Here is a 112393-nt window from a genome sequence, read left to right as displayed (position 1 = left end):
GCGGATACTTATAGCGATCCAGCTGCTGCTTGAATGGCCCGTCGCATTCATCGATCAACGCCAGCATGTCATCCAAGCTGCCCTGCCGCGGCGCCAGCCAGGCCTCGGGATCATGCCGGCGCAGCGCCCACAACATGATGTCCAGGCTTTGATCGATGACGGTGCCGTCGGTATCCACCAGCACCGGCACCGTCGCCTTGGGAGACGCCGCCAGCAAGGCCTGGGGTTTGTCGCGCAAGACGACTTCCCGCAGCGCGCACGGCACACCGCTTGCGGCGACGGCCAGGCGGGCCCGCATCGCATAGGGACAGCGCCGGAAGGAATACAGAATCGGGCGAATAGCCGCCGCGCGATCCGTCATGACGCCGGCGGCCAAAGGACGGGATCGACAGCCATGCCTATTGCTCCGCAGGCGTCTTTTCCATGCGGACGCCAATATGGCGCTGGTGCCGCGCCCTGGCCAGCTCGACCTGTTTCTGGCGCTCCGTGAAGCGCTGCAGTTGTTCTTCCGTGTGCGTGCCGTGACAGTATGGGCAACTGATCCCTTCCTGATAATGGGGCGACGCCTTGTCCTTCGCGCTGAGCGGCAGGCGGCAGGCGCGGCATAGCTCGTACTCCCCGGGCTCCAGCCCATGTCCAACGGACACGCGCTCGTCAAAGACAAAACACTGGCCGTCCCATCGGCTTTCCTCGGGCGGGACGGTTTCAAGATACTTCAGGATGCCGCCCTGCAAATGGTAGACCTTGTCAAAGCCTTGCGAACGCAGATAGGCGGTGGATTTCTCGCACCGTATGCCGCCGGTACAGAACATGGCGACTTTGGTCCCCCTGCCCAGCACGCCGCCTTCGGCGGACTGCGCTTGCACCCATTGCGGGAACTCGGAAAAACTGGCGGTTCGCGGGTTGACCGCCCGCTTGAACGTGCCGATGGCCACTTCGTAGTCATTGCGCGTATCGATCACCACCACATCGGGGTCGTCTATCAAGGCATTCCATTCTTCCGGCTTGACATAGGTACCCGCCATGGAGCCGGCCTGGATATTGGGCACGCCCATGGTCACGATCTCGCGCTTGAGCTTGACCTTCATGCGATAGAACGGCATGTTTTCAGCCCAGGACTCCTTGTGCTCCAGCGCGGCCAGGCGCGCATCGCGGCGCAGGTAATCCAGCACCGCGGCAATGCCTTCGCGGGTGCCGGCGATGGTGCCGTTGATGCCCTCTTCAGCCAGCAGCAAGGTACCCTTGACCTGCTGCGACTCGCAGTAATCAAACAGCGGTTTCTGCATCGCCCGATAGTCGGGCAGCGTCACGAATTTATACAGTGCCGCAACAATAAAATTAGCCATGATCTTGCAAAATAATGTCTTGCGGCCTTGTCCGGACGGGCAAGGCGCAGCAAGCCATTTTACCGTTTTCCGGCCAAAGACCGCGCAGGACGCGTATCCATTACTATATATAGCCCTTTCCGAACAACTTATAGGAGCGCTTATGGTACGCAAGTTGATACCCAGTGCCGTCCTGGCCGCGGCAGCCCTGGCCGGCTGCGCCGCCGGCACACAGCCTGAACCCGCCGCGACACCCGATACGCCGGCACAGCCGGGGGTCTGCAATGCCGACCTGGCCGAGTCGGCGGTCGGCCAAAAAGTAAGCCCGGAACTGGTTGAAACCTATCGGGCCCAGGCGGGTGCAAAGCTCGCCAGGGCCCTTCGGCCCAACGATGTCATCACCATGGAATACAACCCGCAAAGGTTGAATTTGCGTGTGGACGAACAGGACGTGGTCATCAGCGTCAATTGCAGCTAACAAGAAGCGGGTATGGATTCACTGACACAGGCCGTGCTTGGCGCCGGCATTCAAGGCGCCATGCTCGGCCGTTTTCATGGCCGCAAGGCCCTGGTCGCCGGCGCCTTGCTGGCCACCTTGCCCGACCTGGATGTATTGATCGACTATGGCGACCCGGTATCGGGCATGATCAATCATCGCGGCTTCTCGCACTCTATCTTCGTCCTGACCGCCTTGTCGGCTGCCATGACCTGGCTGGCGCGGCGATGGCGGCCATCGCCTGATTACGGCGCCGGCCGGCTGTTCCTGACAATCTGGCTGGTATTGATCACCCACCCCCTGCTGGATGCCTTCACCAGCTACGGCACACAGCTATTGTGGCCCCTGACGCCAACGCCGACGAGCTGGTCCAGCCTGTTCATTATCGACCCTTTCTTTACCCTGCCCCTGTTTGTTGCGTTTGTGGCAGGACTGATCATGGGCAAGCGCCCCGCACTGACGCGCACGCTAGTCTGGGCATTAGGCCTGAGCACCCTTTACCTGGGGCTTTCGCTGGCGGCCAAGTCCGTGATCGAGGCACGGGTACAGCATAGGCTGGCCGAGCAGGGCGTATCGGTCCAGGCTATATTTTCGACCCCCGAACCGTTCAACATCGTGTTGTGGCGTGTCGTGGCGCGGACCGCGGATGATCATTATGTCGAAACCATCAGCAGCCTGCTCGACACCGCAGAGCCCGAACACATCAAGATCCCCCTGAACACCTCATTGGCCGACGCCGTGCCCGGCTCGCCGCAATTGGACGGCCTGCGCTGGTTCACCGGAGACTGGCTGCGCTATGACGATATCGGCGGCGAGCTGATCGCCTCGGACCTGCGCATGGGCTTGGGCACCGGGTATTACTCTTTTCGCTTCCGCATGGCCGAGCGGACCGGGCCAGACGGAGCATGGCAGGCGATCACCCCTGCTTACTGGCCGCGCGAACGCGGCACGCCCGAGCTGAGAGCGGTTATCCGGCGCATCTGGCAGCAGCATCCGCCCTTGCCGCTGGCACAGTGGGAACGCCACATGACCCGCCACCCCGCGCTGACGGACGGCAGCGCCCGCTAGCCCTTTCCGCCCGCGTCCCCGCGGATGGCCGGCGCGAGCATAGCGGCCACCTGTTTATTGCCCGGCCAGAATCCAGCGCGCGGCCTTTTCGGCAATCATCAAGGTTGGGCTGTTGGTATTGCCGCTGGTGATGGTCGGCATGATGCTGGCGTCCACCACCCGCAGTCCGGCGACGCCGTGCACTTTCAGATGCGCATCCACCACCGCGGCGGGGTCGTCCGCCCTGCCCATTCTGGCCGTCCCCACCGGATGAAAAATCGTCGTGGCAATATCGCCCGCCAGCTTGGCCAGCTCTTCGTCGGTCTGGAACTGAACGCCCGGCTTGTACTCTTCGGGCTGATAGCCCGCCAGGGCCTCTTGAGCCACGATGCGGCGCGTGACGCGTAAAGAGTCGGCCGCGACTTTGCGGTCTTCATCCGTGCTCAGATAATTGGGCGCAATGGCCGGCGCATCGTCGGGCCGGTTGCTTTTGATCTGAACGCTGCCCCGGCTTTCGGGGTTCAGATTGCATACGCTGGCGGTAAAGGCGCTGAAGCGATGCAGCGGCTCGCCAAACGCCTCGAGGCTGAGCGGCTGGACGTGATACTGGATATTGGGGTAGGGGCGTGAAGGGTCGCTGCGCGTGAACGCCCCCAACTGCGAAGGCGCCATGCTCATGGGCCCGGTGCGCCTGGCGGCATATTCCAGCCCTATCATGGCCTTGCCCCACAAGCTGGACGCCAGGGCATTCAGCGTCTTGACCCCCTGCACCTTGAATACGGTCCGGATCTGAAGGTGGTCCTGCAAATTGCCGCCCACGCCCGGCCTGTCGGCCAGGACCTGGATGCCATGTTGCTGCAGCAAGGCGGCCGGCCCGATGCCGGATAGCTGCAGCAGTTGCGGCGTGCCGATGCTGCCCGCGCTCAGGACGACTTCTTTGTGCGCCTTAACGATGACCTCTTGCCCGCCGCGGCGCAGCTTGACGCCCGTGCAGCCAAGCCCGCCATCGGCCTGCGGCGCAATCTGCAGGCCCACTACCTGGGCCTGCGGCCACAAGGTAAAGTTGGGGCGCGACATGCACACCGGCCGCAGGAAAGCCTTGGCCGCATTCCAGCGCCAGCCATCCTTCTGGTTGACTTCGAAATAGCCAACCCCTTCGTTCATGCCCTGGTTGAAATCATCGCTTGCGGGAATGCCCGCCTGTTGCGCCGCCTTGGCGAAGGCATCCAGCACATCCCAGCGCAGACGCTGTTTTTCTACCCGCCACTCGCCATCGGCGCCATGAAAGGCGGAAAAATCCGCCCTTCCCGCGTCTTGCCCCGGTCTGGCTCCGCCATCCAGGCGGTAGTGGCTTTCATGCCGCTTGAAATCAGGCAGGCTGTTGTCCCATGACCAGGCCTGGTCGCCGACCAGCTCGGCCCAGTGATCGTAGTCGCGCGACTGGCCGCGCATATAGATCATGCCATTGATGCTGGAACATCCGCCCAGCGTCTTGCCGCGCGGATAACGCAGCACCCGCCCGTTCAGCCCCTGATCGGGCTCGGTGTTGTACAACCAGTCGGTCCGTGCATTGCCGATGCAATACAGATAGCCCACGGGAATGTGTATCCAGTGATAGTTGTCTTTACCGCCTGCCTCGATCAGCAGGACCCGGTTCGAGGGATTAGCGCTCAGCCGGTTGGCAAGAAGGCAGCCTGCCGTTCCCGCCCCCACGATCACATAGTCGAACTCCGCCTGGGACATCTTGTCTCCTTTATGCTTTGCGCCTAATGTAGCAACCGCCACAGGAAAAATCCACAGAGTATTTCTTGCATAAAATATAAGAAATACTAATAATGCAGCATGAACTTGCTCACCCTGGCTGCTTTTATCGCCGTGGCCCGCGAAGGAAGCCTGACGCGCGCCGCACAGAAACTGCACATCACGCAACCCGCCGTGGGGCTGCACATCAAGAACCTGCAGTCGCAGACCGGCTTGCGCCTGCTAAGCCGCACGGCACAAGGCATGCGCCTGACCGCCGAAGGCTCGGCGCTCTTGCCGCTGGCCGAAAAGGTACTGCAGGCCCAGTCGGCGCTCAAGGCCGCCGCGGCCCAACTGAGCAAGGAAATACACGGCAGCCTGCGCATCGGCACCATCCTGGACCCTGAGTTCACCCGGCTGGGCGCTTTATTAAAAGAACTATTGGGGTATGCGCGCCATCTGGAAATCGCGCTGGCACATGGCATGAGCGGCGAAGTGCTGCAGCGGGTCCAGCGTGAAGAGCTGGACGCCGGTTTTTACCTGAGCGTGCCGGGCGATGAACAAGCCGCCTCGCCCGCCCTGACCTGCAAGATCCTGACGGGGTTCACCTATAGCGTCCTGGCGCCGGCGGGCTGGGAAACACGTGTGCGCGACAAGGATTGGCATCAGTTGGCGGGCTTGCCCTGGCTCGCCACGCCGCCCGCATCGGCGCACCACAGAATGCTCGCCCAGGTCTTCGGCGCAGGCTCGCTGACCGGACTCGATGCGAATTATGTCGCCCTGGTCGACCAGGAAGCGTCCATGCTCGACCTGGTCAAATCGGGTGTCGGGCTGAGCCTGGTGCGCGACCACATTGCACTGCGTGAAGCGCAGGCCCACGGACTGGTGATCGCGAACGCGGTCAGCCTAGCCTGCGCACTGAGCTTTGTATGCCAGAGCAAGCGTGTGGACGACCCGCCCGTGGCGGCGGCGCTGCTGGCGCTGGAGCGGGTATGGCCGCACGCGCGGCAGGTCGGATAGGCAAGCTCTGCCTTTGTAACTATAATGCGACTAATTCGCATTATCAAAAACCGGCGCTGCCTACAGTTTTATGCCCACGACGGCCTCCTCTTCCCCGCAGGAAATCGAATCCTTCTACAGCAACCATCATGGTTGGCTGCGAGGCTGGCTGCATAGAAAACTGGGCAATGCCTTTGACGCGGCCGATCTTGCCCACGATACGTATGTGCGCATTCTGGCGGCCGGCAACCCGCCCGACGCCGGGCAGTCGCGCCGCCACCTGACCCAAGTCGCCAATGGCCTGCTGATCGATCTGTATCGCCGCCGCCGCATTGAAGCAGCTTATCTGCATACGCTCAGCCTGTTGCCGGAACCCGAAGCGCCGTCCGAAGAGGACCGGGCGCTGGTGCTTGAAGCGCTGATCGAGATCGACACGATGCTTCATCGCCTGCCGGACAAAGCGCGGCGCGCACTGCTGCTGTGCAAAATCGATGGCCTGAGCTATCGCGACATCGCAAAGCAATTGAACGTTTCCGTGTCCTCGGTGGAAAAATACATTGCCCGCAGCCTGCAAGCTTGCTACGAGACCCTGTACAGCAATGGATAAGCCGCTGTCGCCGGCCGCCCCGGGCGCAAGCCCGGCGCAGCAGCCGCCCATCGATACAGCCATCGTCCACAAGGCGGCCCACTGGATGGCGCGCCTGTGGGCCGATGACGCCGGCGAGGCCGACCATGCGGCGTGCCGCGCATGGCGTGCGGCGCATCCCGACCACGAGCGGGCCTGGCTGCGCCTGCAGGGGTTCGACAACAAGCTGCAAGAGGTCCCGCAACATGCCGCCACCGTCTTGCTGGAGCCCGCCGCCAAAGCGGCCTTGTCGCGGCGCCGCGCCCTGCAGGCGCTTGGACTGGCCGCGGTGACGGCTGCCACCCTGCCCGTCGTGTACAACAGCGAGGCCTGGCAGCGGGTATCGGCGGATTACAGCACCCGCACCGGCGAAATACGCGAGATCGTCCTGCCCGACGGCACGCGCATTCTGCTGAATACGGCCAGCGCCATCAATGTGCGCTTTGACGACGCCGCGCGCGAAGTCGCGCTTCGCGCGGGCGAAATACTGATCACCACGGGCCATGATCCGGCCGAGTCCGGGCGGCCGTTTATGGTCCGCAGCCGCCAGGGCCTGGTGCGTGCGCTGGGCACGCGCTTTACCGTGCGCCAGGATGAGGACGTCTCGCACGTCGCCGTGTACGATGGCGCGGTCGACATCCTGCCTGCGCATGCCCTGGCGCCGCCGCTACGGCTGGACGCCGGGCAGCGCAGCAGCTTTTCCGATGACCTTGCGCAGCCTGCGCTGGCCACCCTGGAAAGCGAATCGGCCTGGTCGCAAGGACTGCTGGTGGCCGAGAACATGCGTGTCCAGGACTTCCTGCACGAGCTGGGGCGCTATCGCACGGGGCTGCTGCGCTGCAGCCCCGACGTGGCCGACCTGACCGTTACGGGCGTGTTCCCGGTGACCGACACCGACCGCGCCCTGGCCAACCTGAAGCTGGCCCTGCCGGTGGCGCTGACCTATCGGACGCGTTATTGGGTCACCGTACACGCTCGCTGAATCCGGCCCCTCCACAAGCCTGCTGTTACAAAATAATCGGCCCTGGCGTTGAGGAATTCGATTTCTCTTTCGGAATACACCATAAGCAGAACAAAAATTTCCGAATTGACAAGGATACGTCCATGGCTTTGCCTTCAGCTCACCCCTTCACGCGCCTACGCCGGCAAGAGGCCCCCCTTTATCCCCTTTCGATTCTGGCGCAGGCCACGCTGTGCATGGGGCTGGCCCTGGGTGCTTTGGCCTGCGCGACGCCCGCCTGGGCGCAGGAAGCAGAACAGATCCAAGCCCAGCGCAACTATGACATTCCCCCCGGCGCCCTGGGCACGGTGCTCAATGCGTTCGCGCGCACAGCGGGCGTGGAACTGTCCGCCGCCTCGGCGTTGACGCAAGGCAAGCACAGTTCCGGCCTGCACGGCCGTTTTTCAGTGCGGGATGGATTCATGCAGATCGTGCAAGGCCATGGACTGCAGGTGATCCGCGGGCACAATGGCGCTTACTCCTTGCGGGCCGCACCGGTTTCGATCGGCGGCAATGCCTCGGTGCCGGCCCTGGCGCCCGTCACGATTCGTGGACAGATCGAGGACGCCTACGGGCCCGTGCCCGGCTTGACCGCAAGACGTACCGCCACGGCCACCAAGACCGACACGCCCATTCTGGAAGCCCCTCAGACAATCAGCGTGGTAACGCGCGACCAGGTCGAGATGCAGGGCGCGCAAACCGTGAACCAGGCGGTGGCCTACACGACCGGCGTCATTGCCGCCTTTGGCGGAACCGACAGCCGCTACGATGTCGTCAAGGCGCGTGGCGGCCTGTTCGTGCGCCAATACCTGGACGGCATCGTACTGCCTTTCAGCAGCTACAGCGTCTCGGTGCCCCAATTCGACCCCTACATGCTGGAACGCATTGAAATATTGCAAGGGCCTTCTTCGGGGCTGTTTGGCCAGACGACGCCGGGCGGCATCCTGAACATGGTCAGCCGCCGCCCCCAGGCCGAATCACAGCACGAGCTGTGGCTGCAGGGCGGGAACCTGAATGCGCGCAAGCTTGCCTTTGACTCGACCGGCCCGCTGGACGAGGATGAAAAGCTGCTTTACCGCATCACCGGCTTGGTCAATGACAGCGACGGCATGACCGACTATTCCGAAGAAAAACGCGCAATGATCGCGCCCAGCTTCACCTGGCGTCCTTCCGCCGATACTTCTTTGACCTTGCTGACCCATTACCAGCATGACAAGGTCATCCCGCAATACCAGGGCCTGCCGGCAAACGGAACCTTGCGCTATAACCCCAACGGCCCGTTGCCGCGCAAACGCTTCTCGGGCGAGCCATCGCATGAGCGCATGGACCGTGAACAATACGCCGTCGGGTATGCCTTCGAGCACCGCTTCAACGACATCTGGACGGTACGCCAGAACATGCGCTACACCAATGTGGACATCAATGCGCGCGGTACGCCGGGCTATATGCTGGGGGCCGACCAGCGCACCATGAGCCGTGTCGCCACCGAAGGCCAGGGCGAAGGCAGTATCCTGGGGATAGACACCCAGGCGCAGGCCAGTTTTGCAACAGGCGCGCTCAAGCACACGCTGCTGATGGGTCTGGATTACGTCAAGCAAAAGGACGACTACCGCTTCGGGTCCGCCCCTGTGGATGCCATCGATTTGTACAACCCCGTATACGGTATCCCCATCCCCGAGCTGACACCGCGCCTGAGCACGCTTCAAACCATGCATCAGACCGGACTTTACGTGCAAGACCAGATACGCACAGGCGGCTGGGTGCTGACCGCGGGGGGACGCTATGACCGCGTCAGTGCGGATACCGCCAACAGAATGGCGCGCACCAGCGCGCCCATGCGCGACGAGGCCTTCACGGGCCGCCTGGGCGTCAATTATGTATTCGACAATGGTTTTGCCCCCTATGCCAGCTATTCCACCTCGTTCGAACCGGTGGGCGGCACCGATTTCGCGGGCAAGCCGTTCGAGCCCATGACCGGCGAACAGTTCGAACTGGGTGTGAAATACCAGCCCGCCGGGTCCGACAACCTGGTCACGCTGTCTGTGTTCCAGCTTACGCAACAGAACATGCTGACGACCGATCCCGTGCCTGGGCGTGAATTTTTCAGCATCCAGACGGGCGAGGCCCGTTCGTATGGGGTCAACTTGGAAGCCAGGACAAGGCTATGGAACAACACCGACATCATTGGCGCCTACGCCTACACGCGCTCGGAAATTACCAAGGCGAACCCCGACACCACCGGCGCTTCGCTGAAGGGCCGGCCTTTGCCGCGCGTACCGCGCCACATGGCGTCGCTCTGGGTCAATCATGAGTTCGGCCAACAGATGCTGAACGGCCTGTCGGCCGGTGTCGGCGTGCGCTACATCGGAGAAAACCATGTGGACACGGCAGCCACCCTGCGCGTGCCCAGCGTCACGCTGTGGGATGCGGGCATCCATTACGATCTGGGCAAAGCCAATGCGGATCTGCGCGGATTCAAGTTATCGCTGACCGCAGCCAACCTGGCGGACCGCAAATACGTCAACTACTGCCTGAACGACCTGCAATGCTTCTATGGCCAGGGCAGGACGGTGCTGCTGAACCTGCGCAAGCAATGGTAAAGGCCGGCCACCCGGGCGCCCGCCTTTGACATACGGCTACCCAGGCCCCGGCAGATGGCGGTATCATGCAAAAAACGCATTCATCCTACGTCTGTTTACGCCTCGCCATGAAACGCCTCTGGGACATTTCACCGCCGATCTCCACCGCGTCGCCCGTGTTCCCGGGCGATACGGCCTATCGCCAGCAATGGACCTGGACACTGACAGACACATGCCCGGTCAATGTCAGCGAGATCGCCATGTCGCCCCACATCGGCGCCCATGCCGATGCGCCGCTGCATTACCAGAATGGGGCGCCCGCCATCGGCACGCTGGACCTGGACCCGTATCTGGGGCCCTGTCGCGTCATTCATGCACTGGATTGCGGCCCCCTGATCCTGCCGGAGCATCTGGCCCACGCCGCCAGCAAACTGCCGCCGCGCGTATTGGTTCGTACAGCCAGCCACGCCGCGCTGGACTGGTGGACCGATGACTTCTCGGCCTACGCGCCGCAGTCCATCGAATGGCTGGCCGAGCGCGGCGTCACGCTGATCGGCCTTGATACGCCGAGCATCGACCCCGCTTCCAGCAAGACCCTGGACAGCCACCAGGCCATACTGCGGCACGACATGCGAGTACTCGAGAACCTGCTGCTCGACGACGTCCCGCCGGGCGATTATGAACTGATCGCCCTGCCCCTGGCGCTGATCCAGGCTGATGCCAGCCCCGTTCGCGCCATACTGCGCGAACTCAGCTGAACCCGGCGCTGCGGCGCGGGGCTCAGTTGTTCCGGCCATGCCGGGCCGGGGCTGGATTGCAGCGTTTTTCAGGGATACAACAATGCAAGACAAGCAAACCTGCCTGGCACTGGATGCCCAGGACCCACTACGCGCACTGCGTGAACAATTCGTTCTGGATGAGGACGATATCTACCTGGACGGCAATTCGCTGGGCGCGCTGCCGCGCGCCACGACAGCGCGCGTGCGCCAGACCATCGAACAGGAATGGGGCGCCGGGCTGATCCGAAGCTGGAACACCGCCGGCTGGATAGATCTGCCGCAACGCGTAGGGGACAAGATCGCACGCCTGGTCGGCGCCGCAGCGGGAGGGTTGGTGGCTGCCGACTCCACCTCCATCAACCTGTACAAGGCGCTGTCGGCCGCCGCCGCCATCACCCAGGCCCAGGCGCCACAGCGCCGGCGCATCGTCAGCGAGCGCAGCAACTTCCCCACCGACCTGTATATTGCCGAAAGCGTGGTCCGCCAGTACGGCATGGAATTGATCCTGATCGAGCCCGACGACATCGCCGCGCACCTGGACGACCGGCTCGCCATATTGATGCTGACCCACGTCAACTACCGCACGGGCCGCATGCACGACATGGCCGCCATCACGCGCGCGGCCCACGATGCGGGAGCGCTGATGCTGTGGGATCTGGCGCACTCGGCCGGCGCTGTGCCGGTCGACCTGACCGCAGCCGACGCCGACTTCGCGGTCGGCTGCGGCTACAAATACCTGAATGGCGGCCCCGGCGCGCCGGCCTTTATTTGGGTCCACCCACGGCATGCCGACGGCTTCCGGCAACCCTTGTCGGGCTGGATGGGCCACGCGGCGCCCTTCGACTTTACCCCCGACTACCGGCCCGCGCCTGGCATCTCGCGCTATCTGTGCGGCACACCGTCTGTTGCGGGCTTGGCGGCGCTCGAGTGCGGCGTCGACACCGTGCTGGCCGCCGAACCCCTGGGCGGCATGCCCGCGCTGCGCAAGAAATCCTTGGCGCTCAGCAGTTTGTTCATCGAACTGGTGGAAAGCCGCTGCGCCGGACATGGCCTGGAGCTGGTCACGCCACGCGACCCGGCCCTGCGCGGCAGCCAGGTCTGCCTGGCGCGTAGCGAAGGCGCCTATGCCATCACCCAGGCCCTGATCGAACGCGGGGTCATTGGCGATTTCCGCGCGCCGGACATCCTACGGCTGGGCTTCACGCCCCTGTACACGCGCTATGTGGATGTCTGGAATGCGGTCGAACAACTGCGCCAGGTGCTGGACCGCGAAGCATGGCGCGAAGCGCGCTTCAACCGCCGTGCGGCCGTGACCTAAGGAGCAACGCCATGGAAAATCCACAGCTCGACTTCAGCCAGGACATGACTTACGGCGATTACCTGCATCTGGACCAGATCCTGAACGCCCAGCATCCCCTGTCGCCGGAACATAACGAAATGCTGTTCATCATCCAGCACCAGACCAGCGAACTCTGGATCAAGCTGATGCTGCACGAACTGCGCGCCGCCGTCGACAATATTGCCTGCGACCGTATCCAGCCCGCCCTGAAAATGCTGGCACGCGTCAGCAAGATCATGGAGCAATTGGTGCACGCCTGGGATGTGCTGGCCACGATGACGCCGCCCGAGTATTCAGCCCTGCGCCCCTACCTGGCCCATTCCAGCGGCTTCCAGAGCTACCAGTACCGCCTGGTGGAGTTCATGCTGGGCAACAAGAATGGGGCCATGCTCAAGCCCCATGCACACCGTTCCGACCTGTTGGCGCAGGTCGAGGCGGCCTACCAGGCGCCTTCCCTGTACGACGAATCGCTGCGCTTGCTGGCGCGTCGGGGATTGCAGTTGCCGGACAGCCACCTGCAGCGTGACTGGACCCAGCCCTACAAGGCCGACACGCAGGTCGAGCAAGCCTGGCTGGAGGTCTATCGCGCATCGGAGCGCCACTGGGAACTGTATCAGTTGGGCGAAAAGCTGACCGATCTGGAAGACGCCTTTCGCCTGTGGCGCTTTCGCCATGTGACCACGGTGGAGCGCATCATCGGCTTCAAACGCGGCACCGGCGGCACATCGGGCGTGGCCTACCTGCGCAAGATGCTGGATGTGGTGCTGTTTCCGGAACTGTGGGCCTTGCGGACCGACTTGTAGGCCGCTGCGGCGGACAAGGGCCCAGGCCGGGCGGCGGCGTCCGGCCCGCTATCCAAACAGCCCGCCCTCGTCCAGCAGCTCGAAGACAATGTTCACGTTCGCCGCCAGGCCGCGCCGTATGGCCGCGGGAATCGATGCCCGTACTTTGCGGCACAGGCCCGGCCTGGCTTGCACATCGATCTGCAAGCCCATGACTGTGCGCACTTCATTCTGGCCGGCGCTGACGTCCACGACCACGCCCAGTTGCTTGTAGATCAAGGCCTGCATGTGACGCAGATCGGCAAGGCTGGTCAAATGCTCCAGCCGCTGGATCAGCCGCTTTTCTTCTTCGCGCGTCAACCACAGCACCCGTATATCGCTATCGGGACTGGACAGCAACTGTTCCCGGTCGCAGATACAGGTGCCCGGCGGGCACGCCGTGCGCAGGTTGGGCATGGCTCGATAACATCGTCAAGTTCGAATAAGCCTATTCTACGATGCTGGTGGCGCTGAGCCACTATTTGATAAATACACCCCCACACAACAACTTGGAATAAACACCAATCAGGCGATCCATCGTGAACTTGCCTGTATCAATATAGTTGCTCTGTATCATGGTAGATAAGTAACTGCGCATCCCCATCAGCATGAAAACAAGCACATCCAGCTCATCGGGCGAATAGCCTTGGATTTCTCCGTTCTTCAGGCCCTTGAGCAATGCCCTTCGGTATCCTTCGTAAAAATGCCGAAAGTGCTGATGATAGGCCCTAGGCGCGAAGACCTCTGCCTCGTTAAGAATCCGCAGGAATCCAGGTGTCTTGCGGCAAAAATCAAAATAGGCAGAAATACGCTCCTGCTCGCGCTTGACTCCAACCGATGTATCGCTGATCTGTGCACGAATGTGGGCGAGCAGACGCTCGCCCAGCACCGGCAGTAATTGATCGAATAGATCTTGCTGAGTAGGAAAGTAGTTGTAGAACGTTCCACTTGCTATCTTGGCGCGCGCGGCGATCTTGGCGACGGACGCCCCCGCATAGCCCTGTTCACCCACGACCTCGATCGCAGCGGTAAATATCGCGCGGCGAGTGTCCTCTTGCTTATCATGCCTGTTACGCTTGATTTTGACGAGGGATGTGTCGGCACGAGCGGAAGGTGTCGCAGTCATTGGAGTTCAAGCCAGAACACAAAGGCCTTATTTAACCAAAGGACAACCACCGTCGGCAAGCGGGCGAAATACTTCATCGGCCGGAATGGTCGCAAGAAGCTTATAGTAATCCCACGGGCCGGTGGACTCCGCCGGCGTCTTGACCTGGAACAGGTACATCGGGTGAATCTTCCTGCCATCAGCGCGAATCTCGCCCTGACCGAATAGCGGGTCATCGGTAGGTGTTTTCTTCATTTCCTCGACGACACCAGCACCGTTCTGCTTATCCTTAAGGGCGGCAACCGCCTTCAAGTAATGCATGGCGCCTGCGTAAACGCCTGCATGCACCATTGTCGGCATGGTCCCCCCGCTTTGCTCTGCGAACCGTTGGGACCATTTCCTTGTGCCATCATTCAGGTCCCAATAGAACGGCCCCGAAAGGGTAAGCCCCTGAACCGAATCCAGTCCCAATGCGTGGACATCCGAGATAAACATCAACAATGCCGCAAGCCTCTGGCCTCCCGCGGCAACGCCGAACTCCGAACTTTGCTTGACCAGAGACACCAAGTCGCCTGACGAAGTGGCCATCCCGATAATCTGTGCCCCTGACGACTGCGCCTGAAGGATATACGAGGAATAATCGGACGTGCCGAACGGATGCAGCACCCGCCCCAAGACTTTTCCGCCGCCTTCTGTCACGACCTTGGCGGTATCTTTTTCCAATGAGTGGCCAAAGCTATAGTCCGACGTGATGAAATACCAGGATTTGCCGCCCTCTTTCACCAACGCGGAGCCGGTGGCATTAGCCAGCGCCCAGGTATCGTACGTCCAATGCACAGTATTCGGCGTGCATGCCTTGCCGGTCAAGTCAGTCGTGCCGGGACCCGAACCAATAAACACCTTGTTCTTTTCCCGCGTCACGGCATTCACGGCCAGCGCGACCGACGAGGTTTGCACATCGAGGATGGCATCGACGCCATCCTGGTCGTACCAACGGCGCGCCGTGGCCGCGCCAATGTCGGCCTTGTTCTGGTGGTCGGCGAAAATCACCTCGACTTTCACGTCCGGGTGCGCCTTCTGGAAGTCTTCGGCGGCCAGGCGCGCGGCAACGATCGAACCTTTTCCGCCCAGTTCCGCACCGATACCCGATAGATCGTTCAGCACGCCCAGCTTGACCGACAGCGGCTCCTGCGCATGGACCGATCCGTGAGCCGCTGCCATCATGATGATGGCCGATGCAATGAGTTTTCTTTTCTTCATACTTGTCTCCGTTTACCTATCAATGACTTATGTGAACCACCTGAATTCGGCTACGAAAATATCAACCCGCCGTTGATGTCCATCACCGCGCCGCACATATAACTGGAAGCGGGCGTGCACAGAAAGCAAATGGGCCAGGCAATCTCTTCCGCTGTCCCCATCCGTTGCACCGGCACCTTGCTCGCTGAAAAGGGTTGCCCTGCCAGCATGTCGGTATCCACGCTGCCGGGGGCCACACCGTTGACGACCACACCATGCGCGGCGCCCCTTTGCGCGAACCACCTGACCAGCGCATGGATGGCTCCTTTCGAGGCGACATAATGGGGACCTGCCTGCATGCCGCCCATTCGTCCCGACGCAGACCCGACGAAAACGATTGTGCCGCTGCCGCGTTGGCACATATCTTCAAAGTAGGCACGCAAAATATTCAGCGCCCCTTTGACATTCACGGACATGACATGCTCGAAAGCACTGTCCCATTCTTCGGACATCCAATCGTCAAAGGGCAGTATGCCCGCCGCAAGGACTAGCCCGTCGATGACGGGAAACGCCTCTTTTAGCAGGGCTACCGACTGCCTGTCCGACACATCGCAGCGGAAGAAGCTGGCGGAGCCGCCCACTTCCCGGAGCGCATGGCCTGGAATGGGCGTTTTGTCGCATAGCACGACAGAAGCGCCCTGCTGCGCAAGCGCTTTGCTCGTCGCCCAACCAATGCCTCGCCCCGCCCCCGTGACAAGAATTGTTCTCCCGCTCAGGTCAAATCTGTTTTCCATTGTTCTTCCCTTGTTTCGTCAGCGGACAACGCGCTTCTTCCGATCGCGCAGATCGAAGGCCCGAGGGTGATGGCGCGGGTCAATGCCCGCTGGAAAGATCCTCGTTTTCTGAACTTTTTGCGTACTGGTACTGGGCAGGTCCTCAAGGAAAACCATCCAGCCTGGCGCCTTGTAATAAGCAAGACGCTCTATACACCATTGGAATAACTCATCAGCCAATGCGCCCTCTGGCGAGGACTCGACGGCATGCACGACGCAGGCCAGCACTTCCTCACCGCGTACCTCGTCATGCACCGCCATCACGGCGACCCGAAGCACCTTGGGATGCGCTTGGAGCGTAGCTTCTATTTCCATCGCCGCAATGTTTTCGCCTGAGCGGCGTATGATGTTTTTCTTTCGCTCTGCGAAGTGGAGCATGCCGGTGTCATCCTGCCAGAACGCGTCACCCGTATGGAACCAGCCGCCCTTCCATGCCTCATCCGTTGCCGACGGGTCTTTCAGGTAGCCGGAAAACAAGCCCCTGCCAGGGTCGGGACCGGAGCGGCGGACAAGCAGCTCGCCAATGGCACCTTGCTGTACATCATTCCCCGATTCATCCACCAACCTAATCTCAAGGTCGCGCCCCGACACACCACGCGGCCGCCCCACGGCGCGCGTCCCCACTTGACGGGGCTCGGTGTCGATCATGAACCCGCCCCCGGTCTCCGTCATCCCCCATAGCTCAAGAAGAGGAAAACCAAAGCGATCTTCAAACAACCCGTGCTGGGTCGGTTCCACTCCCGCACCCACGCCAAATCGGACATGATGGCGCGCTTCCAGTTCCGCGAACGGCAGCTTGAGCAGTATCGCGGGCATGACGCCCAGATAATGGATAATGGTCGCCCGCGTTTCAACGACCTCTTGCCACCAGGTCGACGCGTGGAACCTGTCTGTCATGATGATGCAGCTGCCCGATAGCATCGCACCCATGAACGAGAAGATACCCGCATTTTGGTGAAACAACGGCAAGGGGTTCAGGATTCGCTCGGATCCCGGCCGGACATCGACCAATCCCCCACAGCCGGCATAGAACACCCCAAGGTAAAGATAATACTCATTGCTGATGATGCAACCTTTGGGCTTGCCCGTCGTGCCCGACGTATAAAGCAGACTCGCCTCGGTGGACAGCATTACGGACCCAGGCGATGAGCGCTGCAGCGCAGGAGGCAAGGCGGCGCAATGCAGTTCGGCGATAGGTACCGGAACATCCATTGCCGCCGCGGCGGCAAGCGCCTGTTCACGGTATTCGTCCGAACAGATCACCAGCCCGGCTTCGGAATGAGACAGCACATACGCCAGTTCCGGCGTCGTCAGGTCAGGGTTGAGGGGAACAATCGACATCCCCAGCGCATTGCAGGCAAGCAGATAGACAAAGTGCTCGGGCCGGTTCCCCAGCAGCAGGGCAACGCGGTTTGCCGCCCCATACCCCGCCTGCCGGAGGACCCCGATCCTTTCATCCACAAGCTTGGCCACGTCACCGAATGTCAGGTCCTGCGCCATATGGGTCAAGCGGGACGTCCCCCCGATAAAAGGCGCGTCCCCCCACTTGCTGCACGCCCCCAAAAAGGCGTCATAGACCGATATGTATGCAGACACGTCACTGCACGCCCTCGTCTCCATCACCGAATCCTTATTGCACATCGTTTTACACGCACGCTGGCCATCAGCCATTCTCCGTGCCTCAAGCTCTGAGGAAAAGTCTACTTCACAACTGATTTATTTTCAATAAAAATGAATATAAATTCATTATTAAGTAATTTCACCTAGAAAACCTTTTATTAGAGCGCTTCACATCGCTATAGAAATTTTATACATATATAATTTATGAACTATTGTTCATTTATTCACTGCTATGCAGAAAATCGATTCCGTACTGTTGGACCGCACTGAAGAAGGGGTGGCCATCGTCACCCTCAACCGCCCTTCCGTCTGCAACGCCGTCAACGCTGAGCTCACTCGGCAACTTGAAGAGGTGGCGACCCAGGTCGAAATGGATAAGACGATCAGAGCCGCGATTTTATGTGGCGCGGGCAGTAAAGGATTTTCTGCCGGCGCAGATTTACGCGAAGTTGCCGCGGGCAATGTTGCCCAACTGTCGACGTCCACCGGCGGTTTCGCCGGGTTTGCGCGCCTGCCAAAAAATAAGGTGTGGATCGCAGCCGTGCACGGGGCAGTCATGGCGGGCGGACTGGAGATCATGTTGGCCTGCGACTTTGCCATTGCATCCGAAGACGCCTTATTTGCCTTGCCTGAGGTCAAGTGGGGACTGATCGCCAGCGAGGGCGGGCTTTACCGCTTGCCACGCGCTATCCCCCAGGCGTTGGCCATGGAAATGATTGTGACGGGCGCATCCATCCAGGCCAACCGGGCCATGCAGTGCGGCTTGGTCAACAGGGTCGTGCCAGCGGAGCAGCTCAAAGACGAAGCGCTGGCGATCGCCAGAAAAGTGTCGGGCAATGCGCCCCTTGCAGTCTTGCACAGCAAGGCGCTCGCCCAGCAAGCGGCCTCCAGCCTGCCGGAAGATACGCTTCATCAACTCGGCCGCGACGTGCTTGCCCGTCTACAGAACACGGAAGATTTCCGGGAGGGCCCGCGCGCCTTCATCGAACGCCGCGCTCCCGCGTGGAAAGGTCAGTGATATGGAACGGCAAGTGGTCTTGATCACCGGCGGCGCGTCCGGCATAGGTTATGCCGCCGCGTCAGCCTGGGTCCGAAACGGACTGCGGGTCGTCATCTCGGACATCAACGTCAAGGCAGGCGAAGCGGCCGAACATGCGCTTAGGGCCGAAAGCGCTGACGTACGCTTCATACCTGCCGACGTCAGCAGCAGTTCCGCGTGCGCCGGGCTGATCGCGGAAGTCATGTCCCGCCATGGGCGACTGGATATTGCTTTCAACAACGCCGGCATCGCCGGGCCTGCCGCAAAGGTAGCCGACTGCCCAATGGATGAATGGCGCAGGACCATAGATATCAATCTGTTTGGCATCTACTACTGCCTGGCCGCTGAGTTGAAGGCATTCACCGCCCAGGGCCACGGCGTTGCCATCAACATGGCCTCGGTTTACGGGAAACGGGGTGTAGCCGGAGGCAGCGCTTATTGCGCATCAAAGCACGCCGTCATCGGACTGACCAAGTCGGCAGCGCTGGAATACGGGAAAAAGGGAATCCGCATCAACGCCCTCTGCCCCGGCTTCATTGAAACGCCCCTGACACGAGGCATCGACTCGACTGTCCCCACGTCCACCATGGATGCGCTTGTTGCCCGAAGCGCAAACCGGCGTTATGGCTCGGCGGATGAAATAGCGCAGGCGGCCGTGTGGCTGGCGTCGGATGGCGCAGCGTATTTGAACGGAACAGCCATCGACGTCGACGGCGGATTTCTTGCGGCATGACCGTCAACAAACAAAGGAAGCAGGTATGTGGAAAGAAAAATATCAACTCATTGACTTCGAACATCAAGATGGCGTCTTGCTTGTCCGGTTTTCCCGTGCGGACGAACTGAATGCCATCAATGCGCGACTGCATACGGAAATGTCCTGGCTATTCCGGGACATCAGCAACGACTCGTCATGCAAAGCGGTCGTGCTGACGGGAAAAGGGAAGGCGTTCTGCGCCGGCGGCGACATTGACTGGTTCGCGCACATCACCCAAGACGAACTCGATCTTCTATTTGTTGAAGCGCGCCGCATCATTATCGATCTGCTGGAAACGCCACAGCCGATCATCAGCGCCATCAACGGCCCTGCCATTGGACTGGGCGCAACGTTGGCCCTATTCAGCGACCTCATCTATATGGGCCGCAGCGCCGTCATCGCAGACACCCACGTATTGGCCGGAATAGCCGCCGGAGACGGCGGGGCTGCAATCTGGCCCTGGATCATTGGCATGCCCAAAGCGAAGGAGTTTCTGTTTACGGGCCAAAAGATCGATGCCGGCCAGGCCGAAAAGATCGGCCTGGTTAATCACGTCGAGGATGACGACCAGTTGCTTGACGCCAGCCTCGCGATGGCGCACCGCCTGGCAAAAGGACCTCAAATGGCATTACGCGCGACCAAGGCAGCCTTGAACAAAATACTCCGCGACACGGTAAACCTCAATCTGGACACGTCCCTTTCCATGGAAAAGGAATGTTTCAAGTCGGAAGAGCATGCGGCATGCATTGAAGCATTCCTGAAAAAACGCCAGGCAAAGAGCCGTTCCACCGCTGCCGCTGCCCCAACCCGCGCTTGATTCGTCCGCGCTGATGCCCAGCGCCTGATCGTCGTCCGTGCCAGGGGATTGAATAGCAGATTCCCGGCCAGCAAGACGCGCAGGTTGTTCTAGGACGAGACAAGCCGCGGCTACCGGACAAGCCCTTCCACGACGTATGACTGCACTCTATTTTTGATAATGATTCTCATTTATAATTGTGGGATTCGCCGACCTTCGAACTGATCGGCGCCCCACCCTAATGAATGCAGACATATTGAATGAAGAGGCACGCATGGACACCATCATCCACACGACCGAGGCTCTGGACGCACAGGTAGGTGCACGGCCTCCCGTCGCGGATCTGAAGGTTATCGATCACCTCGACGCGCATGCGCTGCGATGGCTTGCGGCATCGCCGTTGGCCTTTATCGGGTTCAGCGACCTGCAGGGAATCGACGCGACATTGGCGGGCGGCGCGCCCGGCTTCGCCGCGTCGCTCGATGCCGAACGGCTGTATCTGCCGCGCGGGCTGCTGGACCACCCTGGGCAGGCACTGCCGGGCCGGGGCGCGGGCATGCTGTTCCTGGTGCCAGGCCTGAGTGAAACTTTACGTGTCAATGGGGTCGTCGCCTTGGTGGATGAGCGGAACATCGTGATCGAAGTCCAGGAATGCTACGCCCATTGCGCCAAGGCCTTGCTGCGGTCCAGCTTCTGGCAGCCCCAGGCCGATCCCGTTTTCGGGAGCATGGCCGACTTCATCGCTGCTTGCCGATTTATGGCGCTGGCCACGGCCGACGCTGAACTGCGCACGGACATCAGCCCCAAGGGAGACCCCGCGGGTATGCTGGTCCAGGGCGATGAACACGGCATCCGTTTCGCCGACCGGCCGGGCAACCGGCGCACCGACAGCTTCCGCAATATGCTGTCCCGCCCCAGCGCCGCCTCCATCCTTATGGTGCCCGGCAGCACGCAGGTGGCCATCGTCCAGGGCAAGGTTCAGCTCGATAGCGACCCGCAATTGCGCCAGGCCTTCACCGTCCAGGACAAAACGCCGAAGCTCGTCGTCAACCTGGCGACATCAAGCATGACGCTACATGAAAGCGCCGCCCTGGCTCGGGCAACGCCCTGGTCCGCGCCCGTGCCGCCGGCCGACATTGATCCTGCGGAAATTTTCGCGGCGCACATCAGGCTGAACAAAACGCGCGGCCTGTGGGCGGCGCTTGCCAAGGGGTCCGTGGCGATTCCCGGCCTGATGCGCAAAGGCCTGCAGCAGGACTACAAGCGCAATATGTACTGAGCCGGCTGCGAACAATTGTCGAGGCGCATGCACTTCACTCCGTTTTCTTGGGCGGAATGATCGGAGGAGGCGCGGGTTCGTCACGTTGCTCCGCCTCGTCGGGCTCAATATCGATATCGTCCGCCGTGGAAATGTTGACCCGCGGGTCCTCGCCGGGAGGTTTTTCATCCTCCCCACGCTGTCCTTGCGAGCGCGGCGCCGACTTTGCAGGCGCCGCGTCCTTGGATGAATCGGATTGCCGACGGTTCTTCAAATCGTCGATGGTTTCAGGAAACCTGCTGTTCTGCTCTGCTGCCATAATAATGCGTCCCCCATGAGTACCAAAGGTTTACAGCGAAGTACTCCCAAAGACAGAGCAAGTAGCATGCCGCAGGAGCGCTCGTGCATCAAATGTCTGCAAGAAACGCTAAATAACCGGGGGCTCGGCACAGACGGGGAGAGCATTGTAATTAAGCCAATGCATCAATGACTGCTTTAGGGTTACGCTCGATAACATTGAGCAGTACCAGCGCAGGGCCCCGTGGAGTGCGATCACCCCGTTCCCAATGGCGCAAAGTCGCTGTAGAAAAACCAAAACGGGCAGCAAACTGCTCTTGAGTCATCCCTACTTTGGCTCGTACGGCCTTTACATCGACGACACGCGGGCGATGCACACGCACGCCACGCTCATCGCCCTGAGCATGAGAGATGGCCTCTTGCAGGCCTTGTTTAATGCTTCCAAACGCGCTACTCATGAGTTTCGTCCTTTCCAAATGCCCACCAATATTTCGACCAGACCGGCCAGCTCATTGCGCTCTGCCTTCGCGCAGATGCATGCATGGGACTTACAGCATCTGGATCTGCAGGTCATGCGATTTGAGGAACTATCAACCTTTTCCCCCATATCGCTGGCGATGCGCCGCGGCGTAGCGCTCCAGATCGTCCTACGACCGCGCGGGTATGTACCGTCAGCGAGAACCTGCCTAGCTGGTCGACGTAGCGGTGAGAATGTTCGCGTGATATTGCTTCTCGAACAGGCTATCGATGTTCAGCCCCGCCGGGCCAAACTAACTTATGATATCGGGTCATCGCACCGTCTCACCGCTCACGCGGGTGTCAGAACCGTCCACGCAGAGTCAACAGTACGCTACGCGGTGCGCCGTAGTTGTTGCGGTTCTCGACATAACCCGGGTACTCGTAATACACCTTGTCGAACAGATTGTTCACGTTCAACGCCGCCGTCCAATTCGACGTCACGTCATACGCGACCCGCGCGTTCCACACGCTGTACGACGGTCGGCGCACCTTCGAGATGCTGTTGGTCAGCGCGCTCTGCCAATTCACGCCCGCGCCCACGCTCAGGCGGTGCAATTGACCGGGCAAGCGGTATTCGCTCCATAGACGCAACAGGTGCCGCGGCGTTTCCTCGCTGAAAGTCTGGCCTTCGCGGTCCGGATCGCTCAGGTACTTATTGCTGTTGAAGGTATAGCCCGCCGCCACCTGTAGACCCGGCAAGATCTCGCCGCTCATCTCGGCCTCGAAGCCCTGGCTGCGCACCTTGCCCGCCGCGCGCGAACAATACCCGCCGTTGCACACCGGCCCGGCCTCGTAGTCCTGCACCGCGCGGTTCTTCTGGTCGATGCGATACAGGGCGAACGACGTATTCAGCTTGCCGTCCATCAGCTCGCCCTTCACGCCCACTTCGTAGTTCGCGCCGACGATGGGCTTCAAGATGCTGCCGTCCAGCGTGGTGGCCGTTTGTGGCTCGAAGATATCCGCATAGCTGGCGTAGGCCGACCACTGCGGCGTCAGCGCGTAGACCAGCCCCACCATGGGCGTAAACTCCGCGCTGGCCTTGGCGGTACTGACATCGTCCCACGTGGCGGCCTGCGTGGTATAGCGGCTTTCAAACCAGCTGAAACGCCCGCCCGACACCAGCGTCAGGTCTTCCGTCAGACTGCTGCGCAGCTGCGCATAGATGCCTTTCTGCACATGCGGCTCATAGTGCGACGTGCGCTGAGAATCCGGAAAGCTGTCTGGCTTGGGCACATGCGGATTGGGATGGAACACGTCCAGCGGCAGATAGTTGGAGGCGTATGCGATGCGGTCCGTCGACGTCAGCCGCGACATGCTCACGCCCACCGTCAGGTCCTGCTCCATGCCCAGCACCGTGAAGCGCCCGTTCACATTCGCATCAAAACCGATGTGCTCCGCCGACTTGTCGTAATTCCACGCATTGCGCATCGGCCCCATCAAGGTCACCGGGTCCACCGCGCCCGTCGCGTCTAGCGCCGAGGTCAGGCTCGTCTCCTTCACGTAGGTAGCCGCCACGTTCACGCGCCAATCGCTGTTGAAGCGATGCGTCAGGTCCGCAAACACCTGCGTCTCGTCCCGGTCCCACTGGTTCCAGTCCGCGCCCAGAAAGGTCGACCGCTTCAGCCCCAGCGAACTGCCGTCGCTATACCGCGGCAGGCCACCGAAGAACGGCGTGGACCGCAGGCGCGACACCAGCACGCCCGCGCCCACCGTCGTGCTGGGCGACAGGTCGTAATCCAGCGCGAAGTACAGATTGGTGTTGCGCTCCTTCACTACGTCGATGAACGAACCCTTGGAATCCAGATCCAGCACCGCCCGCGCCCGCAGGCTGCCATCCGCGTTCAAGGCCCCGCCCGCATCCAGCATGCCACCCACATGGTCCCACGAGCCCGCGCGCGCCTCCATCAACACCTGCGTCTCGGCGGTAGGGCGCTTGCGCACCAGGTTCACCGAACCGCCCGGCTGCCCCGCGCCTTCGAACAGGCCCTGTGCGCCGCGGAACACCTCCACCCGATCCAGATACGCCGTGCTGCCGGTAAAGCTATTGCCCACCGCATAGAAACTGCGCGACAGCGGCACGCCGTCGTACTGGATATTCGTAATCTTGAACCCGCGCGAATAGAAATTGCGCCCGCCGTCGGCCACCTCGCTGATCGTCACGCCCGTGGTGTTCTCCAACACCTCGCTGATGGTCGACAGATTCTGGTCGTCGATACGCTGGCGCGTTACCACCGTAACCGATTGTGGAATGTCCTTGAGCGCCTGTTCGGTCTTGCCAATGGTCGCCTCGCTGGCGGCGTAGGACTGTGAACCCTCAGTCTGCGCACGGTAGGTGCCTGTCACCACCACTGGCGCCAACTGCGTCGCACCACCGCTTTTCCAAAGATTGATCGTATTCCCCGTGCGCGAATACTCGATCCCCGTACCGGCCAGCAATCGCCGTAGCGCTTCCTCCGGCGTCATTCTGCCGCTGACCGGCGGTGCCGAGATGCCTCGCACCAGTTCGGTTGTATAGACAAACTGCAATGGCGTCTGCTGTCCAAGCTGCAGCAGCGCGTCGCTCAGCGACTGTTGCTGGATATGGATCTGGGCGGCGGTTTCCTGAGCATGAGCCGGCTGCGGCGCGACCATCAACGCCAGGGAAATGGCAATCGCCAAGCTGGACAAGGTCGCCGAAATGACTGCGGGAGCGTGACGCTTCTTGCTGTTCACCCTAAGGGCAACGGGGGATATCCTATCAATCACGAAAAGTTTTCCTGGTAAATACGGTCAAGCGCGCGCGTCGCTGCATCCCTTTGGCCAAAGGTTCCTGACGGGGAACACCTGCGTTGCGAAAACATCCCCCTTCATTAGGTATGACGGACGAACCCTGAAAAACCCTGAATGAAATCCCGAACTAATTTGTAACAGGAACGATTATCATTACCGAGCGTTCAGGCGAGCGAGCACATGCCGGCCGGAGTCCGGCGGCACATCTGCGATCGTGGGACGCGCGGTAGGCAGGGCGCTGGGGACGCGCCCGAACGGTCAGCGCAGCAGGGAGAGATCGGCACCGCCATCGGGGCGCCGCACCACGGCAATGGGCAGGTTGCTCTGCAGGGCCTGCAGGAACCCGTCCGCATCCTGAATAGTGAACACGCCCGCCATGCGCAGGCGCTTGAGCCGGCTGTCCGTCAAATGTATGGGCCGCGCCAGATAGCGGTTCATCTCCCGCACCATGTCTTCAAGCGGCTGGTCCCTGAAGACCACCTTGCCTTGGCGCCAGGCGGTCAGCGCCGCGACATCGGCCTGCTCCACGGACAGCGGCAGGCCTAACTGCGCCTGGGTCGTCATGCCCGCCGTCAACCTGGCCTTCTCGCGATTCCACCAGCGGCCGGAGGTCACTTCAACAGAGCCAGCCTGCACGGCCACCGACACGTGATCCTGTTCACGGCGAACGCTGAACACCGTACCCGTGACCCTGACATCCACCGCTCCCGCGTCAACGACGAACGGCTGATCGGGACTGGTAGTGACTTCGAAGTTCGCCTCGCCGTTCAGCAGTTCGACGCTACGGCGCTTAGTGTAGTAGCGCACGACAAGCTCGGTGGAAACATTCATCTCGATGACCGAGCCGTCCGGCAGCAGTTCGGTGCGTTGCTCGCCGTGGGCGGTGGCGTAGCGCGTCACATGGGTTGGGGCTTCCAGCATCTGCCCATAGATGAGCACGCCGCCCGCAACGGTTGCGGTGCAGACCGAACCCGCACCCATCAACCAACGCCGGCGCGCCATTCTGCGTAGTTCCGCCGGCGGCTCCGGTGCTTCCAGCAATTCACGCAGCGCATCCTCCGGCAGCAGGTTCGTAGCTTGCCAGATCTCATCGAGCGCCCGGTATTCCTGCTCGTTGCCGGGGCTGGCCCGGCGCCATTGCTTGAAGCGCTCCCGTTCAGCCACGGTGAAGTTGCCGGAATGCACTCGGGCAAACCAGTAAGCCGCTGCTTCGCGAGGGTCGTTCGGGAGATTCGGGTTTTCAGTGGTCATAGCGAGCAGGATGCCGATGGGTTGCCATCGGGATGATTTTTCTACCCCTTCAATAGGTAAGACGTTCGAGGAGGCAAAAACCCTGACTCAATGCGGCGCATGATTGTGTAACCGTTCCCGAAGATGCCTGACTGCCCGGATCATGTATTTTTCAACCATGCTGACTGAAATCCCCAGCTTTTGTGCAATTTCTTCCTGGGTATAGCCCTCAAGTCGATGCCACAAGAATACCTGACGGCATTTGACAGGCAGCTCGGCCAACGCCGTTTTGAGCGCCGCCAGCAATTGCGCGGTACGCGCCTGAGCGTCTGGGTCGATCAGCAGCGGATGCTCGTCTTCGTCCAGCTCATGCAAGGGAACCACGTCGATCAGCTTGGCTTGCCGATGTCCATCAATCAGGCGGTTGTGGACGCTGCGATGCAGATACGCACGTGGATTCGCCAAAGCGCCTGTGTCGTTCTCCAGCACCCGGAGAATCGCGTCATGCGTGGCATCCTCGGCATCCTGACGATTATCCGCCCGTCGCGTCCACGCGCCTACCAGCTCGCTGTAATGGGCGAGCCAACCTTTTTTGGGCGCAGGTGGGCGGGACATGGCAGATGGGGGAATAGATCAGCGCATTAAAACCCGCATGTTAACAATAATTCTCATTTAGATGTAGCTTGTCGGCCGTTTCACAACGCCACGCCACGCTGTTTGCCGAACTCCCACGTCGCCCGGCCGGCCTCGATGGACACTGACATGGACTCGCCCCGGCGCTGCGCCACGATCGGCCGCCATGGCACGAGCGTGAAACCGGACCCGTCATCGAGCATGGCGTAGCGCCTGCTGGGTTTTCCTATCCAGCACCGTGACGCAAGCTGATAGCGACGCCGACTTGAAAGACACGGCGCAACCTCTCCTGACACTCTCTGACTAGGAGTCTGCAATGGTCGAGGCCACACCGCGAAAGCCCCTGGGCAGCGCCAGACGGATGTCGGGGAATGTCCCAAGCGCCAGCGTCTTCTGCTTGCCGACGAACCGGTAGGCATAGCGCCAGTACTTCCCGCCTTGAGGCATGACCATCAGGTACAGGCCGCCACCGTCAGACAGCTTGACGGGCTTGCCGTCCGCCTTGGCGCTGCGGATGAGGGAATCAGTGAGCCGTTGTTGGTACCAACAACGATACCAACACTTGGACGAGACAGCAAGAACGCTCCCAAAACCGCCCGACAAACAAAAAAGCCCTGAAATCCATAGCTTAGAGAATTTTCAGGGCTTTCTGAGACGGCCTGGAACGGCCTGATAAATGTAACTGGCGGACAGAGGGGGATTCGAACCCCCGATACGCTATTCACGTATACACGCTTTCCAGGCGTGCGCCTTCAACCACTCGGCCACCTGTCCTGATTCTGGCTTTACTTACATAAAGCGAAGTCCGCCATTCTATCAGAAACCGGCTTCCCTTGTATTTTCTCTGCTATTAGTTCAGTAACGCGAAAGCCCTGTCTCGTACCAGTTGGAACAGCTCTTGCGCAATTGGGGCGAGCTCGCCATCTTTAAGGTGAACGATGGCTACGCCCGGCAACGGTATGGCTTGTTTGACTGTCACGATGGTGAGCCCAAGGCGCTGGGCCAGATAATGCGCAGCATCGGACCGTACCGCACCCAATAATTGGGGCTGTTCTGCGACCATCGCCCCTATCAACGGTATGAAACTGGTCTCGATGGTTGGGCGAGGCATGGAAAGGCCGGCTGCCAGCATGGCACTGCGCAACGCATTATGTATCAGGGAGTCTTTTTGCGGAAACACCCAGGCATAGCCTTGCAAATCGCTGAGCTCGAACGTTTGTTGTGATCTTATGCTGGACGGGTGGGCCATTATCTTGACTTCATCGTGATACAGGGGTTCCACATGCAGCAAGGCGGCTTCATCGTCTGTAAGCAGCCGGGCCGGCAAACTTCCCACAATAAAGTCTACGTCCCCTTTCAAAAGCAGCTCAAATAACGCATTCGCTGTGCCGTCGATGACTTCCAGGCGCACCTTAGGGTGGTTCGAGGTCAACGCCGCCAACGGCTTGGCAAGTAGCGTAACGGTCGTATGCGATGGCGCGCCCAGGCGCAAAATCGTCTGGCCAGCATCACCATATGCATCCAGCTTGCTTTCAATCCGGGCCACTTGCTTAAGCACCAACCTTGAATGATGCACGAGTGACCACCCGAGCGGCGTCAGCACCACACCATCGCGTTTGCGCTCAAAGACGGCGGCGCCCAACGCCACTTCAGCCTCACGGGCGATCTTGCTGATCGCCGGCCCTGACAGGGCCATTTGGTCAGCAAGCATGCGAAACGACATGCCGTCGGCAACGCCGCATATTATCTCGAACTGCTTCAGCCGCAGGCGATTGATCAAGGTAGAACGAGTGGTGCTTTTCATGGTTAACCAAAAGTTATCACTAAGTGATTATAAGAAACTTTAAATTAAGTTGGTGCAGGACTATTCTTTTATCAACTGCCAAACATGGGCAGAGCCACCAAGGAGACAAGATGAAGATCTGGAAATCAGCCGGACTGGCATTGCTGGTCAGCGTAGCCCCTCTCGGTGCTCAAGCGCAGCAAGCATCCTGGCCGGCCAAGCCTATTACTATCGTCGTTCCCTTTCCCCCAGGAGGCGCCACAGATGTCATGGCCCGCATTCTGGCGCCCAAAATCGAAAAGGCGGTGGGGCAGCCTGTCGTCATCGAAAACAAGGCCGGCGCCGGCGGTACGATCGGCACTCGCGCAGTGGCGAACGCAAAGAATGATGGCTACACATTCCTGTGGGGCACTGTAGCAACACACGGCATTGGGCCCAATATCCGCAAGAATTCATCCTACGACGCAGTCAAAGACTTCACGCCCGTGGTGCATGTGGTTGATCAACCTTACGTGCTGGTTGTTCATCCCAGCCTGGGTGTCAGCAGCGTCGCTGAGCTGACAAGCAAAGCCAAGGCGAATCCTGGTGGAATTTCCGCGGCGTCGGCAGGCCAAGGTACTGGCGCCCACATGATCCTCGAAAAATATCAGACTGAAGCCCAGTCAACGTTCTTGCAGGTGCCCTATAAGGGGGCAGGCCCGGCCATGACGGATTTGCTGGGCGGCCAAGTCAAACTGACATTCGATGTGATCTTGACCACCGTGCCCTATATCGAGGCCAAGCGTGTTATCCCTCTGGCAGTGACCAGCGCCAGCCGTAGCTTGGCCTTGCCTGACGTACCCACGATGAACGAAGCAGGCATAACCGGATTCAATGCCGTAGGGTGGAACGGGATCTTTGCGCCGGCCGGGACATCAGACGACATCGTGCAGAAAGTCAACGTCGCAGTCAATGAAGCACTCAAGCTGCCTGAAATCAAGGACAGGATCATCAAGGACGGTTCTATACCGGTGGGTGGCTCGCCAGAGCAGTTCCAGCAGTTTGTGGAATCCGAGCTGGCAAGCTGGGGGGATGTTGCCCGCAAAGCCAATGTGATGCTGGATTGAAGGAAGATCGATGACCGACACATGCAGCAGCAAGAAGGCCAGTCATGAACAGCCATCGTACGCAGGAACAGGCCCGCTGGCAGGGGTTAAGGTACTGGATATCTCCACCGTTATCGCCGGGCCTTTGTCTGCAACGCTCTTGGCTGATTTCGGCGCCGAAGTCTTGAAAGTGGAAATCCCGGGCGATGGCGATCATATCCGGCAATTACCCCCCCACAAAGACGGCGTCTCCCTTTGGTCGAAGGCGGCCAACCGAAATAAGCGCGGCATAACGCTTGATTTGCGCGAGCCAGAGGGCTTGCGCCTATTCGAGCAATTACTGCCCGGGTATGACGTCTTGGTAGAGAACTTTCGTCCTGGCACGCTTGACCGCTGGGGCTTGACCATGGAACGGCTCACGCAACTGAGGCCGGACTTGATCGTGCTGCGGGTATCAGGCTTCGGTCAGACCGGCCCCTATAAACAGCGGCCGGGCTTTGCTCGAATCTTCGAAGCCATGTCCGGCTTTGTGAATCTTTGCGGCGAAAAAGAAGGACCGCCCCTCTATCCCGGTTTCCCGGTTTCGGATGCGTTAACGGGCGTTTTTGGCGCCTATGCCATCAGTGCCGCGCTTCTGCATCGCGAAAAGCACAGAGACGGTCAAGAAATTGATTTGTCCGCTACCGAGGCCATGTTTCGCGTGCTGGACTTCCTTCCCGTCGAGTACGACCAGCTTGGCGTTGTGCGTGGCCGGCAGGGCAATCTGAATGCCTATTCCGCGCCCAGCGACGTCTACAAAACCCAGGACAACAAGTGGCTGGCATTGGCCGTCAGCGCCCCCACAGTATTCAAACGATTAACCGTCGCCATCGGCCGCCCTGACCTCATGGAGAACCCTGCATTCAATACCAATGCAGCACGAATCAAGAACCGCATCGAAATCGAAACCATCATGCAAGACTGGTTCGCCAAACACACCGCCAACGAAGCCAGCAGCGTGCTCCACGCCCACGATGTCAGCTTCAGTCCTATTTACGATATCAGCGACATTTTTGAAGATCCTCACTTCAAAGATCGAGAAGCGCTTGTTGCGGTCAAAGATGAAGATTTTGGCTCGATCAGAATGCAGAATGTGGTACCGCGCTTCTCGAAAACACCCGGCACGGTGTGGCGCACCGGGCCGGGAATCGGACAGCACAACGCCGATGTCTATGGCGACGAGCTTGGCTTGTCCTCCCAAGAGCAGGATGCCTTGCGCAATAGGAAGATCATATAAACGAGGTGACGAGCAGATGTTGAACAGCACACTTGAATTGCCTGCCGAATTCACCAGTAAGTTCTGCTTGAATCAAGCGCATCTGGATGCCTACTTGAGTTCGGTGCATGGCGGGCACCCTGTGCACTCTTCCGACAGCCTGGCGCGTATGGCCGGCTTCAACGGTGTTCCTCTGGCGGGCGCACATGTCGTAGGGGCTGCCCTGGCAGCCTTTACAACATGCTTCGCAACCCGTCCCATCCAACTATTGGCGCTTGGATCGCGCTTTTTCTCACCCATCTACCCCGGCAGCACGATTGCGGTGACTGTCTTGCTGGATCAGGAGTCCGTAAAGACACGCCCGCATTATCAGATGGGTAGGTATGTGGGCAACTGCCTGCTGGAAAGTGGCATCAAGGCAGCCGAGCTGGATGTGCAATTACGCCTGATGCTGACTACGCGGTAACAATGTCTCGTCCGCCACCCTGCCAGAAACCAGCAGCTTTGTATTTATTGGCCGCAGGCAGGCTACAGCCCGTAGTGCCGCTCGACCCGTCCGATGTGATCCGACATGACGGCTTTCGCCCGTTCGGCATCCTGGTCCGCCAGCGCGGAGAATATCTGCCTATGCTGCGCATTGGATGCCCGGCTGCGTTCCTTGTCCTTGAAGAAAAGCAGGCGCCTGTTCTCGGACATAATATAAAAAGGACTGACCAACTGCATCAACACCAGGTTATGGGTGGCCCGGAATATCGCCATGTGAAACTCATAATCCAGGTTCGCCACGGACTCAATCGAGTTATCGACGGCTTCGTCAAAACGCGCCACGATGCCGCCGATATTGGCAATATCTTCATCGGTACGCCGTTGCGCGGCCAGGATGACGGCCTGAACCTCGATAATGCGCCGCACCTCCATGGTTTGGGCCAACTGCTCTGTCGAGAGCGCCAGATCGAGCCCGGAAAACAACGTGAGCGTTTCCAGGCTTATACGCTCCGGCGCCACATTCAAGTAAATGCCTGAATTGGGCCGGCGCTCCAGGTACCGCAGCCCCTCGAGCACCGAAAGCACCTCGCGCACAACGCCCCGCCCCACCCCGAAGCGTTCTGCCAGTTCCCGTTCGGATGGCAGGCGTTCGCCCGGGGCGTAATTCCTCTGGTCGATCAGCCTGACCAGCGCTGTCATCGTGCGAGTCGTTAGCTCATCTTTTTCTCTAGTCATATCAGAGGTCGTGCGTCCCCGGCGAAAAGCGAACTCGGCCGCGGCGTCTGTGAAGGTCGCTCTGGCCGTCGATTGATGGATATTCTTGAAGACGGCATGCCGCGTCGACACGTTTTCGTACTCACCGGAAGCGCGCATGCGCTCACGCGCCTCCAGCCCTTTCCATTATATCGATAAACACGGGGCATCAAGCCTTCTTGTCAAACCCCAGCCCGTCCAGCAAGGGGAAAGAAGAAAAGACAGATTCGTCCACATCCAGGCCTATCCCCGGCTTATCGATCGGGGCGACACAGCCATCCTGGCCGATATCGAATGCCGGCCCGAACATGTCCCGCAGCGGATTGACCTGGGAAACACACGCTTCGAAGTATCCGCCATTATCGATGGAAGCCAGAAAATGGATCGTGGCCGCCAGATTCAGCCCGCCCGCCGAACTATGAGGATTGACCGGGATGCGCCAGGCGGACGCCAGCGCTGCGATGCGCATGGCCTCGCTCACACCGCCCGTCTTGGAGAGGTCCGGCTGGAAGATCGTGACGGCCCTATCTTCGATAAGCCGTGCGAATTCGTAGCGGGTGTAATGGTTCTCGCCCGCTGCAATCGGCACCCATGGATTGATCTGCGCCGCGAGCCTGTAGGACGCAAAATCATTGCAGGGAAATGGCTCTTCGAGCCAATCCACATTTAGTTCGGCCAGCGCCGGCATGATTCGGCGCACATCGGCCAGCGTGTATGCCGTGTTTGCATCAGCCAGGATAACAATATCGTTCCCAAGTGCTTTGCGCACGGCCGCGATACGTGCAATGTCGTTGGCGGTGGTGTCGCCGATGCGCAATTTGACTGCCCGGTACCCCTGCTCCACATAGCCTTGCGCCTCGTCGGCCAGGCTGTCAGGGGCCTGATAGCCCAACGCGACGCCGCCGGCATAGGCCGGAATGCGTTTGGACGTTCCCCCCAGCATGCGATATAACGGCATGTTGGCGGCCTTGGCGCGGATGTCCCACAACGCCATGTCGATACCGCTGAGCGCCAGCGCGGCGCCTGCGCCCAAGCCATGGCTTGCGAGCTGCATCCGGTGCGCAAGCTCCCATACGCCGGCGACATCGCATGCATCCATGCCCTGCAAAAGCGGTCCCAGCGTATGGTTGATAACGCTTGCCACGGCGCCTGGACTACGCCCTGGGTGCGCCTCGCCGTAGCCTACCAGGCCGTCGGAAGTCTGGATCTTGACGATAATGACGTCACGTTTTCGAGCCGTGCCGATGCCCATCGCCACCGCTTTGCCCTCGGGAAAGCGAAAGGAAAGAGGCGTCGCAAGGATGCTGTCGATTTTCATGCTGCTTATCCTGTCAGTCTGATGTTTATTGAAGCGTTGCGCCGGATTCTTTCGCTACTTTGCCCCACCGCGCCGTCTCCGCTTCCAGGTATTGCTGGAACTCCTCGGGCGTGCTGGGCATCGTGTCCACGCCCATGCTGGTCATTCGCGCAACGAATTCTGGATTATTAAGCACCTTGACCATGTGGCCATTGATCTTGTCGATAATGGGCTTGGGCGTGCCCTTGGGCGCCAGGAAACCGAACCAGACATTCACCTCGTAATCGGACAAGCCCTGTTCGGCGATGGTCGGGATGTCGGGCGCGCCTGATGAACGCTCCTTGGTCGTGACGCCGAGCGCACGGACTTTTCCGGCCTGCACGTGGGGAAGTACGGCCGGCACCTGGTCAAACAGCATGGATATCTGGCCCGCCAATAAATCCTGCATCGCCTGGGCGCCGCCTTTATAAGGAACGTGCACGAAATCTATACCCGTCTGGGAACGCAACATTTCTCCCGCCAGGTGACTGGAACTGCCATTGCCGCTGGAGCCTTGGGTCAGCTTTCCGGGGTTCTGTTTTGCATAAGCAATCAACTCATCCAGCGTTTTAACCGGCAGCGAAGGGCTGACGGCCAGGATGTTGGCCACACCGCCATACAGGCTGATGGGTTCAAAATCTTTCAGAGGATCAAAATTGAGCGAGGCATAGATCGCCGGGTTGATGGCCAGGCCGATCGGCCCCATGAGCAGGGTATAGCCATCGGGCCGCGCACGGGCGACATGGTCGAACGCGATGTTGCCTCCGGCTCCGGGACGATTTTCCACGACAAAGGGTTGTCCCATCGCTTGCGACAATTGGTCAGCCATCAAACGCGCCAACGTCGTCGTCGTGCCCCCGGCGCCGAAAGGCACTACGAGCGTAATAGCCTTGGCGGGATAGGAATCCGCATTGGCCGAGGCGGCGCCTGCGGTGAATATGAGCGCAGCGATCGCCGCGACCGAGCGCAGAAAGCGCGCCTTGAAAAAATGCCTCATTCTGTCCATCTCCTCAAATAATTTAAAAGGATATTTTTGGTAATACCAAATTGGTAGTGCCAATTATAGAGATAGATGAACGACAAGTCCAGGGAATAGAAAAATGGAAGCCCGCGAAGAGCGGGCAACAAAAAAGGACTTACAGAGTTCGGTCTGTAAGTCCTTTTACCCTATGCTGCGCTCAGCCTGGCGGCCTGCTACCTTATTGCTCCGGCCTGGCCTGCAGGCTGACCATGCGTTCCACATAACGCGCAATGGTATCGATTTCCAGATTGACCAGCGCGCCTTCGGTCAGATGCTTGAGCGTGGTGACCTGCACGGTGTGGGGGATCAGGTTGATGCGGATCTCGCAGCCACTGACCGCATCGTCCACATGATTGACGGTCAGGCTGACGCCATTGACGGTGACCGACCCTTTATAAGCCATGTATTTGGCCAGGCTGTGCGGCACTTTGATGCGCAAGTCCCATGACTCGCCCACCGGCTCGAAGAGGCTGACCTCGCCCAGGCCGTCGACGTGACCCGACACCAGATGGCCGTCAAGCGAATCGCCCATGCGCAAGGCATGCTCCAGATTGACTTCGCCCACGGCGTCCAGGCCCGCCGTGCGGTTCAGGCTCTCACGCGAGACATCGACACTGAAGGTGTCCGGCCCCAGCGCCACCACCGTCATACAAGCCCCTTGTATGGCAATGGAATCACCCAGCTTGGTGCTGTCGCGTAAAAAATCCTGGACCTGCAGCGTCAGGTGGACGCCCGCGTCTTTCTGGCAATCGTTGAATGGCGAGACCTCGATAATCCTGCCAACTGCCGCAACAATTCCTGTGAACATGTTCTACCCTCTAGTTCCCGTGCCGCAATCCCTGCAGCAAAGCCTTCCAGTGGCCGATGTGCCGTGCACGCAGCCTGACGTCCGGCGCCACACTGGCGGTGTCGATAAACTCGAACGGCTGCGCGTCCGCCAAGCGTTGCAGGGGCTCAAGATGCGCCATGCCTATGCCGTCGCCCAGCAGCATCGGCGCCATATAGACCAGCAATTCGTCGGCGCATTGCGCCTGGACCAGCGCGCCGCTGAGCCGGGCGCCGGCTTCGACATGCACCTCGTTGATGTCCTGCTCGCCCATCCACCGCATCATGGCATTCAGGTCGACCCGGCCGTTCGCGGCGGGCAACTCGATGACCTGCGCGTTGCGGTCGGCAAGCCGCTGGGCTTTTTCCGGATCGGCGGCGCAGGTGAATACCCAGGCCGGGGCGCCATCGAAAATCCGGGCCTGCGGATCGATCTGAAGCCGGGAATCGACAATCGCCTTGATGGGGGGCCGGGCCGTTTCCACATGACGCACATTCATCTGCGGATCGTCGGCCCGCACCGTGCCCACGCCCGTCAGCACGACACAGCTGCGCGCGCGCCAATGATGGCCATCGGCACGGGCGGCCGGGCCGGTAATCCACTGCGACTGCCCGTTGGCCAGCGCAATACGGCCGTCCAGCGAGGCGGCTAGCTTCAGCCAGGCCCACGGCGTCTTGCGTGTCATGCGGGCCACAAAACCCGGATTGACCGCCAAGGCCTCTTCGGTACAGACGTCCGTGGCAACGGCAATGCCCGCCGCCTGAAGCTTGGCGATGCCCTGGCCGCCCACCAAGGGGTTGGGGTCGCTCATGGCGATGACGATACGGGCGGGCCTGGCGGCAATCAGGGCGTCGACACAGGGCGGCGTACGGCCATAATGGCTGCAAGGCTCCAGGGTGACGTAGACGGTGGCGCCCGCCACGTCAATGCCGCGTTCGGCGGCCTGGCGCAAAGCCATGACCTCGGCATGGGGGCCTCCGGCCCGTTGCGTCGCCCCGGACGCCAGCAATTGGTCGCCGCGCACAATCAGGCAGGCCACGCGCGGGTTGGGCGCAGTCACATACAGGACGCTTTCGGCCAGCTGCAGCGCCTGGCGCATCCAACGTTCGTCACAGACAGGCTGATTTGTGGTCACGACTTGGACGGAACTTGAATTTCATCGATGGCTTTGACGAACTCGCCTAAGTCCTCAAAGCTTTTGTATACCGATGCGAAACGCACATAAGCGACCTGGTCCAGTTTCTTGAGCTCGCCCATGACCAGTTCGCCCACATAGCCCGAAGCGACCTCGCGCAGGCCGCTGACCAGCAGGCTTTCCTCGATGCGCGCCACCGCGGCATCGACGTCTTCAGTGCTGACGGGCCGCTTGCGCAATGCCAGGTTCAGGCTGCCCCGCAGCTTGTTCACGTCGAACTCGACGCGCGTGCCATTGCGCTTGACCAGCGCCGGCATCACCAGTTCAACGCGCTCGTAGGTGGTGAAGCGGCGATCGCACGCCGTGCAGCGCCGGCGGCGGCGTATGGTGTCGCCCTCTTCCGAAACCCGGGAGTCGATCACCTGCGTATCGAAACTGCTGCAAAATGGGCATTTCATGTTTGGCGGGCCCCAGGCACCCCTGGAGCCAGTTCCGTATTAACGGTAAACCGGCAAACGCGCGGTCAGCTCGTTCACGCGCTTGCGGACATCGGCGATGGCCGACTCGTCGCGTGGATTGTCGAGCACATCGGCGATCAGGTGCCCGGTCAGCTCGGCCTCGGCTTCCTTGAAGCCGCGGGTGGTCATGGCCGGCGTACCCAGCCGCACGCCGCTGGTGACAAACGGCTTTTCGGGATCGTTGGGGATGGCATTTTTATTGACGGTGATGTGGGCCTGCCCAAGCACGGCTTCAGCTTCTTTACCGGTAATGCCCTTGGCGCGCAGGTCGACCAGCATGACATGGCTTTCGGTGCGGCCAGACACGATGCGCAAGCCGCGCTCGACCAGCGTACGCGCCAGCACATCGGCGTTTTTCACGACCTGGGCGGCATACGCCTTGAACTCGGGCGACAGAGCTTCTTTGAAAGCGACGGCCTTGGCGGCAATCACGTGCATCAGCGGGCCGCCCTGTATACCTGGGAAAATAGCCGAGTTGATGATTTTTTCGTGCTCGGCTTTCATCATGATGACGCCGCCGCGCGGCCCGCGCAGGGATTTATGGGTGGTGGACGTGACAAAGTCGGCATGGGGCACGGGGTTGGGATACGCGCCACCCGCCACCAGCCCGGCGTAGTGTGCGATATCGACCATGAACAAGGCGCCGTTGTCGTGCGCAATGCGCGCCATGCGTTCGAAGTCGATACGCAAGGCATAGGCCGATGCGCCGCCCACGATCAGTTTGGGCTTGTGTTCTTTGGCGAGCTTTTCCAACTGGTCGTAATCGAGCTCTTCGTTGGCATCAAGGCCATAGGACAAAAAGTTGTACAGCTTGCCCGAGGCGTTGACGGGCGAACCGTGCGTCAGGTGGCCGCCTTCGGCCAGGCTCATGCCCAGCACCGTGTCGCCCGGCTTCAGGACCGCCATATAGACGCCCTGATTGGCTTGCGAGCCCGAGTTGGGCTGGACGTTGGCGGCTTCGGCCCCAAAGATTTCCTTCAGGCGGTCGATGGCCAATTGCTCTACGACGTCGACGTACTCGCAGCCGCCGTAATAGCGCTTGCCCGGATAACCTTCTGCGTACTTGTTCGTCAGTTGCGTACCCTGGGCCTGCATGACGGCGGGGCTGGTGTAGTTTTCAGACGCGATCAGTTCGATGTGCTGTTCCTGGCGAACATTTTCTTTTTGTATGGCGGCCCAGACGTCGGCATCGACAAGATCAAGAGTGCGAGAACGGTCAAACATGGAGATATCCCAAGGTAATTACGCAGGTGGCGAGAAATAAAGGTCTTTATTCTAGCTCGAATAGCTGTCTTTCCGACGCCTTCAGGCGGTAAAGACTGCCTGGACAGCGGTTTTCAGCCACCGTGGCCATTCGGCATGAGCGCGGCTCAAGATGAGTTGAGCCGCGCTCATGGCCTGGCCAAAGCCGGTGGCGTTGCTAAGCCTTGGAGGCAAGCCGCGGATTCAGGGTATAGATGCCGGTCAGAGAGGCCTGTGCCAGCACGTGGCCTTGAATCGCCTTGATCACGTCCCCGCCGGTAAAACGGCCCTCGAAGGGAAGCTCGGGCACATCAAGCGCATAGACGGTGAAAACATACCGATGCACGATGGAGTCGTTCCAGGGCGGACATGGGCCGTCATAGCCGAAATAGTCACCGTTCATGTCGCGGTCCGCGGCAAACCAGGTGGTGAAATCGTTGACGCCCTGACGGGTGCCATCCAGCGCAAGCGGGCCTGCCTTGCCGCGCGGCGTAATGCCATCGGAATACGCGCCTTCGGCGATTTGCGTGACACTTGCCGGAATGTCGATCAGCGTCCAGTGATAGAAATCGACCCGGGGCAGCGTGCTGGGGATTTCGCGGTCTTCCTGATTGACGTCGTCGGGCTTGCTGGGCACGTCGGGATCATGGCAGATCACCACAAACGACTGGGTCGCAGCAGGCGCGTCAGACCAGGCCAGATGCGGATTGGCGTTGCCCGCAAGCGCCACATGGTTCTGCCCATCCATCTTGCCGAAGGCGTTGCGCTCGGGCATATGCCCCTGGTCTGAAAATGATTCACTGATTAGTTTCATCATGAACTCCTGTTACGAAGGGCTGCGGCCGGAAGGCGGCTAGCCAGTTAACGTGACACGGGCAAATTTGCGTTTGCCCACCTGAACAACATAGGTGCCGGCAGGAAGCTGCAGCGCCTTGTCTTCGATGCGATCGCCATCGACCCGTACGCCCCCCTGCTCGACGTTGCGCTGGGCCTCGGCGCCCGAGGCCACCAGGCCCGCTTCGCGCAAGACCTTCAGAATCCCCAGTGGCGCGGCGCCGAGTTGAAGCTCGGGCATCTCGTCCGGGATGGCGCCGTCGCGGAAACGGGCCTCGAACGCGGCCAGCGCGTCGTGCGCGGCCTGCGGCGAATGGAAGCGGGCCACGATTTCCTGCGCCAGGGCGACTTTGGCATCGCGCGGATTCATGCCCTGTTTTACCTTATTTTGCAGCTGGGCAATATCATCCATTGAGCGGAAAGACAGCAGTTCGAAATACTTCCACATCAGGGTGTCGGAAATCGACATGAGCTTGCCGAACATAGAGTCGGGCGATTCTGTGATGCCTATGTAATTGCCCTTGGACTTGGACATCTTGTCGACCCCGTCGGTGCCTTCCAGCAGGGGCATGGTCAGGATGCACTGCGGCTCTTGCCCATATTCTTTTTGCAGCTCGCGGCCCACCAGCAGGTTGAACTTCTGGTCGGTTCCGCCCAGTTCGAGATCGGATTTCAAGACAACGGAGTCGTAGCCCTGCATCAGCGGATACAGAAACTCGTGCACGGAAATGGGTATGCCGCCCTTGAAGCGGCGTGTGAAGTCTTCACGCTCCATCATGCGGGCGACGGTGTAGCGCGACGCCAGTTGGATCAGCCCCCGCGCGCCCAACGCGTCGCACCACTCGGAGTTGTAGCGGATTTCGGTGCGGGCCGGGTCCAGGACCAGGCTGGCCTGCGCGTAATAAGTCTTGGCGTTCTCGTGGATCTGTTCGGCCGTCAGCGGCGGACGCGTGGCATTGCGCCCGCTGGGATCGCCGATCATGGACGTAAAATCGCCGATCAGGAATATGACGGTATGCCCCAGGTCTTGCAGCTGGCGCATCTTGTTCAGCACGACGGTGTGGCCCAGATGGATGTCGGGCGCGGTGGGGTCCAGCCCCAGCTTGATGCGCAGCGGCTTCCCATTGGCATGGCTGCGGGCAAGCTTTCTGGCGAACTCGGCCTCGACCAATAGTTCGTCACAGCCTCGCTTGGCGATACGCAGGTATTCTTCGACTTCCGGGGTGACGGGCGCTTCGGTTGACGGCATATGAAAAGGCTTCAGAGGTAATAAAAGGGGAAATATGCAAAAAAACGCTCGAAAAACCGAGCTTAATACGCTAGCATAACGTGCGAGCGCAATATCCGTCTAATTCAGCAGCGCATTTCTAGGTTTTTGTTTTTATGTTCAAGAAAGGGACCCCTGGCACTCCCTCCTACCGAGACACCCTTCGAGCGCACCGCTCACATCATTTCCTCCGTAACGGACTGGTTTTCGTCGCGCTGGCCCTGTTCGCCGGCGCCGCGGCGCTGGCGGTGGTCAAGCCGCCCGAAGCCCCGGTCGTCTACGAGGCCCGAAAGACCCTCGATCTGCCTGCCCCATTCCCCCAAGTCCAGGGGGATTTTTCCGCCCCCTTCATCAGCGAAACCCAGATTCGCCGCGGCGACACACTGGCTGCGCTGCTTCAACGCCTGCGCGTACAAGAGGCCGGCCTGCAGGCTTTCCTGGTCCAGGACAAGGACGCCCGCTCTATTTACAAGCTCTACCCCGGACGCAACGTGCAGGCGGCGCTCGATCAGGACGGCAACCTGGTCTGGCTGCGCTACAACCATACACCGCGCGCCACCGAAGACGGCCAGCCTGTTTCACGCTGGCTTGAAGTGGCCCCCGACGGCAAAGGCGGGTTTACCGCCACCGAGCAAAGCCAAATCGCCAGCGCCCAGATCCGTATCGCCGAAGGGTCGATCAAAAGCTCTTTGTTCGGCGCCACCGACGAAGCCGGCATTCCCGACGCCATCACTTTGCAGATGACCGAGATTCTGGGCAGCAAAATCGATTTCATCCGCGACCTGCGCACCGGCGACCGGTTTCGCATCGTCTACGAAACCTACGCGCACGAAGGCCGCGAAGTGGGCACGGGCCGCATTCTGGCGCTTGAATTCACCAACCGGAACAAGGCATACGAAGCCGTGTGGTTTGCGCCTGACCAGAAGTCGGGCAGCTATTACGACTTCAACGGCGCCAGCCTGAAAGGCGCATTCCTGCGCACCGCCCTGAAATTCACCCGCATCAGCTCAACCTTCGGCATGCGCCGCCATCCCGTGCATGGCGTCTGGCGCGGACACAATGGCGTCGATTATGCCGCCCCGACCGGCACGCCCATTCATGCCACCGCCGATGGCGTCGTGGAATTCAAGGGGCAGCAAAGGGGCTATGGCAATACGGTCATCCTGAAGCATCACAATGGCTACAGCACCCTGTATGCGCATCAAAGCCGTTTTGCCAAGGGCCTGAAGAAAGGCGATACGATCAGCCAGGGCCAATTGATCGGCTATGTCGGCTCCACCGGCTGGGCCACCGGGCCCCACCTGCATTACGAGTTCCGGGTCAACAACAAGCCGGTCGACCCCTTGTCGGTCGATCTGCCGGTTGCCCGCACCCTGGACAAAACTCACCGCAAGGCGTTCGAGCAAACGGTGGCGCAGTACCGGGAACACATCCACTTTTTAGCCGATCTGCAAAGCGACGACACCCAGGTCGCCAGCCGCTGACCATGCCGCTGGCCCGTCGCACGGCATGGCCCGCATGAGCAAGACACTCTTCATAGGCCTGATGTCGGGCACCAGCACGGATGGCGTCGATGCCGTGCTGGCCGACTTCTCTGAACCCAGCCGCCCGGGCCTGCTGGCGTCCGTGTCGCTGCCGATGCCGCAAGCGCTGCGCAACGAATTCCTGGCCCTTAACATAGCCGGGCCGGACGAATTAAGGCGGGCCGCCCTGGCGGGCAATGCCCTGGCCGACCTGTATGCCCGAGCCTGTCTTGAATTACTGGAACAGGCAAAGGCGGGGCCGGACCAGATCGCCGCCATCGGCGCGCATGGCCAGACAGTCAGGCACGATCCGGCGGCCGGCTATACCATTCAGGTCAACGCGCCCGCCCGGCTGGCCGAACACACCGGCATCGCGGTGATTGCCGATTTCCGTTCCCGCGATGTGACTGCCGGCGGCCAGGGCGCCCCGCTGGTTCCCGCCTTCCACCACGCCCTGTTTGCTTGCGGCCGGACCCGCGCCATTCTGAACCTGGGCGGTATTGCCAATGTCACCTTGCTGGATGCCAAGGGCGGCATACGCGGCTTTGATACCGGGCCGGCCAACGTACTGCTGGATCTATGGGTACACGCCAAGACAGGACGCGCTTACGATGCGGACGGACAATGGGCCGGGACGGGGCAATGCCACGCCCCGCTGCTGAACTACCTGATGGACAGCGAGCCCTGGTTTCGCCGGGCGCCGCCCAAATCGACCGGCCGGGATCTGTTCAACTGGACCTGGCTGGCCCAGCGGCTTGAGCAGTTTGGCGCGCCGACCCCGGCGGATCACGACATCCAGGCCACGCTGCAGATGCTCACGGCGCGCACCGTGGCCCAGGCCCTTGCCGAGCATGCCCCCGATACCGCGGAGGTCATTGTGTGCGGCGGCGGCGCCCTGAACCAGGGCTTGATGCGTGATCTGCAGCACCTGATCCCCGCGCCGGTCTACCCCAGCTCGGCGCTGGATGTACCGGTGCAATTGGTGGAAGCGCTGGCCTTTGCCTGGCTGGCCTGGGCCCATGAAAACGGGCAGCCCGCCGGGCTGCCCGCTGTAACCGGCGCACGCCAGCCTACTGTGCTGGGGTGCAAATATCCCGCCTGAGCTCAGGGCGAGAAGGACGAGCCGCAGCCGCAGGTGGAGTTGGCGTTAGGGTTGCGGATCACGAACTGAGCGCCTTCCAGGTCATCTTTGTAGTCGATTTCAGCCCCGACCAGATACTGGAAGCTCATGGGGTCGACCAGCAACTGCACCCCTTCCTTGTCGATGGTGGTGTCGTCGTCATTGATGGTTTCGTCGAACGTGAAGCCATATTGAAAACCAGAGCACCCGCCGCCTTGCACAAACACGCGCAACTTGAGTTCGGGGTTGTCTTCGTCGGCCAGCAGCTCTTTAACCTTGTTTGCCGCGGCATCGGTAAAAATCAGCGGTGACGGCGGCGCTTGCAGATCAATGGATTCGGTTTGGGCAATCATGTGGGCACTCCAAGGCAACCATCAGGGGTTGCGTAATATGAAAACTACTATAACACTCGCGCAAGGGGCCTGCCTATCGGGCGGGGTCACTGCGCGTCGCCGCCCGACAGGTCGACAGTGCGCGAGACGCGCAGCTTGTTTCCTTCGAGCACGTTCAAGGTGACGGCTTGCGGCGTAAACCCGTCGGGGATGCTGAGCAAGCCGCCGCCCCGCTGGAATTCGTCGAAGCTCAGGGCAAACTCGCCGGTATCGACAGCGGCCTGGCCGCCGGCGTCCGCAACTGTTTCGGCCGCGCCTGGCGCCAGCACAGGTTTCAGGGTGACCTCGGCCTGGGCGCCGTCCTGCTGCTTACCCTTGGCGACGAACTGCATATGGCCCCTGAACGGCGCGCCATCTTGCGCGTTGCGCATCAGCAGCACCCTGTATTGCAAGGTGGGGCCGATCCGTTCGACTTCAAGAGCCCGTATGCTGATCGCCCCTTTGGGGCCGGGCGGCAGCAACTGATCGAAGAAAGCCAACTGGTCGCGTGCGCGCCCCAGTTCGGCCTGGGTGGCCTGCAAGCTTGCTTCCAGCCCTTTGCGCGTGCTTTCTTCAACGACGAGCTGGCCCAGCAGGGCATCGACCTGGGCCCGCGCGCCCGCCAGTTGGTCCTGGCTGCTGTCCAGCTCGCGCTGCATATGCTGCTTCATGGCGCCATACTGCCGGCTGGCCTCGCTTTGAAACCCATATCGGGCGCCTGCCGCGCCCAGAACCAGCCCCGCCAGCAGGCCCAGCACAAGCAGGCCTGCTTTGCCCTTCTTGCGGGGCGGAACGCTTGCTACCGAATCTTTATTGCTCATGGAGAACAGACCGGTCAGGGGAACATGAGTTCCCGGCAGGCCGCGAAACAGGTGTTACGGAAGCACCGCCACGTGGGTCAGGCCCGCCGACTCGGGGAAGCCGAACATCAGATTCATGTTCTGCACCGCCTGCCCCGATGCCCCTTTGACCAGATTGTCTTGGGTGACCAGGATGACCAACTGATCGCCGCCATCTGGACGATGGACGGCAATGCGCAGATGATTCGAGGCGCGTACCGACCGGGTTTCGGGCAGGCTGCCGGCCGGCATGACGTCAACGAACGCTTCGCCGGCGTAGCGCTGTTCGAACAGCGCCTGAAAATCGGTATCGAGCGCTTCGGGCAAAATGCGAACGTAAAGGGTCGAGAACATGCCGCGGATCATGGGCACCAGGTGCGGCACGAAAGTCAGCCCGACCGGCTTGCCTGCGATGCGCTGCAACTGCTCGGACACTTCGGGATGGTGGCGGTGGCCCGCCACGCCATAAGCCTTGAAATTATCGCTGGCCTCGGAAAACAGCGTACTGACTTCGGCCTTGCGCCCCGCGCCCGACACGCCCGATTTGCAATCCGCAATGATGTGCGTGGTATCGACCAGCTTGCGTCCGCCTTCGAGCAAGGGCGCCAGCCCCAGCAGCACGGTGGTCGGGTAACAGCCGGGATTGCCAATAACCTGGGCATTGGCAATTTGCTTGCGATTGAGCTCGACCAGTCCGTAGACCGATTCAGCCAGAACCGACGGGCAGGCATGCGGCATTTTGTACCACCGCTCGAACACCTGGGTGTCTTGCAGGCGGAAATCGGCAGCCAGGTCAATAAGCCGGACCTTGTGCTTGAGCAGGTTTTCGGCCTGGCTCATGGCCACGCCATGGGGCGTGGCGAAAAAGACGACATCGCATTGCTCGAGCGCCGCCTTTTCGGGCGTCTGGAAACAAATGTCTACGCGCCCGCGCAGATTCGGGAACATGTCTGACACCGGCATGCCGTCTTCCTTGCGCGAGGTAATGGCCGTGAGGTCGACATGCGGATGCTGGGACAGCAGGCGCAGAAGCTCTACGCCCGTGTAGCCCGTACCGCCCACAATACCCACTTTGATCCGAGATGGCGCTGCCGAAGTCATAATAAATCCCAAAAAACAATCATCAACAATAAGATTATGCAACAAGCCTGCCCTGCGCAGGACATTACCCATGACAAACTTGCCTGATAGAAAGCAAAAGCCCCCAGCCGGGGCTGGGGGCTTTTGTGTCGCAAGGCCCTGGGCCCGTACAGCAGCGGATTAACGCTTGCTGAACTGTTTGCGGCGACGTGCTTTGTGGAAACCGACTTTCTTGCGTTCGACTTCACGGGCATCGCGCGTGACAAAGCCAGCTTGCTTCAGCGGCGACTTGAGCGTTTCGTCGTAGTCGATGAGCGCGCGGGTAATGCCGTGACGCACTGCGCCGGCCTGGCCGCTTTCACCGCCGCCGTGAACGTTGACATGAAAGTCGAACGATTCCAGGTGGTTGGTGAGCTCGAGAGGTTGACGAACGACCATGCGGCCGGTTTCGCGAGCGAAATATTCATCGACAGGCTTGCCATTGATGACGATTTTGCCCGAGCCTTTCTTCAAGAACACGCGGGCTACCGACGTTTTGCGGCGGCCTGTTCCATAGTTCCAATTACCGATCATGACCTATCCTTAGAATTCCAGCGGTTTGGGCTGCTGAGCAGAATGGGGGTGCTCGGCGCCGGCATAAACCTTGAGCTTCTTGGCCATGGCGTAACCCAGCGGACCCTTGGGCAGCATGCCCTTGACGGCTTTCTGGATGGCGCGGCCAGGAAAACGCTCTTGCATTTTCTGGAAGTTGGTTTCGGTAATACCGCCCGGATACGTCGAGTGACGGTAGTATTTCTTGTCTTGCGACTTATTACCGGTTACAACGATATCGGCTGCATTGATGATGACGATGTAATCGCCGGTGTCAACGTGGGGCGTGAATTCTGGCTTGTGCTTGCCGCGCAAACGGCGTGCGACTTCGCTGGCCACACGACCGAGGACTTTGCCCTTGGCGTCAATCACGTACCAGTCACGCTTGACTTCATGCGGCTTGGCCACAAAGGTCTTCATGATGGTTCCTAGTATCAAAAAACAGGTTTGCGCGCCGGGCAAGACCGCAGCCGCATCACCTTTTTGCCGGGTTTTCAGCAAAAACAGGGGAGTTTTCCCGGCCAGGGCGTGCCCTAACCTGCCTAAGCGTTGTATCTCGCCCGTGCAATTAGCCAGAAAAGCCCATCATATTAACACATTACAAATCCGTTGGACAGCCAGCCCAAGCCCAGCCTGACGATGCCGGCCGCGGCGCGCGGCAAACAAACAACAAAAACGGCCCCTGGTCTGGATATGGATCCAGACCAGGGGCCGTAAAGCCCGGCCTTCGGCCAGGCGGACCTGATTTACTTCTTCTGGTTGGCCAGCGCCAGGCCCAGGTAGTTATCGTAGGAACCTTCGGCAACACGGAACCAAGGCACGATGCCGTCGCGGAATGCCATGTAGTTGTCGTAGATTTTTTTGAAGCCGGCGTTTTTATCGCAGAATTCTTTGTAGACTTCGTTGGAAGCCTTGAACGAAGCATCCATGACGTCGCGCGGGAAAGCCTTGAGGACGGCGCCGCTGCCGATCAGGCGGCGCAGGGCTGCCGGGTTGTGGGCGTCGTAGTTGCCGATCATCCGGCCGCCGGCAGCGCGCGAGGCGATGTCGATCAGCGACTGGTATTGTTTGGGCAGCTCGTTGTAGGCCGTATCGTTGACGTACAGCGACACTTGAGCCGAACCTTCCCACCAACCCGGATAGTAATAATATTTGGCGACTTTCTGGAAGCCGAGCTTTTCGTCGTCGACCGGACCCACGAACTCGACCGCATCCAGCGTGCCTTTTTCAAGCGAGGGGTAGATGTCGCCCGGGGGAATCTGCTGGGGCACCACACCCATGCGGGACAGCACTTCGCCCGCAAAGCCGGCCGTGCGCATCTTCAGGCCTTGAAGATCGGCGACAGATTTGATTTCCTTGCGGTACCAGCCGCCCATCTGCGTCCCGGTGTTGCCCAGGGGGAAGTTGATGATATTGCGGGGCGCGAACAGTTCGCGCATGAGCTTCATGCCATCGCCTTCGTACATCCACGAATACATCTGGCGCGCGTTCAGGCCGAAAGGAACAGCGGTATCGAAGCAGAAGGAAGGATCTTTGCCGTAGTAATAGTAAGAAGCGGTCTGGCCGCATTCGACCGTACGGTTGCCGACCGCATCCATGACGCCGAAGCCGGGGACGATTTCACCGGCCGGATACAGGCGGATCGAAAAATTGCCGTCGGAGGCCTCTTCGACCATTTTGCAGAATGTTTCCGCCGTCGAATAGAGAGGGGGAAGCGAAGGCCCGTAAGTGGAAGTCATTTTCCAGCTTATTTTGGGGTTGCTTTGCGCAAATACGGGTGCGGCCACGGCGGCAGAACCTGCCACGGCGCCCAGGCCCGCTTTTTTTAGAAATGAACGACGCTGCATGTAAAGCTCTCCTTTCGGCATTCAAATATTTTTGCAGAAGTACTGCCAACCAAGATATTACACCGTGTAGCAAGCCTTGTAACGAATTACTGCCCCGCAATGGCCATCTGCTCGATCAGGATGGAGCCCGTCGACTTGGAACCCCGGGTGATGGTGTCGGCCCCCACGGCAACAATCTGGCGCAGCATGTCGGCCAGGTTGCCCGCAATGGTGACTTCCTGCACCGCATGGCGGATTTCGCCGCCCTCGACCCAGTAGCCGAACGCCCCGCGCGAATAATCGCCGGTCACGTAGTTGACCCCCTGCCCGATCAGTTCGGTCACCAGCAGGCCGGTGCCCATTTTCTTGAGCATGGCCCGGAAATCGTCGTCCGGCCGCGTCAGCCGCGACGACAATTGCAGATTGTGCGAGCCGCCCGCATTGCCAGTGGTTTCCATGTTCAGTTTACGCGCCGTGTAGGTCGACAGGAAATACCCCTGCAAGATACCGCCCACGACGACGTCGCGCGCCGACGTGCGCACCCCTTCGCTGTCGAAGGCGGAACTGCCCATGGCGCCACGCAACAGCGGGTTTTCAGATACGTCCAGGTGATCGGCCAGCACGGGCTTGCCCAGCGAATCAAGCAGGAAGCTGGCCTTGCGATACAGGGCGCCGCCGCTGGTGGCCTGCACCAGGGCGCCCAGCAGGCCGATGGCCAGCGGCGCCTCGAACAGCACGGGGAAACGACCCGTCTTGATGCGGCGCGCCGATAGCCGGGACAGGGTTCGCTCGGCCGCATAGCGCCCGACGGCTCCGGGGTCAGCCAGATTGGCGGCTGCGCGCGCGGTGGAGTACCAGTAGTCGCGCTGCATATTGGCGCCGCGCCCGGCGATCGGGGCGACCGACAGGCTGTGGCGCGAATAGGGATAGCCGCCCATGAATCCGCGGCTGTTGCCCAGCACGAAATGGCCTTCATAGGTATCGACTGACGCGCCATCGGTATTGGTAATCAGCGCGCTCGTATCGTGGGCGGCGCTTTCGGCCTGTATGGCCAGTTGCGCGGCGGCTTCCGCCGAAATGTCCCAGGGATGATGCAGCGCCAGATCGGGGAAGTCGGTGGCAAGCAGGCCGGCATCGGGCAGTCCCGCAGCCGGATCGGCGGCGGTATAACGCGCAATATGCCAGGCGGCCTCGACGGTTTCCCGCAGCGCCTCGGGCGAAAAGTCGGACGTGGAGGCCGACCCGCGCCGCTGGCCGGCGAAAACGGTCACATCCAGGGAGCGATCGCGCGTCTGCTCGACGGTTTCAATGTCTTGATTGCGTACCGACACCGACAAGCCCCGGCTTTCCGAGACCTCGGCCGCGGCGTCAGAGGCGCCCAAAGACTTGGCATGCGCCAGCGCGTCGCCGACCAACTCGCGAAAACGCGCCTGGTTTTCGGAAATGGGAAGGAAAGAGGTAGGGTGGTCGCTCATGAGGGCTCAGGCAGGAATACTCGGCCTGAAATTGTACCTGCAGACCGGCGCGCTAACCGTAACGCCGGGAATGCGGCGGCAACAGAATAAAATAAGGGACGGGCTACCGGCGCTTTCGCAGTATGCTGGCCTGCGTTGACTGGTCCGGGCACATATTCACAGACAAGGCGCCGTATGAGCTTCAATCTACTCAGTTCACTTCTTGCGGCCATTGGCATGCTGCTGATTGGCACCGTGGTCAACCGGAAGATTGCCTTCCTGTCGCGCTACAACATTCCCGACCCGATCACAGGCGGGCTGATATTTTCGATCGCAGCGGCCTTGATGCTGTGGACGGCCGACTTCACCATCAGTTTCGACCATTCGATCAAACCTGTCTTCCTGCTGATGTTCTTCAGCGGGGTGGGCCTGTGCGCCGACCTGCGCCTGCTCAAGCACGGCGGCAAGGCGTTGGTGATCTTTCTGCTTGTCCTGCTGCCCTTCATCGTCGTGCAGAACGTGGTGGGCGTGGGCATGGCCAGGCTGCTGGACCTGCACCCCATTTTCGGGCTGGTCGCGGGGTCCATCACGCTGGTCGGCGGGCACGGCACAGGCGCCGCCTATGCCGACCGCTTCGCCGAAATCAACAACCTGCAGATGGTCATGGACCTGAGCATGACCATCGCCACAGTGGGCCTGATCATCGGCGGCATCATCGGCGGGCCGATTGCCCAGTTCCTGATCAACCGCCACAAGCTGCGCTCATCAGCCGAAGAGTCATCGGAAACGCACGAATTCCAGGAAGCGCCGCCCCCCATCAGCACGACGACTGCGCTGGGCGCGCTGGCCGGTGTGTTCACGGCAGTGATCGCCGGGCAGTGGCTGGCCGACCATTTTTCAGGCAGCAGCATCACCATTCCGGGTTTCCTGTGGTGCATGCTGATTGGCATCGCCATCCGCAATCTGTTGCCCTTCACCGGCGTCAAGGTGGACGACCGGGCCTCTGAGCTGATCGCGAACGTATGCCTTTCACTGTTCCTGGTCATGACGATGATGACGCTGAACCTGATCGACGTCGCGCTGTCGGCGGGGCCATTCCTGCTGATCATCCTCGTCCAGGTCGTGGTCATATTCCTGTACGTTGTTTTCGTCTGCTTCCGTTTCATGGGCCGGGATTACGAAGCGGCCGTGACGTCCGCCGCATTTATCGGCTTCAACATGGGCTCCACCGCCACCGCCATGGCGAATATGCAGGCCATTACCGCCAGGCATGGCCCCGCGCCCACCAGCTACCTGATCGCTCCCCTGGCCGGGGCATTCTTCGTGGACATCATGAACGCATTCATCCTGACGGGCATGCTTGCGCTGCCATTTCTGGGGGGCTGATCATGCGCCTGCTTATTTCCTGCTTTTTCCTGGCGTTGCTGACCGCCTGCAGCCAGGGCCCTGACACCGAGGCGCTGCGCAGCAATGTCAGCGAGCGCCTTGAGCAAGCCTTGCCCGACAATGTGATCGAACTGGCCGGCCTGACCCGCATGGGCTCGCAGGCCGATACGCGCGCGCCGGCAGGCGAGAAGCGGCGCATTGTGTATTTCGATGCGCAACTGAAGCTGACGCGCGACCTGGATTTCGGCGCCTGGAATGCGCCAGGCGTGGCGGGCTTAATTTCCGCGCTGGGCGCCGGGCCGCGCGGCATCGAAGGGATCAAATCGGGCGGGAATGCCGCGGGCGATACCATCCAGGCCCACGGCACGGCGCTGTATCGCCAGGAAAACGGCCAATGGGTACCCATCGTGCCCGCCGGCTATCTGCCGGCCGTCGCCCCCGGCATCGCCACCGAGAACCACGGCACCAACGCCACCCTGCTCGCCCTACGCCGCGTCGTCGAGGCATTCCCTCGCGACCAGTCCCCGGAACAGCACGCGGCCATCCAGCAGGAACTATCCGCCGCCCAGACCAACATCCGCGCGCGCCTGGCACGCCTGTCGGATGGCTTTGCCATCGCGGCCGGCGCCGAGCACGGCCAATACCTGCGCGTGGCGCGCGCACTGTTCGGCCAGGACGGATCGCGCGCCGTGCCCCTGATTACCCGAGGCGGCGACGAGAACCTGCGCCTGCTCCGCTCCGGGAAAGCCCCCTTGGCGATTGCCCAGGGCGACGCCGCATTCGACGCCTATGCAGGCACGGGGGATTTCCAGGCGCAAGGCCCCTACGCGGCGCTGCGCAGCATTGCCGCCCTGTATCCCGAGCCCATGCATGTATTGGTCCGCGGCGACAGCGCACTGCAGTCCATGGCCGACCTGAAGGGCAAGCGCGTAGCCATCGGCGTGCCGGGCTCCGCGTCGCGCATGACGGCGATACGTGTGTTGCAGGCCCACGGGATAGGCCTTGAAGACATTACCCCCTTGGCGCTGGGCATTCACGAAGAACTGCTGGCCCTGGAAGAAGGCAAAGCCGACGCCGTGCTGCAGGTCATCGGGACCCCGGCCGACAGCATACGCGAGCTGGTCACCGCCATGCCGGTGCGCATGCTGCCGCTTTCGCAGGCGGCTATCGACAAGCTCGCGCAGACCGGGGCGGGCTACTTTCCCTATGCCATTTCGCGCGGCACTTATCCTGGCCAGGAGGAAGACGTTGCCACGATTGCCACCGCCGCCCTGCTGCTGACCGACACGGCTTTTTCAGATGCGGAAATCACCAGCCTGGTGAACCGTGTTTTCGCCACAGGCCGCGACTATTCCGCCTTGGGCAGCGCCCAGGGGGCGCACATTTCGGTCCGGAACAGCCGCCATGGATTGCCCATTCCCATGCACCCGGCCGCCGCCAAGGCGCTGGATGCGCTGGCGCAGGCGCCCGCCACGCCGTAAACGGGGTTTGCCTGCGCGGCATCCGCCGGACGCAGGCAAACCCAGACCGGTTTAACATAGGGGCTTGTTTTTCCCGCTACAGCCGTCTCTTTCCGATTTCATGCAAAATACTCCCATCGACTCCGACGATTCCGCCGATCACGGCTATGACCGTCCCAGCAAGTCCCAGGTCAAGCGCGACATGCTTGCGCTGCAAGACCTGGGCAAGCAACTGGTCGACCTGTCGCCCGATCAGCTCAAACAACTGCCGCTGGCGGAAAAACTGTTTGACGCCATACGCCTGGCGCAACGCACCACCAGCCGCGAAGGCCGGCGGCGGCAGATCCATTATGTGGGCAAGCTGATGCGCGATGCGGATGCCGACGCCATCCGCACGCAACTCGATGTCTGGGAAAACGGATCGCGCGAGCAGACCCGCGCCATGCATCGCCTGGAAACTCTGCGCGACCTGCTGTTGCGCGACGACGACGCGCTGACCGGCTTGCTGAACGAATACCCGGACGCCGATGCCCAGCGTCTGCGCACCCTGATAAGGGAAGGCCGCAAGGAAGCCCTGGCCAATACCAGACTGCAGGCGGGGCAAGACCCCCAGCGCAAACACTATCGCGCCCTTTTCCAGGCGCTTAAATCGCTTAATGACCCGACGGAGCAGGAATGAGCAGCACAGCGTTACTGGAATGCATTGAAATTGAAACGGGCCCCCATCCCGGCCGCGCCGTGATCTGGCTGCATGGACTGGGCGCCGACGGCAACGACTTCGCCCCGCTGGTGCCCGAGCTGAAACTGGACGGCATGCCCGCGATTCGCTTTGTCTTTCCGCATGCGCCGGTGCGGCCGGTGACCATCAACAACGGCATGTCGATGCGCGCCTGGTACGACATCTTCGCACCCGACCTCGTGCGCCGTGAAGACGAGCCGGGCCTGCGCCTGTCGCAACAGGCGGTGCAGGCGCTGATCGCGCGCGAGAACGAGCGCGGCATCCCCACCGACAAGATCGTGCTGGCGGGGTTTTCGCAAGGCTGCGCCATGACCTTGCAGACCGGACTGCGCATGGACGAGAAACTGGCCGGGCTGGTGGGCTTGTCGGGCTATCTGCCGCTGGCCGCCCTGGCCGCCGCGGAACGGCACGCCGCCAACCACGACACCCCCATCTTCCTGGCGCACGGCGTCATGGACCCGGTCGTCAGCCTGGATCGTGCCGAGGCGACGCGCCAGGCACTGCTTGACATGGGCTACCCGCTGACCTGGAAAACCTACCACATGCCGCATTCGGTGTGCCTGGAAGAAATCGAGGATATCGCGGCATTCCTGCGCCGGGTTCTAAGCTAGCTAGGCATGGCTGCGGGTTTCGCCCAGATCGAGCCAGACGCGCCGCATGGTGGGATCTTCGCTATCGTAGTCGTTCTGGAAACCCAGGTGGGTCATCAGGCTTAGCATGGGGCGGTTGGTGGCCAGCACAATGCCGTCGATATAGGTCAAGCCCTGTTCCTGCGCGGCATTGATCAGCCCTCCCATCAGTTGCGCACCCAGGCCCCGGCGCTGCCAGGCATCGCCGATCACCAGGGCATACTCGGCGCCCCGCCCGTCGGCATTGCGCAAATAATGGGCAAAGCCGATGATCTGCTCGCGCGGGTAGCCGCGATGCTCCGGATTGGGCACCTGCACCGTCGCCACCAAAGCCAGTTCCCTGTCGTAGTCGATGCGCGTGTAGCGCGCCAGCATGCGGGGCGTGAGTTCCCGCAGCATGGACACGAAGCGCATATACCGCGACTCGTCGGACAGGCCGCGCACGAATTCCTGCAATGGCTCGGCATCCTCGGGCCGGATCGGGCGCAACAGCCAGGGCGATCCGTCGGCAAAGGTGTTGGGCTGCACCAGGCGGTAGGGATAAGGGTGTATGGCCATATGGCGATACCCGGTGGTTTCAGGCAGCACCAGCATGGATTCGCTGCTCAGGCCCATGCTGACGCCCCGCGCCGTCAGGCGCATGTCGTCGGCATACAGGGGATCGATGGTCAAGGTCTCGAGCCCGGGCAGCTCACTGATCAATTGGGAAATGCACTCCAGCGTTTCCAGCAGGGTCTCGAAGGCGGCAGGGGTCATCTGACGCGACAGCGCGCGGCGCCACAAGCTGCTGCGCAGCACCAGCTTGCGGGCCAGGTAGCTGTTGAGCGGCGGCAGCTCGACCGCCCGGTAGGTCTCTGCGATCAGGGCGTCCTGCCCGCCCGACCCGAACATGATGTAGGGGCCGAACTTGACATCGCGCCGCACCCGTATGGCCATGGGGGGCGATTCATCGCGCGCGTCGTGCCGGTGGCCGGCCTGCGCATCCGGCATGTCCGCATACTGCACTGGCACGTGAAAGCAATCCAGCAACTGCCGGCACTCGCCGGCGTTCAGGCTGCGGCGCCGTTCGCTCTGCGCCCGCCTGACCAGCGCGCGGGCCTCATCCAGCCTGGGCGGCTTGCCCAGGGGCTCAGGCGGCAGCGTCTGCTGCGACAAGGTCTGGTTGTAATGATAGGCGCCCAGTATGCCGAAGGCATTGGCGGCCGACTCGGGCGTGCGGAATGCGGGCGTGCCCACGCTGTCGAGCACATGGCGCAAGGAACGCATGCTGGCGTCGCCCAGAAAGCAGGTGATGATGGGCTTGCGCGCATCCGGCGCAATGGCGGCCAGTTGCCGGGCCACACCCTGCAGGTCGGATAGCGGGTCGGGGCATAGCAACACCAGGACGCCATCCACGCCGGGGTCGTCCACCAGCGTATCGACCACGCGTTGCGTGGCGCCAGGCGTCAGGCTTGAATAGGTCACGACCGGATTGCGTATATCGGCGCCGGACTCCAGAAGCCCCTGCAGCGCCTTGATGCTGGCTTGCGAAAGTTCGGCGGCGACCACCGACTCGGTATCGCCCATGACATCCAGCGCTAGCTGCGACGCGCCCTGGCCGTTGGAAAACAGGGCAATCCTGCGCCCCCGCGGCCGCCGTGTATACACCAGCACCTTCAGGGCCGAGAACAACTGGACGAAATAACGTATGCGCACCGCGCCCGCGCGGCGCAAAAGCGCATTGAAGACGGCATCCTGCACCGCGGCCGGCTCGGCGCCATGCCCCACCTTGAGCACGACCACCGGCTTGACGCTGGCCGCCGCGCGCAACGCGCTGCTGAAGCGGCGCGAGGAAGAGGTTTCTTCCAGGTAGAGCGCGATGCTGTCGGTGCGGGCATCCATGGCCAGGTAGTCGAGCACATCGGCCACATCAACCACCGACTCGTCGCCCAAAGAGACAATGGCCGAAAAGCCCAGGCTGATGTCTTCGGCCCAATCAAGCACCGCCGCCGTAATCGAGCGCGATTGCGCCACCAGCGCGACACGGCCCCCCAGGGCAATCCTGGGCTGATGGCTGATGTTCAGGCCCAGGTGCGGCCTTTGCACGCCGAAGGATCGCGGCCCGAGCACGGCGCAGTCGTTCAACGTACCCCAGGAACGGCAATACACCATGTCTTCGACCGGATCCGCCGATGAATGCTCGTGCTGCAGCAGGATCAGGCCTCGGGGGCGATGCGGCCGCAGCGCTTCCAGCGCTTCGGGCAGACGCTCCGACGCGATGCATACCACCGCCAGTTCCAGCCGCTGTGGCGCCGGCACGCCCGGCAGCGCGTCGGGCAGGGCAATGGGCGCGCCCGGGGCGATATCCACGAAGGACACGACATGTTGCAGCCAGCGCGGCGTTGCCTGCGCCAGCGGCAAAGACCGGTCGGCCAACACCAGGACGGTACGGGGTTCGAATAGTGCGGCAAGGCGATGTCGCGGCATGTTTTGTCCGGTTTTCAACGGAAGATGATCTGTACTCTAAAATAGGAACATTACTTGCTCAAGCCTAACGATTAACAATGACCTCGTCCACTTCTTCTGTCGTCCGCACACGTTTTGCCCCTTCCCCCACCGGATACCTGCATCTGGGCGGGGCCCGCACGGCCCTGTTTTCATGGGCTTTTGCGCGCCACCACCAGGGGGTTTTCGTCCTGCGCATCGAGGACACCGACCTGGAGCGCTCGACGCCCGAAGCGGTCCAGGCCATTCTGGACAGCATGGAATGGCTGGGGATGCAGCCCGACGAAGGCCCGTTCTACCAGATGCAGCGCATGGAGCGCTATCGCGAAGTCATCGCCCAGATGCTGAAGGACGGCACGGCCTATCACTGCTACAGCAGCCCCGCCGAAGTCGAGGCCATGCGGGAAAAAGCCCGCGCCGCCGGGCTCAAGCCCCGCTACGACGGCACTTGGCGGCCCGAAGCCGGAAAAACCCTGCCTCCGGTGCCCGCCGATCGCCAGCCCGTGGTGCGCTTCAAGAACCCCGCCGACGGCGCAACCAGCTGGAACGACCTGATCAAAGGCCCCATCAGCTTTGACAACAGCGAGCTGGATGACCTGATCATTGCCCGGCCCGACGGCACGCCCACGTATAACTTCTGTGTGGTGGTCGATGACTGGGACATGCAGATCACGCATGTGCTGCGCGGCGACGACCACGTCAACAACACCCCCCGGCAGATCAATATTCTACGCGCCCTGGGGGCGGCCTTGCCGGAGTATGGGCATGTGCCCATGATACTGGGGCCCGACGGCGAAAAACTGTCCAAGCGCCACGGCGCCGTCAACGTCATGGAATACGATAGCGACGGCTACCTGCCCGAGGCCATGATCAATTACCTGGCCCGCCTGGGCTGGAGCCATGGCAACGACGAACTGTTCACGCGTGAGCAACTGGTGGAATGGTTCGACACACGCCACCTGACCAAATCGGCGGCCCAATGGGATCCCAAGAAGCTGAACTGGGTCAACGCCCACTACATCAAGCACAGCAGCAACGAAGACCTGGCCGCGCGCGTGGCGCCGCGCATCCGCCAGCGGCAGGGCGACCCCGACGCGGTCGACCTGGCCGCCGTGATGGGTCTGCTGAAAGATCGCGCCGACACCCTGAACCAGCTGGCGGATGGCGCCATGCTGTTCTGCGGCGTGTATGCCCCGGCCGACGCCGAACTGCTGGCCGAGCACCTTGACGATGCAGCGCGCGCGCTGCTGGCCGACTTCGCCCAGAAAGCACAAGCCCTGCCGGACTGGACCAGCGAAGCCCTGGATGCCCAGATCAAAAGCCTGCTGGCCGATCACGGCGTCAAGATGCCCAAGCTGGGCATCCCCTTGCGCCTGGTGGTCACAGGCCAGAAGCAGACGCCATCGCTTGGCCCCGTACTGGCCTTATTGGGGCGCGAGCGCGTGCTGGAGCGGCTGGCGGCAACCTGATCGCGCCCGCTAGAACGGCAGGCGATACCCCGGCGACATGCGCCGGGCCGTGATGACGGTGCCGTCCGCCTCTTTCAGCGACAGCGCCTTGTCGTCCGCCGACACAACCGTGTAGTCATTGGTATAGATGGGGTCATCCAGGCTGACCGGCGCGCCATTGGACTGCAGCGTACGCATCGTCAGCGTTTGCTGCCTGCGTTCCCAGCAGCCTGTTTCCGACAGGCCTTGCGACGGATTCTTGCCGCGCTTGAGCAGTTCGGTATAAGCCATGGTCCCGTCGGGGTGCAGGGTGAACAGGGTGCGCAGCTCGCCGGCCACCCCCTTTTGCTTGCGCACGCTCAGCCAATTGCCCACCAGCGCCTCGCCGCTTGCCGCCGCCTGGCACGTGGGCGCCTCTGGTTTGGCGACCGGTGGCGGCGCGCTGGGCGCGGCGCAGCCGGCCAGCAGGGCCGCTGCAAATAAACCCGCATGAACAGCGCGCTGACGGAAGATGGAAATGTGCATGACGCCTTCCTTTCAAAACCACAAATGGCGTGTGGTATCGGCAGCCGGCACCTGGCCGGCAGCCTACAATCGAATGAAAAATTATTCTACCTGAACCGCCCCGCGCCATGCTGACGGCCAGGTTACAGCACGGGCACGCCATGAATTACTCTGTTCTGATCACACTGCATCTGTTCGCCGCCTTCATCTTTGTCGGCACGGTATTTTTCGAGGTCTTGATGCTGGAAGGGGTACGCAAGCAGGTCCCGCGCGAAGCCATGCGCCAGGTGGAAGGCGCCATCGGGCGGCGCGCGCGCCGCATCATGCCCTGGGTGCTGCTGGTGCTGTACGGCGCCGGCATCGGCATGGCCTGGCATTACCGGACCGTGCTGGCCCACCCGCTGGACAGCACCTTCGCCACCTTGCTGACCCTGAAGATCATCCTGGCGCTCAGCGTGCTGGGCCACTTCATCACGGCCATGGTGCTGGGCACCAAAGGCTTGCTGAAAACCCGTTATGTGCAACGCATACACATCAGCGTGTTTACGCACATGGTCGGCATCATTGTGCTGGCCAAGGCCATGCTGTATATGTAAATGGACGATTGATCCGGCCTACAACGGCAGCCTGACGTCGTGCTTGATCTCGCGCAGCGCCACAATGGTGCGGGTCTGGCGCACGCCGGGCAGGTTGAACAGGAAGCGGTGCAGGAAACGGTCATAGTCTTCCGGGCTGCGCACAAGTATCTTCAACAAAAAATCCGCGTCGCCCGTCACCGCATAGCATTCCAGGATTTCCGGGGCGTCGCGCACGGAACGCTCGAAGTTTTCCACAATGTCGGCCGAGTGCCGCTCAAGGCTGATCTGGGTAAACATGCAGCCTTGCAGGCCCACCTTGTTGCGGTCAACCTGGGCGTAATAGCCCTGAATGACGCCGGCGGCTTCCAGGGCCTTGACCCGGCGCCATACCGGCGCGGTCGACAAGCCCACCTGGTCTGAAAGCTGCTGGGCCGAAGCACGCCCCTCTTGCTGAAGCTGTTTCAGGATTTTTATATCAGTTTTATCCATAAAAGGCCTTTTTGCGAAATATTCATTTCGTTATATAGGGATTTTACGCGATGATTTCGCAATAAAAACAGCCCGCCCGGTCTCTATCATGAAAGGAATAATGGAGACTGCCATGGCAACGCCCCGCATCGATACCCAGTACCGGCTCGACGACAACCTGACCGCCGACACCGGCCGCATCTTCCTGACCGGCACCCAGGCCCTGTTGCGCATGCTGCTTGCGCAACGCAAGGCCGACCAGGCGCGCGGACTGAACACCGCCGGCTTCGTCACCGGCTATCGCGGCTCCCCGCTGGCCGGCGTGGACATGGCCATGTGGCGCGCCAAGCAACAGCTGGAAGCGCAGCAGATCAGTTTCCTGCCCGCCATCAACGAAGATCTGGGCGCCACCATCGTGATGGGCACGCAACAGGCGGGCGTACGCGAAGACCGCAAGGTCGATGGTGTGTTTGCCATGTGGTACGGCAAAGGCCCGGGGGTGGATCGCGCGGGCGATGCCATCCATCACGGCCATGCTGCCGGCGCGTCGCGCAACGGAGGCGTCCTGCTGATCGTCGGCGACGACCACACCGCGGCGTCGTCCTCGATTCCGCACGCCAGCGAAACCTCGCTGCTGGCCTGGGGCGTACCGGTCATCCACCCCGCGTCAGTCGAAGAATATGAACTGTTCGGCCTGTGGGGCTGGGCGCTCTCCCGCTATAGCGGCGCATGGGTGGCTTTCAAGGCGACAACGGAAACCGTGGAAAGCGGCCGGTCCTTCACCTTGCAGGCAAGGCCGGACCTGAGCGTTAGCGGCGCCGGCGAAGGCCTGGAGTACAGCGCACGCGAATTCCTGACGCCGGCGATCGAGCAGCGCATGGCCCAGCGCCTGGAAGCGGTCAAGGCCTTTTCGCGCCAGCATCCGCTGGACCGGATCGTGACCGCCGCGCCGGCCGCCAGGCTGGGTATTGTCACGACCGGCAAAGCCTTTCTGGATACGCAAGACGCCCTGCGGCAATGGCAGCGTACCTGTCCGGATGGCGCGCTGCCGGAGCTGCGCCACTACAAGATCGGCCTGAGCTGGCCGATCGACGAGCCGGGCTTTCTGCAGTTTGCGCAGGGACTGGATCACATCCTGGTGATCGAGGAAAAAGCGCCCATTATCGAAAACCAGGCCAAGGACCTGCTGTACAACCAGCCTGGGCGCCCCAGCATCTGCGGCAAGCGCGATCTGAACCACGGCGCACTGGTGCCGCAAGCGGGGCAGCTCTGTCCCGCCGCGGTGGCCACGGCGCTACGCCGCTGGCTGCAGCAGACGGCGGGCCTGGCATGGGATGAAGCCGGCGCCGCGCCCAAGCGCAAAGCGCAGGCGGCATCGGCGCCCGCGCCGTCCACGTACCCCCTGACGCGGCGCCCTTACTTCTGTTCCGGCTGTCCGCACAACACCTCGACCAAGGTGCCCGAGGGCAGCCAGGCGCTGGCCGGCGTAGGCTGCCACTACATGGCCACCTGGATGGACCGCGAAACCAGCGGGCTGACCCAGATGGGCGGCGAAGGCGCCGACTGGATAGGCCTGTCACGCTACACCCGCATGCCTCATATTTTCCAGAACATGGGCGAAGGCACCTACTTCCACTCGGGCTACCTGGCCATACGCCAGGCCATCGCCGCCAAGGCCAATATCACCTATAAGATCCTGTTCAATGACGCCGTCGCCATGACGGGCGGCCAGCCGGTGGACGGGCCGCTTTCCGTGCCGCAGATTTGCCAGCAAATGCTGGGGGAAGGCGTCAAGCGCGTGGTCATCACCACCGACGATCCAGGCAAGTATCGCGGCGTGCCGCTGGCGGCCGGCGTCACGGTGCACGAACGCCATGCGCTGGACGCACTGCAACGGGAGCTGCGCGACACGGAAGGCGTGACCGTCCTGATACACGATCAGGTCTGCGCGGCGGAAAAACGCCGGCGCCGCAAGAAGAAAGCATTCCCCGACCCGGCCCGGCGCCTGTTCATCAATACCGGCGTGTGCGAGGGTTGCGGCGATTGCAGCACCCAATCCAACTGCCTGTCGCTGACGCCTGTGGAAACGCCCTTCGGCCGCAAGCGCGCCATCGACCAGTCCAGCTGCAATAAAGACTATTCCTGTGTGGACGGTTTTTGCCCCAGCTTTGTATCGGTGATGGGAGGCAAGCCGCGCAAGGCCGCAAGCACCGGGCCCGCGGACCGCGAGCGCCTGCAGGCGCTGATCGCCGCGCTGCCGCAACCCGCCTTCACGCCCTACGACAGCCATTGCAACGTGCTGGTGGTGGGCATAGGCGGCACCGGCGTGATTACCGTGGGGGCCATTTTGTCGATGGCGGCTCACCTGGAAGGCCGGGCGGCCTCGGTGCTGGATATGACCGGCCTGGCCCAGAAAGGCGGCACGGTCATCAGCCACATCCGCCTGTCGGCCAACGCGCAGCAAACCGGGGCGGTGCGCATCGATCCCCAGCAGGCCGACGTGGCGATTCTGTGCGACGTGGTCGCCGCCGCCAAGCCCGAAGCGCTGCAAACGCTGCGCCACGGCCATACCCAGGCCGTCATCAACACTTATCTGGCGCCCACATCCGAATTTGCGCGCGACCCGCAGGCCGACCTGAATCCCCAGGGGCTGATCAACACCCTGAAGGCAACGGCAGGCGAGTCCAACTGCCGGCTGCTGCAGGCGCACGAACTGGCGGCCAAGCAGTTCGGCGACAGCATTCTTGCCAACATGCTGATGCTGGGTTTCGCATGGCAGCTGGGCGGTATTCCCCTGAGCGCAGCGGCCATCATGCGGGCGCTTGAGCTCAATGGCGTGGCCGTCAGCGCCAACCAGCAGGCCTTTGGACTGGGACGCCTGGCGGCAGGCAATCCCGATGCGCTCAAATCGCCGGCCCACGACGGCGAATTCCCTGTGGTGATCCCGCTTCCCGAAACTCTGGACCAGGTCGTGGCGCGCTGCCGCGCTTCGCTGGCTGCCTACCAGAACGAAGCGTACGCAAGACAGTATGGCGACATCATCGATCGCGTACTGTCGGCCGAGCGGACCGTACGCCCGGAAGGCCGGCCGCGCCTGACGATCAAGGTCGCCCAGTCGCTGCACAAGCTGATGGCCTATAAAGACGAATACGAAGTCGCCCGCCTGTTTACCGATGGCACGTTCCGCCAGGCCCTGAGCGAGCAGTTCGAAGGCGAGTTCACCTTGCGGTTTCACCTGGCGCCCCCCTTGCTGGCCCGGCGCGACCCGCGCACCGGCGTGCCACGCAAGATGAGTTTCGGCCCATCGACGGAGCGGGTATTCCGGCTGCTGGCCCGCGGCAAAGCCTTGCGCGGCACCTGGCTGGACATTTTTTCCTATACTGCCGAGCGTAAAATGGAGCGCAGGCTGATCCAGGAATACCAGGCAGCCATCCTGGACATGCTCGGCAAACTGGACGCCGGCAACTACGATCTTGCGCTGGAACTGGCCGACCTGCCGCAAACGGTGCGCGGCTTCGGGCACATCAAGCAGGCCAGTGTTCAGGCCTACCGCCTGCGGCTGGCGCAACTGCAGGCCAGCCTGGGCCAGCCGCCTGTCATGCACGTTAACAATATTTCACGATTCCAGGCCTGAGCGGCCCTGGGCCGCGCCAAGCCTAGCCCCCTTGCGGCCTTGCGCTGCAAGGCCCTTGAAGCCAGCGGTTCGGGCCCACAAAAAAATAAAAAATCAAGCCCTTTTTGGGCTTGCTTCGTTGGCGAGCAATCACTACAATTAGTGCTCAATAAACAAATGACCACAATATATTGTGGTTAAAACGCCAAAACGCGTAAGCTTCAACATCATGTAGCAAACCCGTAGTTTGCCGTCCACCCCCCCGATAGAACACGATTGAATGTGCGCCCGCCCGCACACAATTTTGCCCCAGGAGCCTTCATGCAAACCACACAAATCCCTGAGTCCGGCCACGCCGCGCCACCCCAGAAAACCATTCCGGCTTCTACCGAAAGCGGTGGCGACAAGCAATGGAGCCATTTCCATATCATCCGGCGCAATGGCGTGGTCGTAGGGTTCGAACCCGGCAAAATCGCCATTGCCATGACCAAGGCCTTCCTGGCCGTCAATGGCGGGCAAGGCGCCGCTTCGGCACGGGTGCGTGAACTGGTCGAATCGCTGACGGCCCAGGTGGTCAATGCGCTGGTCCGCAACCGCCCCAGCGGCGGCACCTTCCATATAGAAGAGATTCAGGACCAGGTTGAATTGTCCCTGATGCGCTCGGGCGAACACGACGTCGCCCGCGCCTATGTGCTGTATCGCGAAAAACGCTCGCAGGAACGCGCACGCAGCACGCCGGCGCAGCCCCAACCCGAGCACGCCGCCCTGAATGTGACCGACAACGGCATCCAGCGCCCCCTGGACCTGGCCCAGTTGCGCGCCACCATTGTTGAAGCCGGCCAGAACCTGCCGCACGACATCGACGCCGAAGCCATCCTCAAGGAAACCGTCAAGAACATCTACGACGGCATCCCCGTCGACGAAGTCTTCAAGTCCGCCATCCTGTCCGCACGCGCCATGGTCGAAAACGACCCATCGTACAGCCAGGTCACCGCAAGGCTGCTGCTGCACACGATCCGCAAGGAAGTGCTGGGCGAAGAAGTTTCGCAGGCCGACATGTCCACACGCTATGCGGAATATTTTCCTCAGTTCCTGAAAACCGGCATCGAAGGCGGGCTGCTCGACGAAAAACTGGCCCAGTTCGACCTGCCCAAGCTGGGCGCGGCCCTGAAGGCCGAGCGCGACCTTCAGTTCAATTACCTGGGCCTGCAAACCCTGTACGACCGCTACTTCCTGCATCTGCGCGGCCGCCGCATCGAATTGCCGCAAGTCTTCTTCATGCGCGTGGCCATGGGGCTGGCGCTGAACGAAATCGACCGCGAAGCACGGGCCATCGAGTTCTACAAAGTCCTGTCCTCGTTCGACTTCATGAGCTCCACGCCTACCCTGTTCAACTCAGGCACCCTCCATTCGCAGTTGTCGTCGTGCTACCTGACCACGGTCTCTGACGACCTGGCCGGCATCTACGATGCCATCAAGGAAAACGCGCTGCTGGCCAAGTATGCCGGCGGCCTGGGCAACGACTGGACCCCGGTGCGCGCCCTGCGCAGCCACATCAAGGGCACCAACGGCGAAAGCCAGGGGGTCGTGCCTTTCCTCAAAGTGGTCAACGACACCGCGGTGGCCGTCAACCAGGGCGGCAAGCGCAAGGGCGCTGTCTGCGCCTACCTGGAAACCTGGCACCTGGATATCGAAGAGTTCCTTGAGCTGCGCAAGAATACAGGCGACGAGCGCCGCCGCACGCACGACATGAATACGGCCAACTGGATACCCGACCTGTTCATGAAGCGCGTCATGGAAAATGGCGAGTGGACGCTGTTCTCGCCTTCCGACGCCCCCGACCTGCACGACAAGTATGGCCGTGCCTTCGAAGAAGCCTATCTGGGCTACGAAGACAAGGTGGCGCGCGGCGAACTGACCCTGTTCAAGAAGATCCCCGCCACATCGCTGTGGCGCAAGATGCTGTCCATGCTGTTTGAAACCGGCCACCCCTGGATCACTTTCAAGGACCCTTGCAACATCCGCTCGCCCCAGCAGCACGTGGGTGTCGTGCACAGTTCCAACCTGTGCACCGAAATCACGCTCAACACCAACGACTCCGAAATTGCCGTGTGCAACCTGGGTTCGGTCAACCTGGCTGCCCACCTGAAGCAGGACGCCGGCGGCCAGTATGTGCTGGACCACGAAAAGCTCGAGCGCACCATCACGATTGCCATGCGCATGCTCGACAACGTGATCGACATCAACTACTACGCCGTGCCCAAAGCCCGCAACTCGAACGTGCGCCATCGTCCGGTCGGCATGGGTGTCATGGGCTTCCAGGACTGCCTGCATCTGATGCGCGTGCCCTTTGCCTCGGATGCGGCCGTCGAGTTTTCCGACCGCTCCATGGAAGCAACGTGCTATTACGCTTACTGGGCGTCCAGCAAGCTGGCTGCCGAGCGCGGCCACTATGCCAGCTTCAAGGGTTCCTTGTGGGATCGCGGCATTCTTCCGCAAGACACCCTGGCCTTGCTGCGCGATGAACGCGGCGGCTACGTCGACGTCGACGACAGCAGCACGCTGGACTGGGATGCCCTGCGCTCGCACATCAAGCAGTACGGCATGCGCAACTCGAACTGCGTGGCCATTGCGCCCACGGCGACCATCTCCAATATTATCGGCGTCTCGCCTTGCATCGAGCCCAACTACCGCAACCTGTACGTCAAGTCCAACCTGTCGGGCGAATTCACGGTCGTCAACGACTACCTGGTGCGCGACCTGAAAGAGCGCAAGCTGTGGGACGAAGTCATGGTCGCCGACCTGAAGTATTTCGATGGCAGCCTGGCCCGCATCGACCGCATCCCGGCCGACCTGCGCGAACTCTACGCCACCGCGTTCGAAGTCGATCCAAACTGGGTCGTCGAATGCGCGGCACGCCGTTCCAAATGGATAGACCAGGCACAGTCGCTGAACATTTTCATGGCGGGCGTGTCGGGCAAGAAACTGGACGACATCTACAAGCTCGCCTGGGTGCGCGGCCTGAAGACCACCTACTACCTGCGCTCCATTGGCGCGACCAACGCCGAAAAATCCACTGGCCGCGGCGGCGAGCTCAATGCCGTTTCGGCAGGCGATAGCGGCTCGGCGGCCGCCGCAGCAGCCGCACCGGCCGTGGCCGCACTGCCTGAAGCCGAGGTCATGGGGGCCGTATGCACGATGCGCCCCGGAGACGAAGGCTTTGAAGAATGCGAAGCCTGCCAGTAATCAGATACAGGAAATCATTATGTTGAATTGGGACGATACCCCCGCTACGCAAACCGCAACGCCTTCAGGCAGCAACGGCGCCGCGCCCGCACACAACCCGCAAGGCCTGAACGACAGCGCCATGGCCCCCGCGCAAGCGGCTGCCGGCGCGCATGACGCCGAAACCGCCGGCCGCGTCCGCGCCGCCGACAAACGCGTCATCAACGGCAAGACCGACGTCAACCAACTGGTGCCCTTCAAATACAAATGGGCCTGGGAAAAGTACCTTGCCACTTGCGCCAACCACTGGATGCCGCAAGAGATCAATATGTCACGCGACATCGCGCTCTGGAAGAACCCCAACGGCCTGACCGAAGACGAGCGCCGCATCGTCAAGCGCAACCTGGGCTTCTTCGTCACCGCCGACTCGCTGGCCGCCAACAACATCGTGCTGGGCACCTACCGGCACATCACGGCGCCCGAATGCCGGCAGTTCCTGCTGCGCCAGGCATTTGAAGAGGCCATCCATACGCACGCCTATCAGTACATCGTCGAAAGCCTGGATCTGGACGAAGCAGAGATCTTCAACGCGTACAACGAAGTGCCGTCCATCCGCGCAAAAGACGAATTCCTGATTCCGTTCATCGATGCGATCGCCGATCCGAACTTTCAAACCGGCACGCCGGAAAACGATCAGACCTTGCTTAAATCGCTGATTGTTTTTGCTTGCCTGATGGAAGGTTTGTTCTTTTATGTTGGTTTTACGCAAATACTTGCGTTGGGCCGTCAAAACAAAATGACGGGCGCCGCCGAGCAGTACATGTACATTCTTCGCGACGAATCCATGCACTGCAATTTCGGCATCGATCTGATCAATACGATCAAACTCGAGAACCCGCATTTATGGACGGCAGCGTTTCGCGAAGAGATGCGCGAACTCTTCAAAAAGGCTGTAGACCTTGAATATGCTTACGCTGAGGACACCATGCCTCGCGGCGTGCTCGGTTTGAACGCGTCGATGTTCAAGTCATATTTGCGATTCATCGCCAATCGCCGCTGCCAGCAAATCGGTCTTGAACCGATCTTCGGACCAGAAGAAAATCCATTTCCATGGATGGCCGAGATGATCGATCTGAAGAAAGAACGCAACTTTTTCGAGACACGCGTGATCGAATATCAGACCGGCGGAGCATTAAGCTGGGAATAATGCTTGGAAGATCGTAAAAGCTTACGTTAGACTCTAGGCGTGCAAGGTGCTATGTACTTTGCACGCTTGCGCCATTTGAGATGGGTCGCACCCTTTTAGTGGGGGCCATATCAAATGGGTGGACGTTCTCTTAGACTCGATCTCAAGGAGCATTACTATGGCAACAGCCAAAAAGGCCGCCACCAAAACGGCTAGCAAAAAAGCTGCACCAGCCAAAAAGGCAACACCCGCAAAGAAAGCCGCTGTAAAGAAAACCGTCGCTGCCAAAAAAGCGGCGCCAGCCAAAAAAGTAGTCGCTAAAAAAGCACCTGCCAAAAAAGCTGCAAGCAAGACCGTAGCGAAAAAGGCGCCCGCCAAAAAAGCAGTCGCTAAAAAGACGGTAGCCAAAAAGGCCGTCGCCAAGAAGGCCGTTGCTAAAAAAGCAGTCGCCAAAAAAGCACCCGCTAAAAAAGCCGTTGCTAAAAAGACGGTAGCCAAAAAAGCACCCGCCAAGAAAGCCGTTGCCAAGAAAGCAGTCGCCAAAAAAGCGCCTGCCAAGAAAGCACCTGCTAAAAAAGCGGTAGCAAAGAAAGCTGTTGCTAAAAAGGCCGTAGCCAAGAAAGCGCCCGCCAAGAAAGCCGTTGCCAAGAAAGCAGTCGCCAAAAAAGCGCCTGCCAAGAAGGCGCCCGCTAAAAAGGCAGTCGCCAAGAAGGCACCCGCAGCCAAGAAAGCAGCGGTAAAGCCAGCGGCAAAGAAAGCTGCCGCACCCAAGAAGCCCAATGCCAAGGCAGCGGCAAAAGCGACCAAGGCGGCCAACCCTGCGCCAGCAGCAAAGAAAACCATTAATCCGGCGGCATCGTGGCCCTTTCCCACAGGCGGCCGCCCCTGATATCCAGACCTTGCCGGCAAGGCCGGGATATCAACGCGGCACGCGCTGTCTGACGTGCCGCCCCCGAACTGCCCGACCCCTGTCGGGCAGTTCTATTTTGAATGCCCGACTTGTCCTTTTCATGCGTGCGGCGCGCATGCGACAATGGCCCTTCTGAAAACACACGTAGCCCGACCATGCTAAGCAACGTCCTGCATTTCATCATCAATATCATCTTTTCCCTGTTCGGCATAGCGCTGCTTATCCGCGCCTGGATCTACGCGATACGCCTGCACCCGTTCAATCCCTATTCCCAGGCCGTATTGCGTGTCACCAATTGGCTGGTACAGCCTCTGCGCAAGATCATTGCGCCCGGCAATAGCATCGACTGGCCCAGCCTGCTGGCCTGCTGGCTGACGGCGCTGGTGTTTTTGTTGCTGACCTGGACGGCGCTGATCGGCCAGTTGCCGCCGCTGCAAAGCCTGCCGCCCGCATTGCTTGCGGCGGTCCTGACGGTATTCAAGTGGGCATTCAATGTGATCCTGTGGGTCACCCTGATCCAGGCGATCTTGTCGTGGGTCAATCCGCTTGCGCCGGTCATGCCGGTGCTGCATACGCTGACGGCGCCCTTGCTCGACCCGATCCGGCGCATCATGCCCAACCTGGGCGGGCTTGACCTGTCGCCATTGGTGCTGCTGGTTCTGGCTCAGGTCGCCATGATGGTGCTGCAGCATCTTTCCTTTTCACTGTTCGGCGTATAAGCGCCAACCCATGCACCGGCAAAACAAAGGCGCCCGCAGGCGCCTTTGTTCATTCACCCGTCAGGGCGCACACTACATCGGCACGACGCGCGTGGGGCCATTGCCGCTGATCAGGCGCACGCGCTGGCCGGCGCTGATGGCTACGTCGGCCGCCTGGGCCACGACCCGGGTTTCGCCGTTGTCGAGCCGGACAGTGATTTCCAGCCCCTGCGTTTTACCCATCTGATTTTCGACCTTGTTGCCCGCCATGGCGCCCAGAATACCGCCGCCGATGGTGGCCAGCACCCTGCCGCTGCCCCCGCCAATGCCGCTGGCGGCTACCCCACCCAGCGCGCCGCCAGCCAGCGCACCCGCGCCGCTGGAGCGGTCGTCCTGGATCGTGACGCTGCGCACGGACTCGACCGTGCCCTGGCGCACAATCTGTTCCTGCTGGGCTTGACCGTAGCTATACACCGAGGATGAAGCAGTATCGTTCGCGCAGCCCGCCAACACAGCAAGTGAACCGACAAGCGCAACCATGGCAGCGATACGCGCCGGACGCTTGGCCGCATGCGGGAAATAAAATGAATTCATGGAACACTCCTTGTAAAACATGAGGCATGCCAACCTGCCGGCGCCATCGCCGGCCGGACACGCCTTAATCGAGCAGCGCCACGCCATAATTCTGCTTCATGGCGGCGCTGATCTCTGCGCGGGAAGGACGGTGATTCTGCGGCCCTCTGGAAGCAATTTTAAAGCCCCCCATCACGTTCGCCAAGCGGCAAGCATCCACCAGGCTCCATTTTTCGGTAAGCCCGTATAACAAACCTGCACGATGTGCATCACCGCAACCTGTGGGGTCGACGACTTTCATGACCTGGGTCGGTTCGATATGTGTTTCAGCGCCGCCGGCATAAAGCGTGGCGCCTTCCGCGCCGCGCGTCACCACCGCGGCTTGCAGGCCGTCGGCAATCTGCGCAATGGTCCGCCCAGTCCTTTGCTCGATGATGCTGGCCTCGTAATCGTTGGCCGTCAGCACCTGCGCCAGTTGCAGCATCTCGTTCAGGTCGTCCCCCGAAAACAGCGGCATGGCCTGGCCAAGATCGAAAATGAACGGCGTGCCTTGTGCGTGCAGGCGGCGGGCGTGGGCAAACATGCCTTCTTTGGCATCGGGCGCCACAATGGCCCAGGCCGCTTCGCGGCCGCTCAGGTCATTGTCGGCCGAATGGGTCATGGCCCCGGGATGAAAGGACGCAATCTGGTTGTTGTCCAGATCGGTGGTGATGAAGCATTGCGGCGTGTACATGTCGGGCAGGACACGGATCAGGCTGGTGTCGATGCCCAACTGCTGCAGGTACACAATGTAATCGGCCGCATCGGCCCCCACCGTGCCCACCGGCACCGGACGCCCCCCCAGCAAGCGCAGATTATAGGCAATATTGCCCGCGCATCCGCCATACTCCTTGCGCATGGTGGGCACGAAAAACGACACACTGAGCGACTGGATACTGTCTGCCAGAATATGGTCTTTGAAATGCCCTTCAAATACGGTGATCGTATCGAACGCCACCGAACCGCAAACCAGAACATCGTCAGACATGACTTCCCTTACTGAAAGAATTTATCCAGCTGATAGCCGTTTATCTTCAGGCCATTCAGCACAATAGGTACGCTGACGGTGACTTCGCTGCCCGCCTGGAAGGGCTGCTGCAAGACATCCAGCGGAAGATAGCTTTGAGGCGGCAGGTTTTTCCTGACCACCAGCGCGCCTGAAAAATCGGTCAGGTCAAGCACCAGGGTCGGCCATTCCTGCGGTTTGTCGTAAGTGTTGCGCAGCGTCAGCTGCAGCAGCATGGCATCGGCCGCGGGCTCGGCCTGGGCGCCGGCCGCGGGCTCGGGCCGAGCGCTGGCTGCGGCCCCCTCGCCCAAAACCGCCCCCGAACCGGAGCGTAGCGATGAACTCATGATGGAGATCTGGCCGATCTCCCGCGAATAAGGGATGTTGCAATCGAGCGGCGCGCAGGCACGCTCAAGGACAGGCCGCAGCATCGGCACATTATTGGCGATCTGCACCCGATATACATAGGCCAGTTGCCCCAGCAAAAGCACCATGCCCAGCAAGACCAGCACGCGCCACAGCAGCCGCATGACGCCGGAGGGGCCCGCCCGTTCGCTCAGAAACTCGGGGGGCCGGGCTCGCGCCTCATCGTGGCGGGGTTCGACATAGATCTGCGGACGCGCCCTGCCTTCGGCGGACGCTGTCGCCGGCGCGATCGATACCGGCTCGGCGCGGGAATCGCCCGCCACGGGGTCGGACCTGACGCGGATGCCGTCGCCACCCACATGGAACACCGGCTTGCGTCCGCCTTCCGGCGCGGGCTCCGGACTGCCCGAGATGGTGAACCGGGTTTCCTGGCCTGAGCGCAAAGGCGTGATGGTGTGGACAGGCTCGGCCGCATCGGCGGGCCGCTGCCGAAGCACACTGGGCATGGACACCGAAGGCTCGGACGGCTCGGGCGGGCGCGGCGGCGGCGTCCGGACATCGGCGGGGGGCGGAGCGCCGCCCGGCGACACGACGGCATCGTAGCCATCAAAAATATGGGCGCAATTGATGCAGCGAATATAGCCTTTGCGCAACTGCAATTGCTCAAGGCTTGCGGAAAACGTTGTGCCGCATTGAGGGCAGCGCGTAGTCAGATCCATAGACGTAAAAATTGAGTCCAGCGTTCAGGCTGCGCGTTTCCCATGCAGGCATACCCAGCCTTCACGAGCCTGCCATACGCGCATGGCCATCCATGGCGCGTAGGCCTGCGCAACTTCTTCGGCCTGCCGCTCAAGCACCCCCGACAGCACAAGATGGCCGCCGGGCAAGACGCGATTGGACAGCATCGGCGCAAGCATCTTCAGGGGGTTGGACAGGATATTGGCCACGACGACCTGATGCTGTCCGTCAGGAAGCGCATCGGGCAACATCGCCTCGAGGTCGACCCGGTTGACTTCTGCATTGTAGCGGGTAGATTGCACCGCTTGCTCGTCGATATCGACCGCCTGGGTGCAGGCCGTGCCCAGCATTCGGGCGGCAATGGCCAGTATGCCCGAGCCGCAGCCATAATCGAGCAGCGTTTCGCCGCCATGGATATGGGCCGCCAGCCATTCCAGGCACAAATGGGTGGTGGGATGGCTGCCCGTGCCGAATGCCAGGCCGGGGTCCAGTTCAATATGGATGGCGCCGGACGCGCTTTCCGCCGCCCGCGGCACATCGGGGCTATCGCGATGCCAACTGGGCACGATCCAGATACGCTCGCCCACCTGTATAGGCTGGAACTGGGCCTGCGTCAGGCGCACCCAATCTGCGTCCGGCACATCGCGCAACAGCCATTCGCCCTCTTGGTAATCGCCCTGGCCGGCATCGCGCACCTGTTCCAGGACCAAGGCGGGGTCCAAACCGTCGGGCAGCAGCGCCACCACGCGGTTGCGGTGCCAAGCCTGGACCTCGGGTTCAAGCCCGGGTTCGCCGAAAAGCGGGCGCTCGGCCTCGGTATCGCCATCGGCATCTTCCACCGACACCGACAGCACACCCGCTTCCAGCAGGATATCGGACAGCGCCTCGGCTTGTGCCTCGGGACAAATGAGCACGAGTTCGCGCATGGTGTCTTTCCTTACGGCCGCTGCGACAGCTTGTGCTCCAGATAATGAATACTGGTGCCGCCTTCGACGAAACGGGCGTCCTGCATCAGCTCGCGATGCAGCGGAATATTGGTTTGAACCCCTTCCACGGCCATCTCGGACAAGGCGATTTCCATGCGTGCAATGGCCTGCGCGCGCGTATCGCCATAGGTGATCAGCTTGGCGATCATCGAGTCGTAGTTGGGCGGCACCATATAGCCCGCAAACACATGCGAATCCATGCGCACACCGGGGCCGCCCGGCGTATGCCAATGGGTGATGCGTCCGGGACTGGGGGTGAACTTGAAAGGATCTTCGGCGTTGATGCGGCATTCGATCGAGTGGCCCTTGAAGGTCACATCGCGCTGGCGCAGCGTGAATTTCTCGCCGGCCGCAATCAGGATCTGCTGTTGCACCAGATCGATCCCGGTGATCATTTCCGTAATCGTGTGCTCGACCTGGATGCGGGTGTTCATTTCGATGAAGAAGAACTCGCCGTTTTCGTACAGGAACTCAAACGTGCCCGCACCGCGGTAATTCATTTTCCGGCAGGCTTCGGCACAGCGCTCGCCGATGCGCTCGATCAGCCGGCGGGCAATGCCGGGCGCGGGGGCTTCTTCGATGACTTTCTGGTGGCGCCGCTGCATGGAGCAGTCGCGCTCGCCCAGCCAGACGGCATTGCGCCCGCCGTCGGCCAGCACCTGGATTTCAATATGGCGGGGGTTCTCGAGGAACTTCTCCATATAGACTTCGGGATTGTTGAAGGCGGCGCCGGCTTCGTTGCGCGTCATGGCAACCGCATTGAGCAATGCCGCTTCGGTATAGACCACCCGCATGCCGCGTCCGCCGCCGCCGCCCGCCGCCTTGATGATCACGGGGTAGCCGACATCGCGGGCCGTCTGCAGGATTTCTTGCGGATCGTCCGGCAGCGCGCCTTCGGAACCCGGCACAACGGGCACGCCGGCTTCGATCATGGCCTTCTTGGCACACACCTTGTCGCCCATGGTGCGAATGGACTCCGGACGAGGCCCGATGAACACAAAACCGCTTTTTTCAACGCGTTCGGCAAAATCGGCATTCTCGGCCAGGAAACCGTAGCCGGGATGGATGGCTTCGGCGTCGGTCACTTCGGCAGCCGAAATGATCGCCGGCATATTCAGGTAGCTGTCGCGCGCCGGCGCCGGGCCGATGCACACCGACTCATCAGCCAGACGCACATACTTGGCATCGCGGTCCGCTTCAGAGTGGACCACCACCGTTTTAATGCCCAGCTCGCGGCAGGCGCGCTGAATGCGCAGGGCGATCTCGCCGCGATTGGCTATAAGGATTTTTTCAAACATGAATTAGCCAATTACAAACAGGGGTTGACCATATTCGACGGGCTCGCCGTTTTCAACCAGGATTTCCTTGATCACGCCCGACTTGTCGGCTTCGATCTCGTTGAGCAATTTCATGGCTTCGATAATACACAGCGGCTCGCCTTCTTTGACCGTTTGACCCACTTCCACAAACGGCGACGCGCCAGGATTCGGCGCGCGGTAGAAGGTACCCACCATAGGCGCCTTGACCGCATGGCCCGACGGCGCGGCCGGCGCCGCAGGTGCCGCCGCCGCGGCGGCCACGGGAGCCGGCGCTGGTGCAGCGGCCTCGGGAGCGTAGGCGACAGGCTGCACGGATTGCGAGAATTTGACGATTCTGACCTTGCCTTCGCCCTCGGTGATTTCGAGTTCGGCAATGCCGGAATCCGCAACGAGGTCAATCAAGGTTTTCAGTTTTCTTAGGTCCATACGAACTTCCCGTGACGTTGCTCTGTCGCCATTGCACAGAGTGAACGTTGATAGTTAAAAGTTAAAAATGCGTGATCCCGCGTTCAACTGCTTAAAGCATAGCGCAAGGCTGCTTCGTATCCGAAAGCACCCAGTCCCGCAATCACGCCCTGGGCGGTATCGGCCAAGTAGGAATGATGGCGAAAGGATTCCCGTTTATGCACGTTAGACAAATGTACTTCGACAAAAGGAATGCCGACGGCGGCCAGCGCGTCTCGCAGGGCGATACTGGTATGGGTGTAGGCCGCGGCATTGATGATGATGAAATCGGTCTGGTCCTGGCGGGCAGCTTGAATCCGATCAACGAGTTCACCTTCGTGATTACTTTGAAATGCGGTCAACGCAGCACCGTGTTCAGTGGCCAGTTGCGCCAGATGCTGATTGATATCGGCCAACGTTTGCCGTCCGTACACCTGTGGCTCGCGCGAACCGAGCAGATTCAGATTGGGGCCGTGCAAAACGAGGATGTGCTGCGCCATTGCGAATGTTTTGTGAAGACAGACCGTCTTTTTACGCTAAATAGCCGTATTTGTCCATTAAAGCCAAGGATATCCAAGCCGCCTGTGGCGGCCGGCGCAACGGCCCGCGCTTCCGTTTTCAACCCATATTGGCCAGGTAGCGGTCGAGCTCATCGGGCTTGATCTGCCCCAGCATTTGGGTCGAAACACGGCCTTTTTCGTCGAACACGACGGTAAAAGGCAGGCCGCCGTTCTTGTTGCCCAGCCCCCGCATCAGCTTGATGCCGCCGTGACCGGCAATCAGCAAAGGGTAGCTGACCTGCACTTTTTCACCGAATTTCTGCACATTGGCCGCCGTATCGACCGCCAAACCCACGAACTGAACATGGCCGTGTTTTTTGTGCAAGGCATCGAGGTCGGGCATTTCTTTGACGCAAGGCGGACACCAGGTGGCCCAGAAGTTCAGCACCAGGGGCCTGCCCAGGTATGCGGCGAACTCGACCTGGCCGCCCTGGGTATCGGAAAAAGTATGGGCGTAAAAGGGATCGGGCGGCAACGCGCCGGCCCAGGCCGGCCATGCCAGGCCCAGCCACCCTGCGGCACCTGCTGCGCCGAGCGTCGCCTGGCGCAAAAAATCTCGCCGTTTCATGTTGATGTGGTCCGGAAAGTGATCGATAAGCGTCTTCATGATAGCACTGCCTTAACGCGTCCCTCAGAATCACTACAATAAACGCTGGAGGATAGAAATGCATCTACATATACTGGGTATCTGCGGCACGTTCATGGGCGGACTGGCATTGATCGCGCGCTCGGCGGGGCATACCGTCACGGGCTGCGACACCGGCGTCTACCCTCCCATGAGCACACAGCTTCAAGAGCAGGGCATCAAGCTGATAGAAGGCTTCGGCGCCGATCAACTTGCCCTGAAACCCGACCTGTTCGTCGTGGGCAATGTGGTAACACGCGGCAATCCCTTGATGGAGGCCATTCTGGATCGGGGCCTGCCTTACACGTCGGGGCCGCAATGGCTGGGCGAGCACGTCCTGCAAGGCCAGCATGTGCTCGCCGTTGCCGGCACGCACGGCAAGACCACCACCAGCTCCATGCTGGCCTGGATACTGGACCACGCGGGCAAGCAGCCCAACTTCCTGATCGGCGGCATCGCCGGCAACCTGAAGGTCTCGGCACGCTACCAGCCTGAGCGGCGCCTGTTCGTCATCGAGGCGGATGAATACGATACGGCTTTCTTCGACAAACGCTCCAAATTCGTTCACTACCGTCCGCGCACGGCCATTTTGAACAACCTTGAGTACGATCACGCCGACATCTTCCCCGATCTGGCCGCCATAGAAACCCAATTCCATCATCTGCTGCGCACTGTCCCCTCGCAGGGCCGGGTCATCCGCCCCGCTGCCTGCGAAGCGCTGGACCGGGTTCTGGCGCGCGGCTGCTGGACGGCGGTGCATACCTTCGGCCCCGGCGGACAATGGGAGGCCCTGGCCAGCGGCCACGCCTCGTATTTTCAAGTCATCCACCAGGGCCGCAACGCCGGGACCGTCCAGTGGGCGCTGACGGGCGAACACAACCGCATGAACGCCCTGGCCGCCCTGGCGGCCGCCGAGCACCTGGGCATCGACCCGGCGCAAGGCGTGGAAGCGCTTTCCGCGTTCAGGGGCGTCAAGCGCCGCATGGAACTGCGCGGCACCGCGCGCGACGTCGATGTCTATGACGATTTTGCGCATCACCCCACCGCCATCGCCACCACACTAGAGGGCCTGCGCAAGCAGGTGGGCAAGGGCCGCATCCTGGCCGTGCTGGAACCTAGATCGAACACCATGAAGCTGGGGGCCATGGCCGCGCGCCTGCCCGGCGCGCTGGCCGAAGCCGATCTGGTCTTTTGCTTCGGCGCCGACAGCGGCAAGCACGCCCTGGGATGGGACCCGGCCCAGGTCCTGGCCCCGCTGGGTGCGCGGGCGTCCAGTTACACGGATCTGGATAAAATGGTGGGGGCCATCTGCCAGGCCGCCCAACCCGGCGACTCGGTTCTGGTCATGAGCAATGGCGGCTTCGGCGGCATACATCAAAAGCTGCTGAACCGCCTATGAACCCGAACCCTTCCCCCACCCGCACAGGTGCGCCATGATCCTTTACTTGCACGGTTTCCGTTCCTCTCCCAAGTCGTACAAGGCCACCCTGATGGCGCAGGCCATGCAGGACAAAGGGCTGGCGGACCAGTGGGTATGCCCTCAGTTGCCGGCCAGCCCGCAGCGCGCCCTGGAACTGTGCAACTATCTTATAGAACAGGCCCTGCAGGCCGGCGGCATGGACCCGGCCCAGGACCTGACCGTTGCGGGATCATCGCTGGGCGGCTATTACGCGACCTGCCTGGCCGAGCGCTGGAAGTGCCGCGCCGTGGTCATGAACCCGGTCGTGCACGCCGCGCGCGACCTGGCCACCCAAGTGGGGGAACACACCATGTATCATTCGGAAGCGCCCTTCCTCTTCCTGCCTGAATACGTCGACGAGCTGGCCGACATGGCCGTGGGCCGGCCGGCGCATCCCGAACGGTATTACCTGCTGGCTGCCCAGGGGGACGAAGTACTGAGCTGGCGCGAGATGGCCGACTGGTATGCCGGGCACCAAGGCCGCATTCTGGAAGGCAGCGATCACGGCATTTCGGATTTTGACCGGTATTTGCCCGAAGTCATGGCATTTGCGCTGGGCGTCCCGGACGGCTCACACTAAAATTACCCACCCGTATGCGTCACGCATACGCCAATGGATCATTATGTACGTTCTTTACGAAGAAAGCGGGAACTTCAAGGCCGAAAAGATTTTCTCCCAAAGCGACTCGACCATGCAGGTCGAGTCAGAGTCCGGCAAGCGCAGCAAAATAAAGAACGCCACCGTGTTGTTCAGCTTCGAGCAGCCCGCCCCGGCCCTGTTGCTCGAACAGGCGCAGGCGCTTGCCCAGACGCTGGAAATCGATTTCCTGTGGGAATGCGCCCCCCAGGAAGAATTCGACGCCGTCCACTTTGCCGAAGACTATTTCGGACACCCGCCCAGCGCGGTGGAAAAGGCCGCGCTGATTTTCGCGCTGAACAGCGCGCCCGCCTATTTCCACCGGCGCGGCAAGGGCTGCTATCGGCCCGCGCCGCCCGACATTCTGGCCGCCGCGCTGGCGGCCATCGAAAAGAAGCGCAAGCAGGCCGAACAACAGCAGGAGTGGGTGGACCAGATGGTGGCGGGCACCCTGCCCGAACCCATCGCCGAGGTCGCCAGCACGCTGCTGACACGGCCTGACAAGAATTCGCTGCAATGGAAGGCATTCGAGGCCGCCGTCGACAAACTGGGCACCAGCCCCGAAAAGCTGCTGCTGACTTTGGGCGCCTGGCCGCATGCGCTGGCCCTGCATCAGCACCGCTTCCTGTCGGCCAACTTCCCCAAAGGCACGCAATTCGCCCCCGTGGCGCTGGATGATATCGGCGCCGACCTGCCCCTGGCCGACGTGATCGCTTATTCGGTCGACGATAGCAGCACTATCGAAGTGGATGACGCCCTGTCGGTGACCCCGCTCGAGCAGGACGTGGTCAGGGTAGGCATCCATATCGCCGTGCCGGGCCTGGCCGTGACACGCGACAACGAACTCGACAAGCTCGCACGCGGCCGCATGTCGACGGTGTACATCCCGGGCCTGAAGATTCCGATGCTGCCCAGCGAGCTGATCAGCACCTTCTCGCTGGATGCCGGCCGGCCCAGGCCCGCCCTGTCGCTGTATGTGACGGCCAACCTGGCCACGGGCGAACTCCTGTCGTCCGAGACGCGCCTGGAGCGGATCGAAGTACGCGAGAACCTGCGCCACAACACGCTGGACGAGCAGGTGACTGAAGCAGCGCTGGACGATCCGCAGGCCGAATTGCCCTACGGCGAATGGCTGCGCCCGCTCTGGCGCCTGGCCAAACATCTGGCCGCCCAGCGCGAGCAAATCCGGGGCAAGCCCGAAAACAACAACCGGGTCGAATACACCTTTGTGCTGGACGGCCCGCACGACGATCCGGACTCGGTGGTCAGGCTGGTTCCCCGCAAGCGCAACGCCCCGCTGGACCGCCTGGTGGCCGAGTACATGATATTGACCAACAATATCTGGGGCGGCCTGCTGGCCAAGCACGGCGTGCCGGGCATCTACCGCTCGCAACAGGCGGGCCGGGTACGCATGTCGACCCATGCGCTGCCGCACGAAGCGATCGGCGTACCCCAATACGCCTGGTCGACCTCGCCCCTGCGCCGCTACGTGGACCTGGTCAACCAATGGCAGATACTGGCGACGGCCGAGCATGGGGTATCCGCGCGGCTGGTGGCCCCCTTCAAGCCCAAGGATGCCGACCTGTTCGCCATTATTGGCGCCTTTGAATCGCAATACACCACCTGGGGCGACTACCAGTCGGCCATGGAACGCTACTGGTGCCTGCGCTGGATACAGCAGCAGAACCTGAGCACCGTACAGGGCAACGTCATTCGGGACGACCTGGTGCGCCTGGATTGCGCGCCTTTTGTAACGCGGGTTCCCGCTTTGCCCGAGCTCGAGCGCGGCCAGGCGGTCACCCTGGATATACTGGGATTCGACGAACTCGCCCTGGAGCTTGAATGCCGGCTGCGTGAAGTGGCCGCCGCCTGATTCCGCCAGGGCGCCCGCACGGTAATGTAAACAGGCCTTTGTCCGATCATGTCCACCCTTGCCGCCCTGCTGCGGGTGCCGCTGCCCCGCAACGACTATCTGCGTATCGCGCTGGTGCTGTCGCTGGCGATACACGCGGCCGTGCTGACGCTGCACTTTTCCGCGCCCCGCACGCCCTTGCCGGCCGCCGAGGTCCTGGAAGTGACGCTGGTCAATGCGCACAGCAAGGACGCGCCGCTGCAGCCCAGGATGTTGGCGCAGAATCAACTGCACGGCGGCGGCGAGGCCGCGTCCGGCCAGGCGGCATCGCCCCTGCCGCGCACGGCGCTGGAATCACCCGACGAGATCGTGCTGGCCGCGCTGCGCAAGCGGCAGGAAACGCTAGAGGCTGAACAGCAGCGCCTTTACACCCAACTGGTCTCGATGCAAAAAGTCTTGCCGGACCGCCAGCAGCCAGACCTGGCCGAGCAGTCGGCCGACCCGGGCATGGACGAGCTGGAACAGGACAGCCTGGTGCTCAATGCACAGATCAGCGCCATCAAGGAGCGTATCGAGCGGTACAACGCCCAGCCAAGAAGGCAGTTCACGGGGCCTTCCACCAAAGCAGTGGAGTACGCCGAGTACGTCGAGGCCTGGCGCAAGAAAATCGAGCTGCTGGGCACTGAACACTATCCGGCCGAAGCACGCGGAAAACTTTACGGCAGCCTGCAACTGACGGTATATATACGGCGCGACGGTTCGCTGGAGCGCATAGAAATCGACCGGCCGTCCAGCCATGCCGTGCTGAACCTAGCCGCATCCCGGATCGTGCAACTGGCGGCGCCCTTTGCGCCCCTGCCGCCCGCCATGGCCAAGCAGACCGATGTGCTCGCCATCACGCGCACATGGCATTTCGAGAACCAGACACTGGACACCCGTTCACCATGACGACCCCCCTCTCCTTCAAACGCTTCGGCGTGGCCGGCAACCCCATCGCCCATAGCCGCTCGCCCTTCATTCATGAAGCCTTCGCGCGGCAGACCGGCATCGCCCTGCATTACGACCGTATTCTGGCGCCGCTGGATGGCTTTGCCGATGCCGTACAGGCGTTTTTCCAGCAAGGCGGCGCCGGGCTGAACGTCACCGTCCCCTTCAAAGAACAGGCTTTCGCGCTGGCGCGCGATCATTTGAGCGCGCGCGCGCGCATGGCGGGCGCCGTCAACACGCTGTGGATGGAAAACGGCCATCTGCACGGCTGCAACACCGATGGCCTGGGCCTGCTGAACGATCTGGAACGGCTGGGCCACGGCCCGGCCGGCAAACGCATCTTGCTGGTGGGCGCCGGCGGCGCCGCCCGGGGTGTCGTGCTGCCATTGCTGGACGCGGGCTGCGCCACGCTGCGCGTCGTCAACCGTACGGCTGAACGCGCCGCGCAATTGCTGGCCCATGTCCTGGGCCAGGCGCCCGCTGCGGCACCCAGGTTGTCGGCGGGCGGGCTGGACCAGGCTGCCGGGCCATGGGATATCGTCATCAATGCCACCTCCAGCAGCCTGGGCGACACCCCGCCCGGCCTGCCCGCGGGGTGCTACGCGCCCGGCGCCCTGGCCTACGACATGGTCTACGCCGCCCAAGCCACCCCCTTCATGCTGCAGGCCCGCGCCCAGGGCGCCGCCCGGACGGCGGACGGCCTGGGCATGCTGGTGGGCCAGGCGGCCGCCAGCTATGCAATATGGCATGGGGTGCAGCCCCAGGTGGAACCGGTGCTCGAGGCCTTGCGCCAGGCCCTTTATACTTGAGCCATGAGCGCCAGAAGAATCAACAAGACAAAAGTGGTGGGTGTCGCCCTGCTGGCGGGGCTGGCGGCCGCCAGCTATGCAATATGGCATGGGGTGCAGCCCCAGGTGGAACCGGTGCTCGAGGCCTTGCGCCAGGCCCTTTATACTTGAGCCATGAGCGCCAGAAGAATCAACAAGACAAAAGTGGTGGGTGTCGCCCTGCTGGCGGGGCTGGCGGCCTTCCTGCTCTACCTGTTCGGCCTGTTCGTGATGGTGCTTTGGCTCAGCGTCAAGAACCCGGGCAGCAGCGCGTTCATGAATGCCGTGCTCAGCGAACTCAGGGCCACCGACCCGAAGGCATCCATCACATACCAATGGACGCCCTATGATCAGATCAGCAATCATCTTAAACGCGCCGTGGTCGCATCCGAGGACGCCAACTTCCTGGAACACGAAGGCATCGAATGGGACGCCATCCGCAAGGCCTGGGAATACAACCGGAAGCAGGCCGAGCGCGGCAAAAGCAAAATGCGCGGCGGTTCGACCATTACGCAGCAACTGGCAAAAAACCTGTTCCTGTCCGAATCGCGCACCTATCTGCGCAAAGGCAAAGAGCTGATCCTGACGTACATGATCGAGTTCGTCATGAGCAAAGAACGTATCCTGGAGCTGTATTTGAATGTCGCCCAATGGGGCACCGACGTCTTTGGCGCCGAAGCGGCGGCGCGGCATTATTTCAAGGTCAGCGCGGGCCGGCTCAGCCAGTACCAGTCGGCCAGGCTGGCATCCATGCTGCCCAATCCCGCCTACTACGACAAGCACCGCAATACGTCGTACCTGAACGCGCGCACCGGCACCATACAAAAGCGGATGCGCATGGTCGACATTCCGTAACGCCATTTTCGGCCTGCCGCAGGGCACGGCGGCTCCGCCAAATGTTAAGCTTGTACTTTGCCCCGCGCCATTCAGTTTACACATCAAGCACTTTCAATGCGTACCGCCCGCCGTTATCTCGCCCGAGAAATCTATCGTTCCAGCGCGGTTGTGCTGCTGGCGCTGATCGGCCTGTTCACCTTTTTCGCGCTGATCGAGGAACTGGACAGCATCGGGGACAGCTTCACCCTGCTCAATCTGTTCTACATGCAGGCGCTGGCCCTGCCCACCCGGCTGTATGACCTGCTGCCCATCGGCCTGCTCATCGGCGCTATCCTGGCGCTGGCCGGCCTGGCGCAACGCAATGAGCTGGTCATATTGCGCGTCTCGGGGGTCAGCGGCCTGAAGCTGCTGGCCATGCTCTGGGTGGTGACCATCCCCATGGTGCTGGGCGCTTTCCTGCTCTCCGAAGTGATCACTCCCGCCGCCGAGATCAAAGCCAGTGAAGCCAGCCTGACGCTGCTGGGCAAAGCGGGCGGCGGGCGCCTGAACAGCGGCTACTGGTTCAAAGAGGCCGACGATCAGGGCGGCACGCGTGTCATCAATATTTCGCAGCTCAGGTCGGGGGGCAGCGTGGCCGATGTCACGCTGTACGAGTTTCACGAAGGCCAGGAGCTGGCCACCTTCTCGACCGCCCAGGAAGGCCACTTTACCGACGGCACCCTGGTGCTGGACAACGTGTCGGAAACGACCATCGACGCCAGTTCGATCTCGGCGCTGGCCAATGCCACCCAGCCCGACGCACCGCTGACGCACCTGAAAACCCTGCCCCAGCGCGTACTGAAAACCAGCCTGACCCCTGAAAGGCTGATTGCCCGCATCCTGACGCCTGAACGCATGTCCATATTGGTGCTGCTGGACTACATCGACTACCTGGAAAACAACCACCTGCAGACCGAACGCCAGATTGTCGCCCTCTGGCGGAAAATGGCCTATCCATTCACCTTGCTGGTCATGATCACCATCGCCGCCCCCATCGGTTTCATGCAAACACGGCGCGGCGGCGTCGGCAGCAAGGTGTTCATCGGCATCCTGCTGGGCGTGGGCTTCTTCATGCTGAATCAACTGGCATTGAACGTCGGCATGCTCAGCAAATGGGCGCCCTGGGTCACGGCGCTGGTGCCGAACCTGGCCGCGCTCGCCATCGCCCTGGGCGCCCTCATCCTGATGGAAAATCAACATAATGTCCGGCGGTTCAACCAGACGCGCTGGCCCTGGAGTAAGTCAGCAGCATGATGTCCGCAGCAAGCAGTGTCTGGATGGTGGGCGACCTGCAAGGTTGCAGTCAGCCTTTGCGCGCCCTGCTGGCGCACCCCGATATCGCCAACAGCCCTGACCCGCATTACTGGTTCGCGGGTGACCTGATCAATCGGGGGCCCGACTCCCTGGGCACGCTGCGCGCGGTCATGGCACTGGGCGACCGGGCGGTCTCGGTGCTGGGCAATCACGACCTGCATTTGCTGGCGATCGCCGCCGGTGTCAAGAAATGCGGCAAATCGGATACGGTCAAGGACATTCTGAACGCACCCGACGCCGATGAACTCATTACCTGGCTGCGGCATCGTCCGCTGGCGCATTACGACCAAGGCCACCTGCTGGTTCATGCCGGCGTACTGCCCAAGTGGGATGTGGACAAGACGCTCGCCCTGGCGGCGGAAGTGGAATCAGCCCTTCAGGGTCCCGACTGGAAAAACCTGCTGGACAGCATGTACGGCAATGAGCCGGCCCGCTGGCACGATGAGCTGCATGGCGCCAAGCGCATGCGCGTCATCGTCAATGCGCTGACCCGCATGCGCATGTGCAACCGGCAGGGCCACATGAATTTTTCGCACAAGGGCGAACCCTTCAATAACGGCGAACTCATGCCCTGGTTCGACGTGCCGGGCCGGGCCATCCGCAACGACACCATCGTCTTCGGGCACTGGTCGACACTGGGCCTGATGATGCGTCCGCACGTCATCTGCCTGGACACGGGCTGCGTATGGGGCAGGAAACTGACCGCCGTGCGGCTAAGCGATCACAAAGTGGTCCAGGTGGCCTGCGCGCAGTACCTGGACCCTGAAAATCACTGACGGGGCTTGCCCACCACCGCTTGGCGGATAAGATGATGCGCGCGCGATGCGACGTGGCTGCGGCCCGCCTGCTCGCACGCCTCGCTGGGCATGGCCGGCAGGAACACCAGTTCTATTTCAACCCCGGTCGTACCGAGCAGGCACCAAAGATTCTGCAGCAGGTTCTGTTCGCCCACAAAGGCGACATAGTCGCTGCGCTGCCGTTTGTGAAAGAATCGCAAGGCAATCGGCTGGATATCCACATGGGCCCGGATGGCGGCATCAAACAGGCTGGAATGGAAGGGGGCGACATCAAAACCGCTGGACGTCGTGCCTTCCGGAAACAGGCCGACGACTTCGCCCTGCTCGAAACGGCCCTTCATGTGTCCGGCCACCGCGCGGATGGCATTGCGATTGCCGCGCTCGATGAAGACGGTGCCCGCCCCGGCCACCAGCCACCCGATGATGGGCCAGCGGCGAATATCGCTTTTGGCCACGAAAGCGGTGGGGCGGATGCTGTTCAGCACGAAAATATCCACCCAGGAAACATGGTTGGCCACCCACAGCACGGCGCCATCCCGCACGGGCTCGCCGGTCACGCGCACCTTGACGCCGCATAAGGCCATCAACACACGCGACCAATACAGGTTCATGCTCGAGCGGACACGCAAAGAGGCCAGGGGAAAAATCAGAATGACAGACAACAGGCCGAAAAGAATCAGGATCGCAACACCGGTTGCGCGCAGCAAAAAAAGCAGAATGCCCAAACTGGTCTCTCTTTATTTATTGTTCCAGGCCGAGCCCGTCGAGATAGCGCTGCAAAATAATGGCTGCAGCCATGGCGTCGTCATCGGCGTGGCTGCCCAGCATGTGCTGCGCCTCCATGCTGGAGCCCCGCTCGTCCACCAGCACCGTCTCGACGCCGAAGCGCCCATGCAGTTGATTGGCGAAGCGGCGGCAGCGCAGGCTGGCATACTGCTCGGCCCCGTCGGTGGCCAAAGGCAGGCCGACCACGACCTTGTCGGGCTGCCAGTCGGCCAGCAGCCGCGCAATGGCGGCAAAGCGCTGCTCGCGCGTGACGGGGAAGAGGATTTCCAGCGGCCGGGCCTGCCGGGTCAAGGTATTACCGATGGCCACGCCTATTTTCTTGGTGCCATAGTCAAAGGCCAACAAGGTGCTTTCAGGCATGGCCCGCATCGCCCGCCAGCATAAGCGGATCAATGCCCAACTGGGCCAACGCAACCTCGTAGAGGTTTTCAGACGGCGTGCTGAACAGAATATCGTTGGTGGCGTCCACATTGAGCCAGGCGTTCTGGGACATTTCGCTTTCGAGCTGCCCCGCCCCCCAGCCCGCGTAGCCGAGCGTCACCAGCAGCTGTGCCGGGCCCTTGCCCTGCGCGACGTCTTGCAGCACATCGCGCGAGGTCGTCAAGGCAACGTCGCCCAGCTGAATGCTGGAACTGTAGCCGCCCACCGGGGCATGCAGCACAAAACCGCGGTCCGTCTGCACGGGCCCGCCGAAATACACAGGCAGATCCTGGACGGGGCCGATTTCCAGCGACAGATCGAGGTCGATGCGTTTCAGGAGAGCGCCGACAGTCAGGTCGGTAGGCCGGTTGATGACCAGGCCAAGCGCGCCGTGTTCGGTATGCTCGCATACATAGATGACGGTATTGGCCAGGTTGCCGGACACTTTGCCGGGCATCGCCAGCAAAAGCTGCTGCGACAGATTGACGCTGTTTCCTGCGCCGGGCCGGTTAGCTGTAGTGCTCATGACTCGCCCTCCTGGTCCAAAATGACAAAATCGACATCAATAGGCTTAAACCTCGATCAGCTCAAAGTCTTCTTTGCGCGCCCCGCACTCGGGACAAACCCAGTTAGGCGGGACATCTTCCCAGAGGGTTCCCGGTGCGATGCCCTCTTCCGGCAAGCCCGCTTCCTCATCATATATCCAACCGCAAATCAGACACATCCACGTACGCATGTTTGTTACTCACTGAAATTTATAAATCCGGAACCCGGCGGATTCCAGACGCTTCTATTAGAATGGGGCCAATATTACTAAACCCAATAGCCATACTTTGGATAGTAACCAAAGTTATTGCCGCCTACTTTTTGTGATTACCACCGCTGTGCAAGCTTCCAACCTGCCACTCGTGCTTATTTTCGGCCCTTTCGACCCCAGCGGCTCGAGTAGCCTGCCCGCCGACGCGGTTACCTGCGCCTCGCTGGGCTGCCACCCGCTCAGCACCCTGACGGCCATCCTGGTGCAAGATACCGCCAGCCTGGAAGAAATCCAGCCCATAGCGCCGGAGCTGATCGACGACCAGGCCCGCTGCCTGCTTGAGGACATGAATGTACAGGCCATCAAGGTGGGGCCTGTGTATACCACCGAGGCCGTCAGTGTGCTTGCGCAAATCGCCGCCGATTACAGCCATGTCCCCCTGGTCCTGCACTTGTCGCCCACGCCCGACGAGTCGCTGCTGGACGACACAGACCCCGAAGAGCTGCAACTGGCCCTGCTGGAACTGCTGATGCCGCAAACCGATATTGTAGTGGCGGATTACCATTTGCTTGAACAATGGGATGCGCAGGGCATTTTCGCGCATGCGGGCACACCCGCCCAGGCATTGCTCCAGTATGGGGCCAAATGGATACTGAGCACCGGCGCGCCTTTACGGCCGGGGCATGGCAGCCACCTGTTGCAAGGCCCTCGCAATGAAACGGCCAGTTGGAGCTGGCAGGCGCCCGCCGCCCGCCTGGCGGATGCCGACGGCCCGCTGGCCTGTGCCATCACCACCGAGCTGGCGCACGGCCGCGATGTCCAGCAAGCGGTTGAAACGGCCATCTCGCTGTCGGCGCCGCTGGCCGCGCGCACGTTCCAGCCGGGCATGGGGCAGCGGCTCATCAACCGGTCGGCATCATGAAGGCTCACTTGCGATTCCCCGGCGGCCTGTATGGCGTCACCCCCGAATGGGACGATACGGACCGGCTGCTGAAGGCCATTTCCGCCGCGGCCAAGGGGGGGATGACAGCCTTGCAATGGCGCCGCAAAACCGTGGCGCCCGATGCCGCGCTGGCGCAGGTACGGCAGGTGGCCGATCTATGCCGGGATCTTGGCGTGGTGTTCATCGTCAATGACGACTGGCGGCTGGCCGCCCTGGTCGACGCCGACGGGGTGCACCTGGGGCGCGAGGACGGCGGCCTGCCCGAAGCCCGCCAGGCGCTGGGCCCGGGCAAGATCATTGGCTGTTCATGCTATAACGAGCCCGCATTGGCGGCACAGGCATTGGCCGCCGGCGCCGACTATATTGCTTTCGGCGCCATGTACCCATCCAGCGTCAAGCCCGACGCAGTACGCGCCACGCTGGAGCATGTCGAACAGGGCCGCATGCTGGCCGAAGGCAGCAGCGGCCGGCCCCGGGCGGCAGTGGTCGCCATAGGCGGCATCACCGCCGGCAACGCCGCCCCGGTGATTCATGCCGGGGCAGACAGCATTGCCTTGATCAGCGGCCTGTTCAACAGCAGCGATATTCGGGCCACAGCGGCACGCTGCAAGGCGCTGTTCGACTAGCCCGCCGCGGCAAGCTGCTATGCTGGCCCTCTGGTTTTCATTTTTTGCATAGAGTCCTGAATTATGTCTCGCAATACTCAATTATTTGAACGCGCTTGCCAAACCATACCCGGCGGGGTGAACTCCCCTGTCAGGGCTTTCCGCTCCGTGGGCGGTTCGCCACGCTTCATCAAGCGTGCGCAGGGGCCGTATGTATGGGATGCCGACGATACGCAATACATCGATTATGTCGGGTCCTGGGGGCCGGCCATTCTGGGCCACGCGCATCCGGACGTGATCCGCGCCGTGCAAGAGGTGGCCGTCGATGGCCTGTCGTTCGGGGCGCCGACCGAGGCGGAAATAGACATCGCCGAAGCCATCGCGGCGCGCATTCCCTCGATCGAGAAGGTCAGGCTGGTCAGCTCGGGCACCGAATCGACGATGTCGGCCATCAGGCTGGCGCGCGGGTTCACGGGTCGCTCCAAGATCATCAAGTTCGAGGGCTGCTATCACGGCCACGCCGACAGCCTGCTGGTCAAGGCGGGCTCCGGCATGCTGACCTTTGGCAATCCGACCTCGGCGGGGGTGCCGCCCGAGTTCATCAAGCACACGCTGGTGCTGGATTACAACCGGCTGGAAGCCGTCGAAGAGGCGTTCAGGCAGCATGGCCCGGATATTGCCTGCATTATCGTGGAGCCGATTGCGGGCAATATGAATCTGATCAAGCCCTTGCCCGGCTTTCTGGAAGGGCTGCGCGCGCTGTGCACGCAATACGGCGCGCTACTGATTTTCGACGAGGTCATGACAGGCTTTCGCGCCGGGCCGCAAGGGGTGCAGGGCCTGACGGGGGTGACGCCCGATCTGACCACACTGGCGAAGGTGATCGGCGGCGGCATGCCGGTGGGGGCCTTCGGCGGCCGGGCCGACATCATGGAGCGCATTGCGCCGCTGGGCGATGTGTACCAGGCGGGAACGCTGTCGGGCAATCCGGTCGCGGTGGCGGCAGGCCTGGTGACGCTGAAGCTGCTGGCCGAACCGGGCTTTTATGATCGCTTGTCCGAGCAAAGCCGCAAGCTGTCCGAGGGGCTGGCCCAGCGGGCCGCCGCAGCCAAGGTGGCGATGTGCGCGGATTACGTGGGCGGGATGTTCGGCCTGTATTTTTCAGAGTCGGTGCCGACGTCGTTTGCCGAGGTTTCGCAATGCAATGTGGAACGTTTCAAGAAGTTTTTCCACGGGATGCTGATACGCGGCGTGTACTTCGCACCGTCGGCCTTCGAAGCGGGTTTTGTGTCGGGCGCGCACGATGATGCGGTAATCGAGGCGACGCTGGACGCGGCGGAAGAGGTGTTCGCAAAGCTGTAGGCGCGATGGGTTTTTCGTGCTTAATGGTTCTTTGTGCTGATTCTTTATGCTGATTCTTCGTGCTGAAGAAAGGCTGCTGCGGCAGGCGCTGTGCAGGCGCCTCGCGCAAGCCGGTTCAGGCGCGCAAATCGTGGATTCAAGAGTGCGGCCTGTTTGAGGCCGACGAATGTCGGGCCACTGGCCCGACCGGCCGAGTTCCGCACTCGCCACGATTTGGGCGCCTGAACCGGGCAGCCCTGGCAAAGCCAGGGCCGCAGCGCGCGAAGCCGGAACAGCGCCTGACGCAGCTGCCTTTTTAGGATGATGAAGTCACTTATGCAATGTAGTGGGCTATCTGGCTGAACCATCTGGCGGCGCGGCCTTTCTTAACCCGCCGGCGCAGGCACCACGGCAGTGACTTCGATTTCCACCCGCGCCCTGTCCTCGATCAGGTCGGCCACTTCGACCGCCGTCATGGCCGGGAAATGACGGCCGATGATCTCGCGGTAGTGGCGGCCGATATCCCGCAGCGCCGCAATGTACTCTTGCTTGTCGCACACATACCAGGTCATGCGCGTAATGTGCTCAGGTCCGGCCCCGCCCTCTTTCAGGATCGCGACGATATTCTTCAGGGTCTGGCCCACTTGCTCCGCGAAGTCATCGGTTTCAAACTGCTGCTGCGCATTCCAGCCGACCTGCCCCCCCACAAACAGCAGCCGGCTGCCGGCGTTCATTTCAGTCATGATGCCGTTTGCATAGCCGCGCGGTTCGAGCCAATTGGGCGGTTGCAAGATATTCATTCTTCTTTCCTTATTCAGATGCTTGAGCGCGCAAGACGAAACGCTGCAGTTTTCCTGTTTCCGTTCTGGGCAGGCTGTCTGTAAATTCGATCTCGCGCGGATACTTATAGGGGGCGATGGCCGCCTTGACGTGGTCCTGCAGGGTCTTGACCATGGCCGCATCGCCGCTGAAGCCCGGCTTGAGCACCACATAGGCTTTGACGATGCTGCCGCGTTCCGGATCGGGCTGGCCGACGACGCCGCATTCGGCCACGGCCTCGTGCAGCAACAAGGTGCCTTCGACTTCAGGGCCCGCAATGTTGTAGCCCGCCGAGATAATCATGTCGTCGTTGCGTGCCTGGTAGTACAAGTAGCCATCTTCATCCATCGCAAAGGTATCGCCGGGCAGATTCCAGCCGTTCTGAACGAAGACGCGCTGGCGCTCGTCGTCGAGGTAGCGGCATCCGGTCGGGCCTTTGACCGCCAGGCGGCCGACGATGCCGGGGGCGACGGGCTGGAAGTTTTCGTCGACGACCTGCGCCACATAGCCCGGAACGACCTTGCCGATGGCGCCGCGGCGCACGGCCTTGCCGGCGCTGGAGACATACACATGAATCATTTCGGTGCCGCCGATGCCGTCGGTCATTTCGATCCCGCTGGCCTGTTTCCAGAGTTGGCGCGTGGCGTCCGGCAGCGCCTCGCCGGCCGAGACGGTGGTCTTGAGCGTGGACAGATCGTATTTGTCGACCAATGCGGCCATCTGCCGGTAGAACGTGGGGGCGGTGAAAGTCATAGTGACGCCGAAGTCCTGCACGGTGGCGAGCAATTCGTCGGGGGTGAGCTTTTCGGTCAGAACGGCCGATGCGCCCGCCCTGAGGGGAAAGCACAGCAAGCCGCCCAGCCCGAAGGTGAAGGCCAGGGGCGGCGTGCCGCAGACGATGTCGTCGGGCCGCATGTTCAGGATATGCCGCGAGAAAGTGTCGCACATGGCCAGCACGTCGCGGTGAAAATGCATGCAGCCTTTGGGCTTGCCCGTGGTGCCGCTGGTGAAGGCGATCAGGCACACGTCGTCGTTCGCGGTGTCGCAAGCCTGGAACTGATCGGGCTTGGCGGCGGCCAGGGTGTCCAGGCTGTCAGGCCCGTCGTCGTGGAAATAGACCGCCTGGGCAAGCGTCGGGCAATAGGCGGGATGCCCGGCATCCATGCAGTGCTCGATTTCGCCGGACAGACGCCGGTCGCACAGGACGGCGTGTATCTGGGCCTTGTCGATGGCTTTCTTGAGTTCGCCCGCCCGCAGCAGCGGCATGGTGGGCACGGTGACAAGCCCTGCCTTGACGGCGGCCAGCCAGGACGCAGCCATCATGACATTATTGGGCCCGCGCAGCAGCAGCCGGTTGCCCGGCGACAGTTGCATGTCTTCCGTGAGGACGCGCGCAATGCGGTTGGTCAGCGCCATGAGTTCGCGATACGTCATGCTGCGTTGCTGGCCGCCCTCTTTCCAGCGCAGCGCGATGCGTTCGCCGTCACCGCGGCCGACCAGGTCATCGACCAAAGCCACGGCGCAGTTCAGACGCGCGGGATAATCGACATCGGGATTGCCGTCCAGCAGCAGCTCGGGCCATTCCTGGGGCGGCGGCAGGTGGTCGCGCGCGAAGCTGTCGGTATAAGCGGATGCTTCCATGGGGTGGCCTCCTAATCGCCTTCGAATACCGGTTTCTGCCTGGCAACGAACGCATCGTACGCGCGCCGGAAATCTTTGGTCTGCATGCAAATGGCCTGTGCCTCGGCTTCGGCCTCGATCGCCTCGTCCACGCCCATATTCCACTCCTGGTGCAGCAGTTTCTTGGTCACGCCATGCGCGAAGGTGGGCCCGTCCGCCAGTTGGCGCGCCAGCGCCTGGGCCGCCTGGAGCACGGCTTCGGCTGGATGCAGGCTGTTGAAGAATCCCCAGTCCAGGCCTTCATCGGCGCTCATGGAGCGGCCGGTATATAGCAGTTCAGAGGCGCGGCCCTGGCCTATCATGCGCGGCAGCAAGGTGCAGGCGCCCATATCGGCCCCTGCCAGTCCGACGCGGGTAAACAGGAAAGCCGTGCGCGCCTGCGGGGTGCCCAGCCGCATATCGGCGGCCAGCGCGATCATGGCGCCCGCGCCCGCGCATATGCCGTCGACCGCCGCAATGACGGGTTGCGGGCAGGCACGCAAGGCCTTGACCAGGTCGCCGGTCATGCGAGTGAAATCGAGCAGCTCGGGCATGCTCATTTCCGTCAAGGGCCCGATGATTTCATGGACATCGCCACCCGAGCAGAAATTGCCTCCCGCACCGGTGACCACGACCGCCTTCACGTCGGTGGCGTAGACCAGGCTGCGGAACAGGTCGCGTATCTCGGCATAGGAGTCGAACGTCAGCGGATTCTTGCGCTCGGGCCGGTTCAAGGTCAGCGTGGCAACCTTGCCGTCGTCGGACACCGACCACAGAAAATTCCGGGCCTGGTAATCGGCATGGGGACGCTTGTGATGCGTCATGGTGTGTACAACGGATTCCAATCTGATTCTCCTTCTGTGTTCTATTTATTGCCCGGCCAAGCCTGTGCCTTGCCGGCTGCGCTAGCCCGCCATGACTTCCCCCCCGTCCACGGGAAGGGCCTGGCCGTTGATGGATGCCGCGCCGGACCCGCACAGCCAGGCCACGGCGTCGGCGACCTCTTCGGGCTGGATCAGCCGCCCCTGCGGGTTGCGTTCGGCCAGCTTGGCGCGGGCCTGCTCGGGCGCCAGGCCGGTCTTCCGGCTGATGTTGGCCACGGCCTCGTGCACGATATCGGTTTCGGTATAGCCCGGACACACCGCATTCACGGTAATGCCCTGCCGGGCGGTTTCAAGCGCTACGGCGCGGGTCAGCCCGATGACGCCGTGCTTGGCCGCGCAGTAGGCGCTGACGTAGGGGTAGCCGATCAGCCCGGCCGTACTGGCCACGTTCACGATGCGCCCCCAGCCGTTTTCCCGCATGTCCGGCAGCGCGGCCTGCATGCAGTGGAAGACGCCCGTCAGATTGACGGCCAGCATCTGCTGCCAGGCGGCCGCGTCCAGCCGCGCGAAGGGCTGGCTGACCGCCTGGCCCGCGTTGTTGACCAGGATGTCGATGGCGCCCAGGGCGGCTTTGGCTTGCGCAAAAGCCTGTTGCACTGCCTCGGGCCGGGCCACATCGCCGGCGGCCAGCCCAATGTCGCCGTACCGGGACAAGCTGGCGCCAGCCCGTTCCAGCGAGGCGGCATCGCGCCCCATGATGGTGACGCGCGCGCCCAGTTGGGCCAGGCGTTGCGCGGTGGCATAGCCGATGCCGCGCGAACCGCCAGTGATCAGCGCGTGGCGCCCTGCCAGGGATCGGGTTTCGCTCATTTGCCTACCGGCTGCGCATACGCTGCCGCCCGCTCGAAGTTGGTTTCCAGTTGCTTCTTGGCCGGGAAATACTGCCGCGGCCAACTGATGTCGGTCACACCGATACGAGCCGATTCGCGCAGCGTCCAGGCCGCATCGGCCAGGTGGGGGCGCGCCAGCGCGCAGAGATCGGCCCGCCCCGACGCGATGATGCTATTGACGTGATCGGCCTCGAAAATCGCCCCCACGGCAATGGTGGGTACCTCGGCCTCGTTGCGGACGCGGTCCGAGAACGGGGTTTGATACATGCGTCCGTAGACCGGTTGCTCGGCCTTGCTGACCTGGCCCGATGAGCAATCGACCATATCGGCGCCCGCTTCTTTGAAGCGCAACGCAATCTGGATGGCGTCGTCGGCGGTGATGCCGCCTTCGACCCAGTCATGCGCGGAAATCCGCACCGACATGGGCAAGTGCTGCGGCCAGGCCTCGCGCACCGCCTTGAACACGGCCAGTGGGTAGCGCAAACGATTGTCGAGCGATCCGCCGTATTCGTCGGTCCGGTGGTTGGTCAACGGTGAAATAAAGCTGGACAGCAGGTAGCCGTGGGCGCAATGCAGTTCAAGCCAGTCGAAGCCCGCCTGGGCCGCGCGCTGCGCCGCCGCCACGAACTGGCCGCATACCTGATCCATTTGGGCCTGTGTCATGGCCTGCGGCACCTGCGACACGCCTTCTATGTAAGGCAGGGCCGAGGCCGACACCAGCGGCCAGTTGTCTTGAGGCAGCGGCATGTCGGTGCCTTCCCAACTGACCCGCGTGGAGCCCTTGCGGCCGGCGTGGCCCAGCTGTATGCCGATGCGCGCATCGCTGTTGTGATGCACAAAGTCGACGATGCGCTTGAAGGCATACATTTGCTCATCGTTCCAGAGCCCCGGGCAACCCGGCGTGATGCGCGCCTCGGGCGAGACGCATGTCATTTCGACCATGACCAGCCCGGCGCCGCCCATGGCGCGCCCGCCCAGATGCACCAGATGGAAGTCGCCCGGCACGCCATCGACACTGGAATACATGGCCATGGGCGACACGACGATGCGGTTTTTAAGCTGTACCTGGCGCGCCTTGTAGGGCGTCAGCATGGGCGGCACGGGTTGCCCGCCATCCGCCGCCATGCCGGCCTGGCCCGCCATCCATCGCTCGTAGCCTTCCAGCCAGGCAGCATCGCGCAGGCGCAGGTTTTCGTGCGAGATGCGTTGCGAACGCGTCAGCAACGAATACGCGAACTGCTCGGGCTCGAAGCGGGCATAGCGCTCGACGTTCTCGAACCACTCGGTGGAGTTGCGCGCCGCATTCTGGATTTTCAGGACTTCGACGCTGCGCACGTCCTGATAATGCGCCAGCGCGGCCTGCAAGTCGTTGTTGTGCGAGGTAATGGCGTCATGCAGCTCGATGGCGTCCTCGAGGGCCAGCTTGGTGCCGGAGCCGATGGAGAAATGCGCGGTGTGCGCGGCATCGCCCATCAGGACCACGGGCACGCTGCGGCCATCCGGCAGCGCTTGCTGGTGCACCCAGGCCTGGCAGATCACGCGGGGAAAGCGGATCCAGATGGCCGAACCGCGCAGATGGCCCGCATTGGAAATCAGGGCGTTGCCGTCAAGCCAGGGCGCAAACAACTGCTCGCAATACGCAATGCCCGCTTCCTGGCTCATGGTGTCCAGGCCGGCGGCTTTCCAGGTTTCGTCCAGGGTCTCGACAATGAACGTCGACATGCCGGGCTCGAACTGGTAGGCGTGCGCCTGGAACCAGCCGTGCTCGGTCTGTACAAAGGCAAAGGTGAACGCGTCGAAGGTTTTATGGGTGCCCAGCCACACAAACCGGCATTGACGGGTATCGATATCGGGCTTGTAGGTGTCGGCATAGCGGGCGCGCACGCGGCTGTTCAGGCCATCGGCGGCAATGACCAGGTCCGCCTGGTATTGCCGGGCAATGGCCTGGTCGTCGTCCACGCTGGTTTCAAATACCAGTTTCACGCCGATTTCTTCGCAGCGGGCCTGCAGGATGTTCAACAGTTTCTTGCGGCCGATGCCAATGAACCCATGGCCGCTGCTGCGCAGGCTGCGGCCTTTGTAGTGGATTTCAATATCGTCCCAATGGTTGAAGGCGGCGCTGATCTGTTCCGCCGAAACCGGGTCGGCCTGCCTGAGGTTTTCCAGCGTGGCGTCGGAGAACACCACCCCCCAGCCAAAGGTATCGTACGGCCGGTTGCGCTCGATGACGGTAACTTCGTGGCCAGGGTCGTGCAGCTTCATGAGCAGCCCGAAATACAGACCGGCCGGTCCGCCGCCTATGCATACGATTTTCATGTTTTCTCCGGATACGTTACCACCATGGCTGACGCGCAGCATGCGCCCGGGTCACGAATGGATATGTTTTAGGCTTAAACTATATAACCAAAAAAAAGCGGGTGCAAGCAGTTTTCCACCCTTGGGCGGCTAGGACTTTCCCCCATTCATATCCGATTGCGGAAACCCTATCTGGATCAAGGACGGGGCCGCCGCGGGCTGGCTACACTGGCCGCGCAAGGCGCTTGCGCCGCAAACTTGCCACGATCATGTAATTGAAGATTAAAATATCCATGCCACAACTTCACGCACGTCCCTGCGATTCACGCGTTATGAGCGATATGCCTTCATTTTCCGCCGCCAGACCGAGCCCGAGCATCCCCGATCTGGAAAGCCGCACCGTGCCCGAAGATCACGACGACTTGCGCTTATGGCTGCGCATGCTGACCTGCTGCAACCTGATAGAAAATGAAATCCGCAGCCGCCTGCGCACCGAATACGAAACCACCCTGCCCCGCTTCGACCTGATGGCCCAGTTGCTGCGCGTGCCCGGCGGCATGAAAATGAGCGAGCTCTCGCGCCACATGATGGTCACGAACGGCAATATCACAGGGATTACCGACCAGCTCGAAAAAGAAGGCCTGGTTGAACGCGTCAAGGTCGCTACCGACCGGCGCAGCTCGCTGATCCGCCTGACGGCCAAGGGCAAGCGCAGTTTCCGGAAAATGGCGCAGTCGCACGAACAGTGGGTTCGGTCCCTGTTCGGCGGCCTGTCGGAAAAAAGCCGGGACCAGCTTTTCGAGGCGCTGGGCGAACTGAAGCTGCTGACCCAGCCCAGAATCGCCGGCCGTAGCGGATTATCGCGGTAGAATCGTTCGTTTTAGACCCTTTATTCTCTTTCTGGATCAAGCGTGAGCGCGAAGCGGATGCTTGATACAAAAGGGAGTTATCGCTGAGCGCATGTTATGGCCGTCAATCTTTACATTCCCCCGGAATCCGACATCTTCCCTGTGGCAGGCATCGACATTGGCATGGCCGAGGCGGGCATACGCAAGGCCAATCGCCGCGACCTGACCGTTTTCCGCCTGGCTGAAGGCAGCAGCGTGGCCGGCGTGTTTACCCGCAACCGCTTCCGGGCCGCCCCCGTACAGATATGCGAAACGCATCTGGCCGCCGGCCAGGGCATACGCGCCCTGGTCGTCAACACCGGCAACGCCAACGCCGGTACCGGCGAAAGCGGCCTGCAGGCGGCAGCGCAAACCTGCATCGAACTGGCCGGCATCCTGGGCGTCAAGCCTCAGCAGATCCTGCCCTTTTCCACCGGCGTCATCCTGGAACCCCTGCCGCTCGACCGCCTGGTCGCGGCACTGCCCCAGGCTGTGGCCGCCGCGACCGGCAACAACTGGTTTGCCGCGGCGCACAGCATCATGACCACCGACACCCAGCCCAAGATCGTGTCGCGGCGCGTAACACTGGGCCAGCACACCATCACAGTTACCGGCATCAGCAAGGGCGCGGGCATGATACGGCCCAATATGGCCACCATGCTGGGCTTCCTGGCGACCGATGCCGGGGTTGCCCCCGAGCTGCTCCAGGACATGACGCGGGCCATCGCCGATTGCTCGTTCAACCGCATTACGGTCGACGGCGATACCTCGACCAACGATTCCTTCATCATCGCGGCCACCGGCAAGAGCCCGCTGCGCATCGAATCGGTATCCGACCCGTTGTACGCGGGCCTGTACGACGCGCTGGCCGAGGCCGCCGCCGAGCTGGCCCAGAAGATCGTGCGCGACGCCGAGGGCGCGACCAAATTCATGACCATCAAGGTGGAAGAAGCCGGCAATGCCGACGAAGCCCTGAAGGTTGCGTACTCGGTGGCCCAGTCGCCCCTGGTCAAAACCGCCTTCTTTGCCTCCGACCCCAACCTGGGGCGCATTCTTTGCGCCATAGGCTACGCGGGCATCGACGACCTGGATGTGCGCAATATCCGGCTGTGGCTGGGCGATGTGCTGGTGGCCAGCCAGGGCGAGCGCCATCCCGACTACCAGGAAGCCGATGGCCAACGGGTCATGCAAGAGGCGGAAATCGTGGTCCGCATCGCGCTGGGCCGAGGCGATGCGGCCGATACCGTCTATACCTGCGACTTCTCGCACGAATACGTCAGCATCAACGCCGATTACCGGTCGTAGGACCAGCCGGCACGGCAAACCCTTGTCCTGAAAGCGTATTTCCCGCAACATGCGGCCGCAAGCCGCTTGACTGCGGGAAATATATCGCGTTAGAATCATGAGCTTGGCATTTGGCCAAGGCTTTATATTTTAGGAATCCCCACATGTACGCGGTCATAAAAACCGGCGGCAAACAGTATCGTGTTGCTGCAGGTCAAAAACTAAAGATAGAACAGATACCGGCAGACATTGGGCAAGAAATCACGCTAGACCAGGTTTTATCGGTTGGCGAAGGCGAGCAGCTGCAGATTGGCACGCCTTTGGTCGCCGGTGCCGTGGTCAAGGCAACCGTTCTTGCACAAGGCCGCCACGACAAGGTCAAAATTTTCAAGATGCGCCGTCGCAAGCATTACCAGAAGCGTCAGGGCCATCGTCAAAATTACACCGAACTTCGCATCGAAGCCATCACGGCCTAACGATTGAACTCAACGGTTTTGTATAGCAGGAGCTAAACATGGCACAGAAAAAAGGCGGCGGCTCTACGCGTAACGGCCGCGACTCAGAATCGAAACGGCTAGGTGTAAAATCCTACGGCGGTCAACTGATCTCGGCAGGTTCCATCATCGTTCGTCAGCGTGGCACCCAGTTCCACCCCGGCGTGAACGTGGGCATCGGCAAAGACCACACCCTGTTCTCGCTGGTGGATGGCACCGTCAAGTTCGCCGTCAAGGGCGCCTTGAACAAGCGCACTGTATCGGTGATCGCGGCCGAGTAACCTCCGGCACGCAGACCCCGAAAAGCCCTGCCGTTAAGGCGGGGCTTTTTGTTTTAGAATAGACCGGCATGGTCGGGCTCCAGGCGCATCATGCGCCGCCCCTTCTTTTATAAGTCAAGCAAAATGAAATTCGTAGACGAAGCAACCATCGAGGTCGTGGCCGGCAAAGGCGGCAATGGCGCCGCAAGCTTTCGCCGCGAAAAATTCATTCCCAAGGGCGGGCCCGACGGCGGCGACGGCGGGCGCGGCGGCAGTATCTATGCCGTGGCCGACCGCAACATCAACACCTTGGTCGACTACCGCTACGCACGCCTGCACCGTGCCAAGAACGGCGAAAATGGCCGCGGGTCGGACCAGTACGGCGCCGCCGCGCCCGACATCACCTTGCGCGTGCCGGTGGGCACCACGATTTTCGATGCCGAAACCGGCGAGCAGCTGTTCGACCTGGACCGGCATCAGGAACAAGTCACCCTGGCCGCGGGCGGCCCCGGCGGCCTGGGCAACCTGCATTTCAAATCCAGCACCAACCGGGCGCCGCGCCAATTCACGCCCGGCCAGGAAGGCGAACAACGCAAGCTGCGGTTCGAACTCAAGGTGCTGGCCGACGTCGGCCTGCTTGGGCTGCCCAATGCGGGCAAATCCACGCTGATCAGCAAGGTATCCAACGCCCGCCCCAAAATTGCCGACTACCCCTTCACCACCCTGCACCCCAATCTGGGCGTTGTGCGCACTTCGCCTTCGCACAGCTTCGTGATCGCCGATATCCCCGGACTGATCGAAGGCGCCTCCGAAGGCGCGGGCCTGGGCCATCTGTTCCTGCGCCATCTGTCGCGCACCCGCGTGCTTTTGCACCTGGTCGATGTCTCGAGCCCCGACCCGTCCATCGACCCCGTCGAACAGGCAACCAAAGACGCCCGCGCCATCGTCGAGGAACTGCGCCTGTACGATAACGACCTGTACGAAAAACCGCGCTGGCTGGTGCTGAACAAGCTCGACATGGTGGACCACCCCGACGAGGTCAAGCAGCGCATGTGCGATGCACTGGGCTGGACAGGCCCCGTTTTCGGCATCTCGGCGCTCACCGGCGATGGTGCTCAAGAACTCACCTGGCGCCTGCAGGAATGGCTGGACGCCGAGCGCGAGCGAAGCAATATCGCCCAGGACAAGGCCGAGGGCACCTATATCGCCGACGACCCGCGTTTCGACGACACGCGCTCCGACTCACTCTGAATTCACCCTCTGCCCCGTCTTATGGCTGCACCCGACTTATCGCCCTCTGCTGTTTCCTGCGCCAAGCGCCTGGTGGTCAAAGTGGGCTCTTCGCTCGTCACCAACGAGGGCAAAGGCATCGACACCGGCGCGGTCGAACAATGGGCCGCGCAAATCGCCAGCCTGCACGGCCAGGGCAAGCAAATGGTCCTGGTTTCCAGCGGCGCCATTGCCGAAGGCATGGCGCGCCTGGGCTGGCCTCGCCGCCCCAATGCCATGCATGAACTCCAGGCAGCGGCCGCGGTCGGGCAAATGGGCCTGGTGCAGGCCTACGAGGTGGCTTTTGCCCATCATGGCATACGCACCGCGCAGATCCTGCTGACCCACGAAGACCTGGCGGACCGGCGCCGCTACCTGAACGCGCGCAGCACCCTATACACCTTGCTGGGCCTGGGTGTGGTGCCCATCGTCAACGAGAACGATACCGTGGTCACCGACGAAATCCGCCTGGGCGACAACGATACCCTGGGCGCCCTGGTCACCAACCTGATCGAAGCCGAAGCGCTGATCATCCTGACTGACCAGCCCGGCCTGTACAGCGCCGACCCGCGCAAGCACCCCGACGCCGAATTCATTTCCCTGGGCCAGGCCGGCGACCCCGCCCTGGAAGCCATGGCGGGCGGATCGGGCAGCAGTATCGGCACGGGCGGCATGCTGACCAAAGTGCTGGCCGCCAAGCGGGCCGCCAACAGCGGCGGCCACACCGTCATTGCCTCGGGCCGCGAGCCCAATGTGCTGCTTCGGCTGGCCGGCGGCGAGGCCGTCGGCACCGAACTGCGCGCCATCTTGCCGGTCCGGTCGGCGCGTCAGCGCTGGCTGGCGAATCACCTGCGCCTGCGCGGGCGCGTCACGCTGGACGATGGCGCGGTACGGGCATTGATGCAAGGGCATAAAAGCCTGCTGTCCATCGGCGTGATTGCCGTCGAGGGCGAGTTCGAACGGGGCGATGTCGTTGCCTGCGTAGACCAGCATGGCGTGGAATGCGGGCGCGGGCTCATCAATTATTCAGCGTCCGACACGCGCCGCATTTTGCGCCAGCCCAGCAGCCGCATCGCGGACATTCTGGGCAGCATGTCCGACCCCGAGCTGATGCACCGCGATAATATGGTGTTTGTACGCGCAATTACTGCTGAGCCGCAATAAACAGCGTTTCCTTGACTTCTTCCATGACCACGCAGCTTTTGGTTTGCGTCACGCCCGGCAGGCGCAGCAAGATGTCGCCCAGCAGGCTGCGGTACTGGCTGATTTCCTTGATGCGCGCCTTGACCAGATAGTCGAAATCGCCAGAAACCAGGTGGCATTCCTGCACCTGCGGAATACACAGAATTTCCCGGCGGAAGTCATCGAAGGTGCGATCGGACTTGCTCGACATCGAGATTTCCACAAACACCAACAGGCCGGCGTCCAGCGCGCCGGGCGAAACCCGCGCATGGTAGCCCGTGATCACGCCATCGCGCTCAAGGCGCCTGACCCGCTCTATGCACGGCGTCACCGTCAGCCCCACCGCCTCGGCCAGGTCGGTCATCGACATGCGGCCGTCGCGTTGCAACAAATCCAGAATATGCCGGTCGAGTTTATCTAAAGTAGACACAGGCGTGCGTTGTATTCTCATGTGCTTTCCTTGATGATCCGAAGGCGATTAACGGGCCCAACCCTTTGCTTCAGCAATTATTGCTGAAATCGTCTTATCGCGCCCGGCGAACAGGACAAAACACTGAAAAACGGAATTCTTTGCAAAAAAATGCTGGTCAAGCTGCCTTACCATCCTTGAATTACACCAGAATTTCCGGGATCAAATGAAAATCATCGTTCTAGGGGCGGGCGCGGTCGGCGTCAGCAGTGCCTACTACCTGGCCAGGCAGGGCCATGAAGTGACCGTCATCGAGCGACTGGCGGGCCCCGCGCTTGAAACCAGCTTTGCCAATGCCGGACAAGTCTCCTATGGCTACTCCAGCCCGTGGGCGGCACCGGGCGTACCGCTCAAAGCGATCAAATGGATGTTTGCCAAGCATCCCCCGCTGACTATCCGCCCCGACGGCACCCTGTTCCAGCTGCAGTGGATCTTCAATATGTGGCGCAACTGCAGCGCCAGCCGCTACGCCATCAACAAAGAGCGCATGGTCAGGCTGTCGGGCTATAGCCGCGTCTGCCTTGAAGCATTGCGCAACGACATCGGCATTCAATACGAAGGACGGCGCCAGGGCACTTTGCAAGTGTTTCGGACCCAGCAGCAACTGGATGCCGTCGGCCAGGACATCAACGTGCTGAGCGATGCGGGCATCCGCTACGAGCTGCTGGGCCGCGACCAACTCGAACAGGCCGAGCCCGCGCTGGCGCGCACGAAAGACAAGCTGGTGGGCGGGCTGCGCCTGCCCGACGACGAAACGGGCGACTGCAACCTGTTCACCACGCGCCTGGCCGCCGAAGCGGAAAAGCTGGGCGTGACCTTCCGCTACGGCACCACCATCAAGCATGTGCATGTGGACGGCTCGAAAGTGTCGGGCGTGGAAACCGATGCCGGCCTGCTGACCGCCGACGCCTATGTGATGGCGCTGGGGTCGTGGTCGACACCATTGCTCCGGCACATCGGCAAGCTGCCGGTTTATCCCTTGAAAGGCTATTCGATTACGGTTCCCATCGCCGATGAACGCTGCGCACCCGTCTCGACGCTGCTGGACGAAAGCTACAAAATAGCCGTGACGCGCTTTGACGGCCGGATACGGGTTGGCGGCATGGCGGAAATCGTGGGGTTCGACAAAACGCTTGATGAAAGACGCCGCAAAACACTGGAACTGGTGCTGACCGACCTGTTCCCGGGCAGCTATACGCCGACAGATGTAGCGTTCTGGACCGGGCTGCGCCCCAAAACGCCGGACAGTACCCCGGTCGTCGGCCCGACTCGCCTGCCCAACCTGTTCCTGAACACGGGACACGGCACATTGGGCTGGACCATGGCCTGCGGCAGCGGCCAGTTGATTGCCGATATGGTGTCGGGCAAGCCCACCGCCATACGCAGCGACGATTTATCCATACACCGTTATCAATCCTGATCGGGCGGCGCAGCGGCATGCCGCGCCGCGGCAGCATCAGGTTGGCCCGGTAAACATATAACCCCAGTTATGCACCGACTTCAGCGGCATGGTCAGCCCGTGCGCGGTGAACTTTCGCCGCATGCGGCTGACCATCACCCCCAGGCGCCCCTGGTGGGTAGGGGCTTCCGACAGCGCATAGCCCGCATTGACGGCATCAATCAATTGGCGATGCGTGGCACGAAGATCGGGCGCGTTCAGTAACGCGGTCAGAAAAGCCCTTTCGCCCGTGGTCAGCGCAATGCGCACGCCGTCGGGGCTGACCAGCACCCAGGACTGCTCTTCCAGCGACCAGATGCCGCCGGAGGCGGGCGCCGCCGAGGCATCGGCATCAGGCACGGCGCCCGCGCGCGCCATCAGGCGAAACAGAATGGCCCCCAGCAATGCCGGGGAAGCATTGCGTGCGAAGCAATTATCGACCCCGCTTTGCAGAGACAGTATGGCGTCGGTTTCCGGCGCCGGATCGACGATGGCGACAATGCCCGCGCCCGCGTGCAGCGTACGCAGATAGGTGGCCGCCGCACAGTTTTCCGTCAGCGTGCCTGACAGTATGGCCACTGGCGGCGCGTGGGTCGACGCGCTGGTGAGTATGTATTGATGCAACGCCAGAACATCTGTACAGCGCAGCACCTGAAAGCCCTGTGCCTGCAGCCCTGCGATTGTTTTATTACGTACCGCGGTAAGCGCTGCATTGGCCTTGGGCGCAAAAAATGAAACAGACAGATTTGGTTTCATGGCATGGCCCCGGTGAAGTGTCGACAAGCCTTCTTCAATAGGAGATAAACGCGCAACATAAGTGCCTGTAAACCCAGGAAGGCGAAGGCCGCAGGGGCTTCATGCTCCTGGCCGGGCCCCGCAAGCCGTCGTCAACTATTGTGCACTTGTTTCGCATAAATTTGTTAATTTCTTGTATATCTATTTACCGAAATTTACATTAGATTATCACGTTTGCAATTAGCATTATTACCACTGTGATTGACTTACATCGTTCAATCACAAACGTGAACCACTTTGCCGATCGTCTTCGTCATGCGCGAACCCTGCGCCAAATGAGCCAGGCAGCCCTTGCCCGGGCTTGCGGGTTATCGCAAGGCGCTATCGCGAACTACGAAAACAAAAACCGCCAGAGCGCCAAGGAGATTTTCCGGTTGGCGGAGGTGCTGGCCGTGAACCCAATATGGCTGGGCATGGGCACCGGCCCCATGGAAGTGGCTGAATCACCCATCGAAACACATTTGACATACCGGGTGACTGATCACAGCCCTCCGGCCCGGCAAGGCCTGTGGCCATTCGCCAGCGTGCCGCCCGAGCTGTATTGGTCGTTGCGCCTTGAGGAACGCCAACTGATTGAAAACGCGGTGGCCAGCCTGATCCAGTCGCTGCGCAATAAATCCGGCGGGTCCTGACAACCGGACCGCCGTCGGTCCGGCCCTGACAAGTTCCAGCCAAGGCTCTATACTTGCATCCACGCAGGGGTACTCGTTGCTTGCAACGGGTTGAGAAAAACCCTTCGTACCAGTACGGATAATGCCGATGCTGGGAGCGCACTGTCCGACATCCATCAGCCGATGTCGGCAAGACTATCCCTATCTATCGGCTCCATGGACTACTTTTTGGAGCATGCCTTGACCACACACTCGCCGTTTTCGGCCGCCACCGCCGCCGCCGACATCAACGCCATCACCCCCCTTCCCCAATCCCGCAAGGTGTACCAGACCGGCTCCCGGCCTGACCTGCGGGTGCCATTCCGGGAAGTCCAGCAAAGCGATACACCTTCTACTTTCGGCGGCGAGGCCAACCCGCCACTGACCATTTACGATACCAGCGGCCCCTACACCGATCCGGCGGCCCGCATAGACATCCGCAAAGGCTTGCCGCCGCTCAGGCTGGCCTGGATACAAGAGCGGGGCGACACACAGGAACTCGCAGGACCCAGCAGCGAATATGGATCGAGCCGGCAGCACGACGCCAAGCTGGCCGCCATGCGGTTTGAACTGCGCCGCAAACCGCGCCGCGCCACCGGCGGAGCCAACGTCACCCAGATGCACTATGCCCGTCGCGGCATCATCACGCCCGAGATGGAATTTGTGGCCATCCGCGAGAATCTACGGCGCGAGCACACCCTGCAGACCCTGCTGTCCAGCGGTCCGAACGGCGCGAAGCTGGCGGAACGGCTGCTGCGCCGGCATCCCGGACAAGCATTCGGCGCGGCCATTCCGGCCACCATCAGCCCCGAGTTCGTCCGCAATGAAATCGCGCAAGGACGGGCCATCCTGCCCGCCAACATCAACCATCCTGAACTGGAGCCCATGGCCATAGGCCGTCATTTTCTGGTCAAGGTCAATGCCAATATCGGGAATTCCGCCCTGAGCTCGGGAATCAGCGAAGAGGTCGAGAAAATGACCTGGGCCATACGCTGGGGCGGCGACACCGTCATGGACCTGTCCACCGGCAAGAACATTCATGAAACGCGCGAATGGATCATACGCAACTCACCCGTCCCGATCGGGACGGTGCCCATTTACCAGGCGCTGGAAAAGGTAGACGGCAAGGCCGAGGCGCTGAGCTGGGCCATTTTCCGCGACACGCTCATCGAGCAGGCCGAGCAAGGCGTGGATTACTTCACCATCCATGCCGGTGTGCGCCTGCCTTTCATTCCCATGACGGCCAACCGCATGACGGGCATCGTCTCGCGGGGCGGCTCCATCATGGCCAAATGGTGCCTGGCCCACCATAAAGAAAGCTTTCTGTACGAACACTTCGAAGACATCTGCGACATCATGAAGGCGTATGACGTCAGTTTCTCGCTGGGCGACGGCCTGCGGCCCGGATCAGGCTACGATGCCAACGATGAAGCACAATTCGCCGAACTGAAAACCCTGGGGGCGCTGACGCAGATTGCCTGGAAGCATGATGTGCAGGTGATGATAGAAGGGCCGGGGCATGTACCCATGCACCTGATCAAGGAAAACATGGACATGCAGCTGGAGCATTGCCACGAGGCGCCTTTTTATACGCTGGGACCGCTGACCACGGACATCGCGCCGGGCTACGATCATATTACCTCGGGTATTGGGGCCGCCCTGATAGGCTGGTACGGCACGGCCATGCTCTGCTATGTCACCCCCAAGGAGCATCTTGGACTGCCCAACAAGAAAGACGTCAAGGACGGCATCATTACCTACAAGATCGCCGCTCATGCCGCCGACCTGGCCAAAGGCCATCCCAGCGCAGCCATCCGCGATAATGCACTGTCCAAGGCACGGTTCGAGTTTCGCTGGGAAGATCAGTTCAACCTGGGCCTGGACCCAGACACAGCGCGCGACTTCCATGACGAGACCCTGCCCAAGGATTCGATGAAATCAGCGCATTTCTGCTCGATGTGCGGGCCGCATTTTTGCAGCATGAAGATCACGCAAGACGTGCGCGCGTATGCCGATGCCCAGGGCCTGGACCCCGAGCAGGCCCTGCAGAACGGCCTGCAGGAAAAAGCAGCGGAGTTTCGGAGCAAGGGCGGCGTCATTTACCATCAGGCCTGACGCCGGCGGGGTGCTTTTTGCCTTGGGGCGGCCCAGCGGCAAAAATAATGCCCCCGCGCTGCGCAGGCTGTGCCTGCTTGCTGCCCCCCCAAGGGGGGGCTTTTTGCCTTGGGGCGGCCCGGCGGCAAAAAAAGGGGCGGCCAATGAGCCGCCCCGGTTATCTGCTGAACGAGCCGTTTACTGTTGCACGGCGTACAGATAGAGTTCAACGCGGCGGTTCATCGCGCGGCCTTCGGCCGTCGCGTTATCCCCAACCGGGTTGTTCGGGCCACGCCCTTCGGCCGTCAGGTTGCCCACGGGAACGCCTTGCTGCGACAGATAGTTGGCCACTGCGCGCGCGCGGTTGACCGACAGCGTCTGGTTGGTCGCATCCGAGCCGGTGCTGTCGGTGTAGCCGATGGATTTGGCGCGCAATTCAGGATGCTGGACCAGCGCGCGGGCCACACTGTCGAGCACCGGCAGCAAGGCCGGCTTGAGCGCATATTTGCCGGTATCGAACGACACATTGCTTGGGATATTCACACGCAAGGTGCCGTCGGGCATTTCGGTCACGTCCACACCCAGGCTGGATGCGCCCGATTTTTCGACATCGTTCTTGACGCTTTTCCAGTTATAGCCGGCGATGCCGCCTGCGACGGCGCCAATACCGGCGCCGATAGCGGCCGCCTTGCTGCTGTCGCCGATCAAGGCCCCCAAGCCCGCGCCGACCGCGGCGCCGGCGCCTGCCCCGACGGCCGTCTTGCCGCCCGTACCCATCTCGTTCATATTGGCACAACCGGCCACCAACGCAACCATGGCAACCAGGGTGGTCATTCGCCCAGCACGCATAGATACTTTCATGTAATTCTCCTTGATTCTTGTCTAAGCAGCTGATGACTGCTGCCGCTTATCCTAGCAAGCGGCACTATCCAGGAGTGTTACATTTTGGTTCAGCGAGTGATGATTTGACTGTTGTTGACATTGGCGGCGGCCAAAAAAAAGCGGGCATGCGCGCCCGCTGGATTACACCCCCGAATACGGGGCGCTTAGAATAGTTTCGCGCCCGAGACTTCGACGATTTCCTTGTACTTGGCCAGATCGTTCTTGACCAGCTCGCCCAGCACCTCTGGCGTGGTGGGCTCGGTGTCGGAACCCATGGTCAGCAGATTCTTGCGCACGGCCGGGTCCTTCAGGGCCTTGACATAGGCGGCATTGAGCTTGTCGATGACCGCCGCGGGCGTGCCGCCGGTGGTGAACACGCCAAACCAGGTGCCCAGGTCGAAATTGCTGACGCCCTCTTGCTCCATGGTGGGCAATTGGGGGAAGACGGAAGACCGCCCGGTGGTCGTCACGGCCAGCGCCTTGACTTTGTTGTCGGTGATCAGCGAGGCCGCCGACGCCAGGTTGTCGAACATGAAATTGATCTGCCCCGCCAGCAATGCCAGCTTGGCGGGCGCCGCCCCGGCATAGGGAACATGCACCGTCTTGACGCCGGCACGCACGTTAAGCAGTTCACCGGCCAGATGGCCTGCGCTGCCATTGCCGCCAGAACCGAAGTTCAGCAGATCCGGGTTCTTTTTGGCGTAGGCAATCAGGTCCTGCACCGAATTGATGTTGTTGCCGGAGGCGAATTCGCTGTTCAGGATCAGCACGTTGGGCACCGAGGCCACCAGGGTGACAGGCGCAAAGCTGTTGACCGGATCGAAGGGCAGTTTTTCGTACAGCCAGGGGTTGATGGCATTGATGGCCACCGCCCCCATCACCAGCGTATAGCCGTCGGGCTTGGCCTTGGCGGCAATGCTGGCGCCGATGTTCCCACCCGCGCCTGGCTTGTTCTCGACAATGACGGTGCCCAGGTCGTCCTTGACCTTTTCGGCAAGCAGGCGCGCCATGCCGTCGAGCGGGCCGCCGGCCGCATAAGGCACGATGAACTGGATGGGCTTGGACGGGAAATCATCTTCCGCCGCCGCGGGCGCGGCAACCATGGAAAGGGCCAGGCACGCGGCAAGCGCGCCGGCAGCGGACGTGAGGGTTTTCAGGCCGGACAACATATGTAGCACCTTGTCATGAATAAACAAAAGCATAACCGTACACCAATTCGAGACCCTAGTGCAGGATCTGGCTTAAAAACAGCTTGGTACGTTCGTTTTGCGGATTGTCGAAGAACGCGTCAGGCGTATTTTCTTCGATGATCTCGCCCTGGTCCATGAAAATCACCCGATCGGCCACTTTGCGTGCAAAGCCCATTTCGTGGGTCACGCACAGCATCGTCATGCCGCTTTCCTCGGCCAGGCTGACCATGACGTCCAGCACTTCCTTGACCATTTCCGGATCCAGCGCAGAAGTCGGCTCGTCGAACAGCATGATCTTGGGGCTCATGCACAGGGACCGGGCAATCGCCACGCGTTGTTGCTGCCCGCCCGACAACTGGCCCGGAAACTTGCCGGCCTGTTCCGGAATGCGCACACGCTCCAGGTATTTCATGGCGGTGGCCTCGGCTTCGGCCTTGGACTTTTTCAGCACCCAGATCGGGCCCAATGTCAGGTTCTCAAGCACCGTCAGGTGCGGGAACAGATTGAAGTGCTGAAACACCATGCCGACATCGCGCCGTATGGTTTCGATCTGCTTCAAGTCATTGGTCAGCTCGGTGCCGTCTACGACGATGCTGCCCTGCTGGTGTTCTTCCAGCCGGTTGATGCAGCGGATCATGGTCGACTTTCCCGACCCCGAGGGGCCGCAAATGACGATGCGTTCGCTGGGCGCAACATTCAGGTTGATGTTGCGCAGCACATGAAACTGACCGTACCACTTATTGACATCCGCCATGCGAATAATGGCTTCTGGCATGTCTGTACTCCCTTGTTGTCGCTGCGCCTGCGGGCATTGCAGGCGCCGTATTGATTACCGCTGGTGCCCCGTCTGCAAGTGTTTTTCGAGCGATTGGCTATAGCGGGAAATCGAATAGCAAAAAATGAAATAGATGAAGGCGATGAAGAGATAGGCTTCCGTGCTGAAACCGCGCCACGCCGCGTCGGCCACGGCTGTTTTCGCCGCCTGGGTAAGATCGAAAATGCCGATGATGACCACCAGCGACGTGTCTTTGAACAGCGAAATGAAAATCCCCACCAGCGGCGGAATAACGACCTTCAGGGCCTGCGGCAGAATGATCTTGCGCATTTGCTGCCAGTAGCTCAGGCCGATGGAATCGGCGCCTTCGTACTGGCCTTTGGGGATGGCCTGCAGGCCCCCGCGCACCGTCTCGGCGATGTAGGCCGCCGCAAACAGAATGATGGCGATCTGCGCCCGCAAGAGCTTGTCGATGCTGAAGCCCTCGGGCAGGAACAAAGGCAGCATGACCGACGACATGAACAGCAGGCTGATCAACGGCACGCCGCGTATCAGCTCGATATACACGACGCACAAGGCCTTGACCGCCGGCATGTGCGAGCGGCGGCCCAGGGCCAGCAGCAGGCCGAAAGGAAAGGCGGCCGCAATGCCGAAGGTCGCCAGGATCAGCGTCAGCGGCAGGCCGCCCCAGCGGGCGTTCTCGACATAGGTCAGGCCGAACACGCCGCCCCACATCAGCACGCCCACAAGCGTGAGCGCAACCAGCCATATCAAGCCCAGGAAAGGCTTCCAGAACCAGCGTATGCAGCTGCAGACAATGACCGCGATCAGGATGATGCTGGCCAGCAAGGGCCGCCACTGCTCATCGTAGGGATAGATGCCGAACAGGATCAGGCGATGCTTTTCGGCGATGAACGCCCAGCAGGCGCCGCCTGACGCCCGGCACTCCTGGGCGTTCTGGGCGCTGAAATTGGCCCGTATGAACAGCCACTCGATCAGGGCGGGCACCGACATGAGCAGCAGCCAGGCCACCAGGACGGTCAGCAGCGTGTTCAGCGGCGAAGAAAACAGGCTGGCGCGCATCCAGCCCAGCACCCCTTGATGGGCGTGGGGCGGCGGCAGGCTGCGCGAGGCAGCGGAGTCAACACTCATTTAGCGCTCCACCAGCGCAATGCGCTTGTTGTACCAGTTCATGAAGATCGAGATGGACAGGCTGACGGTCAGGTATGCCGCCATGATGATCAATATGCCTTCGATGGCCTGGCCGGTTTGATTGAGCGTGGTATTGACCACCGACACGATGTCGGGGTAGCCAATGGCCACGGCCAGGGAACTGTTTTTGGTGAGATTGAGGTATTGGCTGGTCATGGGCGGGACGATGACCCGCAACGCCTGCGGCAGGATGACCAGGCGCAGCAGGCGCCGGCGCGGCAGGCCGATGGCCTCGGCGGCCTCCCATTGCCCCTGGCTGACCGACTGTATGCCGGACCGTACGACTTCGGCAACGAATGCCGAGGTATAAATAATGAGCCCCGCAAGCAAGGCTGCAAACTCCGGCGACAGGGAAATGCCGCCAACGAAATTGAACCCTTTCAGGGCGGGCACATCGAGCGTGAGCGAGGCCCCGCTAAGCAGCCACCCCGCCGCGGGCAGGACAACCAGCAAACCGGCCGCGACGCGGGCAAACGGAAAAATCTGCCCGGTGGACTCCTGGCGTTTCCTGGCCCAATGGCCCAGCACCAGGATAGCGACAATGGCCACGCCCAGGCCGGCGAAGATCCAGTCGAGCGCATCGCCCTGCAACGAGGGTATCTTCAGGCCGCGATTGGAAATGAATACGCCGGGCACCGGGTTGAGCGCATCGCGCGGCCCCGGCATGACCTCGGTAATGATGGCGTACCAGAAGAACAGTTGCAGCAGCAGCGGTACATTGCGCATGACTTCGACGTAGGCGCTGGCCACGCGCGACACCAGCCAGTTCTTGGATAATCGGGCAATGCCAAGCAGCGTACCGAACAAGGTGGCTGCAATAATGCCCACGATCGACACGCGCAGCGTATTCAGTATGCCCACCCAGATAGCTCGGCCGTAGGTGTCGGCAGGTGTGTAGCCGATGACCGACTCGCCAATGGCAAAACCGGCTTCGCGATGCAGAAAACCGAAGCCGGTCGAGATGTTGCGCACTGCCAGATTATGCAAGGTATTGCTGACCAGGTACCAGACCCCCAGGCCGACAATCCCCAGCACAAGCACCTGGTAGATCAGCGATCGGACGCCTGGATCGTTCCAGGACAGCCGCCGCTTCGGTGCTTGGGGTAAAAGTGTTTTATTCGTCATAGAAATTGAATCGTTTGGGGCGCCAGACGCAGCGCCCCTTTGCTCGAAGGCCAGGCCGGGCATGCCGCCCGGCCCTGTTACTGGCCGTTTCGATGCTTAGCGGATGGGCCAGCCGTACATCAGGCCGCCATCGCGCCACTGAGCATTAATGCCACGCTCGAGCTTCATGGCCGAGCCGGCGCCGATGTTGCGCTCGAACGATTCGCCATAGTTGCCCACCTGCTTGATGATGTTGTAGGCCCACTTGTTGTCCAGCCCCAGGCCTTTGCCCATTTCGCCCGTCACACCCAGAATGCGCTGGATATTGGGGTTGGGGCTCTTCAGCATGTCGTCGACATTCTTGGACGTGATGCCGTACTCTTCCGCCTCGAGCATGGTGTTGAGCGTCCAGCGCACCACCATGAACCAGGGGTCGTCGCCCTGGCGCACCATGGGGCCCAGCGGCTCTTTGGAAAAGTCTTCAGGCAGAATCAGGTGATCGTCGGGTTTTTCCAGCGTGGTGCGGATGGTTGCCAGGCCCGATTTGTCGGTCGTGAAGGCATCGCAGCGGCCGGCCACATAAGAACGCATGGCTTCGTCGGGGCTGTTGATCACGACCGGCTTGAATTCAAGATTGTTGGAACGGAACCAGTCGGCCAGGTTCAGTTCGGTGGTCGTGCCCGGCTGTACGCAGATCGCGGCGCCGCTCAGCTCTTTGGCGCTCTTGACGCCCAGCTCTTTGCTGACCATGATGCCCTGACTGTCGTAATAGTTCACGCCCGCGCTCATGAGGCCCAGGGTGGTGTCGCGCGTCATGGTGGCTGTGGTGTTGCGCGTGAGCACATCGATTTCGCCCGACTGCAGCGCGGTAAAGCGCTGCTGCGTGGTCACGGCGGTGGTCTTGAACTTGGTCGCGTCGCCAAACATCATGGCGGCAATCCCTTTGCACAGGTCGACATCGATACCGCTCCATTCGCCCTTGCTGTCTGCAATCGAAAAGCCGGGCAGGCCAGTATGCGTTCCGCACTGCACAAAACCTTTTTTCTTCACGCTATCGAAAGTTTCGCCGGCATGCGATGCGGCTGCAATGAAAAACAGTGAAGCGCCGAGCGCGGCTGCCTTAATTAGTTTCATGGTTGACCTTTCCGT

Annotated in this window: 110 protein-coding genes, 1 tRNA gene and 1 riboswitch (1 of these 112 running past the window's edge); of the genes, 50 read left to right on the top strand and 61 right to left on the bottom strand. The window is 61.5% G+C overall.

Features of this window, described 5'->3' with window-relative positions; genetic code table 11:
- Positions 1–361, bottom strand: the 5' portion of a protein-coding gene (locus RE432_RS08275) for a glutathione S-transferase (protein WP_310932841.1). It extends 302 nt beyond the left edge of the window; only the first 361 of its 663 coding nucleotides appear in the window; it begins with the start codon at positions 359–361; the stop codon falls past the left edge of the window.
- 37 nt (positions 362–398) lie between these two features.
- Entirely contained in the window at positions 399–1346 is a 948-nt protein-coding gene (locus RE432_RS08270) for a rhodanese-related sulfurtransferase (RefSeq protein ID WP_310932840.1), read from the bottom strand.
- A 142-nt stretch (positions 1347–1488) separates the two neighbouring features.
- Here RE432_RS08270 and RE432_RS08265 point away from each other — a divergent pair, with 142 nt between their 5' ends.
- Complete coding sequence (locus RE432_RS08265) at positions 1489–1803, top strand: I78 family peptidase inhibitor (RefSeq protein WP_310932839.1); 315 nt, start codon at positions 1489–1491, stop codon at positions 1801–1803.
- Between the two features lie 12 nt (positions 1804–1815).
- Positions 1816–2889, top strand: coding sequence for a metal-dependent hydrolase (locus RE432_RS08260; RefSeq protein ID WP_310932838.1), 1074 nt, complete (start codon positions 1816–1818; stop codon positions 2887–2889).
- 54 nt (positions 2890–2943) lie between these two features.
- Here RE432_RS08260 and RE432_RS08255 read toward each other — a convergent pair whose 3' ends face one another.
- Positions 2944–4611, bottom strand: a complete 1668-nt coding sequence (locus RE432_RS08255; RefSeq protein WP_310932837.1) for a GMC family oxidoreductase N-terminal domain-containing protein — start codon at positions 4609–4611, stop codon at positions 2944–2946.
- Positions 4612–4710: 99 nt separating this feature from the next.
- On the opposite strand from RE432_RS08255, the gene RE432_RS08250 reads away from it, so the two are divergent.
- The 7 genes from RE432_RS08250 (at position 4711) to kynA (ending at position 12732) form a co-directional block, all read left to right on the top strand.
- Positions 4711–5628, top strand: a complete 918-nt coding sequence (locus RE432_RS08250) for a LysR family transcriptional regulator (RefSeq protein ID WP_310932836.1) — start codon at positions 4711–4713, stop codon at positions 5626–5628.
- Between the two features lie 70 nt (positions 5629–5698).
- Entirely contained in the window at positions 5699–6214 is a 516-nt protein-coding gene (locus RE432_RS08245; RefSeq protein WP_310932835.1) for a sigma-70 family RNA polymerase sigma factor, read from the top strand.
- Entirely contained in the window at positions 6207–7214 is a 1008-nt protein-coding gene (locus RE432_RS08240) for a FecR domain-containing protein (protein ID WP_310932834.1), read from the top strand. Before RE432_RS08245 ends, RE432_RS08240 begins: the two co-directional genes overlap by 8 nt.
- 122 nt (positions 7215–7336) lie before the next feature.
- A complete protein-coding gene (locus tag RE432_RS08235) occupies positions 7337–9832 on the top strand; it encodes a TonB-dependent siderophore receptor (RefSeq protein ID WP_310932833.1) in 2496 nt (831 codons plus the stop codon).
- Positions 9833–9939: 107 nt separating this feature from the next.
- Positions 9940–10569, top strand: a complete 630-nt coding sequence (kynB, locus tag RE432_RS08230; RefSeq protein ID WP_310932832.1) for an arylformamidase — start codon at positions 9940–9942, stop codon at positions 10567–10569.
- An 82-nt stretch (positions 10570–10651) separates the two neighbouring features.
- Positions 10652–11908, top strand: coding sequence for a kynureninase (kynU, locus tag RE432_RS08225; RefSeq protein ID WP_310932831.1), 1257 nt, complete (start codon positions 10652–10654; stop codon positions 11906–11908).
- Between the two features lie 11 nt (positions 11909–11919).
- The gene (gene kynA, locus RE432_RS08220) at positions 11920–12732 is read left to right on the top strand and encodes a tryptophan 2,3-dioxygenase (protein ID WP_310932829.1); all 813 of its coding nucleotides are present in this window, start codon (positions 11920–11922) and stop codon (positions 12730–12732) included.
- 48 nt (positions 12733–12780) lie between these two features.
- Here the strand turns inward: kynA and RE432_RS08215 are convergent, their stop codons facing one another.
- The 5 genes from RE432_RS08215 to RE432_RS08195 all read right to left on the bottom strand — a co-directional run bounded on the left by RE432_RS08215 (position 12781) and on the right by RE432_RS08195 (position 17523).
- A complete protein-coding gene (locus RE432_RS08215) occupies positions 12781–13167 on the bottom strand; it encodes a hypothetical protein (RefSeq protein ID WP_310932827.1) in 387 nt (128 codons plus the stop codon).
- 61 nt (positions 13168–13228) lie between these two features.
- Positions 13229–13876: a TetR/AcrR family transcriptional regulator gene (locus RE432_RS08210; RefSeq protein WP_310932826.1), complete on the bottom strand. Its 648-nt coding sequence runs from the start codon at positions 13874–13876 to the stop codon at positions 13229–13231.
- A gap of 27 nt (positions 13877–13903) precedes the next feature.
- A complete protein-coding gene (locus tag RE432_RS08205) occupies positions 13904–15115 on the bottom strand; it encodes an ABC transporter substrate-binding protein (protein WP_310932824.1) in 1212 nt (403 codons plus the stop codon).
- Positions 15116–15165: 50 nt separating this feature from the next.
- Positions 15166–15888, bottom strand: a complete 723-nt coding sequence (locus tag RE432_RS08200; protein ID WP_310932823.1) for an SDR family NAD(P)-dependent oxidoreductase — start codon at positions 15886–15888, stop codon at positions 15166–15168.
- A gap of 18 nt (positions 15889–15906) precedes the next feature.
- On the bottom strand, positions 15907–17523 hold the full coding sequence (locus RE432_RS08195) for an AMP-binding protein (protein WP_409079837.1): 1617 nt from the start codon (positions 17521–17523) through the stop codon (positions 15907–15909).
- Between the two features lie 256 nt (positions 17524–17779).
- Between RE432_RS08195 and RE432_RS08190 the strand changes: the two genes are divergently transcribed.
- The 4 genes from RE432_RS08190 to RE432_RS08175 all read left to right on the top strand — a co-directional run bounded on the left by RE432_RS08190 (position 17780) and on the right by RE432_RS08175 (position 21415).
- Entirely contained in the window at positions 17780–18565 is a 786-nt protein-coding gene (locus RE432_RS08190) for an enoyl-CoA hydratase-related protein (protein ID WP_310932822.1), read from the top strand.
- Position 18566: 1 nt separating this feature from the next.
- Positions 18567–19319, top strand: a complete 753-nt coding sequence (locus RE432_RS08185; protein ID WP_310932821.1) for an SDR family NAD(P)-dependent oxidoreductase — start codon at positions 18567–18569, stop codon at positions 19317–19319.
- 25 nt (positions 19320–19344) lie between these two features.
- Positions 19345–20157 (top strand): enoyl-CoA hydratase-related protein, encoded by an 813-nt coding sequence (locus RE432_RS08180; protein WP_310932820.1) that lies wholly within the window; start codon positions 19345–19347, stop codon positions 20155–20157.
- A gap of 220 nt (positions 20158–20377) precedes the next feature.
- Positions 20378–21415, top strand: a complete 1038-nt coding sequence (locus RE432_RS08175) for a pyridoxamine 5'-phosphate oxidase family protein (RefSeq protein WP_310932819.1) — start codon at positions 20378–20380, stop codon at positions 21413–21415.
- 34 nt (positions 21416–21449) lie between these two features.
- On the opposite strand, the gene RE432_RS08170 is transcribed toward RE432_RS08175, so the two are convergent.
- The 9 genes from RE432_RS08170 to RE432_RS08130 form a co-directional block, all read right to left on the bottom strand.
- Positions 21450–21713, bottom strand: coding sequence for a hypothetical protein (locus RE432_RS08170; protein ID WP_310932818.1), 264 nt, complete (start codon positions 21711–21713; stop codon positions 21450–21452).
- Between the two features lie 151 nt (positions 21714–21864).
- Positions 21865–22149 carry a NadS family protein gene (nadS, locus tag RE432_RS08165; protein ID WP_310932817.1) on the bottom strand — a complete coding sequence of 95 codons (285 nt, stop codon included), beginning with the start codon at positions 22147–22149 and terminating at the stop codon, positions 21865–21867.
- A 361-nt stretch (positions 22150–22510) separates the two neighbouring features.
- Positions 22511–24955, bottom strand: coding sequence for a TonB-dependent siderophore receptor (locus RE432_RS08160; protein WP_310932815.1), 2445 nt, complete (start codon positions 24953–24955; stop codon positions 22511–22513).
- A gap of 282 nt (positions 24956–25237) precedes the next feature.
- Positions 25238–26230, bottom strand: a complete 993-nt coding sequence (locus RE432_RS08155) for a FecR family protein (protein ID WP_310932813.1) — start codon at positions 26228–26230, stop codon at positions 25238–25240.
- Between the two features lie 87 nt (positions 26231–26317).
- Positions 26318–26824 carry a sigma-70 family RNA polymerase sigma factor gene (locus RE432_RS08150; RefSeq protein ID WP_310932812.1) on the bottom strand — a complete coding sequence of 169 codons (507 nt, stop codon included), beginning with the start codon at positions 26822–26824 and terminating at the stop codon, positions 26318–26320.
- Between the two features lie 80 nt (positions 26825–26904).
- Positions 26905–27261, bottom strand: a complete 357-nt coding sequence (locus RE432_RS08145) for a DUF3363 domain-containing protein (protein ID WP_310932811.1) — start codon at positions 27259–27261, stop codon at positions 26905–26907.
- Entirely contained in the window at positions 27146–27445 is a 300-nt protein-coding gene (locus tag RE432_RS19600; protein ID WP_409079826.1) for an Arm DNA-binding domain-containing protein, read from the bottom strand. Before RE432_RS19600 ends, RE432_RS08145 begins: the two co-directional genes overlap by 116 nt.
- 80 nt (positions 27446–27525) lie before the next feature.
- Positions 27526–27616 (bottom strand) — tRNA-Ser (locus RE432_RS08135).
- Positions 27617–27692: 76 nt separating this feature from the next.
- Positions 27693–28646: a LysR substrate-binding domain-containing protein gene (locus RE432_RS08130; protein WP_310932809.1), complete on the bottom strand. Its 954-nt coding sequence runs from the start codon at positions 28644–28646 to the stop codon at positions 27693–27695.
- Positions 28647–28756: 110 nt separating this feature from the next.
- Here RE432_RS08130 and RE432_RS08125 point away from each other — a divergent pair, with 110 nt between their 5' ends.
- Genes RE432_RS08125 through RE432_RS08115 form a run of 3 tightly spaced genes read left to right on the top strand, consistent with a single transcriptional unit; the run spans position 28757 to position 31431 of the window.
- A complete protein-coding gene (locus RE432_RS08125; RefSeq protein ID WP_310932808.1) occupies positions 28757–29731 on the top strand; it encodes a tripartite tricarboxylate transporter substrate binding protein in 975 nt (324 codons plus the stop codon).
- A gap of 10 nt (positions 29732–29741) precedes the next feature.
- Positions 29742–30986, top strand: a complete 1245-nt coding sequence (locus tag RE432_RS08120) for a CoA transferase (RefSeq protein ID WP_310932807.1) — start codon at positions 29742–29744, stop codon at positions 30984–30986.
- A 16-nt stretch (positions 30987–31002) separates the two neighbouring features.
- The gene (locus tag RE432_RS08115) at positions 31003–31431 is read left to right on the top strand and encodes a MaoC family dehydratase (RefSeq protein WP_310932806.1); all 429 of its coding nucleotides are present in this window, start codon (positions 31003–31005) and stop codon (positions 31429–31431) included.
- 62 nt (positions 31432–31493) lie between these two features.
- Here RE432_RS08115 and RE432_RS08110 read toward each other — a convergent pair whose 3' ends face one another.
- The 9 genes from RE432_RS08110 to tyrS all read right to left on the bottom strand — a co-directional run bounded on the left by RE432_RS08110 (position 31494) and on the right by tyrS (position 40365).
- Positions 31494–32324: a FadR/GntR family transcriptional regulator gene (locus RE432_RS08110; RefSeq protein WP_310932805.1), complete on the bottom strand. Its 831-nt coding sequence runs from the start codon at positions 32322–32324 to the stop codon at positions 31494–31496.
- A gap of 49 nt (positions 32325–32373) precedes the next feature.
- Positions 32374–33522, bottom strand: coding sequence for a mandelate racemase/muconate lactonizing enzyme family protein (locus RE432_RS08105; protein WP_310932804.1), 1149 nt, complete (start codon positions 33520–33522; stop codon positions 32374–32376).
- 25 nt (positions 33523–33547) lie between these two features.
- Positions 33548–34537, bottom strand: a complete 990-nt coding sequence (locus RE432_RS08100; RefSeq protein ID WP_310932803.1) for a tripartite tricarboxylate transporter substrate binding protein — start codon at positions 34535–34537, stop codon at positions 33548–33550.
- A 202-nt stretch (positions 34538–34739) separates the two neighbouring features.
- Positions 34740–35369 (bottom strand): riboflavin synthase, encoded by a 630-nt coding sequence (locus tag RE432_RS08095; protein WP_310932802.1) that lies wholly within the window; start codon positions 35367–35369, stop codon positions 34740–34742.
- Between the two features lie 10 nt (positions 35370–35379).
- Positions 35380–36522 carry a bifunctional diaminohydroxyphosphoribosylaminopyrimidine deaminase/5-amino-6-(5-phosphoribosylamino)uracil reductase RibD gene (gene ribD, locus RE432_RS08090; protein ID WP_409079825.1) on the bottom strand — a complete coding sequence of 381 codons (1143 nt, stop codon included), beginning with the start codon at positions 36520–36522 and terminating at the stop codon, positions 35380–35382.
- The gene (gene nrdR / locus RE432_RS08085) at positions 36519–36980 is read right to left on the bottom strand and encodes a transcriptional regulator NrdR (RefSeq protein WP_310932800.1); all 462 of its coding nucleotides are present in this window, start codon (positions 36978–36980) and stop codon (positions 36519–36521) included. Before nrdR ends, ribD begins: the two co-directional genes overlap by 4 nt.
- Before the next feature lie 39 nt (positions 36981–37019).
- Positions 37020–38264 (bottom strand): serine hydroxymethyltransferase, encoded by a 1245-nt coding sequence (glyA, locus tag RE432_RS08080; protein WP_310932798.1) that lies wholly within the window; start codon positions 38262–38264, stop codon positions 37020–37022.
- 196 nt (positions 38265–38460) lie between these two features.
- Positions 38461–39096, bottom strand: coding sequence for a YbhB/YbcL family Raf kinase inhibitor-like protein (locus RE432_RS08075; RefSeq protein ID WP_310932796.1), 636 nt, complete (start codon positions 39094–39096; stop codon positions 38461–38463).
- A 39-nt stretch (positions 39097–39135) separates the two neighbouring features.
- A complete protein-coding gene (tyrS, locus tag RE432_RS08070; RefSeq protein ID WP_310932795.1) occupies positions 39136–40365 on the bottom strand; it encodes a tyrosine--tRNA ligase in 1230 nt (409 codons plus the stop codon).
- A 134-nt stretch (positions 40366–40499) separates the two neighbouring features.
- Here tyrS and RE432_RS08065 point away from each other — a divergent pair, with 134 nt between their 5' ends.
- Together RE432_RS08065 and RE432_RS08060 are read left to right on the top strand one after the other, a co-directional pair.
- Positions 40500–41867: a M23 family metallopeptidase gene (locus RE432_RS08065; RefSeq protein WP_310932793.1), complete on the top strand. Its 1368-nt coding sequence runs from the start codon at positions 40500–40502 to the stop codon at positions 41865–41867.
- A gap of 34 nt (positions 41868–41901) precedes the next feature.
- The gene (locus tag RE432_RS08060) at positions 41902–43008 is read left to right on the top strand and encodes an anhydro-N-acetylmuramic acid kinase (protein WP_310932792.1); all 1107 of its coding nucleotides are present in this window, start codon (positions 41902–41904) and stop codon (positions 43006–43008) included.
- A 2-nt stretch (positions 43009–43010) separates the two neighbouring features.
- Here the strand turns inward: RE432_RS08060 and erpA are convergent, their stop codons facing one another.
- From erpA to pmbA, 7 genes are all read right to left on the bottom strand, one after another.
- A complete protein-coding gene (erpA, locus tag RE432_RS08055; RefSeq protein WP_310932791.1) occupies positions 43011–43379 on the bottom strand; it encodes an iron-sulfur cluster insertion protein ErpA in 369 nt (122 codons plus the stop codon).
- A gap of 86 nt (positions 43380–43465) precedes the next feature.
- Positions 43466–44218, bottom strand: coding sequence for a DUF6776 family protein (locus RE432_RS08050; protein WP_310932789.1), 753 nt, complete (start codon positions 44216–44218; stop codon positions 43466–43468).
- 54 nt (positions 44219–44272) lie between these two features.
- Complete coding sequence (argC, locus tag RE432_RS08045; RefSeq protein WP_310932788.1) at positions 44273–45337, bottom strand: N-acetyl-gamma-glutamyl-phosphate reductase; 1065 nt, start codon at positions 45335–45337, stop codon at positions 44273–44275.
- A 159-nt stretch (positions 45338–45496) separates the two neighbouring features.
- The gene (gene rpsI, locus RE432_RS08040) at positions 45497–45889 is read right to left on the bottom strand and encodes a 30S ribosomal protein S9 (protein ID WP_310932786.1); all 393 of its coding nucleotides are present in this window, start codon (positions 45887–45889) and stop codon (positions 45497–45499) included.
- Between the two features lie 9 nt (positions 45890–45898).
- A complete protein-coding gene (gene rplM / locus RE432_RS08035; protein WP_310932785.1) occupies positions 45899–46327 on the bottom strand; it encodes a 50S ribosomal protein L13 in 429 nt (142 codons plus the stop codon).
- A gap of 326 nt (positions 46328–46653) precedes the next feature.
- The gene (locus RE432_RS08030; protein ID WP_310932784.1) at positions 46654–47754 is read right to left on the bottom strand and encodes a TRAP transporter substrate-binding protein; all 1101 of its coding nucleotides are present in this window, start codon (positions 47752–47754) and stop codon (positions 46654–46656) included.
- 86 nt (positions 47755–47840) lie between these two features.
- On the bottom strand, positions 47841–49208 hold the full coding sequence (gene pmbA / locus RE432_RS08025; RefSeq protein WP_310932783.1) for a metalloprotease PmbA: 1368 nt from the start codon (positions 49206–49208) through the stop codon (positions 47841–47843).
- Positions 49209–49382: 174 nt separating this feature from the next.
- Here pmbA and gltS point away from each other — a divergent pair, with 174 nt between their 5' ends.
- The 4 genes from gltS to RE432_RS08005 all read left to right on the top strand — a co-directional run bounded on the left by gltS (position 49383) and on the right by RE432_RS08005 (position 53383).
- Positions 49383–50573, top strand: coding sequence for a sodium/glutamate symporter (gltS, locus tag RE432_RS08020; protein ID WP_310932782.1), 1191 nt, complete (start codon positions 49383–49385; stop codon positions 50571–50573).
- A 2-nt stretch (positions 50574–50575) separates the two neighbouring features.
- A complete protein-coding gene (locus RE432_RS08015) occupies positions 50576–52054 on the top strand; it encodes a TAXI family TRAP transporter solute-binding subunit (protein ID WP_310932781.1) in 1479 nt (492 codons plus the stop codon).
- 100 nt (positions 52055–52154) lie between these two features.
- Positions 52155–52712 carry a ribosome biogenesis factor YjgA gene (gene yjgA / locus RE432_RS08010; protein ID WP_310932780.1) on the top strand — a complete coding sequence of 186 codons (558 nt, stop codon included), beginning with the start codon at positions 52155–52157 and terminating at the stop codon, positions 52710–52712.
- Entirely contained in the window at positions 52709–53383 is a 675-nt protein-coding gene (locus RE432_RS08005; protein ID WP_310932778.1) for a dienelactone hydrolase family protein, read from the top strand. The genes yjgA and RE432_RS08005 overlap by 4 nt, the downstream gene beginning before the upstream one ends.
- Here RE432_RS08005 and RE432_RS08000 read toward each other — a convergent pair whose 3' ends face one another.
- On the bottom strand, positions 53384–55867 hold the full coding sequence (locus tag RE432_RS08000) for a GNAT family N-acetyltransferase (RefSeq protein WP_310932777.1): 2484 nt from the start codon (positions 55865–55867) through the stop codon (positions 53384–53386). It abuts the gene before it with no gap.
- A gap of 77 nt (positions 55868–55944) precedes the next feature.
- Here RE432_RS08000 and gltX point away from each other — a divergent pair, with 77 nt between their 5' ends.
- Positions 55945–57354, top strand: coding sequence for a glutamate--tRNA ligase (gene gltX, locus RE432_RS07995; RefSeq protein WP_310932776.1), 1410 nt, complete (start codon positions 55945–55947; stop codon positions 57352–57354).
- Positions 57355–57363: 9 nt separating this feature from the next.
- Here gltX and RE432_RS07990 read toward each other — a convergent pair whose 3' ends face one another.
- Positions 57364–57858, bottom strand: a complete 495-nt coding sequence (locus RE432_RS07990; protein WP_310932775.1) for a hypothetical protein — start codon at positions 57856–57858, stop codon at positions 57364–57366.
- A gap of 140 nt (positions 57859–57998) precedes the next feature.
- On the opposite strand from RE432_RS07990, the gene RE432_RS07985 reads away from it, so the two are divergent.
- Positions 57999–58433, top strand: coding sequence for a hypothetical protein (locus RE432_RS07985; RefSeq protein WP_310932774.1), 435 nt, complete (start codon positions 57999–58001; stop codon positions 58431–58433).
- 18 nt (positions 58434–58451) lie between these two features.
- On the opposite strand, the gene RE432_RS07980 is transcribed toward RE432_RS07985, so the two are convergent.
- Positions 58452–58904 carry an Lrp/AsnC family transcriptional regulator gene (locus RE432_RS07980; RefSeq protein ID WP_310932773.1) on the bottom strand — a complete coding sequence of 151 codons (453 nt, stop codon included), beginning with the start codon at positions 58902–58904 and terminating at the stop codon, positions 58452–58454.
- 112 nt (positions 58905–59016) lie between these two features.
- Here RE432_RS07980 and RE432_RS07975 point away from each other — a divergent pair, with 112 nt between their 5' ends.
- The 5 genes from RE432_RS07975 to RE432_RS07955 all read left to right on the top strand — a co-directional run bounded on the left by RE432_RS07975 (position 59017) and on the right by RE432_RS07955 (position 68536).
- The gene (locus tag RE432_RS07975; protein WP_310932772.1) at positions 59017–62517 is read left to right on the top strand and encodes an indolepyruvate ferredoxin oxidoreductase family protein; all 3501 of its coding nucleotides are present in this window, start codon (positions 59017–59019) and stop codon (positions 62515–62517) included.
- A gap of 300 nt (positions 62518–62817) precedes the next feature.
- A complete protein-coding gene (locus RE432_RS07970) occupies positions 62818–65742 on the top strand; it encodes a ribonucleoside-diphosphate reductase subunit alpha (RefSeq protein ID WP_310932770.1) in 2925 nt (974 codons plus the stop codon).
- Positions 65743–65761: 19 nt separating this feature from the next.
- A complete protein-coding gene (locus tag RE432_RS07965; RefSeq protein ID WP_310932769.1) occupies positions 65762–66928 on the top strand; it encodes a ribonucleotide-diphosphate reductase subunit beta in 1167 nt (388 codons plus the stop codon).
- Positions 66929–67085: 157 nt separating this feature from the next.
- Positions 67086–67796: a histone H1-like DNA-binding protein gene (locus tag RE432_RS07960; protein WP_310932768.1), complete on the top strand. Its 711-nt coding sequence runs from the start codon at positions 67086–67088 to the stop codon at positions 67794–67796.
- Between the two features lie 176 nt (positions 67797–67972).
- Entirely contained in the window at positions 67973–68536 is a 564-nt protein-coding gene (locus RE432_RS07955; RefSeq protein WP_310932767.1) for a YggT family protein, read from the top strand.
- A 72-nt stretch (positions 68537–68608) separates the two neighbouring features.
- Here the strand turns inward: RE432_RS07955 and RE432_RS07950 are convergent, their stop codons facing one another.
- The 8 genes from RE432_RS07950 to RE432_RS07915 all read right to left on the bottom strand — a co-directional run bounded on the left by RE432_RS07950 (position 68609) and on the right by RE432_RS07915 (position 75114).
- Entirely contained in the window at positions 68609–69109 is a 501-nt protein-coding gene (locus RE432_RS07950) for a glycine zipper 2TM domain-containing protein (RefSeq protein WP_310932766.1), read from the bottom strand.
- A gap of 64 nt (positions 69110–69173) precedes the next feature.
- Complete coding sequence (locus RE432_RS07945; protein WP_310932765.1) at positions 69174–70115, bottom strand: carbohydrate kinase family protein; 942 nt, start codon at positions 70113–70115, stop codon at positions 69174–69176.
- An 8-nt stretch (positions 70116–70123) separates the two neighbouring features.
- Positions 70124–71218 carry a zinc-ribbon and DUF3426 domain-containing protein gene (locus RE432_RS07940; protein WP_310932764.1) on the bottom strand — a complete coding sequence of 365 codons (1095 nt, stop codon included), beginning with the start codon at positions 71216–71218 and terminating at the stop codon, positions 70124–70126.
- A gap of 24 nt (positions 71219–71242) precedes the next feature.
- Positions 71243–72163 carry a 50S ribosomal protein L11 methyltransferase gene (gene prmA / locus RE432_RS07935; RefSeq protein WP_310932763.1) on the bottom strand — a complete coding sequence of 307 codons (921 nt, stop codon included), beginning with the start codon at positions 72161–72163 and terminating at the stop codon, positions 71243–71245.
- 11 nt (positions 72164–72174) lie between these two features.
- On the bottom strand, positions 72175–73521 hold the full coding sequence (accC, locus tag RE432_RS07930; RefSeq protein WP_310932762.1) for an acetyl-CoA carboxylase biotin carboxylase subunit: 1347 nt from the start codon (positions 73519–73521) through the stop codon (positions 72175–72177).
- A 3-nt stretch (positions 73522–73524) separates the two neighbouring features.
- Entirely contained in the window at positions 73525–73968 is a 444-nt protein-coding gene (gene accB, locus RE432_RS07925) for an acetyl-CoA carboxylase biotin carboxyl carrier protein (protein ID WP_310932761.1), read from the bottom strand.
- A gap of 83 nt (positions 73969–74051) precedes the next feature.
- Complete coding sequence (gene aroQ / locus RE432_RS07920; protein WP_310932759.1) at positions 74052–74486, bottom strand: type II 3-dehydroquinate dehydratase; 435 nt, start codon at positions 74484–74486, stop codon at positions 74052–74054.
- 118 nt (positions 74487–74604) lie between these two features.
- Positions 74605–75114, bottom strand: coding sequence for a TlpA disulfide reductase family protein (locus RE432_RS07915; RefSeq protein WP_310933066.1), 510 nt, complete (start codon positions 75112–75114; stop codon positions 74605–74607).
- A gap of 97 nt (positions 75115–75211) precedes the next feature.
- Between RE432_RS07915 and mpl the strand changes: the two genes are divergently transcribed.
- The 9 genes from mpl (at position 75212) to RE432_RS07870 (ending at position 83899) form a co-directional block, all read left to right on the top strand.
- The gene (mpl, locus tag RE432_RS07910; protein ID WP_310932758.1) at positions 75212–76570 is read left to right on the top strand and encodes a UDP-N-acetylmuramate:L-alanyl-gamma-D-glutamyl-meso-diaminopimelate ligase; all 1359 of its coding nucleotides are present in this window, start codon (positions 75212–75214) and stop codon (positions 76568–76570) included.
- A gap of 34 nt (positions 76571–76604) precedes the next feature.
- Positions 76605–77210: a YqiA/YcfP family alpha/beta fold hydrolase gene (locus RE432_RS07905; RefSeq protein WP_310932757.1), complete on the top strand. Its 606-nt coding sequence runs from the start codon at positions 76605–76607 to the stop codon at positions 77208–77210.
- Between the two features lie 43 nt (positions 77211–77253).
- Complete coding sequence (locus tag RE432_RS07900) at positions 77254–79140, top strand: RNB domain-containing ribonuclease (RefSeq protein WP_310932756.1); 1887 nt, start codon at positions 77254–77256, stop codon at positions 79138–79140.
- A 48-nt stretch (positions 79141–79188) separates the two neighbouring features.
- On the top strand, positions 79189–80067 hold the full coding sequence (locus RE432_RS07895) for a TonB family protein (RefSeq protein ID WP_310932755.1): 879 nt from the start codon (positions 79189–79191) through the stop codon (positions 80065–80067).
- Positions 80064–80915: a shikimate dehydrogenase gene (aroE, locus tag RE432_RS07890; protein WP_310932754.1), complete on the top strand. Its 852-nt coding sequence runs from the start codon at positions 80064–80066 to the stop codon at positions 80913–80915. The genes RE432_RS07895 and aroE overlap by 4 nt, the downstream gene beginning before the upstream one ends.
- A gap of 3 nt (positions 80916–80918) precedes the next feature.
- Positions 80919–81065, top strand: a complete 147-nt coding sequence (locus RE432_RS07885) for a hypothetical protein (RefSeq protein WP_310932753.1) — start codon at positions 80919–80921, stop codon at positions 81063–81065.
- Positions 81066–81068: 3 nt separating this feature from the next.
- On the top strand, positions 81069–81788 hold the full coding sequence (gene mtgA, locus RE432_RS07880; protein WP_310932752.1) for a monofunctional biosynthetic peptidoglycan transglycosylase: 720 nt from the start codon (positions 81069–81071) through the stop codon (positions 81786–81788).
- Positions 81789–81884: 96 nt separating this feature from the next.
- On the top strand, positions 81885–83063 hold the full coding sequence (gene lptG / locus RE432_RS07875; protein WP_310932751.1) for an LPS export ABC transporter permease LptG: 1179 nt from the start codon (positions 81885–81887) through the stop codon (positions 83061–83063).
- Entirely contained in the window at positions 83060–83899 is an 840-nt protein-coding gene (locus RE432_RS07870; protein ID WP_310932750.1) for a symmetrical bis(5'-nucleosyl)-tetraphosphatase, read from the top strand. Before lptG ends, RE432_RS07870 begins: the two co-directional genes overlap by 4 nt.
- Here the strand turns inward: RE432_RS07870 and RE432_RS07865 are convergent.
- Genes RE432_RS07865 through RE432_RS07850 form a run of 4 tightly spaced genes read right to left on the bottom strand, consistent with a single transcriptional unit; the run spans position 83893 to position 85862 of the window.
- Complete coding sequence (locus RE432_RS07865) at positions 83893–84645, bottom strand: 1-acyl-sn-glycerol-3-phosphate acyltransferase (RefSeq protein ID WP_310932749.1); 753 nt, start codon at positions 84643–84645, stop codon at positions 83893–83895. The two genes, RE432_RS07870 and RE432_RS07865, sit on opposite strands and share 7 nt — an antisense overlap.
- Before the next feature lie 16 nt (positions 84646–84661).
- Positions 84662–85066, bottom strand: coding sequence for a Holliday junction resolvase RuvX (ruvX, locus tag RE432_RS07860; RefSeq protein ID WP_310932748.1), 405 nt, complete (start codon positions 85064–85066; stop codon positions 84662–84664).
- Complete coding sequence (locus RE432_RS07855) at positions 85059–85652, bottom strand: YqgE/AlgH family protein (protein WP_310932747.1); 594 nt, start codon at positions 85650–85652, stop codon at positions 85059–85061. The genes ruvX and RE432_RS07855 overlap by 8 nt, the downstream gene beginning before the upstream one ends.
- Before the next feature lie 45 nt (positions 85653–85697).
- Complete coding sequence (locus RE432_RS07850) at positions 85698–85862, bottom strand: rubredoxin (RefSeq protein WP_073102607.1); 165 nt, start codon at positions 85860–85862, stop codon at positions 85698–85700.
- A 133-nt stretch (positions 85863–85995) separates the two neighbouring features.
- On the opposite strand from RE432_RS07850, the gene RE432_RS07845 reads away from it, so the two are divergent.
- The 3 genes from RE432_RS07845 (at position 85996) to hemL (ending at position 88793) form a co-directional block, all read left to right on the top strand.
- On the top strand, positions 85996–86805 hold the full coding sequence (locus RE432_RS07845) for a bifunctional hydroxymethylpyrimidine kinase/phosphomethylpyrimidine kinase (RefSeq protein ID WP_310932746.1): 810 nt from the start codon (positions 85996–85998) through the stop codon (positions 86803–86805).
- The gene (thiE, locus tag RE432_RS07840; RefSeq protein WP_310932745.1) at positions 86802–87452 is read left to right on the top strand and encodes a thiamine phosphate synthase; all 651 of its coding nucleotides are present in this window, start codon (positions 86802–86804) and stop codon (positions 87450–87452) included. The genes RE432_RS07845 and thiE overlap by 4 nt, the downstream gene beginning before the upstream one ends.
- Before the next feature lie 63 nt (positions 87453–87515).
- Positions 87516–88793 (top strand): glutamate-1-semialdehyde 2,1-aminomutase, encoded by a 1278-nt coding sequence (gene hemL / locus RE432_RS07835; RefSeq protein ID WP_310932743.1) that lies wholly within the window; start codon positions 87516–87518, stop codon positions 88791–88793.
- A 365-nt stretch (positions 88794–89158) separates the two neighbouring features.
- Here the strand turns inward: hemL and RE432_RS07830 are convergent, their stop codons facing one another.
- The 5 genes from RE432_RS07830 to RE432_RS07810 all read right to left on the bottom strand — a co-directional run bounded on the left by RE432_RS07830 (position 89159) and on the right by RE432_RS07810 (position 95280).
- Positions 89159–89572 (bottom strand): RidA family protein, encoded by a 414-nt coding sequence (locus tag RE432_RS07830; protein ID WP_310932741.1) that lies wholly within the window; start codon positions 89570–89572, stop codon positions 89159–89161.
- A 10-nt stretch (positions 89573–89582) separates the two neighbouring features.
- Positions 89583–91232: an AMP-binding protein gene (locus RE432_RS07825; protein WP_310932740.1), complete on the bottom strand. Its 1650-nt coding sequence runs from the start codon at positions 91230–91232 to the stop codon at positions 89583–89585.
- A gap of 11 nt (positions 91233–91243) precedes the next feature.
- The gene (locus tag RE432_RS07820; protein ID WP_310933064.1) at positions 91244–92074 is read right to left on the bottom strand and encodes an enoyl-CoA hydratase family protein; all 831 of its coding nucleotides are present in this window, start codon (positions 92072–92074) and stop codon (positions 91244–91246) included.
- A gap of 81 nt (positions 92075–92155) precedes the next feature.
- A complete protein-coding gene (locus RE432_RS07815; protein ID WP_310932739.1) occupies positions 92156–92944 on the bottom strand; it encodes an SDR family NAD(P)-dependent oxidoreductase in 789 nt (262 codons plus the stop codon).
- Positions 92941–95280, bottom strand: coding sequence for a bifunctional salicylyl-CoA 5-hydroxylase/oxidoreductase (locus RE432_RS07810; RefSeq protein WP_310932738.1), 2340 nt, complete (start codon positions 95278–95280; stop codon positions 92941–92943). Before RE432_RS07810 ends, RE432_RS07815 begins: the two co-directional genes overlap by 4 nt.
- 320 nt (positions 95281–95600) lie before the next feature.
- Between RE432_RS07810 and RE432_RS07805 the strand changes: the two genes are divergently transcribed.
- The 6 genes from RE432_RS07805 to proB all read left to right on the top strand — a co-directional run bounded on the left by RE432_RS07805 (position 95601) and on the right by proB (position 100617).
- Entirely contained in the window at positions 95601–96128 is a 528-nt protein-coding gene (locus tag RE432_RS07805; protein ID WP_310932737.1) for a MarR family transcriptional regulator, read from the top strand.
- Positions 96129–96224: 96 nt separating this feature from the next.
- Positions 96225–97451, top strand: coding sequence for a bifunctional glutamate N-acetyltransferase/amino-acid acetyltransferase ArgJ (gene argJ, locus RE432_RS07800; protein ID WP_310932736.1), 1227 nt, complete (start codon positions 96225–96227; stop codon positions 97449–97451).
- 143 nt (positions 97452–97594) lie between these two features.
- Complete coding sequence (gene rplU, locus RE432_RS07795) at positions 97595–97906, top strand: 50S ribosomal protein L21 (protein WP_310932735.1); 312 nt, start codon at positions 97595–97597, stop codon at positions 97904–97906.
- Between the two features lie 38 nt (positions 97907–97944).
- Complete coding sequence (rpmA, locus tag RE432_RS07790; protein ID WP_310932734.1) at positions 97945–98205, top strand: 50S ribosomal protein L27; 261 nt, start codon at positions 97945–97947, stop codon at positions 98203–98205.
- 123 nt (positions 98206–98328) lie between these two features.
- The gene (gene obgE / locus RE432_RS07785; protein WP_310932733.1) at positions 98329–99435 is read left to right on the top strand and encodes a GTPase ObgE; all 1107 of its coding nucleotides are present in this window, start codon (positions 98329–98331) and stop codon (positions 99433–99435) included.
- Positions 99436–99456: 21 nt separating this feature from the next.
- A complete protein-coding gene (gene proB, locus RE432_RS07780; protein ID WP_310932732.1) occupies positions 99457–100617 on the top strand; it encodes a glutamate 5-kinase in 1161 nt (386 codons plus the stop codon).
- Here the strand turns inward: proB and RE432_RS07775 are convergent.
- Positions 100598–101086 (bottom strand): Lrp/AsnC ligand binding domain-containing protein, encoded by a 489-nt coding sequence (locus tag RE432_RS07775; RefSeq protein ID WP_310932731.1) that lies wholly within the window; start codon positions 101084–101086, stop codon positions 100598–100600. The genes proB and RE432_RS07775 overlap by 20 nt on opposite strands.
- Before the next feature lie 184 nt (positions 101087–101270).
- Between RE432_RS07775 and RE432_RS07770 the strand changes: the two genes are divergently transcribed.
- Entirely contained in the window at positions 101271–102524 is a 1254-nt protein-coding gene (locus tag RE432_RS07770) for a D-amino acid dehydrogenase (protein WP_310932730.1), read from the top strand.
- Positions 102525–102560: 36 nt separating this feature from the next.
- On the opposite strand, the gene RE432_RS07765 is transcribed toward RE432_RS07770, so the two are convergent.
- Positions 102561–103298: a helix-turn-helix domain-containing protein gene (locus RE432_RS07765; protein ID WP_310932728.1), complete on the bottom strand. Its 738-nt coding sequence runs from the start codon at positions 103296–103298 to the stop codon at positions 102561–102563.
- Positions 103299–103534: 236 nt separating this feature from the next.
- Between RE432_RS07765 and RE432_RS07760 the strand changes: the two genes are divergently transcribed.
- On the top strand, positions 103535–103969 hold the full coding sequence (locus tag RE432_RS07760; RefSeq protein ID WP_310932727.1) for a helix-turn-helix transcriptional regulator: 435 nt from the start codon (positions 103535–103537) through the stop codon (positions 103967–103969).
- 55 nt (positions 103970–104024) lie between these two features.
- A riboswitch (TPP riboswitch) is annotated at positions 104025–104122 on the top strand.
- Positions 104123–104188: 66 nt separating this feature from the next.
- Entirely contained in the window at positions 104189–106102 is a 1914-nt protein-coding gene (gene thiC / locus RE432_RS07755) for a phosphomethylpyrimidine synthase ThiC (protein WP_310932726.1), read from the top strand.
- 177 nt (positions 106103–106279) lie between these two features.
- Here thiC and RE432_RS07750 read toward each other — a convergent pair whose 3' ends face one another.
- The 6 genes from RE432_RS07750 to RE432_RS07725 form a co-directional block, all read right to left on the bottom strand.
- Entirely contained in the window at positions 106280–106897 is a 618-nt protein-coding gene (locus tag RE432_RS07750; RefSeq protein ID WP_310933063.1) for an OmpA family protein, read from the bottom strand.
- Between the two features lie 230 nt (positions 106898–107127).
- Positions 107128–108132, bottom strand: a complete 1005-nt coding sequence (locus RE432_RS07745) for a Bug family tripartite tricarboxylate transporter substrate binding protein (RefSeq protein ID WP_409079824.1) — start codon at positions 108130–108132, stop codon at positions 107128–107130.
- Positions 108133–108187: 55 nt separating this feature from the next.
- Positions 108188–108928, bottom strand: a complete 741-nt coding sequence (locus tag RE432_RS07740; RefSeq protein WP_310932725.1) for an amino acid ABC transporter ATP-binding protein — start codon at positions 108926–108928, stop codon at positions 108188–108190.
- Between the two features lie 54 nt (positions 108929–108982).
- Positions 108983–110080: an amino acid ABC transporter permease gene (locus tag RE432_RS07735; protein ID WP_310932724.1), complete on the bottom strand. Its 1098-nt coding sequence runs from the start codon at positions 110078–110080 to the stop codon at positions 108983–108985.
- On the bottom strand, positions 110081–111265 hold the full coding sequence (locus RE432_RS07730; RefSeq protein WP_310932723.1) for an amino acid ABC transporter permease: 1185 nt from the start codon (positions 111263–111265) through the stop codon (positions 110081–110083).
- 96 nt (positions 111266–111361) lie between these two features.
- Entirely contained in the window at positions 111362–112378 is a 1017-nt protein-coding gene (locus tag RE432_RS07725; RefSeq protein ID WP_310932722.1) for an amino acid ABC transporter substrate-binding protein, read from the bottom strand.
- Between the last annotated feature and the right edge of the window lie 15 nt (positions 112379–112393).

It is taken from the genome of Pusillimonas sp. SM2304 (assembly GCF_031628915.1).
Taxonomy (GTDB): Bacteria; Pseudomonadota; Gammaproteobacteria; order Burkholderiales; family Burkholderiaceae_B; genus Pusillimonas_C.
Note: the sequence above shows the minus strand (reverse complement) of the source record. Positions and strands in the feature narration are given on the sequence as shown.

What these genes read in the sequence shown, in the direction of transcription:
- RE432_RS08270 (WP_310932840.1), bottom strand. Translation starts at nt 1,346, where the DNA reads ATGGCTAATTTTATTGTTGCGGCACTGTATAAATTCGTGACGCTGCCC.
- RE432_RS08265 (WP_310932839.1), top strand. Translation starts at nt 1,489, where the DNA reads ATGGTACGCAAGTTGATACCCAGTGCCGTCCTGGCCGCGGCAGCCCTG.
- RE432_RS08260 (WP_310932838.1), top strand. Translation starts at nt 1,816, where the DNA reads ATGGATTCACTGACACAGGCCGTGCTTGGCGCCGGCATTCAAGGCGCC.
- RE432_RS08255 (WP_310932837.1), bottom strand. Translation starts at nt 4,611, where the DNA reads ATGTCCCAGGCGGAGTTCGACTATGTGATCGTGGGGGCGGGAACGGCA.
- RE432_RS08250 (WP_310932836.1), top strand. Translation starts at nt 4,711, where the DNA reads ATGAACTTGCTCACCCTGGCTGCTTTTATCGCCGTGGCCCGCGAAGGA.
- RE432_RS08245 (WP_310932835.1), top strand. Translation starts at nt 5,699, where the DNA reads ATGCCCACGACGGCCTCCTCTTCCCCGCAGGAAATCGAATCCTTCTAC.
- RE432_RS08240 (WP_310932834.1), top strand. Translation starts at nt 6,207, where the DNA reads ATGGATAAGCCGCTGTCGCCGGCCGCCCCGGGCGCAAGCCCGGCGCAG.
- RE432_RS08235 (WP_310932833.1), top strand. Translation starts at nt 7,337, where the DNA reads ATGGCTTTGCCTTCAGCTCACCCCTTCACGCGCCTACGCCGGCAAGAG.
- kynB (WP_310932832.1), top strand. Translation starts at nt 9,940, where the DNA reads ATGAAACGCCTCTGGGACATTTCACCGCCGATCTCCACCGCGTCGCCC.
- kynU (WP_310932831.1), top strand. Translation starts at nt 10,652, where the DNA reads ATGCAAGACAAGCAAACCTGCCTGGCACTGGATGCCCAGGACCCACTA.
- kynA (WP_310932829.1), top strand. Translation starts at nt 11,920, where the DNA reads ATGGAAAATCCACAGCTCGACTTCAGCCAGGACATGACTTACGGCGAT.
- RE432_RS08215 (WP_310932827.1), bottom strand. Translation starts at nt 13,167, where the DNA reads ATGCCCAACCTGCGCACGGCGTGCCCGCCGGGCACCTGTATCTGCGAC.
- RE432_RS08210 (WP_310932826.1), bottom strand. Translation starts at nt 13,876, where the DNA reads ATGACTGCGACACCTTCCGCTCGTGCCGACACATCCCTCGTCAAAATC.
- RE432_RS08205 (WP_310932824.1), bottom strand. Translation starts at nt 15,115, where the DNA reads ATGAAGAAAAGAAAACTCATTGCATCGGCCATCATCATGATGGCAGCG.
- RE432_RS08200 (WP_310932823.1), bottom strand. Translation starts at nt 15,888, where the DNA reads ATGGAAAACAGATTTGACCTGAGCGGGAGAACAATTCTTGTCACGGGG.
- RE432_RS08190 (WP_310932822.1), top strand. Translation starts at nt 17,780, where the DNA reads ATGCAGAAAATCGATTCCGTACTGTTGGACCGCACTGAAGAAGGGGTG.
- RE432_RS08185 (WP_310932821.1), top strand. Translation starts at nt 18,567, where the DNA reads ATGGAACGGCAAGTGGTCTTGATCACCGGCGGCGCGTCCGGCATAGGT.
- RE432_RS08180 (WP_310932820.1), top strand. Translation starts at nt 19,345, where the DNA reads ATGTGGAAAGAAAAATATCAACTCATTGACTTCGAACATCAAGATGGC.
- RE432_RS08175 (WP_310932819.1), top strand. Translation starts at nt 20,378, where the DNA reads ATGAATGCAGACATATTGAATGAAGAGGCACGCATGGACACCATCATC.
- RE432_RS08170 (WP_310932818.1), bottom strand. Translation starts at nt 21,713, where the DNA reads ATGGCAGCAGAGCAGAACAGCAGGTTTCCTGAAACCATCGACGATTTG.
- nadS (WP_310932817.1), bottom strand. Translation starts at nt 22,149, where the DNA reads ATGAGTAGCGCGTTTGGAAGCATTAAACAAGGCCTGCAAGAGGCCATC.
- RE432_RS08155 (WP_310932813.1), bottom strand. Translation starts at nt 26,230, where the DNA reads ATGACCACTGAAAACCCGAATCTCCCGAACGACCCTCGCGAAGCAGCG.
- RE432_RS08150 (WP_310932812.1), bottom strand. Translation starts at nt 26,824, where the DNA reads ATGTCCCGCCCACCTGCGCCCAAAAAAGGTTGGCTCGCCCATTACAGC.
- RE432_RS08145 (WP_310932811.1), bottom strand. Translation starts at nt 27,261, where the DNA reads ATGCCTACCGGTTCGTCGGCAAGCAGAAGACGCTGGCGCTTGGGACAT.
- RE432_RS08130 (WP_310932809.1), bottom strand. Translation starts at nt 28,646, where the DNA reads ATGAAAAGCACCACTCGTTCTACCTTGATCAATCGCCTGCGGCTGAAG.
- RE432_RS08125 (WP_310932808.1), top strand. Translation starts at nt 28,757, where the DNA reads ATGAAGATCTGGAAATCAGCCGGACTGGCATTGCTGGTCAGCGTAGCC.
- RE432_RS08120 (WP_310932807.1), top strand. Translation starts at nt 29,742, where the DNA reads ATGACCGACACATGCAGCAGCAAGAAGGCCAGTCATGAACAGCCATCG.
- RE432_RS08115 (WP_310932806.1), top strand. Translation starts at nt 31,003, where the DNA reads ATGTTGAACAGCACACTTGAATTGCCTGCCGAATTCACCAGTAAGTTC.
- RE432_RS08110 (WP_310932805.1), bottom strand. Translation starts at nt 32,324, where the DNA reads ATGCGCGCTTCCGGTGAGTACGAAAACGTGTCGACGCGGCATGCCGTC.
- RE432_RS08105 (WP_310932804.1), bottom strand. Translation starts at nt 33,522, where the DNA reads ATGAAAATCGACAGCATCCTTGCGACGCCTCTTTCCTTTCGCTTTCCC.
- RE432_RS08100 (WP_310932803.1), bottom strand. Translation starts at nt 34,537, where the DNA reads ATGAGGCATTTTTTCAAGGCGCGCTTTCTGCGCTCGGTCGCGGCGATC.
- RE432_RS08095 (WP_310932802.1), bottom strand. Translation starts at nt 35,369, where the DNA reads ATGTTCACAGGAATTGTTGCGGCAGTTGGCAGGATTATCGAGGTCTCG.
- nrdR (WP_310932800.1), bottom strand. Translation starts at nt 36,980, where the DNA reads ATGAAATGCCCATTTTGCAGCAGTTTCGATACGCAGGTGATCGACTCC.
- glyA (WP_310932798.1), bottom strand. Translation starts at nt 38,264, where the DNA reads ATGTTTGACCGTTCTCGCACTCTTGATCTTGTCGATGCCGACGTCTGG.
- RE432_RS08075 (WP_310932796.1), bottom strand. Translation starts at nt 39,096, where the DNA reads ATGAAACTAATCAGTGAATCATTTTCAGACCAGGGGCATATGCCCGAG.
- tyrS (WP_310932795.1), bottom strand. Translation starts at nt 40,365, where the DNA reads ATGCCGTCAACCGAAGCGCCCGTCACCCCGGAAGTCGAAGAATACCTG.
- RE432_RS08065 (WP_310932793.1), top strand. Translation starts at nt 40,500, where the DNA reads ATGTTCAAGAAAGGGACCCCTGGCACTCCCTCCTACCGAGACACCCTT.
- RE432_RS08060 (WP_310932792.1), top strand. Translation starts at nt 41,902, where the DNA reads ATGAGCAAGACACTCTTCATAGGCCTGATGTCGGGCACCAGCACGGAT.
- erpA (WP_310932791.1), bottom strand. Translation starts at nt 43,379, where the DNA reads ATGATTGCCCAAACCGAATCCATTGATCTGCAAGCGCCGCCGTCACCG.
- RE432_RS08050 (WP_310932789.1), bottom strand. Translation starts at nt 44,218, where the DNA reads ATGAGCAATAAAGATTCGGTAGCAAGCGTTCCGCCCCGCAAGAAGGGC.
- argC (WP_310932788.1), bottom strand. Translation starts at nt 45,337, where the DNA reads ATGACTTCGGCAGCGCCATCTCGGATCAAAGTGGGTATTGTGGGCGGT.
- rpsI (WP_310932786.1), bottom strand. Translation starts at nt 45,889, where the DNA reads ATGATCGGTAATTGGAACTATGGAACAGGCCGCCGCAAAACGTCGGTA.
- rplM (WP_310932785.1), bottom strand. Translation starts at nt 46,327, where the DNA reads ATGAAGACCTTTGTGGCCAAGCCGCATGAAGTCAAGCGTGACTGGTAC.
- RE432_RS08030 (WP_310932784.1), bottom strand. Translation starts at nt 47,754, where the DNA reads ATGCAGCGTCGTTCATTTCTAAAAAAAGCGGGCCTGGGCGCCGTGGCA.
- pmbA (WP_310932783.1), bottom strand. Translation starts at nt 49,208, where the DNA reads ATGAGCGACCACCCTACCTCTTTCCTTCCCATTTCCGAAAACCAGGCG.
- gltS (WP_310932782.1), top strand. Translation starts at nt 49,383, where the DNA reads ATGAGCTTCAATCTACTCAGTTCACTTCTTGCGGCCATTGGCATGCTG.
- RE432_RS08015 (WP_310932781.1), top strand. Translation starts at nt 50,576, where the DNA reads ATGCGCCTGCTTATTTCCTGCTTTTTCCTGGCGTTGCTGACCGCCTGC.
- yjgA (WP_310932780.1), top strand. Translation starts at nt 52,155, where the DNA reads ATGCAAAATACTCCCATCGACTCCGACGATTCCGCCGATCACGGCTAT.
- RE432_RS08005 (WP_310932778.1), top strand. Translation starts at nt 52,709, where the DNA reads ATGAGCAGCACAGCGTTACTGGAATGCATTGAAATTGAAACGGGCCCC.
- RE432_RS08000 (WP_310932777.1), bottom strand. Translation starts at nt 55,867, where the DNA reads ATGCCGCGACATCGCCTTGCCGCACTATTCGAACCCCGTACCGTCCTG.
- gltX (WP_310932776.1), top strand. Translation starts at nt 55,945, where the DNA reads ATGACCTCGTCCACTTCTTCTGTCGTCCGCACACGTTTTGCCCCTTCC.
- RE432_RS07990 (WP_310932775.1), bottom strand. Translation starts at nt 57,858, where the DNA reads ATGCACATTTCCATCTTCCGTCAGCGCGCTGTTCATGCGGGTTTATTT.
- RE432_RS07985 (WP_310932774.1), top strand. Translation starts at nt 57,999, where the DNA reads ATGAATTACTCTGTTCTGATCACACTGCATCTGTTCGCCGCCTTCATC.
- RE432_RS07980 (WP_310932773.1), bottom strand. Translation starts at nt 58,904, where the DNA reads ATGGATAAAACTGATATAAAAATCCTGAAACAGCTTCAGCAAGAGGGG.
- RE432_RS07975 (WP_310932772.1), top strand. Translation starts at nt 59,017, where the DNA reads ATGGCAACGCCCCGCATCGATACCCAGTACCGGCTCGACGACAACCTG.
- RE432_RS07970 (WP_310932770.1), top strand. Translation starts at nt 62,818, where the DNA reads ATGCAAACCACACAAATCCCTGAGTCCGGCCACGCCGCGCCACCCCAG.
- RE432_RS07965 (WP_310932769.1), top strand. Translation starts at nt 65,762, where the DNA reads ATGTTGAATTGGGACGATACCCCCGCTACGCAAACCGCAACGCCTTCA.
- RE432_RS07960 (WP_310932768.1), top strand. Translation starts at nt 67,086, where the DNA reads ATGGCAACAGCCAAAAAGGCCGCCACCAAAACGGCTAGCAAAAAAGCT.
- RE432_RS07955 (WP_310932767.1), top strand. Translation starts at nt 67,973, where the DNA reads ATGCTAAGCAACGTCCTGCATTTCATCATCAATATCATCTTTTCCCTG.
- RE432_RS07950 (WP_310932766.1), bottom strand. Translation starts at nt 69,109, where the DNA reads ATGAATTCATTTTATTTCCCGCATGCGGCCAAGCGTCCGGCGCGTATC.
- RE432_RS07945 (WP_310932765.1), bottom strand. Translation starts at nt 70,115, where the DNA reads ATGTCTGACGATGTTCTGGTTTGCGGTTCGGTGGCGTTCGATACGATC.
- RE432_RS07940 (WP_310932764.1), bottom strand. Translation starts at nt 71,218, where the DNA reads ATGGATCTGACTACGCGCTGCCCTCAATGCGGCACAACGTTTTCCGCA.
- prmA (WP_310932763.1), bottom strand. Translation starts at nt 72,163, where the DNA reads ATGCGCGAACTCGTGCTCATTTGTCCCGAGGCACAAGCCGAGGCGCTG.
- accC (WP_310932762.1), bottom strand. Translation starts at nt 73,521, where the DNA reads ATGTTTGAAAAAATCCTTATAGCCAATCGCGGCGAGATCGCCCTGCGC.
- accB (WP_310932761.1), bottom strand. Translation starts at nt 73,968, where the DNA reads ATGGACCTAAGAAAACTGAAAACCTTGATTGACCTCGTTGCGGATTCC.
- aroQ (WP_310932759.1), bottom strand. Translation starts at nt 74,486, where the DNA reads ATGGCGCAGCACATCCTCGTTTTGCACGGCCCCAATCTGAATCTGCTC.
- RE432_RS07915 (WP_310933066.1), bottom strand. Translation starts at nt 75,114, where the DNA reads ATGAAACGGCGAGATTTTTTGCGCCAGGCGACGCTCGGCGCAGCAGGT.
- mpl (WP_310932758.1), top strand. Translation starts at nt 75,212, where the DNA reads ATGCATCTACATATACTGGGTATCTGCGGCACGTTCATGGGCGGACTG.
- RE432_RS07905 (WP_310932757.1), top strand. Translation starts at nt 76,605, where the DNA reads ATGATCCTTTACTTGCACGGTTTCCGTTCCTCTCCCAAGTCGTACAAG.
- RE432_RS07900 (WP_310932756.1), top strand. Translation starts at nt 77,254, where the DNA reads ATGTACGTTCTTTACGAAGAAAGCGGGAACTTCAAGGCCGAAAAGATT.
- RE432_RS07895 (WP_310932755.1), top strand. Translation starts at nt 79,189, where the DNA reads ATGTCCACCCTTGCCGCCCTGCTGCGGGTGCCGCTGCCCCGCAACGAC.
- aroE (WP_310932754.1), top strand. Translation starts at nt 80,064, where the DNA reads ATGACGACCCCCCTCTCCTTCAAACGCTTCGGCGTGGCCGGCAACCCC.
- RE432_RS07885 (WP_310932753.1), top strand. Translation starts at nt 80,919, where the DNA reads ATGAGCGCCAGAAGAATCAACAAGACAAAAGTGGTGGGTGTCGCCCTG.
- mtgA (WP_310932752.1), top strand. Translation starts at nt 81,069, where the DNA reads ATGAGCGCCAGAAGAATCAACAAGACAAAAGTGGTGGGTGTCGCCCTG.
- lptG (WP_310932751.1), top strand. Translation starts at nt 81,885, where the DNA reads ATGCGTACCGCCCGCCGTTATCTCGCCCGAGAAATCTATCGTTCCAGC.
- RE432_RS07870 (WP_310932750.1), top strand. Translation starts at nt 83,060, where the DNA reads ATGATGTCCGCAGCAAGCAGTGTCTGGATGGTGGGCGACCTGCAAGGT.
- ruvX (WP_310932748.1), bottom strand. Translation starts at nt 85,066, where the DNA reads ATGCCTGAAAGCACCTTGTTGGCCTTTGACTATGGCACCAAGAAAATA.
- RE432_RS07855 (WP_310932747.1), bottom strand. Translation starts at nt 85,652, where the DNA reads ATGAGCACTACAGCTAACCGGCCCGGCGCAGGAAACAGCGTCAATCTG.
- RE432_RS07850 (WP_073102607.1), bottom strand. Translation starts at nt 85,862, where the DNA reads ATGCGTACGTGGATGTGTCTGATTTGCGGTTGGATATATGATGAGGAA.
- thiE (WP_310932745.1), top strand. Translation starts at nt 86,802, where the DNA reads ATGAAGGCTCACTTGCGATTCCCCGGCGGCCTGTATGGCGTCACCCCC.
- hemL (WP_310932743.1), top strand. Translation starts at nt 87,516, where the DNA reads ATGTCTCGCAATACTCAATTATTTGAACGCGCTTGCCAAACCATACCC.
- RE432_RS07830 (WP_310932741.1), bottom strand. Translation starts at nt 89,572, where the DNA reads ATGAATATCTTGCAACCGCCCAATTGGCTCGAACCGCGCGGCTATGCA.
- RE432_RS07825 (WP_310932740.1), bottom strand. Translation starts at nt 91,232, where the DNA reads ATGGAAGCATCCGCTTATACCGACAGCTTCGCGCGCGACCACCTGCCG.
- RE432_RS07820 (WP_310933064.1), bottom strand. Translation starts at nt 92,074, where the DNA reads ATGACGCATCACAAGCGTCCCCATGCCGATTACCAGGCCCGGAATTTT.
- RE432_RS07815 (WP_310932739.1), bottom strand. Translation starts at nt 92,944, where the DNA reads ATGAGCGAAACCCGATCCCTGGCAGGGCGCCACGCGCTGATCACTGGC.
- RE432_RS07810 (WP_310932738.1), bottom strand. Translation starts at nt 95,280, where the DNA reads ATGAAAATCGTATGCATAGGCGGCGGACCGGCCGGTCTGTATTTCGGG.
- RE432_RS07805 (WP_310932737.1), top strand. Translation starts at nt 95,601, where the DNA reads ATGCCTTCATTTTCCGCCGCCAGACCGAGCCCGAGCATCCCCGATCTG.
- argJ (WP_310932736.1), top strand. Translation starts at nt 96,225, where the DNA reads ATGGCCGTCAATCTTTACATTCCCCCGGAATCCGACATCTTCCCTGTG.
- rplU (WP_310932735.1), top strand. Translation starts at nt 97,595, where the DNA reads ATGTACGCGGTCATAAAAACCGGCGGCAAACAGTATCGTGTTGCTGCA.
- rpmA (WP_310932734.1), top strand. Translation starts at nt 97,945, where the DNA reads ATGGCACAGAAAAAAGGCGGCGGCTCTACGCGTAACGGCCGCGACTCA.
- obgE (WP_310932733.1), top strand. Translation starts at nt 98,329, where the DNA reads ATGAAATTCGTAGACGAAGCAACCATCGAGGTCGTGGCCGGCAAAGGC.
- proB (WP_310932732.1), top strand. Translation starts at nt 99,457, where the DNA reads ATGGCTGCACCCGACTTATCGCCCTCTGCTGTTTCCTGCGCCAAGCGC.
- RE432_RS07775 (WP_310932731.1), bottom strand. Translation starts at nt 101,086, where the DNA reads ATGAGAATACAACGCACGCCTGTGTCTACTTTAGATAAACTCGACCGG.
- RE432_RS07770 (WP_310932730.1), top strand. Translation starts at nt 101,271, where the DNA reads ATGAAAATCATCGTTCTAGGGGCGGGCGCGGTCGGCGTCAGCAGTGCC.
- RE432_RS07765 (WP_310932728.1), bottom strand. Translation starts at nt 103,298, where the DNA reads ATGAAACCAAATCTGTCTGTTTCATTTTTTGCGCCCAAGGCCAATGCA.
- RE432_RS07750 (WP_310933063.1), bottom strand. Translation starts at nt 106,897, where the DNA reads ATGGTTGCGTTGGTGGCCGGTTGTGCCAATATGAACGAGATGGGTACG.
- RE432_RS07745 (WP_409079824.1), bottom strand. Translation starts at nt 108,132, where the DNA reads ATGTTGTCCGGCCTGAAAACCCTCACGTCCGCTGCCGGCGCGCTTGCC.
- RE432_RS07740 (WP_310932725.1), bottom strand. Translation starts at nt 108,928, where the DNA reads ATGCCAGAAGCCATTATTCGCATGGCGGATGTCAATAAGTGGTACGGT.
- RE432_RS07735 (WP_310932724.1), bottom strand. Translation starts at nt 110,080, where the DNA reads ATGAGTGTTGACTCCGCTGCCTCGCGCAGCCTGCCGCCGCCCCACGCC.
- RE432_RS07730 (WP_310932723.1), bottom strand. Translation starts at nt 111,265, where the DNA reads ATGACGAATAAAACACTTTTACCCCAAGCACCGAAGCGGCGGCTGTCC.
- RE432_RS07725 (WP_310932722.1), bottom strand. Translation starts at nt 112,378, where the DNA reads ATGAAACTAATTAAGGCAGCCGCGCTCGGCGCTTCACTGTTTTTCATT.